We start from the raw sequence: 102,576 nt of genomic DNA, 5'->3' as shown, positions 1-102,576 counted from the left end.
CGAGCTTGGAGGTTGGAGAAGAAGGTATAGACGTCTTGTTTAAATAAGGCGGAGTAAGGATGAAATGAAATAGCCCTAAAATCTTGGATGTCTGATAAAAACCTATTCAGAAATTCAGTGCAAGCTGGGTTCTGTATGTGACATGACTCAGCTTTTCAATTTCAAACTGCAATATTCCCGATTGTAGTAGTTCATATAATCATCTATCTGTTTCATCAATTCGTACACAGTCCATTTTCCCTGCTGATAGAAACATTCCGTCTTCAATACCGCAAAGAAGCTCTCCATAACGAATCATCCCAACAATTCACCTCACGCAACATGCTCTAATTGGAATCCCTTCCCCAATACTCTACATGTATGACAACAATTTGCTATAATACAAAACTCATTTCAACCCTCATTCGAAATTCCATTTTCAGACGGCCTTTGTCTGTTTATAAGGCCGTCTGAAATATTTTCCGTCCATCCTCTTCTGCCGAGCCATGATTCCATCTGATTTCATTGACGAGCTTTTGTCCAAAGTCGATATTGTCGATATTATCGACGAGCAGGTTCCGCTGAAGAAAGGCGGGGCGAACTATATGGCCTGCTGTCCGTTTCATAAGGAAAAGACGCCATCGTTTTCGGTCAGCCCGACCAAGCAGTTTTACCATTGCTTCAGTTGCGGGGCGCATGGTTCGGCGATTGGTTTTGTGATGGAACATCAGGGGCTGTCGTTTCCGGAGGCGGTGCAGTTTTTGGCTGATCGCGTCGGTATGACGGTGCCTAAAGTTCGCGGGCAGGAAGACAATCCCGAAATCCGTGCCGAACGTAAGAAAAAACAACAGACTTTGGAAGAAACGACGGCAGCGGCAGCGGATTTTTATGCGCAACAGTTGAAATTCAATCCGGCAGCGAAGGCTTATTTGGACAAACGCGGCTTGAGTGCGGAAGTCATCGCGCATTATGGTTTGGGCTATGCGCCTGACGGTTGGCAGCCTTTGGCGCAAGTGTTCCAACCCTATCCTAATACTGCATTGGTGGATACGGGCATGGTCATTGACAACGAAGGCAAACATTACGACCGCTTTCGCCATCGGATTATGTTCCCTATCCGTAATCCGCGTGGGCAGGTAATTGGTTTTGGCGGTAGGGTGTTGGACGACTCCAAACCTAAATACCTAAACTCTCCCGATACTCCTTTGTTCGATAAAGGGAAAAACCTTTACGGGCTGTATGAAGGACGTGCTGCCGTAAAAGAGGCAGGACGGATTTTGGTGGTCGAAGGCTACATGGACGTGGTCGCATTGGCGCAGTTCGGCGTCGGCTACGGCGTAGCGGCTTTAGGTACGGCAACCACAGCGGAACACGTCAAAATCCTGATGCGTCAGGCCGACAGTATTTATTTTTGTTTCGATGGCGACAGTGCGGGACGTAAAGCGGCTTGGCGCGCGCTGGAAAATGCGTTGCCACAATTAAAAGACGATAAATCGCTGCATTTTCTATTCCTACCCGAAGAACACGACCCAGACAGCTACATTCGCGCCTACAGCAAGACGCAATTTGAAGATGCCTTGTTAAACCAAAGCAAGCCTCTATCCGAATACTTTTGGGAACATCTTTCAGACGGCCTCAACCTCAATACGCAAGAAGGCAAAGCAGAATTGGTCAAAACCAGTTCTCCGCTCTTAGCTCAGATTACCGCGCCGGCATTGGGCTATCTTCTGAAACAAAAACTCAGCGAGCTCGTAGGCATTGACCCGGACAACCTCGCCCAATTACTCGGACAAGAAACGCCAAAGCGGCACGTCAAACAAAAAAGTTACAAACTGCCGCCTATTTCTGTCAAACAGCCAACCATGCTGACACTGGTTCAAAGACAGATACGCAGCCTCTTGATAAATCCGGCTTGGGCTTCATATATAGACCTGCCCGATTATCTGGCTTTAAGCGGTGACTTTGCCTGCCTTGCCAATCTGGCCGAAACAATCAAGCATCACGATACGACTCCTGCAACCGCACAAGTGCTTGAATACATGCGCGGTTCGCCCTATGAGGAAACCGTCAATCAAATCTTTTTATCGACCCTTCATTCTGAAGAAATGGAAGGGGATAATGAAGAAGATTGCGAAAGTTTCCAAATCGGCATGAAAAAGTTGTTAAATGAATTAAAATACAGTCAAATCGAAACTTTAAAGCAAAAAAGTATTCAAACTGGTTTGACCGAAAATGAAAAAAAACTATTGCTGTCACTTTTGACGGCAAAGCAAAACTAACCCCTCAGGCCGTCTGAACAATCTAAACACACGCTGCGAAGCATGACACGCAGAACACTCCATCCGTAATATTTTCAGACAGCCTCAGAGTATTAAAGTGAAATCTGATTTCACAACAAAAAGCTCTGCTCCGCCTTCAGGTACGGCCACATCACCGTAAACCGTCGGCATCCTATCAACCTAGAGAGCAATCCATGTCTAAAAACCAAAACTACGAAGAATACCAAGACCAAGATGACAACCGTCCCTTGAGTATCGAAGAGCAGCGCGCGCGTCTGCGCCAACTCATTATTATGGGTAAAGAACGCGGCTACATCACTTATTCTGAAATTAACGACGCTCTGCCCGACGATATGTCCGATGCCGAACAAATCGACAACATCGTCAGCATGATTTCCGGCTTGGGCATCCAAGTAACCGAGCAAGCTCCTGATGCTGAAGACATCCTCTTGAGCGACAACGCCGCCGCCATGACCGACGACGATGCCGTTGAAGAAGCCGAAGCAGCACTCTCCAGCGCAGATTCAGAATTTGGCCGCACTACCGACCCTGTGCGTATGTATATGCGTGAAATGGGTCAAGTCGATCTGTTGACACGTGAAGACGAAATCATCATCGCTAAAAAAATCGAAAATGCACTGAAAAACATGGTGCAGGCAATCTCCGCCTGCCCGGGCTCGATTGCCGAAATTCTGGCGTTGATCGAACAAGTCCGCAACGACGAAATCCGTGTGGATGAAGTCGTTGAAGCCATCATCGACCCTAATGAAGTCTTGTTGAACGAATTAGGCTTAGGTCATTTGGAAAATGCCAAACCTGATGACGAAGAAGGCGAAGCCGATAGCGATGATGAAGATGGCGACGAGGAAGATGAAGACGACTCCGGCGGCGACTCTGAAGCTATATCCGCCGCCCATTTGGCCGAACTGAAACAAAAAGTTTTGGAACACTTCGCCTTTATCGAGAGCGAATACGGCAAAATGATCAAGCAGTTGGAAAAATACGGCAGCCTGCACGCCAACTACTTGAAACACCGCGATGCCATTGCCAACAAACTGTTGGAAGTCCGTTTCGCCACACGTCAAATCGAAAATCTGAGCAGCAGCCTGCGCAGCCGCGTTGAAAACATCCGCAAACTTGAGCGTGAAATCCGCGATATCTGCATCGACCGCGTACGTATGGAACGCGACTACTTCATCGAAAACTTCCTGCCTGCTATTACCGATTTGGAATGGGTTGAAAAAGAAATAGCCAAAGGCCGTGTATGGGCAAATGCGTTGGATCGTTTCCGCCACGCCATCCTCGAAAAACAAGCCGAGCTGGCCAATATGGAAGCCGAAACCCGCATTTCCATCGAAGAGTTGAAAGAAATCAACAAAAACATGGTGTTGAGTGAAAAAGAAACCTCAGCCGCCAAACAGGAAATGATTCAGGCCAACTTGCGTTTGGTTATTTCCATTGCCAAAAAATACACCAACCGCGGCTTGCAGTTTCTTGATTTGATTCAAGAAGGCAATATCGGTCTGATGAAAGCGGTAGACAAATTCGAATACCGCCGCGGCTACAAGTTCTCGACTTACGCCACATGGTGGATCCGTCAAGCGATTACGCGTTCCATCGCCGACCAAGCACGTACCATCCGTATTCCGGTTCACATGATTGAAACCATCAACAAAATGAACCGTATCTCGCGCCAATACCTGCAAGAAACTGGTGAAGAGCCAGATTCCGCCAAACTGGCTGAGCTGATGGAAATGCCGGAAGACAAAATCCGCAAAATCATGAAAATCGCCAAAGAACCGATTTCCATGGAAACCCCTATCGGCGATGACGACGATTCGCACTTGGGCGACTTCATCGAGGATGCCAACAACGTTGCACCGGCAGAAGCTGCGATGTACACCAGCCTGCACGAAGTAACCAAAGAAATCCTCGAAAGCCTGACGCCGCGCGAGGCCAAAGTTTTGCGTATGCGTTTCGGTATCGATATGAATACCGACCACACTTTGGAAGAAGTCGGCAAACAATTTGACGTAACCCGTGAACGTATCCGTCAAATCGAAGCCAAAGCACTGCGCAAGCTGCGCCACCCAACCCGTAGCGACCGCCTCCGCAGCTTCCTAGACAGCGAAGAAAACAAATCATAAAAGCAAACCGCAGGTTGAAAGACCTGCGGTTTTTTATTGCAATACAAAAAGGCCGTCTGAAAACCAAATCTCAAAAGATTTAATCGTTTCAGACGGCCTTAAATTTATTTTGATAATTTATTCAGCCTCAGTGGTTTTCTTTTTCGGACGGCGGCGGCGACGTTTGGGTTTGCCATCGGTTGAGCCACTTTGTTTCTGACGTTTGTACTCATTGGCCGCAGTCATTTGCTGACGGGTTTCCTCATCGGCATGTTGGAAAGTTGTCCACCAAGAAGCCATCTCTTTATCAACCTCGCCAACCTCGCTACGCAAAATCAGAAAATCATAAGCAGCACGGAAACGGGCTTGCGATAGCAGGCGATACGGGCGTGCGCCACGCATATTGTCAAATTGCGGCTGAAATTGCCAAATTTCACGCATGGTTGCAGAAAATCGTTGCGGTACGCCCCAACCTTTCTCCACTGTATCCCGCATGGTGTTCATCGCATCCATCAATGCAGGGACAGGTTTTTGTCCATGGCTTAGATTGCGTTGCCACATAGCATTTAGTGTCGGCCACAATACCGCCGCCAATACGAAACCTACGGAAACGGACTTATCCGCACGGATACGCTCATCGGTATTTTTTAAGGCCAACATAATCATACGTTTGTCGGCCGCTTCGGCAGTTTTCAAGGCATCTAAAAGCGGATGGATGCCTTCGGGAATACCCAACTCATTTAGCCGTTTCAAACAGGCACGAGAATAGCCGGAAAACAGGATTTTCAGAATTTCATCAAAAAGACGGGCCACCGGCTCATTTTTCAGACGACCTGCATATTCAGCAATCGGCAAAGCCGTTTGCTCTTCCACTTCAAAATCCAATTTGCCCGACAAACGGACGGCGCGAAGAATACGGACAGGATCTTCCTGATAGCGTTCGGCAGGGTCGCCTATCATCACCAATTTTTTATCGGCAACATCAGCCACGCCCTGATGGAAGTCCCAAATCTCCTCTTTAATCGGGTCGTAATACAGCGCATTGCAAGTAAAGTCGCGGCGCATGGCATCTTCTTCAATGCTGCCGTAAGTATTGTCCTTCATAATGCGGCCTTGCGCATTTTGCTGAACCTTATCGCCACCGCGAAACGTCGTTACTTCGATGGTTTCAGGGCCAATCATCACATGAACGATTTGAAAGCGCCGGCCGATAATGCGGCTGCGGCGGAATATTTTACGGATTTGCTCCGGTGTGGCATCAGTTGCAATATCAAAATCTTTGGGTTCAACCCCGAGCAACAAATCCCGAACGGCTCCCCCTACAACATAAGCCTGAAAACCGGCTTCATGCAGGCGTTTGGCAATTTTCTCAGCGGCAAAGCTCAACATATCCGCATGGATACCGTGTTGCTCAAGCGGAATAATCTCCTTTTCGGGCAACGACTTGACGTGTTTTTTAGGCAACACTTTATGCAGCCATTTTTTTAACATAAGCAGCTCTTTTCACAATAAAAAAGGCCGTCTGAAACTTGTCTGGCTTAAGCCTTTGCACAATATTCTGCCGCAGAAAGGGCAAAACATTGAGCAAAGGCTTCAGACGGCCTAAAAAAGACGTGCCATTATACCTTATGGAAGTTCGATTAATTAGCGTATTGGCAAAAAATATCGGCTATAATGACGGTCTGACAACGATTCAGGCAGAGAAGAACATCATGTACCACTACAAATCCGAAGCTACCCAATTCCTCGACAAACTCATGGCCGACCATCCCGAATTAGAAGCGCAACGCCTCGAAAACCGCCATTTACTGTGGGATGTAACCCTCAATCCAACAGAGCAGGCCGAATTTGAAGCGGCCAAAGTCAACAAAAAACCCTACACCTACTACCAAGACTAATCCCGTATCGGCATGACGACCAACACGCACAATACCGATCCGGCATTACAACATTACCTCAACAGCATCGGTCAGCACGAACATCCCGTTTTGACCGCATTGCGTGAGCGTACCCAATCACATCGTCTGGGAAAGATGGCCATCGCCCAAGAGCAGGCAGCCATGTTGGTGTGGTTGGCCAAGTTATTGAATGCTAAAAAATATTTGGAAGTTGGTGTCTTTACCGGTTACAGCAGCACTGCCATGGCGCTCGCCCTACCCGAAGATGGCAAAATCACGGCTTGCGACATCAATGTAACCTTTACCGATATTGCCCGCGAAACATGGCAGGCAGCAGGCATAGCGCATAAAATCTCGCTTCATCTGCAACCGGCTTTGCTGACTTTGGACGACTTGATTGCGCAAGGCGAATCAGAAAGCTACGACTTGGCACTTATCGATGCCGATAAACCGCCTACGCCGAAATATTTTGAACGCTGTTTGCAACTGATACGGAGTGGCGGTGTAATTGCCATCGACAATATCTTATTGGGTGGGCGCGTCATGAATGAAGCTGCCGAAAACGATCCGCCCAGCTTGGATATCCTGCGCCATTTCAACCAAAATTTGCCGCACGATACACGCATTATTCCCATTACCCTGCCTATCGGCGACGGTTTGACACTGCTACTAAAAAAATAAAACAACACAATCCGATGAAAACATTATCACATTCCCTGTTTCTTTTGCCGCTTACTCTATTGGCCGCATCATGCGCCGTTTTCCATCCTCCCCAACCTGCCGACAATCCGAACTTTGTCCTGCCGGATATTCCGCGTGAGCCTTTGCATGAAAAAAATATCCCCTATCCACGCTTGGACGCACAAACCCAGATTGACCACTTGGGCATACAAATCGCCCGACTGGAACGCACGGTTGAAGAATTAAATCAACGCTTGCACACATTGGAACAACAACGAAACATCAAACGTCCGACTACTGCGGCTTCCAAACCTAAAGCCCAACGATTGGACGACCGCAAGCTGAAAATGAACTATTTGGCCAATGGCGGCGGCGCGCCGTCTGAAACAGACTCAGCCGCACAAAACGAGCTGCGCCTTTATAATCAGGCGCAAAAATACTATCAGCGTAACAACTTCTCCGCCGCAGTAGCCATTTTGAAAGAGGCAGATGGCGGCAACGGCAGCGAAATTGCCCGCCGCAATATGTACCTGCTCCTCCAAAGCCAACAGCGTCTGGGCAACTGCGAATCCGTTATCGAAATCGGCAACCGCTATGCGAATCGATTCCGCAACAGCCCGCAAGCCCCTGACGCCATGTACAGCATCGGCCAGTGCCAATACAAACTGCAACAAAAAGACATTGCCCGCAGCACATGGCGCAAACTGATGCAAAGCTTCCCCAACAGCGAAGCGGCAAAACGCGCTGCAATTAGCCTGAAACAAAGATAAACGTCCAGACGGCCTTGTCATCCTTAAGGCCGTCTGAATATTTTTTATCCTTAATCCATTCAAACAAAAGGAACTCTTCATGATCCAAGTCGGCATTATTATGGGCAGCAACAGCGATTGGCCGGTGATGCAGCAGGCAGCACAATTTCTCAAAGAATTCGGCGTTGAATACGAAGCTCGTGTCGTCTCGGCACACCGTACGCCTGATTTGATGTTTGAATACGCCGAAACCGCACGTGAACGCGGCATCAAAGCCATCATTGCCGGAGCGGGCGGCGCAGCGCATTTGCCGGGCATGGTCGCTGCCAAAACCACAGTTCCCGTCTTGGGCGTTCCCGTTCCCAGCAAATATCTTCGCGGCGAAGACTCCCTGCTTTCGATTGTGCAAATGCCCAAAGGCGTTCCTGTTGCCACATTTGCCATTGGCGAAGCCGGTGCCGCCAATGCAGCGCTGTTTGCCATTTCACTTTTGGCCAACGAAAATCCTGAATTGGCTGAAAAATTGGCTGCTTTCCGTGCCAAACAAGAACAAACCGTTCTAGTCATGGAATTGCCTGAAGCATAACCATAACTGACAAAGGCCGTCTGAACGTTGTAAATGGAAACTTTGATTTCGTTTTACGATTGTTCAGACGGCCTTAGTCTTTTATCAAATTGAATTAATGCCATGAAAGCCCTAGTATTCGTCCTACTCACCACCCTGCTTTGTGCCTGCCAAAGCCCAAACATTCCCGCTCAATCAACTACCATTCCATCTCAGCAACAAGCCCAAGATACTACCGGCAACCTGATTATCTTTTATGATGACCAAACCGGTTCCGCGCCATTGCTAAAAGCAGTGAAAACCTCCGGTGCAACTTTGGTTTACGAATACAAAAACCTGCACGGTATTGCTATCCGTCCATCTTCCAAGACCAATATTGAAGATACCATTGCCTATTTCAAAAAAATAAACGGCGTATTGTCTGTCGAACAAGACCGACTGCTTAAACTTCAATAAACAAACTATTTTTTGACCAAATAAAAAAGGCCGTCTGAAACATATCACTACGATTTCAGACGGCCTTTACTTGTTCAAAGCATTAAATCATGCCTCTGCCTTGCGCTTTTGGCTTGGCTTGGCCGAATTCCAATTTACTCAGCGCAGACAAATAGGCTTTGGCAGTTGCCACCAATACGTCGGTATCCGCACCTTGGCCGTTGACCACACGGTCGCCACGTTGCAGACGGACGGAAGTTTCGCCTTGGCTTTCTGTACCTTGAGTTACCGCATTGACAGAGTAAATCTGCAAGGTTGCGCCACTTTGTGCTACGCTTTCAATGGCTTTGAAGATGGCATCAACAGGGCCCGAGCCGCTAGCGGAAGCGTGTTTTTCTTCACCGCGAATACTGAACACAATATCGGCGCGCGGCTCTTCGCCGGTTTCAGTGCTGATTTTTTGGGAAATGAATTTGTAGCTTTCGGTATTCATATTGCCCATTTCGTCAGACACCAAAGCGTGCAGGTCTTCATCAAATATTTCGCGTTTCTTATCCGCCAGCTCTTTGAAGCGTGCAAATGCCGCATTCAACGCCTCTTCGCTTTCCAACTCAATACCCAAATCTGCCAGCTTGGTTTTGAAAGCATTACGGCCGGAGAGTTTACCCAAAGTCAGGCGGTTGGTTGACCAGCCAACTGATTCGGCAGTCATGATTTCATAGGTTTCAGGGTGTTTCAACACGCCGTCCTGATGAATGCCTGATTCATGTGCAAAGGCATTTGCACCAACTACTGCTTTATTTGGCTGAATCGGATAGCCGGTAATGGTGGACACCAGTTTGGATACCGGCACGATTTGCGTGGTATCGATGCCAGTTTCCAAGCCAAACAAATCATGACGCACTTTCAACGCCATCACGATTTCTTCAAGGCTGGCATTGCCCGCGCGTTCGCCCAAGCCGTTGATGGTACATTCCACCTGACGCACGCCTGCCTGAACAGCGGCCAGCGAGTTGGCAACCGCCATACCCAAGTCGTTGTGGCAGTGGGTCGACCAAACTACTTTGTCTCCATTGGGCACGCTTTTGATGATGTTGCTGATACGCTCGTACCATACGGAAGGGATGGAGTAGCCGACAGTATCGGGAATGTTGATAGTAGTCGCCCCCGCTTCGATAACCGCCGTAAAGATTTTGGCAAGGAAGTCCAAATCCGAACGCACTGCGTCTTCGGCAGAAAATTCCACATCATCAGTGTATTCTTTGGCAATTTTCACCGCTTTGACCGCCGCATCGATGACCTGCTGCGGCTTCATTTTCAGTTTGTGCTCCATGTGGATGGGGCTGGTGGCGATAAAAGTGTGAATACGTTTTTTCGGAGCAGGGGAAACAGCTTCGCCTGCTTTACGCACATCGTTTTCAACGGCACGCGCCAATGAGCAAACTGTAGATTTAGTAATGATTTTGGCAATCGCATTAACCGATTCAAAATCGCCCGGACTCGCGGCGGCAAAACCCGCCTCAATCACATCCACGCCCATTTTCTCCAACTGGCGGGCAATGCGGATTTTCTCCTCTTTGGTCATGGACGCACCGGGCGACTGCTCGCCGTCGCGCATAGTGGTATCGAAAATGATAACGCGGTTGGTTTGTGTCATTTCTGTTCTCTCCAGAGATTCGTTTTTTTGTAAAAAAGCATTCAAATCAAGCGGTCTGCCTTGTGCCTCCGCCAAAGCGGTCAGTTTTTGCAACTGTGCTAAAGGCAGAGAACCGCGTGTACGCCATTTGTAGATAGCCGCAGTGGTTGCAGCATTTTCCGGGTCGTGCTGTTTCAGGGCTTCGGCCAGCGCATTTACGCCGCCAAAATAGGCAACCAAACGGTCAATGTCTAATTGCATGATGTTCCTTGTCCAAATCTGATTAAGATTATTGTGTTCTGGTTTTGCATTATACTCATTTTAGACAAAACGACAATCTATTTTTATCAAAATATTGGTATAAATTTTAAAAAATGAGAAATTTTTATACATTTTGTCTAATTTAAACTATTAAAAGCTCTTCTAAAACCGAACACATCCTAAATATAGTAAACTAATCCCCTATTTCCCCGATTTGAAACACACTATGCTCCACACCATCTCTACCGACCGTTCCAACATTGAATGGCGCAACGAAAGCACACAAAAGCCGCCTAAGCAGGCGGTTTACATACAAGAAGCAGGCGCAGCAGAAATCTTAAAAAATGCCCACGCGCAAACTGCAACCGTTTGGACTGGCGATTTTCACAATGCCAAGCAAGTCTTGGCCGCAATGAAAAAACGTATCCGCAGGCCGTCTGAAAAAAAGAAAGGCGTACCTACCGATATTCAGACGGCCTTTCATGCCCACCGTATGAAACAAGCGCAACAAAGCCGGTTGCTCAATATGCTTGCCGTCGAAATCCAACCGAATTTTCAACTGGACAATGCGCGTGCACCCGATATCTACGCCGCCCTGTACGATGTTTACGACACACCAAACGACAAACCATTTCTCTTGCCGATGAATCAATTACTGGGCTTTATCGGTGCGCACGAATGGCACAAAAAAGGCATAGACATTCCGCAGCTAGACGGAAAAATCCATGTTCCTTTCGGCGTATTTTCTCCCCTACGTGGCGAATATTTGGATTTAATCGCCCAAGCACCACTCGCTCCCAATATTCAGACGGCCTTTGACATCGGCACCGGCTCAGGCGTTATTGCCGCAATTTTGGCCAAGCGAGGCATACCCGACATCATTGCCACAGACACCAACCCCAAAGCACTTGCCTGCGCCACAGCAAACCTCGAACGCTTAGGCTTGGATAAAGCTGTCAGTATTCAATCGATTGATTTATTTCCTGAAAGTTGCGCCGACCTTATCGTCTGCAATCCGCCTTGGTTGCCGGCAAAACCAACCTCCGCTATTGAGACTGCCCTTTACGATCCCAATCATGCCATGCTGACTGCGTTCCTCAATGGCGTACGCAAGCACTTAAATCTAAACGGTGAAGCCTGGCTGATTATTTCAGATTTGGCAGAACACTTGCATTTGCGCGATAAAGACTTTCTAAACCAATGCTTTCAGACGGCCTCGCTCAATGTAGTCGATATTTTGAAAACCAAACCGCAACACAAAAAAGCAATAGATGAATCTGATCCTTTGGCATTTGCCAGAAACAAGGAAACTACTTATCTGTACCGTTTAAAAGCGATATAAAATCAAGGCCGTCTGAACATTCAGACAGCCTTTAAGCATTTCTATAAAAGAAAACGGCATATCCGTAAAGATATGCCGTTGATGGGAGCAGGGACTGCTATATTTGGCAGTGGTTTGTGTTTTAGTCCTCTTGCGCCGCTGTTTGCAGGTAGTTTGGCAAACCAACTTTGCCAATCAATTCCTGCTGAGTTTCAAGCCAGTCGATGTGTTCTTCGTTGATGTCTTTTTGTTTTTCCAACAAATCACGGCTGACGTAGTCTTGTTGCTCTTCTGCAAGAGCGATGGCTGCAACCAGAGCATCATGTTTTTCATACTCTTTTTTCAGATCGCAGGCAATGATTTCTTCGGTAGATTCACCGATCAACAGTTTACCCAATTCTTGCAGATTAGGCAGGCCTTCCAAGAACAAAATACGCTCGATTAAATCGTCTGCGGATTTCATTTCGCGGATGGATTGTTTGAAGAAGTGTTCGCCCAATTCTTCAAAGCCCCAGTTTTTCAAAATGCGGGCATGCAGGAAGTATTGGTTAATGGTAATCAGTAACAAACCTAAGTTTTTGTTCAGCTCGCGAATAACTAAGCGATCGCCTTTCATATTCAGCTCCTTGTATGTTATACGCTAGATTACAGTTGGCTTTGGTAGTAGTTGCCTTCGCCGACCAATTCGATCAGACGCAGTTGTTGTTCCAACCAGTGAGCGTGATCTTCTTCAGTGTCTTTCAGTTGGGCAATCATCAAATCGCGGGTAACGTAGTCTTGAGCTTCTTCGCACAATTTGATGCCTTTTTTCAACGCATCGCGTACTTCGTATTCAGTATTCAAGTCTGCTTTCAGACAAGAGATTACGTCAGTACCGATGTTCAGTTCGGCACGGGTCATTTTAGGCGTACCGCCCAACATCAGGATACGACGGATGAAGTCTTCGGCGTGAGTGGTTTCTTCTTCCATCTCGTGGTTCAAACGTTCGAACAGTTTGGTGTAACCCCATTCAGAGTACAGGCGAGAGTGGATAAAATATTGGTCGCGAGCAGCCAACTCACCAGACAATAATTCGTTCATGTAATCAATAACTGCTTGGTTGCCTTGCATAATTCTTTCTCTTTCTTTTAAAAGTTGATAATCACGAAATGAAGATTCGTGTGTTGTTATGGAATGAGGTAATTGTATGCACAAGTAGCACTTTTGACAAATTTTCTATTTAAAATACAAACAATTATCAAAAAATTTAACCCGTCTAAAAGGCCGTCTGAAAAATTAATCCCCTGTTTTTAATAACAATTTTTTGACATTGGTATTAAGAATCCATTGCATTATTCAAAAACATTTACATTCGTTAACCATAAATAAAAGCAAATAATCCGGCAAAATCAATCAAATTTAATTATGAATTATTCTCAACTGCTTTTGCCTGATTTTTTTGAATCACCCATTCTGTCATCACTTGCGAATCGTGCTATAATTGCCAGTTATCTTTTTTTTAAGCAACCAGCTAAACCTTATAAATTATCATGAAACAAATCCGCAATATTGCCATCATCGCCCACGTCGACCATGGCAAAACCACATTAGTTGACCAATTGCTGCGCCAGTCCGGTACATTCCGTTCCAACCAGCAAGTCGAAGAACGCGTCATGGACAGCAACGATCTTGAAAAAGAACGCGGCATTACCATTCTCGCTAAAAATACCGCCATCGAATACGAAGGCTACCATATCAACATCGTAGATACCCCGGGACACGCCGATTTTGGTGGCGAAGTGGAACGTGTATTGGGCATGGTTGACTGCGTCGTACTGTTGGTTGACGCACAAGAAGGCCCTATGCCGCAAACCCGTTTCGTGACCAAAAAAGCCTTGGCTTTGGGTCTGAAACCGATCGTCGTCATCAATAAAATCGACAAACCGTCTGCCCGTCCAAGCTGGGTTATCGACCAAACATTCGAATTGTTCGACAACCTGGGCGCAACCGACGAACAATTGGACTTCCCTATCGTCTATGCTTCCGGCCTGTCCGGCTTTGCCAAATTGGAAGAAACCGACGAGAGCAACGATATGCGTCCTCTGTTTGAGACCATCTTAAAACATACGCCTGCACCAAGCGGCAGCGCGGACGAAACGTTGCAACTGCAAATTTCCCAACTGGACTATGACAACTACACCGGCCGCCTCGGTATCGGCCGCATCCTGAACGGCCGCATCAAACCCGGCCAAGTCGTTGCCGTTATGAATCATGAAGAACAAGTTGCCCAAGGCCGTATCAACCAACTATTGGGTTTCCAAGGCTTGGAACGCGTACCTTTGGAAGAAGCTGAAGCCGGTGACATCGTGATTATTTCCGGCATTGAAGACATCGGTATCGGCGTAACCATTACCGACAAAGACAATCCCAAAGGCTTGCCGATGTTGAGCGTGGACGAGCCGACCCTGACCATGGACTTTATGGTCAACACTTCTCCTTTGGCCGGTACTGAAGGCAAATTCGTGACTTCGCGCCAAATCCGCGACCGCCTGCAAAAAGAATTGCTGACCAACGTTGCCCTGCGTGTTGAAGATACTGCCGACGCTGATGTATTCCGCGTGTCTGGCCGCGGCGAATTGCACCTGACCATTCTGTTGGAAAACATGCGCCGCGAAGGCTTTGAATTGGCAGTCGGCAAACCGCGCGTGGTATTCCGTGAAATTGACGGTCAAAAATGCGAGCCTTACGAAAACCTGACTGTGGATGTGCCGGATGAAAACCAAGGCGCGGTCATGGAAGAACTCGGCCGCCGCCGTGGCGAATTGACCAATATGGAAAGCGACGGTAACGGTCGTACACGTTTGGAATACCATATTCCTGCACGCGGCCTGATCGGTTTCCAAGGTGAATTTATGACCTTGACCCGCGGTACCGGCTTGATGAGCCACGTTTTTGACGACTATGCTCCGGTTAAACCTGATATGCCCGGCCGACACAACGGCGTACTGGTTTCTCAAGAGCAAGGTGAAGCTGTTGCTTACGCCCTGTGGAACTTGGAAGACCGCGGCCGTATGTTCGTTTCTCCAAACGATAAAGTCTACGAAGGCATGATTATCGGTATCCACAGCCGTGATAACGACTTGGTGGTAAACCCTCTGAAAGGCAAAAAACTGACCAACGTCCGTGCCAGCGGTACAGATGAAGCCGTGCGCCTGACTACGCCGATCAAATTGACTTTGGAAGGTGCAGTTGAGTTCATCGACGATGACGAACTGGTTGAAATCACGCCACAATCCATCCGCCTGCGTAAACGCTACCTGAGCGAATTGGAACGTCGCCGTCATTTCAAAAAACTGGACTAATCCCGTCTGATTGACGCATTTTAAAATTAAGGCCATCTGAAAAGTGTTTTAGAAATCCTAGATTTCATTTTTACACTTTCAGACGGCCTTTTATCATCTGTTCAAATAAAATAAATCGGCATTTCTTCCGCTTGTACTGCTGCTTCATCAGCGCGATCACTTTTACGATATTGCCCCGGCGATATCCCATATTGCTTTTTAAATGCCTTGCCAAAATGCGTTTCCGATTGAAAACCGACCGAGAGCGCAACCGATAAAACCGAATCTGCCGTCTGTTTCAACAATAATGCCCCCTGCTGTAAGCGGATACTGTTTACAAAGGCATGCGGGCTTGTTCCCGTCTGCTGCTTAAATACACGCATTAACTGGGCGCGAGACAAGTTGGCAATCGCGGTCATTTTCTCGATATTCCATTCCTCTTCCGGCTTATCCACTACTGCCTGAAGCAAATTCCGCAGGCGTTTGTCCTGCCAACCATTCAGCAAACCGCTTAATTGCGCTTCCCCATTTTTCTCCAGGCTGGCTCGAAGTAGAAATACCAGCAACACCGAAGCCAATGCATTCACAACCGCTACCGAGCCGGACAAAGCCTGACCGCTCTCATACTGCAACAATGCCACCAAATACTGTAAAGAAGGATGGTTGATATTCAGCAAAACTGTGTCAGGCAGCCCCACCATAATATCTGCCTGCGCTTCATATTCAAACCGCGCGCAGAAAAGATGCAAAGCCGCATCGCCTCCTGCATGACTCTGCTTGACTTTAAATGCGCCTTTTTCACTCGTCAGCACGTTGACGCCGAGATTTTCACAACTGCTATCGCTGCTCAAAGTATGCCCTACACTACGCGGGAAAAAAATGACATCCCCCGCACTCAGCAGCCTTGCCTCTTGCTCCCCATCAATTCGGATATAACCCGAACCGGCAGTTACGATATGCACCAAACCATGCGCACGCTTTGGCTCATGCCGCACATACCACTCCCCCCGAAAAAGACATTGAACATCCACGCTGCCTTTTACCTGCGCCAATTCGACCAGCCTATCCAAAATATCCATAGTGTTTTTTACCAATAAATGAGATGTTTTGACGATTTTATTCTTCCAATTATTGCAATAATACACACACCAAACACAAACGGATAGGATTTTTTATCTTATCCACTCACATTAAGAAAGGACATATCATGTTTAAAGACTGGCCTGAACATACCGCCTTGGTAAAAAAAGCATTCGGCGAACTGGGTAAAAACCATCCTAAAATGCTGCAAGCCTACGGCGCACTGGATCAAGCAGCCGCTGCCGAAGCACTGGATGCCAAAACACGCGAACTGATCGCCATTGCCGTTGCCATTACCACGCGTTGCGAAAGCTGCATCAGCGTGCATGCAGCCGCCGCAGCCAAAGCTGGGGCAACCGAAAGTGAAATCGCCGGCGCATTGGCCACTGCTATCGCCCTGAATGCGGGTGCCGCTTATACATACGCTTTACGCGCTTTGGAAGCAGTAGAAACCCAACGCTAATCGGTTTGTAAAATCAGGCCGTCTGAAAGCCGACTCCCCTTTCAGACGGCCTGATGAAATGCTAAACTGATAAAGTTATCATATTGTTTTCTGTCTAATAGGAGATTGAACCATGAAGAAACTGCTGACCGCCGTACTTTTTGCCGCCGCTATTGCCACTCCTTTGGCCGCTTCCGCAGCCTCTATGCCTAAAGTTGAAAAAAGCGCGGCACAACCTGCAAAAGCAAAAGGCGTTTGGATTGATGTCCGCTCTGCCGAAGAATTTAAAGAAGGCCATTTGCAAGGTGCGCTCAATATTCCGCATGACCAAATCGTTGACCGCATCAAATCCGTCAGCCCGGATAAAAACGCACCGGTAAACCTCTACTGCCGCAGCGGCCGCCGAGCAGAAGCTGCGCTGACTGAGCTGAAAAAAGCCGGCTACACCAACGTAACCAACCATGGCGGTTATGAAGATTTGGTGAAAAAAGGTTTGAAATAAATCTAGTTGATTTTAAAAAGGCCGTCTGAAACTTTTCAGACGGCCTTTATTGCCATTACAGACAGCAACTTCCAAATCTCAAACGTTTGCTGAGACCGGTTTCATGAATCAATTGTTTGATAACCAAAATATTGGTGTTATCGGCCAACGCGCGAATGCTGTGTGCTTCCATCGGCTCAAGACGGATAACTTGTAAGCCTTCGGTTTGCAAAACTTCGTCCACCGTTTTGATTTCGGCTTTGCCGTTTAAAACCAAAAGCAAAATAATCGCATCTGCCTCATATGCCGGAATTTCATTATTTTTCTGCAGTGAAAGCTGAACAATCTCCTGATTGCCGTCTGAAGCAATCACGCCGCCCAATAAAGCTTTGGGGTCTAATTCATAATGTTTCATTATTATCCTTTCCGCCCAAACGTTGCCGATTCATGGACAATCGCTCAAGCAAACCAGTACAATACCGCCCATCTTACCGATAGACACAATATTGTCACATGAACATATTAATCTCAAACGACGATGGTTATCTTGCGCCCGGTTTGGCAGTTTTGGCAAGAGTATGTGCAGAATTTGCCAATGTCAGGGTAGTTGCGCCCGAACGCGATCGCAGCGGCGTCAGCAATTCCCTGACTTTAGACCGTCCTTTACAACTGAAACAGGCGGAAAACGGGTTTTACTATGTTAACGGCACACCCACCGACTGCATTCATGTCGGTCAGCATGCCCTTGCCGACTTCAAACCCGACTTAGTCTTATCCGGCATTAACAACGGGGCAAACATGGGTGATGATACGCTTTATTCCGGTACGGTTGCTGCCGCAACGGAAGCTTATCTGATGGGCATTCCCGCTATTGCCTTTTCGCTTGCCGATTCCAGCAGCCGTTATTGGGAAACTGCAGAAAAAGCCGCTTGGATACTGCTTTCCTACTTTCTCAAACGCCCTATTTCCAAACCCATCTTATGGAACATCAATATCCCTGCCGTCGCACCTGAGGATATCCAAGGCATAAAAATTACACGGCTCGGCCGTCGTCATCATGAACAAAGCATTGTTCCCATGTATAATCCACGTGGCGAACAAATTTATTGGATTGGGCCGGTCGGCGATGTTTCTGACAGCGAAGAAGGTACCGACTTTGGCGAATGCGCGTCCGGCTTCATCACGATTACCCCCCTGCAAGTCGATTTGACTGCCTACGGACAAATGGAGCAAACCGCTTCCTTTTGGTCAGAAATCCCTGCGCCTTAACAGTCCCTAACAGCCGAACACTTGAGAAACAAGCATATTTTTATTATGATATGCCCCGACGAGAACAATTACCCGAATACGAAAGTCATTAACATGTTGAAAAAAAGTGTATCTTATGCCGGATCGGCAGCTTTGGTTTTATTACTTGCAGCCTGTGCCAGCCAACAACCGGCTCCTGTAGTCGTCGGCACACAAAGCGGTGGTTCAACAACAAGCTCTACCGCTGACAATCCTTACGGTGCAGCGCCTTACAATACCAACACTAGCCCTGCGGCAGATGCGCCATACACTCCGCCGGCAAGTACACCTGCGCCAACGTACAACAGCGGCAGCACCGGCACTTACACGCCTTCTTATGCGCCTGTCGATATTAATGCAGCGACACATACCGTCGTTCGCGGTGATACCGTTTACAACATCTCCAAACGCTACAACATTACCCAAGACAATCTGCGTGCATGGAATAACCTGGCCGACAACACCATCAGCGTTGGTCAAACCCTGCGCGTGAAACCTGAAGGCTACGTTGCACCTGCAGCTTCTGCAAGCAAACCTTCTACTCCAACAACTACAACCACTGCTCCCACTTCAAGCACTCCTGCCAATACACCGACCGTATCTACCGGCAGCAGCCGCAACGTCAGCGGCATCACATGGCAACGTCCGACTACCGGTAACGTTATTGCCAACTTCGGCGGCAGCAACAAAGGCGTGGATATCGCCGGTACGCAAGGCCAGCCTGTTGTTGCAGCGGCAGACGGTAAAGTCGTTTACGCAGGCTCAGGCTTGCGCGGTTACGGCAACTTGGTCATCATCCAACACAACTCCTCATTCTTGAGCGCATACGGCCACAACCAACGCCTGCTGGTTAATGAAAACCAAACCGTGAAACGCGGTCAAACCATTGCGCACATGGGTAATACCGATGCATCCCGCACTCAGTTGCACTTTGAAATCCGTCAAAACGGCAAACCGGTCAATCCGGCAAATTATGTTGCCTTCTAAGCTGATTCAAGCAACCTAATTTCAATTCAATCCCTGCCTAAATGTCATTTAGGTAGGGATTGTTTGTACCGGTTTCCCATGAAATTTCATCTTCCTCTTCTTTATACCCTGCTATTGGGCGGTTGCGCCGCGTTTTTGCCGTCATTGGACGAACGCACCCAAAGCAGTTATCTTGACATCCCTTCAACGCCGCGACTGGACAGCGCCTTAGGTATTCCTTCTACTCCCTCCAAGGCCGATATTTCCCATATCTATCTGCTGAACGATGCCCATGAAGCCTTTGTCGCCCGTGCCGCCCTGATTGAATCCGCCGACCATACCCTCGATTTGCAATACTATATCTGGCACAACGACATCTCCGGCAAGCTTCTGTTCAACCTAATTCATCGCGCGGCCGAACGCGGCGTCCGTGTGCGTTTGCTTCTGGACGATAACAACACCAACGGCATGGATGATCTCCTACTGGCACTCGACAATCATCCCAATATCGAAGTACGTCTGTTTAATCCCTTTATTTTCAGAAAATGGCGTGCACTCGGCTACGTTGCCGACTTTCCGCGACTTAACCGCCGAATGCACAACAAATCGTTTACCGCCGACAACCGTGCCACCATTTTGGGCGGACGCAATATCGGCGACGAATATTTTAAGGTTAACGACGATACCATCTTTGCCGACCTCGACATCCTCGCCACAGGCCGCGTCGTAACCGAAGTTTCCCAAGACTTCGACCGCTATTGGGCAAGCCATTCCGCCTACAATGCGACCAGCATCATCAAACGGGGAAACCTGCAAAAAGGATTGGCAGAGCTCGATTATACCGACCAAGATAAAAACCAAACGCTCATCCGCTACCGTCAAAGCATCGAACACTCCAACCTCTATCAAAAAATGCAGAGCAACCTTATGGAATGGCAAAGCGTCAGCACACGCTTGATCAGCGACGACCCGGCCAAAGGCTTAGACCGTGACCGGCATAAACCGCCTATTTCCGAACGCCTGCAAGATGCCCTCAAGCAACCCGAAAAAAGCGTTTACCTTGTCTCGCCCTATTTTGTACCCACAAAATCGGGCGTTAAGGCCATAGAAAAGCTGATTCACAACGGCGTAGACGTTACCGTCCTGACCAACTCCCTCCAGGCGACCGACGTTGCCGCCGTCCATTCCGGCTACGTCAAATACCGCAAGCCCTTGCTTAAAGCCGGTGTCAAACTTTACGAGCTCCAGCCAAACCACGCCGTTCCGACCTCCAAAGACCGCGGCTTGACCGGTAGCTCCGCCACCAGCTTGCATGCCAAAACATTCATCGTGGACGAGAAACGAATTTTCATCGGCTCATTCAACCTCGACCCACGCTCCGCACGGCTCAATACCGAAATGGGTGTCGTCATCGAAAGCCCCGAAATCGCAGGCCAAATGCAGCGAACCCTCGTTACGACCACCCCAAACTACGCCTATCAGGTAACGCTTGGCAATTACAATAAACTATACTGGTATGACCCAAGCGAAAAACGAACTTACGCACAAGAACCAGAAGCCAAATTCTGGAAACGGGTTACTTCAAAAATCCTGTCCATCCTGCCCATAGAAGGATTATTATAGAGGCCGTCTGAAAACATAAATCATGCGGCCGGAGGAATTCATCATGTCTCGACTCATCTGCAAAACCCTATTTGTTTGTACCGCCTGCCTATTGTTGGCCTCTTGCGGCACCACCGGCAAACACAAATCCCACAAGCCGCAAACAACCGCCAGAAAAGTCCAACCCGTCCGTATTTCCCATATCGACCGCACCCAAGGTTCGCAGGAATTGATGCTTCACAGCCTAGGCCTGATCGGCACGCCCTACAAATGGGGCGGCAGCACCACAGCCACAGGCTTTGACTGCAGCGGCATGATCCAATTCGTCTATAAAAACGCCCTCAACGTCAATCTGCCACGCACCGCGCGCGATATGGCCGCAGCCAGCCGTAAAATTTCCGACAGCAAATTAAAAGCCGGCGATCTGGTCTTTTTCAATACCGGCGGCGCACACAAATATTCCCATGTCGGCCTCTACATCGGCAACGGCGAATTCATCCACGCCCCCAGCAGCGGCAAAACCATCAAAACCGAAAAACTTTCCACCCCGTTTTACGCCAAAAACTATTTAGGCGCACATACTTTTTTTACTGAATAAATCAAGGCCGTCTGAAAGGTATCGCCACATCATCGATACCTTTCAATCTATTGCTGATGAATGAAGCTTGGTTACAAGATAGGCCTGTGCAAAAATTTGCCCATAACAAAACACCATCAAGGAAATATCATGCACACAGAATCCGTTCTAACCCTCCTCAAAACCCTGCAAAACCAAATCTGCGCCGCGCTGGAGCAAGAAGATGGCGAAGCCAAATTTGTGCATGAAGCATGGACGGGGAAACTGGGCATCGGCGAAACCCGCGTATTGAAAAACGGCGCAGTATTCGAGCAGGCCGGTGTGAATTTTTCGCATGTAAAGGGAACAAAAATGCCGGCTTCTGCCACGGCCCATCGTTCTGAATTGGCAGGCGCGGCGTTTGAAGCCATGGGTGTGTCGCTGGTCATCCATCCGAAAAATCCTTATGTCCCGACCAGCCATGCCAATGTGCGCTTTTTTATTGCCTATCCTGAAAATGCCGAGCCTGTGTGGTGGTTTGGCGGCGGCTTTGATTTGACGCCGTTTTATCCTTTTGAAGAAGATATTGTGCATTGGCACACAGTGGCTCGGGACGTATGCGCGCCATTTGGCGAATCGGTTTATCCTGAATTCAAACAATGGTGTGACGAATATTTCTATTTGAAACACCGTAACGAAACACGCGGCGTGGGCGGCCTGTTTTTTGACGATTTAAACCGCTGGGATTTCGATACCTGCTTGAATTTTATCAAGGCAGTCGGGGAAGGCTATATCGCAGCGTATCTGCCGATTGTGGCCAAACGTAAAAACACGCCTTATGGGGAACGTGAACGCAATTTCCAACTCTACCGTCGCGGACGCTATGTCGAATTTAACTTGGTTTGGGACAGAGGCACGCTGTTCGGCCTGCAAAGCGGCGGACGCACGGAAAGCATTTTGATGTCCATGCCGCCTTTGGTACGCTTCGAGTATCAATATGTGCCGGAAGAAGGTTCACCCGAAGCACGCCTCAATCAATTCCTCATACCGCGCAACTGGCTGGAAGAAGCTGGCAGATAGTTTTACCTATCAAAGGCCGTCTGAAAAGCGATTCTCACTGGTTGAGACTACCTTTTCAGACGGCCTTTGCTTCAATTGCTTTGAATTTGCATACCTTTGCCTATTGCGCTGTTTCATCTCTATAGAGTTTTTGAGACAATGCGCCCATATAAAAATCACCTCACAAACCACACTAAAAAGGAATAATCGGTGAAACGCATTTTCTTATTTATCGCAACCAATATCGCAGTTTTGGTTGTCATCCGTGTTATTTTGGCCATCTTGGGCATCAACAGCACCGACCAAGTCGGCAGCCTACTGGCTTATTCCGCAGTCGTCGGCTTCAGCGGCTCGATTGTCTCCCTGCTGATGTCGAAAACCATCGCCAAACATTCGGTCGGCGCCGTCGTCATCGACCAGCCCCAAAGCGAAGAAGAAGCGTGGCTGTTGGCAACTGTTGAAGCGCAAGCCCGCCAATGGAATCTGAAAACGCCCGAAGTAGCCATTTACAACTCCCCAGAGCCTAATGCCTTTGCAACCGGCGCAACCAAAAACAGCTCGCTCGTCGCTGTCAGCACCGGCCTGCTCGACCACATGACCCGCGATGAAGTTGAAGCCGTTTTGGCTCATGAAATGGCGCACGTCGGCAACGGCGATATGGTAACGCTGACGCTGATTCAAGGTATTGTGAATACTTTTGTCGTCTTCTTGGCGCGTATCGTTTCCAGCATGGTGGCGCGCAATAATGACGGCAGCACTTCGCAAGGTACATATTTCATGGTCAGCATGGTATTGCAGATCGTATTCGGCTTCCTCGCTAGCATCATTGTGATGTGGTTCAGCCGCCAACGCGAATACCGCGCCGATGCGGGCGCTGCAAAACTGGTGGGCGCGCCGAAAATGATTGCCGCCCTGCAACGCTTGAAAGGCAACCCCAGCGATTTGCCGCAAACCATGACGGCAATGGGCATTGCCAGTGAAGCCAAAGATTCTTGGTTCAGCACCCATCCTTCTTTGGATAACCGCATCAACCGTTTGAAAAACCGCTAATCGAAAACATCAAGGCCGTCTGAAACATCTATTTCAGACGGCCTCTTTTTATTTCTTCATCAAAGCCCGTTTGATGATAATCATCCAGTCTTTTTTATCCAACAGCGGCCGCTGGTTAAACACGTCATATTTGCAACCGTCCAGCTTCTGCAAAATCAACTGGCCGCCGACAATAATCATGCGCAGCTCAAAACCGATTCGTCCTTTGAGGGTTTTGCCCAACGGCGAGCCTGCCTTCAGCATTTGAAAGGCACGTTGGCACTCGTGCGCCATCAATCGTTGAAAAGCAAAGTCGGCTTTGCCGGCCGCAATCTGTTCTTCGCTGACTTTGAACTTCTGCAAATCTTCCTGAGGAATGTACACGCGCCCTTTCTGCCAATCTACCGCCACGTCCTGCCAGAAATTAATCAGCTGCAAGGCAGTGCAAATGCCGTCGCTTTGCGCCATGCTTACTTCATCGGTTTGCCCGTACAAATGCAGCATAATACGTCCCACCGGATTGGCGGACAAACGGCAATAGGCAATCAATTCGCCAAAGTTTTCATAACGGGTTTTGACCACATCCTGACTGAACGCCGCCAGCAAATCGTAAAACGGCTGTAGCGGCAATTGAAACGGCTCAATCGCTTCGTTGTACAAACACTGCATTAAACCCGTTTGCGGTTTCCCACCTTGTGCAATGCGGTCTAACTCTGCCTTCAGTTCGTCCAGTTGGCGCAGGCGTTCGGCTGCTTCGGCATTACCTTCGTCGGCAATATCGTCCGCCGTCCGTGCAAAAGCGTAAACGGCGTGAACCGGCTTGCGCAAACGGCGCGGCAGCACAATGGAGCCGACAGGGAAGTTTTCGTAATGATTGACTGACATGGAAAATCCGAAAATTTAAAATAAAGTGTTTTTGCTGACAGATCGTCTGAAATTCAGACGGCCTTACGTTTGGCCGCAAAGAAATCCTGCAATACGCTTTGGCATTCTTCTGCCAATATGCCGCCCAAAATTGCGGTATGCTTGTTCAGACGTTTGTCGGCAAATAAATCGACCACGCTGCCTGCCGCACCGGTTTTGGCTTCGGCCGCACCATAAATCACGCGCCCGACCCGTGCCTGTATCAAGGCAGATGCGCACATAGAGCAAGGCTCTAAGGTGATGTACACGTCGCAGTCTTCCAAGCGGTAGTTTTGCAAGGCCTTACCTGCGGTGGCAAGCGCGTTGATTTCGGCATGGTGGCTGACATTGTGGTCGACAATGCAGGTATTGTGTGCCGCTGCGATTACCTTGCCTTGATATACGATGACCGCGCCAACGGGCACTTCGCCCAATACCGCCGATTGTCTGGCCTGTTCTATCGCCAGCCGCATAAAGGCTTCCATATCGTTTTGCGAAGGGAAAACGGCAACAGGCGGATGGTTTTTCAAGGCCTCGCCCAGCTCCGTCTTTCTCTCCTCGGAAATATGCCGGACATCTACTCCTGAAACCAACGCAGCCAGTTGCCATAAGGTGCTTTTGGTTACGGTCAAACCCGACGCTTTCAGCAATAGAAATCCGCGGACTGCGCCGATTTTTTGCAAATCTTCCAGTGTGTAAATACCTAATTCTTTTAATGCGGCCAACGTCTTAGGCGCAAGTGGTGGCGTGGTCAGCATGGATTATTCCTGAAAATGCCGACGCGCCAAGGCTAAGGCCGTCTGAACATAATCGTTTTCTGCGTAAGGATCTAACGTGTGCGCCAAAGGAATTTTTCGCAACCAGGTCAACTGGCGTTTGGCAAGCTGGCGCGTGGCGACAATGCCTTTTTCGACAAAGGTTCCATAATCGGTTTCGCCCTCGAGATAATCCCAAGCCTGACGGTAGCCCACGCAGCGCATAGACGGCATATCGGCATGCAGTTGCGGATAATCACGGCGTAAGGCATGCATTTCATCGAGGAAACCGTGTTCCAACATACTCAAAAAGCGTTTTTCGATTTGGCGGTGTAACAAATGGCGGTCTTCGGGGATAAGGGCGACTGTGCATAAATCCAATAAAGGCGCGGCCTGCTTCTGCTCTGTGAAATGTTCGCTCAAAGGCTTGCCGGTCAGAAGATAGACTTCCAAAGCGCGTTCAATACGCTGGCTGTCATTGGCTTTCAGACGGCCTGCCGTAATCGGGTCAACTTCCTGCAAACGGCGATACAGGCCTGCCAAACCGTGTTCGTTCTTTTCCTCCTGAAGCTGTGCGCGCACCGCCGCATCCGCGCAGGGCAAATCGTTCAAACCTTCCGTCAGCGCGTGGAAATACATCATCGTGCCGCCGACAATCAGCGGATAGCGACCGCGCGCATGTATTTCGTTCACCAAGCGCACGCAGTCGCCGACAAAATCCGCCGCGCTGTAACTTTCCAGCGGCGAGATAATATCAATCAAATGATGCGGCACGGCGGCAAGCTCTTCGGCAGTCGGCTTGGCCGTACCGATGTCCATGCCGCGATACACCAGTGCGGAATCCAAACTGATGATTTCCACCGGCAACGATTGGGCAATATTTAAGGCCAGCGCGGTTTTACCGCCGGCGGTCGGGCCGAGTACGGCGAAGGCTTTGGGCGCGTTCATAAGAAAACGGAAAAATTAAAAATGCGATTATAGCAAACCCGGGCAGACCATATTTCAGGCCGTCTGAAACATTTGCTCTACATTATCAAAAGCGTTACACTTGCTGCGCCGTTTCAGACGGCCTTTTATATTGATTTTAAACCTGCTGCTGCCGTCATTGCGCCGGCAGTCAAGCCGTCAGCGACACTGCGCCGCTGTAAACACGAAAGAACACACTATGACCGTATCTCCCGTAGCCTTGCGCCGTCAAACCGAGCGCAAGCCGCATCCGACTGCGCGTTATTGGAAAAAATGCGATGTCGAGGCCTTGTTCGGGCTACCTTTCCTCGACCTCGTTTTCCAAGCCGCCGAAATCCACCGCCAAAACTTCAATCCGCGCGAAATCCAACTCTCCACCCTGCTCTCCATCAAAACCGGCGGCTGCCCCGAAGACTGCGCCTACTGCCCGCAATCGGCACACCACAATACCAATCTAGGCAAAGAGCAGATGATGGATGTGGACGAAATCGTCGAAAAAGCCAAAATTGCCCAATCGCGCGGCGCCAGCCGTTTCTGCATGGGCGCGGCATGGCGCGGCCCCAAACCTAAAGACGTGGCTGTCGTTTCCGAAATCATCAGCGCGGTGAAAGGCTTGGGCATGGAAGTGTGTGGCACCTTCGGCATGCTCGAAGACGGCATGGCTGAAGACTTCAAAAAAGCCGGTTTGGACTACTACAACCACAACCTCGACACCGACCCTGACCGCTACAACGACATCATCCACACCCGCAAACACGAAGACCGCATGGATACTTTGGGCAAAGTCCGCAATGCCGGTTTGAAAGTCTGCTGCGGCGGCATCGTCGGCATGAATGAAACCCGCGCCGAACGCGCCGGCCTGATTGCCAGCCTTGCCAACCTCGATCCGCAACCCGAAAGCGTGCCGATCAACCAGTTGGTCAAAGTGGAAGGCACGCCGCTGGCCGATGCCGAAGATTTGGACTGGACGGAATTTGTCCGTACCATCGCCGTCGCACGCATTACCATGCCACACAGTTACGTCCGCCTGTCCGCAGGCCGCAGCAATATGCCCGAATCCATGCAGGCCATGTGTTTCATGGCTGGCGCAAACTCGATTTTCTACGGCGACAAGCTACTGACTACGGGCAATCCGGACGAAGACGGCGACCGCCTGCTGATGGAAAAATTGAATTTGTATCCGCTGCGCTTTGAATTGGAAGAAGAATACAAAGCCGCGCAGGAGACGCCCAAAATCAAAGTTGATTATTAACCGCCATGGTAAAAGGCCGTCTGAAACTGTTTCAGACGGCCTTTTATCATGATTCAACATCAAAACCTTCAATCTTCCGTATCCATTCTTCCTTTTCCGCCTCGCTCAAAAACGAAGCGCGGAACGAATTGGCGCACAAGGTTTTGGTTTCTTCCGTACTCAAATCCAATGCCTCGGCAAGCGCTTCAAAATTTCGGTTCATATAGCCGCCGAAATACGCCGGATCATCGGAATTGACGGTTACCAACACGCCGCGTTGCAACATACGACGCAAATTGTGTTTTGCCATTTCAGGGAACACTTTTAATTTTAAATTGCTCAACGGGCAAACGGTCAACGGCATTTGCTCTTTAATCAAACGCGCCATCAACGCTTCGTCTTCTTCCGCCCGTACGCCATGATCGATACGGCGGACATGCAGCAAGTCCAAAGCCTCATAAACATATTCCGGCGGGCCTTCTTCTCCGGCATGCGCCACCGTCAACAAACCCTCCGCCCGCGCCTGCGCAAACACGCGCTCGAACTTGGACGGCGGATGCCCTAGTTCGCTTGAATCTAAGCCTACGCCGATGATGTGTTCTTTATAAGGCAAAGCCTGATACAGCGTTTCAAATGCGCTTTCTTCCGACAAATGCCGCAGGAAACACATAACCAAACGCGTACTTATGCCCCATTGCTGCCCGGCTTCACGGCAGGCGCGGACAATGCCGTTAATCACGGTTTCAAACGCCACGCCACGCGCAGTATGGGTTTGCGGATCGAAAAATATTTCCGTATGCACAACATTGTCTTCGCGGCAACGCTCAAGATACGCGCGGGTCAAATCGTAAAAATCCACCTCGTGCAACAATACGCCAGCACCGGCATAATAAATATCCAAAAACGACTGCAAATTGTGAAAATCATAAGCCTGCCGTACCGCATCGACATTTTCATAAGGAATCGCTATGTGGTTGCGCTTGGCGATTTCAAACATCAACTCCGGTTCGAACGTCCCTTCGATATGGACGTGCAGCTCGGCTTTGGGCAAGGCTTGGATAAATTGTTTGATATTCATATTTTCTCTGATTTTCGGTTTATATTTAATATTGAAGGCCGTCTGAAACTTTCAGACGGCCTTTGACCATTTATCTATTAAAAACCATTTTCCATCATGATTTCGCCGGGGATGCGGTTGCGGTGCATGGCATAGCCCAAATCCATCAGGGCTTGGAAAGTGTCTTTGACCATTGCCGGATTGCCGCAAACCATAAAGCGCGTATCGGCCTTGGTGAACTTGAAGCCGACTTTTTCTTCCAAGCCGCCATTCTTCAGCAATTCGGGAATCCGTTTACCGCTCAATGCGCCTTCCGTTTCTTCACGCGTGGTGACCGAAACAAAAGTGAATTTATGGAAATATTCTTCAATCAGCGGATGCTCTTTCAAATCGGCAAGGCGCTGGTTGAAAATCAACTCGTCGGCGTAAGAAACTGAATGCGCCAAAACCAAACGGTCGAAACGCTGCCAGATTTCAGGTTGCTCGATAATGGAGAGGAAAGGCGCAATACCGGAACCCGTGCAGAGCATGACCAAATCCTTACCGTCTGGGAATCGCTCGGGCAAGAGGAAACCGGTAGCCGTTTTATCCAGCAAAATGGTGTCGCCCTCTTTCATGGCTGCAAAACGCGCCGACATCGGGCCGCCTTCGATTAACACTGCGAAATACTCAAGCGTATCGGCGTATTCGGCAGACACGACAGAATACGCGCGCCAGATAAAGCCCTCGCCGTCACGGAAACCAAGGCGCGAGAACTGCCCTGCCGAAAAACGGTAGGACTCGGGACGGCTGATGGCAAAAGTCATCAGCTTGGGCGTATGGTGTTTGATCCACAAGACTTTTTCTTCGGTAAACTTGGCTTCTGGAGAAGCTGCCATAATAGGTTTCCTTGATATTCGGTATCAGTTTCAAATAGGGCTTATTATAAAGATTCAAAAGGCCGTCTGAAATATTTATTTTCAGACGGCCTTTAAGATTATTCACGGCGCAAACGGATACTGATGCCTTTTTGTTCCAAAATCAAATCGTTACCGTCAAAACGATAGTTCCACACGCTTTGTTTGCGCAAAAACGCATCTTCCAGCTTCATGTCTTCACACAGCATCATGCTTACCGCAATATGGCCAAAATCAATTTTGCCTGCTCCGATTACATTCGCTTGAAACATCATACCGTTGCAACCCATATTGCCATGAGCCTTAGGCATTTTGCTGAAATCCAAATAGGCGTTTTTATCCGCCAACTCTTTTTCGGAGAATTTATTGAAAGCGACAACACGCCATTTGGCGGCTAAAGTAGGTTGCGCCGTTTGTTGAGTTTGTACCTGCGCTTTAGAGGCTTGTTCAGGCTGAGATGCTGAAGGAGATGTACAAGCTGCCAAAACTACCATACTCATTAATGCACCGAATAATGTTTTCATATCTATTCCTTTGTTATTGCTAAAGGCCGTCTGAAAAACCATTCATCTTCAGACGACCGTTAAGCCTTATTTACAAAGTCGTATCCAATGCTTTGGAAATATCGTTCCAAATATCGTCCACATCTTCGATACCGACAGAGAAACGCAGCAGGCCGACTTTAATGCCCATTTCCATTTTCACATCATGCGGCACGCCGCTGTGGGATTGGGAATAGCAATGGTTGACCAGACTTTCCACGCCGCCGAGGCTAGAGGCCATTTTGACCAGTTTCATGTTTTTAATCACGCTATTGGCTGCTTCACGCGTGTCGTTTTTGAGATAAACCGTAACCACGCCGCCAATGCCTTTGGGCATTTGTGCTTGGGCGAGTTCGTAATGTTCGTGCGACGGCAGGCCGGGATAGAACACTTTTTCAATGGCAGGATGGGCTTCCAAACGGCGCGCGATTTCGAGTGCGTTTTGGCAATGGGCATTCATGCGCAAGACCAACGTTTTGATACCGCGCAAGACCAGCCAGCAGTCCATCGGACCTGCAATCGCGCCGGTATGCACCATCATGTCGTGCAAAGGCTGAGCCAGCTCTTTGGTTTTGGCAACGACTACGCCCATCAGTACGTCGGAATGGCCGCACAAATATTTGGTAGCGGAGTGGAACACAAAATCGCAACCCATATCCAACGGCTGTTGCAAATACGGCGTGGCAAAGGTGTTGTCGATGCCGACCAGCGCACCGGCCGCTTTGGCTTTTGCGGTAAGCGCTTTGATGTCTACCAAGCGCAAAAGCGGATTGGACGGCGTTTCCAGCCAAACCAGTTTGACATTGTGCGCTTTGAGCAGCTCGTCCAAATTATCCGGATTGCCCAAATCGGCAAAAACAACGTTCACACCCCATTTTTGATAAACATCGACCAATAAATCATAAGCGCCGCCGTAAATATCGGCAACGGCAACAATGGTATCACCCGGGCGCAGGAAAGTACGCCATACGGCATCAATCCCCGCCATACCGCTGGAAAAGGCAAAGCCGGCCGCACCATGCTCCAAATCGGCAACAGTATCTTCCAATACCTGACGGGTCGGGTTGCTCAGGCGCGAGTAGCGGTAAGGCACATTTTCGCCAATCTCATGCAACGCAAACATACTGTTTTGATAAATTGGCGGCATCAGCGCGCGGTTGTGTTCGTCGCAATCGTAGCTGGAATGAATGGCTTTCGTGGAGAATTTCATTTGGTCTATGCCTATATAGATGTGAATAATCGAAGATTTTATCACTATCTGAAAAATAGAAACAATCAATGCAGGCGGATAAAGCAAGTGATATAATCTCGCATTTGCAAATCGGCCGACACGAGCCGATTCCCTCCACACGCATCTCAACAATCCTATCATGAAGGACATACCACGCATGAACGCCATTGCAGACGTGCAATCCAGCCGCGATTTACGCAACCTGCCGATTAATCAGGTCGGCATCAAAGACCTGCGCTTTCCAATCTCCCTTAAAAGCAAAGAAGGCGAACAATCCACCGTCGCCCGCCTGACCATGACGGTTTTCCTGCCTGCCGACCAAAAAGGCACGCATATGTCGCGCTTTGTCGCCCTGATGGAAAAACAAACCGATGCTTTGGATTTTGATACGCTGCACAAGCTGACCGCCGATATGGTTGCCCTACTGGATTCCCATTCCGGCAAAATCAGCGTTTCCTTCCCGTTTTTCCGCAAGAAAAGTGCGCCTGTCTCCGGCATCCAATCGCTGCTCGACTATGATGTCACCCTGACCGGCGAAATCAAAAACGGTACATACAGCCACAATCTGAAAGTAATGGTTCCGGTTACTTCATTGTGTCCGTGTTCCAAAGAAATTTCCCAATACGGCGCGCACAACCAACGTTCGCATGTAACGGTCAGCCTGATTGCAAACACGGATGTAGGCATTGAAGAAATCATCGATTACGTCGAAGCGCAAGCAAGCTGCCAGCTCTACGGCTTGCTCAAACGCCCTGACGAGAAGTATGTAACGGAAAAAGCATACGAAAATCCGAAGTTTGTCGAAGATATGGTTCGCGATGTAGCCACCGCGCTGATTGCCGACAAACGCATTGAATCGTTTGTTGTCGAAAGCGAAAACTTCGAATCGATACACAACCATTCCGCTTACGCTTATATCGCTTATCCTTAAAAACTAAGCCTAAGAGAAGCAAAGGCCGTCTGAAAATTTCAGACGGCCTTTGGCATAGATTGAACGATAACATGAGACTATCGGTCATATATGGGCAACCCTATTTTGATATAATTCAAAAGCATTAGATTTCTCTCGCAATATTTAACATAAATTAAGCCGATTGTTTTTCCATCATTTATAATGACGGTTCCTCAACGGCATCTCCGTAGATACTATGAAAAAATTCCTTTATTTCCTCATTGCATTTTTAGGCTTGAGCAGCTTCGCATTTGCAGTAGATGCCAATGATTTGCTGCCTCCAGAGCAAGCCTTTGTACCTCAAGTCAATGTAACCGATCAAGGCATCAGCGTGCAGTTCAAAATCGCTGACGGCTACTATATGTACCAGTCCAAAATCGTTGCAGCGACCAATCCTGACAAAGTCTTGGACGAACCCAAATTCAGCAAAGGCGAAGAAAAAGAAGACGAATTCTTCGGCAAACAAACGGTTTACCACCATACCGCACAGGTTGACCTGCCTTACAAACAAGCCGCGCCGCAATACAAACTGACGCTGACTTATCAAGGCTGTGCCGAAGTGGGTGTGTGTTATCCACCTGTGGACACCGAGTTTGACGTAAAAGGCAACGGGATTTACCAGCCTCAAAGCGACGAGCCGGTTTCTGCCAAAGACCGCTTTTTGCAACCGTCCGCCTCTTCAGACGGCCAAATGCCCGCACAGCCCGCTACAAACAATCCCGACAGCAGCCGCTTCAAGCTCTCTTGGGATAATTTAAACGCCAACCTGTTGGCGTTTTTTGTCGCAGGTTTGGGCTTAAGCTTTACAGCCTGTATGTATCCGCTCCTGCCGATTGTTTCCAGCATTGTCGTGGGCGATAAAAAAGCCGGCAAAGGCCGCGCGTTCACCTTGTCTATGGTGTATGTACAAGGCTTGGCATTAACCTATACCTTGGTTGGCGTGATTGCCGGTTTGACAGGCGCGCTGTTGACCGTATGGCTGCAACAGCCGTGGGTTGTGCTTGCCGCCGCCGCGTTGATGGTGGTACTGGCACTGTCTATGTTCGGCCTATTCAATATCCAGCTGCCAAACTCTGTCCAATCCTATTTCCAAAACCAAAGCAACAAACTCTCAGGCGGCAAAATCATTTCCGTCTTCATCATGGGTATTTTATCCGCCCTGATTGTCGGCCCTTGCGTTGCGCCTCCGCTGGCATTTGCTTTAGGCTATATCGGTCAGACCGGCGATGCCGTATTGGGTGGCCTTGCACTTTATGCATTAGCACTCGGCACTGGCGTGCCGCTCATCATCATCGGCACATTCGGCGGCCATATCCTGCCTAAAGCAGGCGACTGGATGAACGGCATCAAATACGCATTCGGCTTCATTCTGCTGGCCGTTGCCGTATACCTTGCCACACCGCATCTGCCTTATTTCGCAGTAGTCGGCCTCTACACCTTGCTGATGATTGTTCCCGCCCTGATGCTTTTGGCGAAATCCGGCAAACAAAAAGGCCGTCTGAAAACGGTTGCCACCGTATTGGGCTTTTTACTGCTGATTGGCGGCTCATGGTTTGGCTGGCAAAGCTTCAATAAACAAACCACCGCCCTGCACCACTTCTTAACGCTGGTTCCGCCATCCAAAGCCGGACAAGAAACCGACCACGGTAAAATGTTTACCAATGTCGGCGAACTCAAAGCCGCTATGGATGCCGCCTTGAAAGCCGATCCAAGCAAGCCCGTGCTGATTGATTTCTACGCTGACTGGTGCGTATCCTGCAAAGAAATGGCCGCCTACACGCTCAACCAACCGCAGGTACACGAAGCAGTCGATATGCAGCGCTTCTTCCAAATCGACGTAACCGCCAACACTCCCGACCATCAGGCCTTACTGAAAGAATACGGCCTCTTCGGCCCTCCGGGCGTGTTTGTTGTCCGCGCCGACGGCAGTCATAGCGAAGCCTTATTAGGCTTTGTCAAACCCGATGCATTCATTGAATGGTATCGCAAAAACGAGAAATAGCCATCTATAAAAAGGCCGTCTGAAAACAGATTTTCAGACGGCCTTTTCTTATGTTTAAAAATTAAAATTCATCTTGAGCCCAACGCGTAGAACGCAAAATGCTGGAATCCACATCTTGAATATTGCGGTGACCGGTAAATGCCATGGAAATATCCATTTCTTTATACAGGATTTCCAGCGCACGGGTTACGCCTTCTTCACCATACGCACCCAAACCATACAGGAACGCCCGGCCTATCATCGTACCTTTCGCACCCAAAGCCCAAGCCTTCAAAATATCCTGACCGCTGCGGATACCGCTGTCCATCCAAACCTCGATGTCGCTGCCCACCGCGCTGACCACATCAGGCAAAGCCTTAATGGCAGACACAGTATCGTCAAGCTGACGGCCGCCATGATTGGAAACGACCAATGCGTCCGCGCCGCTTTTCGCTGCCTTTTCCGCATCTTCAGGCTCCATAATGCCTTTGATAATCAGCTTGCCGCCCCACAAATCTTTAATGCGTGCTACATCGTCCCAGCTCAGACGCGGGTCGAATTGTTCGGAAGTCCATGAAGACAGCGAAGACAAATCGCCCACGTTTTTCGCATGACCGACAATATTGCGGAAAGTGCGGCGTTCCGTATTCAGCATTTTCATGCACCATTCCGGTTTGGTCGCCAAATTGATCAAATTGGCGATGGTCGGTTTCGGCGGTGCAGACAGGCCGTTTTTAATGTCTTTGTGGCGCTGACCCAAAACCTGCAAATCGGCAGTCAATACCAAAGCCGAACAATTAGCATCCTTCGCACGCTTAATCAGGTTCTCCATAAACTCGCGGTCACGCATCACATAAAGCTGAAACCAAAACGGCGAGCTAGTGTTTTCAGCCACATCTTCAATCGAACAAATGGACATGGTTGAAAGCGTAAACGGAATACCGAATTTTTCCGCCGCCCGTGCCGCCAAGATTTCGCCGTCGGCATGCGCCATGCCCGTAAAACCGGTCGGTGCAATCGCCACCGGCATTTTCACATCCTGACCGATCATTTTAGTCTCAAGGCTGCGTCCTTCCATATCAACCAATACTTTTTGACGGAAACGGATGTCTTTAAAATCCGAAGTATTTTCACGATAAGTGGTTTCCGTCCAAGAGCCTGAGTCAATATAGTCATAAAACATACGCGGCATTTTACGTTTGGCAACAAGGCGCAAGTCTTCGATACAGGTTATTTTGCTTAAATCAGATTTCATGGTCGATTGCCTCTGTTAAGGTAAAGATGGATGGTCAAGGCCGTCTGAACATTTCAAACACCTCATTATTTTACTCCATCAAAACAACTAAATTTTAAGAATAATTTTGATAATCTATATTAATATCAATATTAAATCAAAACATTTTAACCCTGATAGTTGTAGGGTTGATAGCCTTTTTTCAGACGGCCTTAAATCCAAATTCCAGAAAAATAAAGAAAATATTTTCCGATTTAAAAATCAGCCAATGCCACCATTTAAACAAACAATCAAACCGAGCCTCCACATACTTGACTGAAACACTCAGATATTAGACAATTCCCCCCACTAATAAAAACGCCCCACACAGGCAACCACACCATGAGACTGACTACCAAAGGGCGATTTGCAGTAACCGCCATGATAGATTTGGCGATGAACGCGCAAACCGGCGCTGTCAAACTCAGTGCCATCAGCGAACGACAAAGCATATCGCTTTCCTACCTCGAACAATTATTCAGCAAACTGCGCCGTGCCGGATTGGTTGAAAGCCTACGCGGCCCCGGCGGAGGCTACATCCTTGCCGCTCCCGCCGAGCAAATCAATATTGCACAAATCATCTCCGCAGCCGAAGACCGACTGGATGCCACGCAGTGCGGCAGCAAAGCAAACTGCAACCACGGCGCCCCCTGCCTGACCCACGACCTTTGGGAAAACTTAAACAAAACCATCAATGATTACCTCAGCGGCGTTACGCTGCAAAGCATCATTGAACAAAAAAACTGCAGCGACAGCAGTCATGTCGTTACCTTTACACACATTCATTAAACCGACTTGCGGCAAAGACCGCAGGCAGATGACCAAACGAAAGAGCAAACCATGACCGTCAAAACCCCCGTATACCTCGACTACGCCGCCACCACTCCCGTCGACCGCCGCGTTGCCGAAAAAATGATTCCCTACCTGTCCGATATTTTCGGCAACCCAGCCTCCAACAGCCACAGCTTCGGCTGGGAAGCAGAAGAAGCCGTAGAAAAAGCACGTGCAGACATTGCAGCCCTGATTAACGCCGACTCTAAAGAAATCGTTTTCACCAGCGGCGCAACCGAGTCCAACAATCTCGCCATCAAAGGCGCGGCGCACTTCTACAAATCTAAAGGTAATCACCTCATCACCGTAAAAACCGAGCACAAAGCCGTACTCGACACCATGCGCGAACTCGAACGCCAAGGTTACGAAGTAACTTATCTGGACGTACAAGAAAACGGTTTGGTTGATTTAGACGTACTAAAAGCCGCCATCCGCGAAGACACCATCCTCGTTTCCGTAATGTGGGTAAACAACGAAATCGGCGTGGTTCAAGATATTCCTGCCATCGGCGAAATCTGCCGCGAACGCAAAATCATTTTCCACGTTGACGCAGCACAAGCATGCGGTAAAGTACCTGTCGACGTTGAAGCCGCCAAAGTTGATTTGCTGTCTATGTCCGGCCACAAAGTATACGGCCCTAAAGGCATCGGCGCCCTGTATGTACGCCGTAAACCACGCGTCCGCCTCGAAGCCCAAATGCACGGTGGCGGCCACGAACGTGGTTTCCGTTCCGGCACATTGCCGACCCATCAAATCGTCGGTATGGGCGAAGCCTTCCGCATTGCCAAAGAAGAATTGGCACAAGACACTGCGCACTACCTGAAACTGCGCGACATCTTCCTCAAAGGCATCGAAGGCATCGAAGAAGTCTATATCAACGGTGACCTCGAACACCGCGCTCCGAACAACCTGAACATCAGCTTCAACTTCGTCGAAGGCGAAAGCCTGATTATGGCAGTGAAAGAACTCGCCGTATCCAGCGGCTCCGCCTGTACTTCCGCAAGCCTTGAGCCAAGCTACGTTTTACGCGCACTCGGCCGCAACGACGAATTGGCACATTCCTCCCTGCGCATCACCTTCGGCCGCATGACCACCGAAGAAGAAGTCCAATTCGCAGCAGAACTGATTAAATCCAAAATCGGCAAACTGCGCGAACTGTCTCCGCTGTGGGAAATGTTTAAAGAAGGTATCGATTTGAACTCGATTGAATGGGCAGCGCATTAATCCGCATTTATAAAAGGCCGTCTGAAAATCAATAAAACTTTTCAGACGACCTATATATAGATCTCATTTGATCCCCTAGCACCACTAAGGCATAACTTTCAGATTAAAGACATAAACTATGGATGAACAAGAACTCGACCTCGACAATCTCGACAACCTGCTCGAAGATTTTGACGGTGTTACCGTAGAAGGCGGCGTTGATTCAGAGAATGATGACGGCTGCGAAGGTGGCGCATGCAAAATCTAAACTTCAGGCCGTCTGAATATTCGTAACAAACCATTTACACCATTAAAAACACAAAGGAAACCACATCATGGCATACAGCGATAAAGTAATCGACCACTACGAAAATCCCCGCAACGTTGGTACTTTCGACAAAAATGACGAATCTGTCGGTACCGGCATGGTCGGTGCACCGGCCTGCGGTGACGTAATGCGTCTGCAAATCAAAGTAAACGATGAGGGTATCATTGAAGATGCAAAATTCAAAACTTACGGCTGCGGCTCCGCCATTGCTTCTTCCAGTTTGATTACCGAGTGGGTCAAAGGCAAAAGTCTGGATGACGCGCTGGCAATCAAAAACAGCGAAATCGCCGAAGAATTAGAACTGCCCCCAGTGAAAATCCACTGCTCTATCTTGGCTGAGGATGCGGTAAAGGCAGCTGTTGCCGACTATCGCAAACGTCAGGAAAACAAATAATCTTGTTTGCCAGATACTTAGTTTGCAGACATTAATGTCTAAATCGGCTTGATAGGCACCAACTGCCATATAAATGCGCCAGTACCTGCAAAATCAAAGGAAGCAAAATGCCTTTTACCGATAAAGAAATCCAATCCCTACTTGCTGTCAAAGGCATAGGTAAAACCATATTGCAGCGTTTGCAGCAAATGGGTTTGGATGATGTTGCCAAGCTGGCGGCGGCAGATTTGGACGATGTTTTGGAACTAGGGGCAAAATTGACCGGCTCGACCTGTTGGAAAAACAGTCCGCAGGCAAAAGCTGCCATTACCGCCGCGATAGAGTGGGCAAAACAGCGTTTTCAGACGGCCTGATAATCAAGATGCCGTCTGAAATAAAAAAGCAGGCAAAACAGAAAATGATTGCGAAATGAGGAAAAAAGCATGATTACCATCACAGAAAACGCAGCCAAACACATCAATAACTACCTGACCAAACGCGGCAAAGGCTTAGGCGTGCGCTTGGGAGTGAAAACCAGCGGCTGCTCGGGCATGGCATACAACCTGGAATTTGTCGATGAAGTGAACGAGGATGACCTGATTTTTGAAGAACACGGCGCGCGCGTTTATATCGACCCGAAAAGTTTGGTTTATCTGGACGGCACGCAAGTCGATTACACCAAAGAAGGTTTGCAGGAAGGTTTCAAATTTGAAAATCCGAATGTCAAAGACTCTTGCGGCTGCGGCGAGAGCTTCCACGTTTAAAATATAAAAAATGGCGGGAAAGTATCAAAACCATCCCGCCATTTTTTGGCTTCTTGCCTATTATAGCTACCCTTGCCTTTTCTTTTTCGTTCTACTTTGTGTCGGAACAAATCAGATTTGACTAAGGCTTTTAAGGCATTGTCTCGTATTTTGCCTTTATTGTGTTGCACCTTACCGGTCATATTGTTTTCCTTTCGTATAAACAGTTTCCGGATTATATCGTAAAACAATCCTCTTCTTTAGATTTTTTCCTTTAATATCATGTCTCAATACTTTAACCTCTTCCAGCTTGAGCCATCTTTCAATATTGATACCGAAGCACTCGAACAGACCTATCGAGCTTTAGCTGCCCAATTTCATCCCGATAAATTTGCTTCTGCTTCAGCTTTTGAGCAGAAACAAGCCGTTATGATGTCTTCTACAATTAATGATGCCTACCGTACATTAAAAAGTCCTATTGATCGGGCTGCTTATCTCTTGAAAAGCCAAAATATCGATGCTGATGCACCTGAACACACTTCGTTTTCACCAGAATTCCTCATGCAGCAGATGGAATGGCGGGAAACATTGATGGATGCTCAAATGGAACAAAACCATGATGCCATCCGGGCACTGGATCAAGAAATCCAAGAAGTACAAAGCAACCTATATCAAGATTTGCAACAAGCATTTGAACAACAGGATTATGAATCAGCCACACAATGGGTGCGGCATGGGCGCTTTCTTAATAAACTTCGCAATGAGATTGCTTCAATCTTATAAAGTACATTGCTGTTACATTTACCTAAGTTTTATAGCAAATAATTTTATATGTAAAACAAAAACCGTATCAGATTTATCTGATACGGTTTTCTTATATTAACTACCTATTAGCGTTTTTTACCGGTAACAGTAGCAACAGCCAGGTTTTCGTTACGTTTCAGAGAAACGCTTTCAACACCTTCTGGCAATTTGATGTCTGACAAGTGCAGAATGTCGCCGGCAACTACTGATGCACAATCCAGCTCCAAGAAAGCAGGAATGTTTGCAGGCAAAGCAACTACTTCAACAGAAGTGTTCAACAGAGATACGCGACCACCTTGCAATTTAACAGCTTGAGAGTTTTCAGCGTTAACAATGTGCAGAGGAACACGGATGCGTACAGGTTGATCAGCTTTCACAGCTTGGAAGTCGATGTGTTGAACTTCGCGACGGAATGGGTGCATTTGGAAGTCACGCACGATAACGTCTTTAGTTTCACCGTTCAAAGACAGTTTAATCAAAGCAGTATGGAAAGATTCTTTTTCCAATGCGTAGAATACAGTTTTGTGGTCTACAGCGATAGCAACAGGCTCTTGACCTTCACCGTACAGGATGCCAGGGATTTGGCCTTCGCGACGCAGGCGGCGGCTCGCACCAGTGCCTTGGGCTTCGCGAACAGAGGCTTGAATTTCGTAAGTCATGTTTAATACTCCAATTTAGATAAAATCGTCGTCATCGGCCGCGACCAGCTTAAGACGACATCGGGTTATGGCAGCAACATGCCGCCAGTCATCACATCTTCATTGAAAAGATATGAGACGGATTCTTCATTGCTGATACGGCGTACCGTTTCAGCTAGCAAACCGGCAATGGTAACTTGACGGATGCGTTCACATTTTTTAGCTGCTTCAGACAATGGAATCGTATCTGTCACAACTACTTGGTCAATTTCGGAAGAAGCAATTCGATTCACTGCTTCGCCTGAGAATACTGCATGGCTGGCGTATGCCAGTACACGATCTGCACCGCGCTCTTTCAGGGCAACAGCCGCTTTACACAAGGTGTTTGCCGTATCGATCATATCATCTACGATCAAGCAAGTACGGCCTTGAATATCGCCAATGATGTTCATCACTTCAGCCACATTGGCTTTAGGACGACGCTTGTCGATAATAGCCAAATCAGCATTTAAAGATTTAGCAACAGCACGTGCACGTACAACACCACCGATATCAGGGCTGACAACAGTCAGGTTCTCAATGCGCTGTTGTTTAATATCGTTCAATAAAATCGGGGTAGCGTAAATATTATCTACCGGAATATCGAAGAAACCTTGAATTTGATCGGCATGCAAGTCAACAGTCAATACGCGATCGATACCTGCTGAGTACAACATATTTGCTACCAATTTAGCAGAAATCGGTACACGAACAGAGCGAGGACGACGATCTTGACGCGCATAACCAAAGTAAGGAATCGCGGCAGTAATACGACCGGCAGAAGCACGTTTAAGTGCATCAGCCATAGTCAAAATTTCCATCAGGTTGTCATTGGTTGGCGCGCAGGTAGGTTGCAAAATAAACACATCGCGACCACGCACATTTTCCAACAATTCAATGGCTACTTCGCCATCAGAGAATTTGGAAACAGTGGCTTCACCGAGTGAAATATCCAAATGTTTGACAACACGTTGCGCCAATTCCGGATTTGCATTACCGGTAAACACCATTAAACTGTCATAAGCAGCCATATCTTCACCTGATTCTAGATTTGATTTACGCGCAGAAAACATTACGCTTCCCTTCGCCCTATGTCTAAGACACTAATTACGCGATTATACGCGTAAAGACGGGTAAAAAAAAGTTTTTCAGCGTTATTTCGCTCTGAGCGTAAAAAAGCGTGTAAGAAAACTTACACGCTTTTATTTGGCTGGGGAGGAAGGATTCGAACCTTCGCATGCTGGAATCAAAATCCAGTGTCTTAACCGCTTGACGACTCCCCAACTTACTAAATCATATGAAATAGAGGATGAATATCTAATCCTTCCACACAATAAGCTTCATATGATTGAGAAACCTGTTGGTAAATTGTATGTGCTTCTTGATGAGATTCACTTGCTATAAACAAACAAGCCCCGGAACCAGTCATTAATGCATGACCATATTGGGATAACTCAACATAAGCCTTCCAAACTTCAGGATATTCCTGAAACACAACCGCCTGCATATCATTTTGAAACGGCTGTAACGATTGGAAAGTCGGCATTATGCTGGGTTTGGAATCCCGTGTCAAGCCTTCATGTGCAAAAATTTTAGCTGTTGCCACATGGGCGGAGGGCTTAACGATAACATACCATTGTTTAGGGACATCTATTTCAGCCAGCTTCTCGCCCACTCCTTTGGCAAAAGCACTTCTGCCAAAAATAAAAAAAGGAACATCCGCACCAAGACTTACGCCTAAATCAATCAGTTGCTGCCTGCTCAAGCCGCATTGCCACCATTGGTTTAAAACCATTAAAACTGTAGCCGCATCAGAGCTGCCGCCGCCCAATCCGCCTCCGGTAGGAATCACCTTATCCAACCAAATTTCGACGCCGTGCGCTACGCTTGCATATGGCAGCAATAATTTAGCCGCCCGATAAGTCAAGTCCTGTTCTGGCTCAAGCCCTTCGACCGGCGTATGCAGAATAATCTGCCCATCAGTACGCATTTTCAAATGAACGGTATCGTATAAGCCGATTAAACAAAAAATACTTTCCAAATTATGATAACCATCGCTCCTACGGCCGGTAATCCTCAAATCCAAATTTAATTTAGCCGGCGCAGGAAAGGCTTGAATTTCCTCTGAAACAGACATGGCATCCTCTATTTACGTGCTGCGCATCGGGTTTGTCCATTCTTATCCAAAGAGTGGGTTACTGTATCGAACACCAAGCGGATATTAAACTTGGCATTCTCAAGTTGAAGTGTTTTGGGCTGTCCTGAACTATTTAAAGTGCGCAATATTGTCCAGTCAAACTGCTCCAGACGGCCATCAGGCAGGATTTTGTATGGCGCATTGGCAACGCGTTTACCATCAGCCCAAATATGCAGATATTGAACCGGCAAAGCAAAGCCTAAAAGCTGTCTGCTCAATTCCTCAGCCGTTTCCGCCTGATAAACCTTACCCTTACTGTCTACTGCCAATACGCCTTCACTGTCTTGACACAGCTGGCCAACGGTATTACCCAGTGGTGTATTGACATCAATGGTTTGAACCGCATTCTGATAAGTCCAGTCGAAATTAGCATAAGAGCCTTTACCTTCCACTTTGATAGCCAATCGACCGTCTGCGCTAAAATCCTGCACCTGCTCTGCTGCTTGCCAACTATTTTGCTGAGGTAAGTTTGGCTGCGCACAAGCAGCTAAAAGCAATAAGGCTGCAACCGATGATAATTGTTTTAAATTCATGGATATTCCTTCATAGGCCGTCTGAAATCAAACGCTTTTTAGACGGCCTTTTGGTTTTATTTGTGTTTTTGAGTATGCGGTTTGCTGGACGTTACACCGAATTTGGACATTGTCTCTTTTAATACTCGGAGATTGCTTCCGCGTTTCAAACCGTCATTCCAGATTTCTTTGGCCTTGTCTTGGTCTCCAAGCGTCCATAGGACTTCGCCCAAATGCGCGGCGACTTCGGCTTCAGGTTCTTTTTCATAGGCATATTGGATATACGGCAAAGCCATTTGGGCATCGCCTTTAAGATAATAAGCCCAACCTACACTGTCATTAATTGCTGCGCTTTCCGGATCCATTTGATAGGCCGTCTGAACCATTTTGAAAGCCTCGTCCAAATCCTTGCCGTTGGACAGCAAGGTATAGCCCAAAGCATTCCAACCGTGCGGATTGTCCGGATACAGCTCTACCACACGGCGCAAATCGGCAATCGCCTTGCTTGGCTGATTCAGCTTCTCATAAACCATCGAACGCTGATACAGCACATTGGCAAGCAGCTCCGGAGAAGCTTGGGTTTTCAAGGATTTTTCGGTGGAACTTACCAAACTGTTCAAAGCGTTCAACGATTCTTGAAGATTGGTATTTTTAGACAATACGAACAAAGCCGTACTCAACAAATCCTTAGCTTCAAAATAACGTCCTCTTTGCTCGGGCATTTTTTGTGCGCGTTGTACCAAAGCCCAAGCCTCTTTATGATTGCCCTGTTTGGCTTCGATGGAAGCGGCCAAAATGGTTTTATCAAATGTATAAGCCGTAGCCGTTACCTTATCCAACCATTGTTTGGCTTTGGCCAATTCTTCAACATCATTATAAGAAACTGCACCAATCAACGCCGCACGGCTGCGCTGCTCTTCCGTACCGGCTTTATAAGCCTTTTCCAGATAGCTGTTTACCACAGAAATATTTTCCGTCTTGCTGGCTGACAATAAGGCGGCCTGAATATACAAATCAGGGTTAGGATTTTCTTCCAACAAAGTCTGTAAACGCTTAAAAGCCTTATCATTTTGGCCATGGGCGATCAAATTGGCGATGTCCAACTCCTGCCAAATCGGAGATAAGGTTTTGGTGTCTGTCTCTTTGAAAAAGCCGTCCAGAATATCAGGATGCCGTTGCGCCATCAGACGCAGGGTAACAAAAGTCGGCGGCAGAATTTCGTTGTCCAACTTGGCCAAGCGTTGCAATGCGGCAATGGCATGTTTCTTTTGACCGTCTTTTGCACTAAAAATTGCATCCGCAATCGCCGCTTCAGGGAAGTCTTTATAATTTAATGCCGTTTTATGCACCTGTTTGACCGCATCACTGGTCAGATTCGACTGTTGGGCTGCGGTTTGTGCCAAAAGCAGGAACACGCGCTTTTGCTCATCTTCACTACCGCCGGCAATCACCTTGTCCAATCCGCTCAAATTCTTATCGGCTTTGCCCAGCAGCAAATTGCGCAACCAAGTCATACGCTTTTGAGTTTCACCAGGCTCCGGCTCGATTTCGCGCCATTTTTGGTAAATGGCTTCAGCCTGTTCAAAGGCATTTAAAGAAACCGCCATCTCCAACGCGCGTTCGGCTACTTCGGGAGATTTGGTGCGATGCAACGTTAAAATATAAGTAAACAGCGCAGAAGCCGCATCACCCTTTTGCAAGGCAAGTTCTGAATTTAACAAAGTGAAAACCTGAGATGTACGGTTTTGTATACCCAACAGACGTATCCGCTCCTGCTCGCGCTCTTCGGGAGAAAAACGGTCGGCACGGCTTTTCTTTTTAATAATCTTAGCCGATTCAAAAACTGTATTTGAATCGCCGGGCGCAGCAAAAGTTTGTGTAACAAACAACATCATGACAGCCGTAGCTGCCACTCGAATACGGGATGGGGAAAACAACATAACTATCCTTTTTGAGAACCTGCCGGCATTTTCAGACGGCCTAAGCACTTGCAGAACAGACGCAAAGCTTTATTTATCATTCAGGCATAACTGTAACACACGCACCCTATTTTGTTGACACGGTAACCGTAAACCTTGTGTAATCCTCATCTCATAAAACAATCAGCGCCAAAAATGAATACTGACCACCTTACCCATTTCCTAACTCAAGCTTCACACTTCAGCAGCCGTATGCAAGCAGAGCGCAATCAATTAGTTACCGCCCAAACGGTCAAAGAAGCAGCCGTTTTGGTCGGCATCGCCTTGCATGAAGGAGCGTGGCAAATTTTACTGACCAAAAGGGCCGAGACCTTAAGGCAACACACTGGACAAATCGCCTTTGCCGGCGGCCGCAAAGATGCCCAAGACGACAGCCTAACGGCAACGGCGTTAAGAGAAGCTTATGAAGAAACTGCCATTCCGATTGCCGCATGGCAGACTTTTGCACCGCTACCCTTTTATGACACGCCTTCCGGCTACCGTGTTACGCCTGTTCCGGCAATTTGCACCCAGCCCATCAACCCAAAAGCAAATCCCGATGAAGTAGCAGAAATTTTTTATCTGCCTTTGGATTTCGCCTTAAACCTGCAAAACTACACATTCCGCCAGCTTCATCACAACAATCAAACCCTCGCCCTCCCTGCCCTGCTTTTCCAACGCTACGATATTTGGGGGTTGACCGCACTCATCCTATACGGACTGGCAGAACGTTATCAGCAATATTACCAAGCTTTTAAATAAGGCAAGGCCGTCTGAAAACCAATATTCAGACGGCCTTGTTTGATCAATCCTCTTTACGCAGCTTCTTCATAGCATTCGACAAATTCCCCAAACCATTTCATCTCATCGCGCAGGGCAACCACTTCGCCAATTACCATTAAAGCAGGACGCTCTGCTTCGGCAGCCAGCAAGCCCAAATCTTTCAGACGGCCTGTTCGCACGGTTTGATTGGGTAAAGTCCCATTGGAAATCACGGCAACAGGTGTAGAAGGCTGTCTGCCATAAGCCATCAGTTTTTCCGCAATTTCAGCCGCTTTAAGCGTACCCATATAGATTACCAGCGTTTGGCGGCTTAAAGCCAAAGTCTGCCAATCGGGCTGATTGCCCTCATGTTTGCTGTGGCCGGTTACAAATAAAGCACTTTGGGCACAATCGCGATGGGTCAACGGAATACCGGCATAAGCAGTAGCTCCAAGCGCAGCAGTAATGCCCGGCACAATGCGGTAGGTGATTCCAGCCTGATGCAGGGTTTGCACTTCCTCCCCGCCGCGCCCGAATACAAAAGGATCGCCGCCTTTCAACCTCACTACGCGCTCGCCTTTTTGAGCGTGTTCAACCAAAAGACGGTTGGTTTCTTCCTGCTGAACATGGTGCGCACCGGCGCGTTTGCCCACGCTGATTTTCACCGCATCTTTGCGTACCATCGCCAAAATCTCATCCGACACCAAAGCATCGTAAAACACGGTATCCGCAGCCTGAATCGCCTGCAAAGCATGTATGGTCAGCAAGCCCGGATCTCCCGGCCCTGCGCCCACCAAAACCACTTCGCCGCCAAACGGCGTTTCCCGGTTTAACTGCGTGATCAATTCACGCTCTGCCGCTTCGATATTGTTTTGAGCCGCAAAAATACTGAAACGGCTGTCGAACAACTTTTCCCAAAAATAACGGCGTCGTTCGACATGATGAATAGTCTGTTTAACCTTTTCGCGCCATTTACCGGCAATACGCGCCATCGTGCCCGTATGCAGCGGAATCAATGTTTCAATAATCTGCCGCCATTTACGCGCCAATACAGGCGCAGTACCGCCACTGGATATAGCTATCTTCAATGCCCCCCTATCCACCACGGCAGGCACGGTAAACGAACACAAGTCCGCCGTATCCACCGTATTGCACAATTTCGCCCGTCGTTCCGCCGCTTCAAAAACACGGCGGTTAAACAGGCCATTATCCGTCGCCGCAATAACGAAATACACCTCATCCAGCATGGCTTCTTCAAACAAGCCGCCCAGCCAAACTATTTTCCCTTCGTCCGCCCATTGCTGAAACTGCGGATTCAAAGTTTCCGCAACAACGCGCACGCGCGCTCCGGCAGATAACAGGCTTTCCGCCTTGCGTTCGGCAACCTTGCCCGCGCCTGCCAGTAAAACAGGACGGTTTCTCAAATCGGCAAACAAAGGATAATGGCTCATAGTCGTGCTCTTACTTTATCAATGATTGTCCGCCGATATTAAAGGCCGTCTGAAAAAATAGGAAAGAATGGTTTCTGATTTTCTTATGGTGTTTGGTTATATGCCTGCAAAAACCGTCTTTTGAATAACAAAACATTCAGACAGCATTTTTGAATTTCAATCACAAACCGAATTATTTTAGATATTTACTATCGAACGAGGAACTTATTTTCTGCTCTTCCTACTAAAAAGTCTTAACAATTATCCATATCAACAACTTAAGTGATATTAATTTGTTAAGGTAATTTCAAAATATAATATTTAGAAGCGAATATACAGCATGACAACTGAAGCAAAAACAGCCCCTTTGCCGACTATTCTCTTTAACAAGGCAGCCTATACCAACGGCGATGATGTTATTCTGAATATCTCCAATGAGACAGACAAAATCACCTCTGTTACCGTCAGCCATTTGGGTACGGAAATCCAAAAATTGGATCATCTGAACTCAACCACCGTCAAACTCTCTTCCGATATTTTTTCACCCAATTCAGGCTACGTCGTCAAAGTAGAAACCGTTGACAGCACCGGCAACCACACCAGCAAAACACTGGGATTGTCTGTCGAAGACGACTGGACCATTTTTCCCCGCTATGGCGTAGTGGCAGGGTCTAATGATAATTCGGCAGAACAAAACAACTCCATGACCAATGATCAGCTCGCAGGCTATCGAAACAATATCGAGCAGCTGGCACAAATGCACATCAACAATTATTTCTTCTATGATGTGTACGACACAACCTCCAATCCATTTCCAAACGTAAACAGCTTCAAGCAAGAATGGGCGACTTGGGCTGTCAGAAACGGCCAACCCAACCCTCCCCAAATCGATACCCTGCTGATTAAAAACCTCGTGAATAAAATTCACGAAAAAGGCGGCAGTGCCATGCTCTACAACATGCTTAACGCCGCCTCCAATGACGAACTCGATAACCCGGCCATCAAAGAAATTTTAAATAATGTCAAACTCTACAATGCCCAAGAGCATTCCAACTTCGGCAAAGCCGGTACAGAGACCAAAACATCCGTACAACAATTCGTCGATCCTGCCGACAAAAGCTGGCAAAACTATATCGTCAACACCATGATCAAAGCCCTGAAAACAGGCGGCTTTGACGGCTGGCAGGCCGACACCATGGGTGATAACCTCGTTTACAAAATACAAAACGGCCAAAAGACTGAAAACTTCAGAATGTCTGACGGTTATGACGATTTGTCAGCCGCGGCTGCGGAAAAGTTACACGATTACGGTCAAACTTATATAATCAACGACATCAGCACAGGCAGGGCCGATGTCTTATCCACCACCGGCATGGATGTTCCTTACTCAGAAATCTGGCCGCGCGATTTTAAAGATACAGCCGGAAATACCCATTATGAAAACCACAACTATGCCGAACTTAAACGCTTGGTAGGTCGTCTGTACGATTACAATCACGTTTCCCCGATTATTGCCGCCTATACTCAAAAAGATACCCAGCCAGAAGATCATTCTTCCGAACTCAATCCGGACAACGAATTGCTGGTCGATGCCGTTATCGCAGCGAGTGGCGGCTACCACATGACTGTTGCCGCATTAAACAACCTACCAGATAAAAATGCACATGGTTTTGGTATTTTGCAAGATTCATACTATCCCGCTCAAACGCTCAAAACCAACGAAATCCTGGCCAAATCAGAATTTAACTATCAACAATTCATTACCGCCTATGAGGAGCTGCTTCGCGGCGAAGGCTTGGTTGAACTCAAAGACAGTCATGCCTACATCGTAGCATCTGACGGCTATGACATGACTTCCACCTCAGGCGAAGGAGGCAAAGTTTATACATGGACAAAAGCCACCGCAGACGGCGGCCGAGTTGTCCAATTAATCAATCTCGCAGGCCTCGACAAAGACACCAATTGGAACAGCTCCTACCACCACACGCTGAAACTCGACAACCCTAAAGTCAGAATCCCGTTTGATATGGAAATCAGCGCAGAACAGGCCGAGCAGGCCATCGTACAACTGGCTTCCCCCGACTCAGACGATATATCCATGCACACATTGAAATCTTCCGTCATCTATGAAAACGGCAAACCGGTGGCACTGGAAGTCACCGTACCGAGCCTGGATGTCTGGGATATGCTTTATGTCAGCAATTTAGGGCAGGCAAGCCTCAGCCAAACCTTTGCCGACGGCAAAACCACATTCAACGGTACCCACGCCGACGACCATATCAAAGGTACTGAAAGCGAAGACATCATCTACGGCAACCGGGGCAATGATGAGATTCACGGCGGCAGCGGCAATGACAAATTGTCCGGCGGCACCGGCGACGACGTCATCAACGGCGATGCCGGCAGCGATATTCTCTACGGAGGCGGTGGCAATGACCATCTGAACGGCGGTTTAGACAACGACACGCTGTATGGCGGCGCCGGTAACGATACTATGTTGGGCGAAGCAGGTAACGACATCCTTCACGGCGGCGCAGGCAACGACACACTGTTCGGCGGCTTAGGGGACGATATATTGCACGGCGTAGCCGGTAACGATACCTATGTATTCAATCGCGGCGAAGGCCATGACACCATTTTCGACCATCACGGCGCAAACGCCATCCAATTCGGCGCAGGCATCTCCCTCTCGGATCTGTCACTCGAAACAGTCAACGAAAAGGATGGCACGACTTGGAACATCACCATTCGTGGCGAAAACAATCACAATGACCTCATCACCATCGACCACCAATATGCCGACATCCATACCAACGCCCAAGGTAAAAAAATTCCCTCAGTCAGCGAATTCCGCTTTGACAAAGGTACGTTCAACATTGACCAGTTAATGCATATTTTAGGTTAACCATTAAAATATTGAGCATCCCAAAGCCGGACTTTCAAAAAGAGTCCGGTTTTTCTTTCCTACAACGCCACTTCCATTTTTCAGACGGCCTTTGCCTGCGTATAATATCGTTTTGTCTACAATTTGAAATCCTAACCAATGACCGAATCCATCCGCCTGCCCGCTTCCACACTCAAGCCCTCCACCGTTGCCCTGCCCGGTTCCAAAAGCATCAGCAACCGCACGCTGCTCTTGGCAGCACTCTCCGACAACGTTTGCGAAATCCATTCTTTGCTCAAATCCGACGATACCGACCGAATGCTTGAAGCACTCGACAAACTCGGCGTGCAAATTGAATCTTTACCTGAAGGCCGTCTGAAAGTTCATGGCACCGGCGGCCGCTTTCCCAACCAAATCGCTGATTTGTTTTTAGGCAACGCCGGTACGGCATTCCGCCCCTTGACTGCCGCGCTTGCCGTTTTGGGTGGCGACTATCATCTGCACGGCATACCGCGTATGCACGAACGCCCTATCGGCGATTTGGTCGACGCGCTGCGCATTGCCGGCGCGGACGTACAATATCTAGGCAATGAAAACTATCCTCCGCTTCAGATCGGCAAACGCCAAGACAACGGCGAGCGTGTTATTCCGATCAAAGGCAATGTTTCCAGCCAATTCCTGACCGCCCTGCTTATGGCTTTGCCGTTGACCGGACAAGCATTTGAAATCCACATGGTAGGCGAGTTGATTTCCAAGCCTTATATCGACATCACGCTCAAGCTGATGGCGCAGTTCGGTGTGAACATCATCAATGAAGACTACCGTGTATTTAAAATCCCGGCCGGTGCCAAATATCATGCGCCCGAACATTTATATGTAGAAGGCGATGCATCCAGCGCGTCTTATTTCTTGGGTGCAGGCCTGATTGCCGGTACACCCATCCGCGTAACCGGTATCGGCGCACACAGCATTCAAGGCGACGTTGCCTTCGCCCGCGAACTGGAGAAAATCGGTGCGGATGTCATTTGGGGCGAAAATTTTGTAGAAATTTCCCGTCCTGCCGAGCGCAAGATTCAGGCTTTTGATTTGGATGCCAACCATATCCCTGACGCGGCCATGACTCTGGCTATCGTCGCACTGGCCACCAAACAACCCTGCACCCTGCGCAATATCGGCTCATGGCGCGTCAAAGAAACCGACCGTATCGCCGCCATGGCAACCGAGCTGCGCAAACTGGGGGCTGAAGTCGTTGAAGAAGCCGAAGCCATCCATATCACGCCGCCCGAAACACTTACCCCCGATGCCGTCATCGATACTTACGACGACCACCGCATGGCCATGTGTTTCTCGCTGGCTTCGCTTTTGGGCGTCCCCGTCATCATCAACGACCCGAAATGTACGCATAAAACTTTCCCCGACTATTTCCAAGTTTTCGCATCATTGACCAACTAATTGATTATTCAAAGTTTCAGACGGCCTGTTGCATACAAAAAACACAGGCCATCTGAAAAATAAAAATAAAACTATACTTTTTCTTAATTTATGCGATAATAGCTAAATAAATTCTTAGCTATTCATATTTCCTTTCGGAGAGAAAACATGTCAGACGAAAAAAGCAAAGCCTTAGCCGCCGCCCTTGCCCAAATCGAAAAAAACTTCGGCAAAGGCTCCATCATGAAAATGGACGGCAGCCAACAGGAAGAAAACCTTGATGTTATTTCCACCGGCTCCCTAGGCGTGGACTTGGCACTCGGCGTTGGCGGTCTGCCCCGCGGCCGTGTGGTTGAAATTTTCGGCCCGGAATCCTCCGGTAAAACCACACTCTGTCTCGAAGCCATTGCCCAATGCCAAAAAAATGGCGGCATCTGCGCATTCATCGATGCCGAGCATGCTTTTGACCCGATTTACGCCCGCAAACTCGGCGTAAAAGTCGAAGAACTCTATCTCTCCCAGCCGGATACCGGCGAACAGGCATTGGAAATCTGCGATACATTAGTACGCTCCGGCGGTATCGATATGGTCGTTGTCGACTCCGTAGCGGCACTTGTGCCTAAAGCCGAGATCGAAGGCGAAATGGGCGACAGCCACGTCGGCCTGCAAGCCCGCCTGATGAGCCAAGCCTTGCGCAAACTGACCGGTCACATCAAACGCACTAATACATTGGTTGTTTTCATTAACCAAATCCGTATGAAAATCGGCGTGATGTTCGGCAGCCCTGAAACCACGACCGGCGGTAACGCGCTCAAATTCTACGCCTCTGTCCGCCTCGATATCCGCCGTACCGGTCAGATTAAAAAAGGCGATGACGTCATTGGTAACGAAACCAAAGTCAAAGTCATCAAAAACAAAGTTGCGCCTCCATTCCGTCAAGCCGAATTCGATATTCTTTACGGTGAAGGCATCAGCTGGGAAGGTGAATTGATCGACTTGGGCGTCAAACATGACATCGTTGAAAAATCAGGTGCATGGTACAGCTACAACGGCGCAAAAATCGGCCAAGGTAAAGATAATGTACGCGTTTGGTTGAAAGAAAATCCTGATGTTGCCAACGAAATCGATGCCAAAATCCGTGCGGCAGTCGGTATCAATGTTGATATTACCGAAGGCAAATTGGACGATACCGACGGCGAACGTCCTGAGGAATAAGTCTGTTTGAAATTAAAGATCAAAAAAGACCAAATAAAGGCCGTCTGAAATCCGACCATTAATCGGATTTCAGACGGCCTTTTATTTAATATAGTTTAAAGCCCTAATGCCTGAGCGTGAAACTCAATATGCGAATCGATAAAACTGGCAATAAAGAAATAGTCATGCCCATAGCCCGGGCGTACTTTATATTGGATATTAAAACCTTTTTCACGCGCTGAGCGGACGAACCCTTCCGGTTGCAGGACTTCAGGATACAAAGCATCTTCACTGCCGACATCAATCAAAACAGGCAATTTATGCGAGGCCGTCTGAAGCAGTTCTGTACTGTCATAGCGTTTCCATGTTTCCACGTTTTGACCCAAATAAGCTGAAAACGCCTGCCTGCCGCCTTCCGTATCGATAGGATGACATAAAGGCGCAAAGGCAGAAACCGCAGCATATCGGCCAGGATGCTTCAAAGCCAAATGCAGCGCGCCATGCCCACCCATGCTGAAACCTGCAATGCTTCGCTCTTGCGTTACCGGAAAATGATGCTCGATCAAATCAGGCAATTCTTCGCTGATATAGCTTTCCATTTGATAATGCTGCGCCCAAGGTGCTTCAGTTGCATTAACATAAAATCCGGCGCCCTGTCCAAGATAATGCTCTTCACTGTCGGCAACATGCCGACCGCGTGGCGAGGTATCCGGGAAAACCACGATAATATTCCATTGCGCCGCAAAACGTTGGATCCCGCTTTGTTGAACCAATTCAGAACCATCACTATTTAAGCCGGAAAGAAAATATAAAACAGGCGCGGGATAGCCTTTTAAGACTTGTGGCGGCAGATAGACATCAAATACCATATCCGTCCGGCAGGTTTGAGAAAAATGGCGGTACCGTTCCTGATACCCGTTAAACATCTTTCTGCGTTCCAACAAATGCAATTCTGAATTTTTCATTTTATTCCTTGTAAGGAAACAACAATGAGCAGAATGTTAGCGCAAAACCTGCTCATCGTGTTGTTGCCCCATCTTTTTAAGGCAACCCAATCTGCTTTAAACAAGGCTTGCCAATCATGCGAAATCATTACGCCGACAGCATTTAAAATCTATACACAATCTCTGTGGATAAATCTGTTGATAAGCTTTGGGTAATCGTAAAATTTTCTTTAGGAACAAACCAAGTCTTAAATTGACTAAAATTTAATCAAATAAAATATAATAAAATCAAGTGGTTATGTTTATAAGATTTTACTATAATCATACAGTGAAAATTTATAGGTAAAACAAGGTTATGCGGCTTTGTGCATAAATTAGGGTTGACATCCCTAAAAATCACCCCGAATCAAAAGCTGCGTAAAACAACGGCCGATTTCATCAGATGCCATTCAAAAGACACGCGGCCATAAATTTTGCGTTACAATACGCACTTATTTTTAAGAAAGAAAAATATGCCATGAAAGCCTCCCAGTTCTTCATTTCTACCCTTAAAGAAGCCCCTGCCGAAGCCGCCCTTGCCAGCCACAAGCTGATGATTCGTGCCGGTTTGATCAAAGCCAACGCATCCGGTCTTTATACTTGGATGCCGATGGGCCTGCGTGTATTGCGCAAAGTTGAAAATATTGTGCGTGAAGAAATGGCCCGCGCAGGTAGCGTGGAGCTGCTGATGCCGGTGGTACAACCTGCCGAGCTGTGGCAGGAATCCGGCCGCTGGGAGTTTTACGGTAAAGAACTGCTACGCCTGAAAGACCGTCATGACCGCGATTTCTGTATGGGTCCGACTTGCGAAGAAGTCATTGCCGACATCGTGCGCAAAGAAGTCAACAGCTACAAACAACTGCCGAAAAACTTTTACCACATCCAAACCAAATTCCGCGATGAAGTACGTCCGCGCTTCGGTGTGATGCGTGCGCGCGAGTTCGTCATGAAAGATGCTTATTCCTTCCATGCCGACTATGCCTCGCTTCAGACGACCTATCAAGATATGTACGACGCTTATTGCCGTATCTTCACCCGTTTGGGTTTAGAATTCCGTCCTGTTGCTGCAGATACCGGCAGCATCGGCGGTACCGGCTCTCACGAATTCCAAGTATTGGCCGAAAGCGGCGAAGACGTTATTGCATATAGCGACACTTCTGATTACGCCGCCAATATCGAGTTGGCACCTACCTTGCCGCTTAAAGGAGAACGCGCCGCTGCTCAGGTCGAGTTGACCAAAGTACATACGCCAAACGTCAAAACCATTGAGTCTTTGGTTGAATTCCTGAATATTCCGGTTGAACAAACCCTCAAATCCATCGTGGTTGAAAGCGAAAACGAAGGCGAACTCGTCCTGCTGCTGTTGCGTGGCGACCATGAATTTAACGATATTAAGGCAGAAAAACTAGCTGGCGTGAAATCACCGCTGACCATGGCAAGCCCTGCCGCGATTGTTGAACAGTTCGGCGCAAACGGCGGCTCTCTCGGCCCTGTCGGCTTCAAAGGTAAAGTCTATGCGGATTTCGCTACCGAAAAAGGCGCAGATTGGGTTATCGGCGCAAACGAAGACAACTACCACTATACCGGCTTTAACTTCGGCCGCGATGCTGCCGAGCCTGAATTTGTCGATTTACGCAATGTCATCGAAGGCGATATCAGCCCTGACGAACAAGGCCGTCTGAAACTGGCTCGCGGTATTGAAGTCGGCCATGTCTTCCAATTGCGCGACAAATATACCCAAGCCATGAATGTCAGCTTCTTGGACAATAACGGCAAATCCCAAATCATGGAAATGGGCTGCTACGGTATTGGTATTACCCGCGTTGTGGCCGCCGCCATCGAACAAAACAACGACGAAAAAGGCATTGTTTGGACCAAAGCAATGGCGCCGTTTGAAGTCGTTATCGTGCCGATGAACTACAAAAAATCAGACGCCGTGCGCGAAGCCGCTGACAAAATCTATGCCGAGCTTTTGGCTGCCGGTGCAGATGTATTGTTGGATGACCGCGACGAACGTGCAGGCGTATTGTTGAATGACTCCGAGCTGTTGGGTATTCCTCACCGCATCGTGATAGGCGATCGCGCCTTAAAAGAAGGCAATGTCGAATATGCCGAGCGCCGTGACAATCAGGCTCAAGCCGTTGCAGTATCAGAAGTTGTCGCCAAGGTTTTGGCCGCATTGAACGCTTAAGTTTTTTTCAATCATGAAAAGGCTGTCTGAAACTGATTATTTCGTTTCAGACGGCCTTTTTCTGTTTTAATAAATAATATTTTTTCCGTAGCTCTCTAATATTTCTTTGATTTTCAAAATGGTTTCTTTAGGCGGCGGATGTACGCCTTTTAATTTGTATTCGTCGCCACACAAAGCCCATTTGTGTGCGCCCAATTCGTGATACGGCAAAAGCTCGACCATTTCGACATTATCCATATCACCGATAAACTCGCCCAATAAATGCGCTGACCGCTCATCATCGGTATAACCGGGAACAACCACATAACGCACACGCGTCGGCTGATTGCGTTCAGCAAGATAGCGCGCGAATTTCAGCGTTTTGGTATTTGGAATACCGACAAGCACTTTATGAATTTCAGGATCGATTTGTTTTAAGTCGAGCATGACCAAATTGGTATGATCGAGCAAATCATCCAAAATCGAATCATAGTGCAAAGCATAGCCATTGCTGTCTAGACAGGTATGGATATCGTGTTCCCGACAGGCCGTAAACCAATCACGTACAAACTCATATTGCAATAACGGCTCGCCGCCGGTTGCCGTTACGCCTCCGCCTGTCGCGCGCAAATAATGGCGATAGGTCATGACCTGCTTCATCACGGTTGCCACATCCAATTCCTGCGCCTGCTCGGTATGCAAATCCCAAGTATCGCGATTATGGCAATACAGGCAGCGCATCAGGCAACCTTGCAAAAAGAGCACGTAGCGCAAACCCGGACCATCGACAGCACCGCAAGATTCAATCGAATGAATAATGCCTTTGCCGTTATAGTGACGGTGGCCAAGGTCTTTCAGTTCCGGCTCGGGGGTAATGGCAAAAGTCGTGGACATAGTGTTCGGCTCAAAAAATGTTTTTGCTTATATGGATTGTACGATAATAAAGGCCGTCTGAACATTTCAGACGGCCTCGGAGCTTTGTTTCAAAACAAACCAAATGCAAATTTGGCTTCTGGTTTGTTTCGCCACCAAGATTACATGGTTTCTGTGAATGTACGGGTAATCACGTCAAGCTGTTGTTCGCGGGTCAACGAGTTGAAGCGAACCGCATAACCGGACACACGAATGGTCAACTGAGGATATTTCTCCGGATTGTGCATTGCATCTTCCAAAGTCTCGCGATTCAATACGTTGACGTTCAAGTGTTGGCCGCCTTCCAAAATACCGTCTTCATGGTGGAAATAACCGTCCATCAAACCGGCAAGGTTGCGTTCGCGAGAATGCTCGTCTTTACCCAACGCGCCAGGAATAATGGAGAAGGTATAAGAAATACCGTCTTTGGCAAACTCAAATGGCAGTTTGGCTACGGAAGTCAATGAAGCGACTGCACCGTTGACGTCACGGCCGTGCATTGGGTTTGCACCCGGACCAAACGGAGCGCCTGCACGGCGGCCGTCTGGAGTATTACCGGTTTTCTTACCGTAAACAACGTTGGAGGTAATAGTCAGTACGGACTGAGTCGGAGTGGCGTTGCGGTAAGTTTTGTGGGTTGCCACTTTTTTCATGAAGCGTTCAACCAAATCGCAGGCGATATCGTCAACGCGGTCGTCGTTGTTACCAAATTGTGGGTATTCGCCTTCGATTTCGAAGTCAACGGCAATGCCATTTTCGTCACGAATCGGTTTCACTTTGGCGTACTTAATGGCGGACAATGAGTCGGCAGCCACAGACAAACCGGCGATACCGCATGCCATCGTACGTTTCACATCACGGTCATGCAATGCCATCAATGCAGCTTCGTAGCTGTATTTGTCGTGCATGTAGTGAATAATGTTCAGCGCGGTAACGTATTGGGTTGCCAACCAATCCATGAATTTGTCCATGCGCTCAAAGACAGTGTCGTAGTCCAAAACTTCGTCCATAATCGGCTCGGTTTTCGGACCAACTTGCTCTTTAGATTTCTCGTCCACGCCGCCATTGATTGCGTACAGCAGAGTTTTAGCCAAGTTGGCGCGTGCGCCGAAGAACTGCATTTGTTTGCCGACCACCATCGGGCTGACGCAGCAGGCAATGGCGTAGTCGTCGCTATTGAAGTCAGGGCGCATCAAATCGTCGTTTTCGTATTGGATGGACGAAGTATCGATGGATACTTTGGCGCAGAATTCTTTAAAGCCTTGCGGCAGTTGTTCTGACCACAATACAGTGATGTTTGGCTCAGGAGACGGACCCATGTTGTACAGGGTATGCAGCACGCGGAAGTTGGTGCGCGTTACCAAGGTACGGCCATCCAAGCCCATACCGCCGATGGATTCGGTTGCCCAAATCGGGTCGCCGGAGAAGAGTTGGTCGTATTCGGGCGTACGCAGGAAACGGACCATACGCAGTTTCATTACCAAGTGGTCGATAAATTCTTGCGCTTGGGTTTCGGTAATCACACCGTTTTTCAGGTCGCGTTCAATGTAAATATCTAAGAATGAAGACACACGGCCGAAGGACATCGCTGCGCCGTTTTGAGATTTAACGGCGGCAAGGTAGGCAAAGTAAGTCCATTGGATGGCTTCTTGTGCATTTTTTGCAGGGCCGGAAATGTCGTAGCCGTAAGAAGCCGCCATTTCTTTCATTTGACCCAAGGCTTTGTATTGTTCGTTGATTTCTTCACGACGGCGGATCACTTCTTCCAAGTCCACACCGTTTTCCAAATCGGCTTGCAGTGAATTGAACTGGTTGAGTTTGTCTTTCATCAAGAAATCGATACCGTACAATGCAACACGACGGTAGTCACCGATAATACGGCCACGGCCATAAGCATCCGGCAGACCGGTAATCACGCCTGATTTGCGGCAGCGGCGGATGTCGGGCGTATAAACGTCAAATACGCCTTGGTTGTGGGTTTTGCGGTATTTGGTGAAAATTTCGCTGACTTCGGGATTCAATTCAACGTTGTACACTTTGCACGCGTCTTGCACCATTTTCAAACCGCCAAACGGCATGATAGAGCGTTTCAAAGGCTCGTCTGTTTGCAGGCCGACGATGGTTTCCAAATTTTTGTCGATATAGCCTGGAGCATGGCTGGTAATACCGGAGACGATTTGCGCATCGATTTTATACGGTTCGTGCGTACGGTTTTCAACCTTGATGCCTTCCATCACTTCCGCCCACAGCTTGGTTGTGGCTTCGGTTGCTGGTGCCAAGAAAGAGGCATCGCCTTCATAAGGCGTGTAGTTTTTTTGAATAAAATCGCGGACATCTACGTTGGTTTCCCAGTTGCCACCGACAAAACCTTCCCAAGCGGCTGGACGTTGCTGAACATCATTTGACATATCAAGCTCCTAATTTTATTGAAAATATAGACTGTAAATTTTCTGAAAGGATAACATCAATACCCATTTATTTATAGGGGTTTTTATGAAATAAAATTACAGATTTGGTTTTTCTTGATTTACGTCAATGAGAATAATTGTTACTTGGCACTACATCTCACTTTCCAAACATTCGTACTTAAAAACAGCGTAAAATACAAAATTCAGCCCTGAAGACAGATGTCCTTCAGGGCTGAATTTTTATTGTATTTCATATAAAAGTCCGTCTGAAAATTCAGACGGACTTTTATTCACTTAATCAATTAAGCAAACGGATGATGCAAAACAATGGTTTCTTCACGGTCAGGACCGGTTGAAACAATAGCCACATGCGCACCGCACACTTCTTCAATACGTTTCAGATAAGCTTTAGCGTTTTCAGGCAGCTTGTCGTACTCTTTCACACCGAAAGTCGACTCGCTCCAACCCGGCATGGTTTCGTAAATCGGTTTGCAGGTTTCTACCGCATCGGAGCCGCAAGGCAGAATGTCGGTTTTGCTGCCATCAGGCAATTCATAACCTACACAGATATTGATGTTTTCAATACTATCCATCACGTCCAGCTTGGTAATGCACATGCCGGAAATGCCGTTAACTTGAATAGAGCGTTTCAGAGCAGCTGCGTCAAACCAGCCACAACGACGCGCACGACCGGTTACAGAACCGAACTCATGGCCGCGCTCTGCCAAACCTGCGCCCACTTCGTCAAACAATTCAGTCGGGAATGGGCCGGAACCCACACGGGTGGTATAGGCTTTAACGATACCCAAAACGTAATCCAGCATTTGCGGACCTACGCCTGCACCGGCAGAAGCGGCACCAGCCAAACAGTTGGAGGAAGTTACAAACGGATAAGTACCGTAGTCGATATCCAACAACGTACCTTGCGCACCTTCAAACAATAGGCTTTCGCCTTTGCGGTTTTTCTCGTTCAACACACGGGAAACATCGGTAATCATCGGCGTAATGCGCGGCGCAACTTTTTCAATGACCGCCATCACGTCTTCAACTTTTACCGGCTCGGCATTGTGCAGGTGTTGCAACTGAACATTGTAATAAGCCAAAACGGCTTCCAGTTTTTCAACCAGTTTTTCAGGGTGCAACAAGTCCACCACGCGAATCGCACGACGGGCAACTTTATCTTCATAGGCTGGGCCGATGCCGCGACCGGTTGTACCAATTTTACTTTTACCGCGGGAAGCTTCGCGTGCTTGGTCAAGCGCAATGTGGTAAGGCAGAATCAATGGGCAGGTCGGCGCAATTTTTAGACGGCCTTCGACGTTTTTCACACCGGCAGCGTTCAATTCGTCGATTTCACCCAACAATGCTTCAGGAGAAACGACGACACCTGAGCCGATAAAGCAGTCCAAAGTCTCATGCAAAATGCCGCTTGGAATCAGGCGCAAAATGGTTTTTTTGCCACCGACGACCAAAGTATGGCCGGCATTATGGCCGCCTTGGAAACGTACAACACCGCTGGTTTCTTCCGCCAGCCAGTCAACAATCTTACCTTTGCCTTCATCACCCCATTGGGCACCGATTACGACAACATTTTTAGCCATAGCCATCTAACCTTATTTCAGATACAAAATTTCAAAATAAAACTCAATCGTTCAAAGCGATTACTTTCCAAACGCCGTCTACCTGTTTCAGACGGCCTGTAACCTCTTCCGAACCGTTATAGCCGATACCGTAATCGATAACGACACATTGTCCTTGTTCGCGCAAAGCATCTACCGCTTCTTGAGCCGCAGGCATGTCTTTCACATCGACAGCTACCACGGATTCCCGTCCAATAGCAGGAAGGCGGCCGATAAAGCTACGCAAATCAAAACTGAATCCGGCCGCAGGACGCGCGCGTCCGAAGTATCCGCCCAATCCGTCATAACGGCCGCCTCGTGCCACAGCATCATGACGGTTTGAACCATAAGCTGCGTAAAGCAAACCGGTATGGTAATTGTCAACGCGCAGTTCCGACAAATCGATATGCACTTTTTGATTTGGGAACGCATCGCATACTGCCTGCAATTCATCCAAGGCCGCACTGACTGCGGACAATTCCGGTAATTTCTCTCTAGCCACAGTCAGCACTTCACGACCACCGTACAGTCGGGGCAACAATGAAAACGCTTTTGCCCACATGCCATCAAGTTTCCACTCTTTGACCAACTGGCTGACGGCTTCGGCATCCTTGTCCTGCATCGATGACAGCAGGGTTGCCGATTGCTGCTCATCCAAATGCGCGGCATTTGCTAAAGCACGGAATACGCCGATATGTCCCAACGAGAGCAAAACTTCGCCCATGTCGGCGATTTTCATACTTTTCAGCATCAAATCAATCAATTCGATATCCGCTTCAATGCCTTCCAAGCCGTACATTTCCGCGCCCGCCTGCAAAGGCTCGCGCATATTGAGCAATCCGTCAGGACGCGCATGAAGCACCGAACCGGCATAGCATAAACGGTTGATACCTTGATTGGCGGAAAGCAAGTGGGCATCAATACGCGCCACCTGCGGCGTAATATCCGCGCGGATACCGAGCTGACGACCGCTGAGCTGATCGACGACCAAAATGGTTTTCAAAGACAAACCGGCATCGATATGCGTCAATAAGGAATGGCTGTATTCCATCAATGGCGGTTGCACCAATTCATAACCATGCACGCGGAACAAAGCCAATAGCCGCTCACGGGCGCTTTCCAGTTGTCGGGCATTGGTCGGTAACACGTCGGCGACGTGTTCAGGAAGCTGCCAAGACTTCATGAGAATCTACCTCTGTTTTTTTGTAAACATAAAGGGCTGATTAAATTTAAAACCAAATCAGCCTGACGACTGAAATTTTCCTGAATGCATCAACAGCAAATCCGATGCAGCTTCAACAAAACTGATTTTAAATTTAAACAGCCCCTGAGTAACGGCTTCAAACCGTCGAGTTATTAAAATCAGACTTTACCATATTAAAACGAATTTTGCACCCTGTTTACAGAGAACGTAAAAAAACATTAAAAACAAAGGCCGTCTGAAAACCAAATGCATAGCTGCATCATTTTCAGACGGCCTTATTCATGCCTGAACAACCCGACGCTTAGCGCCAGTAACGCCACCAAGGCATATCGTCAGATCGCCATTCGTGTTGCAAGAACGGGCTTTGCGGGAAGTTGGTTTCCAAAACACGGCGTGTATCAGCAGCCAGTTGCGGCTTGTCCAGTTTTTTGTACGCCAATTCCATCATCGCCAAAGCTTCTTCGACGTAACGGGTATTTTGGTAACGGCTGACGATTTTTTGCGCACGGTTGGCCGCTGCGACATAAGCACCGCGTTTCATGTAATAACGTGCCACAGATATCTCGTTACCACCCAAAGCGTCCACCAGCTTGGCCATACGCTCGGTTGCATCGGCAGCGTATTTGCTGTTTGGGTAACGTTGCACCAGCTCGGCAAATGCCTGATAAGCATCGCGGTTGGCTTTCGGGTCGCGGTCGGACCAGTCTTGAGAAGCCAGCTTGTTCAAGAAAGACTGGTCTTCGTTAAAAAGCACCAAACCTTTCAAGTACAGCGCGTAGTCCATATTCGGATGTTGCGGATGATGGCGTTGGAAGCGCGCAATGGCAGCCAAGGCTTTTTCTGGCTCATCGTCTTTATAATAGGCATACGCCGTATCCAACTGGGACTGCTGGGCATAGCGGCCGTTTGGAAAACGGGATTCTAAAATTTCGTATAACTTGACAGCTCGCGTATAATTGTTGCTGTTCAACTCGTCTTGCGCTTCGGCATAAAGCTTTTCCACACTCCAATCTTGAGTAATTTGGGCGTCTTTATCGATTGTGCCTTTATTTGCGCAGGCACTCAGTGCCAAACCTAAAGAAACTACTAAAAGAATTTTTTTCATGCAGAATACTTCCTTTGATAACGAAGCCGATTATAGCGATGATTTAGACTTTCCGTCATCCCCTGAAACAGAAAGTTGTGTTAATTTGACCGTTCCGCTCGAAATGGCGGGCGGAAGGCTGGATGCCGTATTGGCCAAACTCATGCCCGACTACTCGCGCAGCCGCCTGAGTTCGTGGATTAAAGAGGGTGCAGTCATTGTAAACGATAAGCCCGCGCAACCCAAAGATAAAATGATAGGCGGTGAATTGATTGCCGTTACGGTACGTCCGAGCGAAGAAAACCTCGCGTTCACGCCCGAGCCTATGGATTTGGACATTATTTATGAAGACGATACCGTTATCGTCATCAACAAACCGGCCGGATTGGTCGTTCATCCTGCCGCAGGCAACTGGAGCGGCACCCTGCTCAATGGCCTGTTGGCGCACTGTCCCGAATTAAGCCAAGTGCCGCGTGCGGGCATCGTACACCGTTTGGACAAAGAAACCAGCGGCCTGATGGTAATCGCCAAGACCCTGCCGGCGCAAAACTCACTGGTTCAACAGCTGCAAGAGCGCACAGTCAAACGCATTTACCGCGCAGTCGCCAACGGCATCGTTCCTTTTGACGGCAAAATCGAAACCCAAATCGGCCGCGATCCGCACAACCGCCTGAAAATGGCAGTCGTCAAATTCGGCGGCAAACCTGCCATTACCCACGTCAAAGTGTTGGAACGTTATCTGACGCACAGCTACATCGAATGCTCGCTCGAAACCGGCCGCACGCACCAAATCCGCGTTCATATGCGCGAAGCCAACCATCCGCTGGCCGCCGACCCTGTTTACGGCAACCTGCGCCATCCATGCAGCGACGCAGTTAAAGAAGCCATCAAAGCCCTCGGCGCACGCCAAGCCCTGCACGCCTACCGCTTGAGCTTTGTACACCCGAAAACCGGCGAAACCGTTTCCTTTGAAGCGCCTATGCCTGACGATATGTACCACCTGCTCTCCGTCCTGCGTCTGGAGGCCGGTTTGGATTCGTCCCTGAGCAACGAGGAAGAATGGCAAGAAAAATTCGGCATGGACGATGACGACGATTGGAATGAAGACGACTACGATGTTGAAGTCGTTTATGTAAGGGATTAAACCCATATTTTCAGACGGCCTAAAATATTATTTCAGGCCGTCTGAAATCAATCCGTTCCAATATTTCAGCGATTCAAAGATTATGAAAACCATCACAGAAACTCTAAACCTCTCCCCGCAAGGCAAGAACTTTTTGACTGCCGACTGGCCAGCCCCTGCCAATGTTAAAACGCTTATTACCACGCGCAACGGCGGTGTCAGCGAAGGCGTGTACCGCAGCCTGAATGTCGGCTCACACGTCAGCGACAATCTGGAAGCCGTGCTCCGCAACCGTGAAATTGTACAGGAACAAGTCGGCCTGCCCGTTGCCTACCTCAATCAAATCCACAGCACCATTGTTGTGAATGCCGCCGAAGCGTTAGGCAATACGCCCGACGCCGATGCCTCGGTGGATACGACGGGTACGGTCGCCTGCGCTTCGATGACTGCCGATTGCCTGCCTGTCTTGTTTTGCGACAAAGCAGGGACGGTGGTTGCGGCGGCTCATGCAGGCTGGCGCGGTTTGGCCGGCGGCATTTTGCAAAATACCATTGCAGCAATGAATGTCGAGCCGTTGGAAATCATGGCCTATCTCGCGCCTGCCATCGGCCCTGATGCGTTTGAGGTGGGACAGGATGTATTTGATGCGTTTTGCACACCTATGCCGGAAGCTGCCGATGCGTTTGAAGACATCGGCGGCGGCAAATACCTTGCCGACATTTACGCTTTGGCGCGCATGGTTCTGCACCGCGAAGGCGTGAACATGATTTATGGCGGCACCCATTGCACCGTCTTGGAACGCGATACTTTCTTCTCCTACCGCCGCGACGGACAAACCGGCCGCATGGTCAGCCTGATTTGGTTGGAAAAATAAGATTTGCACCATCAAAGACAAGGCCGTCTGAAATACTTTCCGTTTACGGTTTCAGACGGCCTAAACATTATTCGTTATAATCCGACGATACCGTAACCGGTTTCAACGAAGGAATATCCAATGAAAAAAATCCTATTGCCTGCACTCGCCCTATTGCTTGCCTCTTGCGGTTTCCACCTGAAAGGCACAGGCGTGACTTCTCAGCCACTGCCTTATCAAAACTGGCATGTAGAAGGCGGAGCCGTCATGCAAAAAGCGCTGGAAAATGCCTTACGCCGTGCCGACGGTCATCCAGTTAGCGAAGCCGAATCACAAATCACCCTGCGCGTTGTCGACTTTCAAAAACGCCGCGACATCTACACCATCACCCGCGCCGCCGCAATCAACGAATACCTGCTGGCCATGACCGTCAAAGTCCAAGCCTTCCGCAACGGCGAGCCGGTTGGCGAACCGATGGAAGTTAAAGTTCACCGCACCATGGACTACGCCGACAGCGAAGTTTTGGGCAAACAGGAAGAGGAAGAAACCATTTGGTCTGAAATGCGCATCGACGCCGCAGATCAAATCGTCCGCCGTCTGACTTTCCTGAAAGCGCAATAATGGCTGCCGCGCCCATTGAGAGCCTGCGCCCCGATACGCCGCTCCAACCGTTGTACATTATTCACGGCGAAGAGGATTTGTTGCGCATCGAGGCTTTGGATACGCTGCGCGCAGCCGCAAAAAAACAAGGTTATCTCAACCGCGAAGTCTATACTGCCGAAAACAATTTTGACTGGAACGAGCTGTTGCAAAGTGCCGGCAGCGCAGGTTTGTTTGCCGATTTGAAACTGTTGGAAATCCATATCCCCAACGGCAAACCCGGCAAAAACGGAGGCGATGCCCTGCAAACCTTCGCCGAACGCCTGCCCGAAGATACGGTTACGCTCATCCTCCTACCCAAGCTTGAAAAAGCGCAAATCCAGTCCAAATGGTTTTCCGCATTGGCAGGAAAAGGCATCGTCCTAGAAGCCAAAGCCGTTGCGCCACATGCTTTGCCGCAATGGATACAGGGCCGTCTGAAACAGCAGGGTTTGGATATCGAACCTGAAGCACTCGCCCTTTTTGCCGAGCGCGTCGAAGGCAATCTTTTGGCCGCCCGTCAGGAAATCGAAAAACTCGCCCTGCTCCATCCCCAAGGCCATTTGATCAATATTGCCGACGCAGAGGCCGCAGTTGCCACCGTCGCCCGCTTCGACGTATTCCAACTGGCAGGCGCATGGATGAAAGGCGATGCCCTGCGCGTTTCCCGTTTGCTGGACGGTTTGGAAGAAGAAGGCGAAGAGCCGGTTTTGCTGTTGTGGGCGGTTGCCGAAGACATCCGTACCCTAATCCGCCTCACTGCCGCACTCAAGCAAGGCCAAAACATCCAAAGCCTGCGCAACAGCCTGCGCTTATGGGGCGACAAGCAGACCCTTGCACCGATGGCGGCCAAACGCATTTCCATCAACCGCCTGCTCGACGCGCTCAAAACCTGCGCTAAAATCGACCGCATCATCAAAGGCGCGGAAGAAGGCGATGCATGGACCGAGTTCAAACAACTCGTTACTTCGCTGGCCGCTTGAAACCGTTGCCACGCGTCAAGAAACTTGCACGCAATACGCCCCAAAAACAGAAAATACTGTAAAATAGCGTAAACTCAAATTCAGGCCGTCTGAACCTCGCATTTCAGACGGCCTCTTCCAGCAAAAAACAAGGAAACACCAACCATATGGATAATAAAACCAAACTTCGCATCGGCGGTCTGGCCCTGCTGACCACTGCCGTATTAAGCCTCATCATCGTTCTGATCGTCGATTCATGGCCACTGGCCATCCTGTTGGCCGTCATCATCGTGGCCGCTGCCGCAGGCGGTTTCGTTTGGACTTCACGCCGTCAGCAACGCCAATTCCTCGAGCGCCTGAAAAAATTCGACATCGATCCGGAAAAAGGCCGTATCAACGAAGCCAACCTGCGCCGTATGTACCACAGCGGCGGCCAACATCAAAAAGACGCGATTACCTTGGTTTGCCTGTCGCAAAAATGTTCCGTTGACGAAGCGCACGCCATCTTCAAAAAACGTCCGACCCGTCAGGAAATGAACCAAATGGCTGCCCAACAGGCACGCGGTCAAAAACGTCCACATCGCTAATCCCGACAGTAACAGGCCGTCTGAACATCCTATCCCGTTTCAGACGGCCTGTTTTTATTTCCATCAAACCCATTTCCGTTTCCATCGCATTATGACCCGTCTTCCTACCGCCCCTCTCAAACGCCGCCTCGCCGCACTGGTTTACGAACTTCTGCTGACCGGCGCCGTGACCAGCATTGCTGCCCTTGCAGCCGGTATTGTCGCCATCTTTCTCAATCCCGTTTCCACGCGCCTGTCCATGCTGGCAACCTGTCTGATTTTGTTCTATGCATGGTGGCTCTACTTCCGCGCCAACTGGCACAAAAAAGGCCAAACCCTTGCCATGCAGACATGGAAAATCGGCTTAGCCGATAAAAACGATACCCAGCCGCCCCTGCCGCAGCTGCGCCTGCGCTTTATTTGGGCCAGCATTTTTATTGTTTTCATTCCCCTGTTTGCCTACGCCGGATTGCGCCATCTGCTCAATATCCCTCCTAAAGGCGCATTCGGCGCCGCGCTCATTTGGCTCATCCTGCCATGGGGCTTTGCCCTGTTCCATCCCGACCGCCAGTTCCTCTACGACTTCTTGGCCGGAACAAGGCTGGTGGATTTGAATCAGAAGAAAACAAACGAATAAAATCCAAAAGCGACTCAAGCTCTTAATAAAATAAAGGCCGTCTGAAACTCAAGATAAGTTTCAGACGGCCTTTAATCATGAAATCAAGTAATAATTATTCTTGCCAACGTTTGAACACCAGCGAAGTATTGACGCCGCCAAAAGCAAAGTTATTGCTGACCACATAATCAGTTTGAATCTCACGTCCGTCTGTTAGAATGTAATCTACCTTGCCGCAACGCGGATCGATGTTTTCCAAATTGACGGTCGGCGCAAACCAGCCATTGTTCATCATTTCGATGGTAAACCAGGCTTCCAATGCGCCGCATGCGCCGAGCGTATGGCCGAGATAGCTTTTTTGCGAACTCATCGGCACAAAACCAAACACCGCTTCAGTCGCCAATGTTTCGGCAATATCGCCTTTTTCAGTCGCCGTACCGTGGCCGCTGACATAGCCGACTTTGTCAGGCGTAATACTGGCGTCTTTCAGCGCAAGCTCCATACATTTTTGCATGGTCTCTTTTTGCGGTTGAGTAACGTGGCTGCCGTCACTATTGGCACCATAGCCGACAAGCTCGGCATAGATTTTCGCACCGCGCGCACGGGCGTGTTCCAATTCTTCCAATACAAAAATGCCTGCGCCTTCGCCGATGACCAATCCATCTCGAGCGTTGTCGTAAGGGCGCGGCGTCAGCTCAGGTTCACTGTTGCGGCGGCTGGCGGCATAAAGCGAATCGAAAACATAAACTTCGGACGGACAAAACTCTTCGCCGCCGCCAGCCAGCATCATATCAATCAGGCCGTATTTAATCGCTTCGTAGGCATAACCAATGCCTTGGCTGCCGGAAGAACACGCGCTCGAAGTTGGAATAATGCGGCCTTTCAAGCCGAAGAAAATGCCGATATTGGCGGCAGTCGTATGCGGCATCATACGCACATAAGTATTGGCGTTGAAATTGCGCGATGTGCCTGTTATCAAAAGTTCGCCCATATCGCCGATGTCTTTGGTGCTGCCGACAGACGAACCGCACGCCACGCCCATACGGCCGTCTGTAATGCTTTCATCACCCAGCAAACCCGCATCCGCCAAGGCTTGCTCCGCCGCATCGACACACAAATGCGATACGCGACCCATGCTTCTAAGCTGCTTGCGCGTCCAGTGTTCGGGAGGAGAATAGCCTTCAATCGGCGCACCCAGTTGCGCTTCCAATTCAGGAAAGCGTCCGCTCCAGTCCATGTATTTGACCGCGTTTTTTTCGGCTTTAAAGGCCGTCTGAATACTTTGCCAATCACGGCCGAAGGCGGTAATACCGCCGATACCTGTTACAACGACTCTTCTAGTATTCAACACAAACCTCCGTTCACAGCAATCACTTGGCGCGTAATGTACGCCGCTTTTTCATCCATCAAAAAGCGCACCGCATGCGCCACTTCCTCGGGCAATCCCATACGCGCGGCAGGGACGGCCTTTAAAATTTCTTCGACAGGTACGTTCTCATCGATAATATCGGTATCGATAAGGCCCGGTGCCACGCAGTTGACGGTAATTTTACGTTTTGCCAACTCAACCGCCAACGCTTTTGCCGCGCCGATTAAGCCCGCTTTGGACGCGCTGTAATTGACTTGACCGCGGTTGCCCGTCAAACCGGACACCGACGCCATGCACACAATCCGTCCTGCTTTACGGCGGCGGATCATCGGCATGGTCAAAGGGTGTAACACATTATAAAAACCGTCCAAATTGGTACGCAGCACCAAGTCCCAATCATCATCTGTAAATGCAGGAAACGCATTGTCTCGCGTCAGGCCGGCATTCAGCACCACGCCGTAATATGTGCCGTTTGCCTCAATGTCGGCAGTCAAAATTTCTCGGCAGGCTTCGCGGTCGGACACGTCAAACTGCAACACGCGCGCATTTCTACCCAATGTACGGATTTCTTCTGCAACGGCTTCCGCTTCATCGCGGCGGCTGCGGCAGTGGACGACAATATCAAAGCCGTCCTGCGCCAAACCAAGCGCGACGGCTTTGCCGATACCGCGATTAGACCCTGTAATTAAAATAGTTTCACTCATACGTTTTCTCACTATATCGACAGGCCGTCTGAATCTTTGTCTTTTCAGACGGCCTTGTAAACGGTTTAAATGACTTGACCGTCTTTCGGACTGTACACATTTAAAGAGGCTTTTGCCAGCAAACCGTCCGGCGGCAACAGATGCTTCACATCTTCCGGCGCATCCGTCCAGAGCAACTCGCAATCAAATACGCCCATGCCGCCCAAATCCTGAATGGACACATGCGCCCTAACTTCCAGCTCAGTACCGACAGGCACGGAATCGGCAAACAAATCCAGCTTGCGCGTTCCCAATAAAAAACCCAAGCGTACAGGCTCTCCGGCCTTTAAAGCCTCAATGCCTGCAAACGCGCCTATGCCCTGCGCCATCAATTCCATATAAGCCATAGACGGTAACACACCGTCCTGCAGCAAAATATGCTTGTCGCCAACCGGCGCACGGCAAACCGTATAGTCATCGCCAAATTCTTTCACACAATCGATTAGCACCATATGTCCGCTGTGCGGAAGCAGCGAAGCCACATCATAAATCGGGGCACTCGGTATTGAAGGCATAAAATGTCATCCGGGAATAAATTACGTTACAATATGCATTATAACAGAGCCTAGCTTTTACTAACCCATTTCATTACAATGTATGAAAATGTAAAACATTGAAAGACATCATGCCTCAAAACGTTTGCCGTTTCAGCTTCAATATCGCCGCATGGCAGGCCTCCTCCAGCAAAATCAGTACGCCGGAGCAATGGCAGGACTGGGCGCAGGGAAAACTCGATACCGCCTCCCTGCCAGAGTGCAAACCCGCGCTCTCCTTTTTGCCGCCTATGCAACGCCGCCGCTTGGGAAAAGCGGCGCGCTTGGTTTGTGATGCCGCATGGAATCTGGCCGACCAATATCCTGAAAGCGTACCGGTGTACGTTTCGCACGACGGCGAAAGCAACCGCAGCTTTGAATTGTGGCAAGAGCTTTTGAACACGCATACCGTCTCGCCGACCTCATTCGGCCTGTCCGTCCACAACGCGACGATTGGGCAATGGTCGATGTTGTGCAAAGACATGAGCGAGCATACCGCGTTGGCCGTTGCCGCCGACTCCTTTGAAACCGCGCTGACCGAGGCATTCGCGCTTTTACAAGACGGCGCGCCATCTGTTTTAGTGATTGTCGCCGATGATCCGTTGTCCGAAGACTATCCCGTCTTGGCTACACGTGCGCCGTTTGCCTATGCATTGGCACTGGTCATCACAAAAGGCGAAGACTATACCTTAAGCTTGGAAACCACAGCCGCAAGGCTGTCTGAAAACCCTAACGATACAACAGTCGAGCCCTATTGGAGCAGCTTGGAGTGGGTACGCTTCCTGCTTTCAGACGGCCGACAACATACGCAACACTATGCCGGTAGAAACTGGCACTGGCAGAAAAACGCATGAAGACTTTAGACTATTTCCGTCGCTTTTTTGCCACACTCTTCGGCTTCATCCTCTTCGGCGTTGCAGGCGTATTGTTCAAAATCGCACTTTTGCCCTATACACTCAAATCGACCAAAGGCGACATCAAACGCCAACTTGAAGCAAGACGCATGATAGGCAAAGTTTGGCGTTTCTTCGTCGGCTACCTGCAATGGTCAGGCGTATTGAGCGTCCGTTTCAACGGCTTGGAAAAACTCGGCAGACCCGGCCAGCTCATTCTTGCCAACCATCCCTCGCTTTTGGATGTCGTCTTGCTGATCAGCCACTATTCCGAGCCAAACGTACTGGTTAAAAGAGACCTGTTGCACAACCCCAGCATGAAAAGCCAGATTATCGCTTCCGGCTACATCCCCAACGATGAAAGCATGGAAATGCTGGAAGAAATCGATGCCGTGTTCAAAAGCGGACAAAGTTTGCTGATTTTCCCCGAGGGCACGCGCACAGGTTGGGACGGACAGGTTAAAATGCACCGCGGCGCCGTATCACTCGGTTTGCGCAGCGCATCAGTCATCACGCCCGTGTGCATCAAGATGACGCCGCCCAATTTTAAAAAGGGGCAGCCGTGGTACAAAATCCCGCCACAAAAAATTCATTATGAAATTACCGTCGGTGACGACATCCTGCCGGAAGAATGGCTGGCAGAAAAACCCCTGCCCATCGCCGCAAGGCGTTTAAACGAATACCTGCAAGACTATTTTACAAGGAAAACCACATGAGCAATTTAGAAAACCAAATCAAACAATTAATCATCGACAGCTTAGGTCTGGAAGACATTACCGTTGCCGACATCGGCAGCGAAGATCCGCTTTTCGGCGACGACGGCCTGGGTCTGGATTCGGTTGATGCATTGGAACTTGGTTTGGCCGTACAAAAAACCTTCGGCTTCCAGCTCGACGGTGAAAACGACAACCTGCGCGAAAACTTCGCCAACGTCAAAACTCTGGCTGAGTTCGTCAAGAGCCGCCAAGCATAAGGGAGAGACAAGATGACCGAACAAGAAGTACGCACCCTGCTGACTGATGCACTGGTTAACCTGTTTGAAATCGAACCGGAACGCATCAAACCCGAAACCAACCTCTACGAAGATTTGGAAATCGACAGTATCGACGCCATCGACCTTATCGACCACATCAAACGCGAAACCGGCCGCAAACTGCAAGCCGAAGACTTCCGCAATGTGCGTACCGTAGAAGACGTGGTTCAAGCGGTTTTGAAAGTACAACAAGATTCCTGATTCCGCTTCGAATCAGCATATTTTCAGACGGCCTTGTCAATCCGCAAGGCCGTCTGAAAATCAATCGCAACCATGAAAATACTAGGAAAACTCCTACTGACCCTTGCCAGCCTCGCCTATCCGCTCCTATGGTATTACGGCAGGGAAAACGGCGCATTTTTCTGGCTTGCCACGGCCATGTGTGTGTTATGGCTGATACGCGCCGCCATGCCGCAAACCACAGACCAACGCATTACGGCGATTATCCTTGCTGCTTTTTTTGCGGCGGTACTGGTTTTCAGACGGCCTGACTCGATGTATTGGTATCCCGTCGCCGTCAATGCGCTGATGCTTGCCGTTTTCGGTGGCAGCCTATTTGCCAAACAAACCGTCATCGAACGCCTCGCCCGACTGCAACACCCCGACCTGCCGCCTGAAGGCGTGCGCCACACTCGACGAGTTACGCAAATCTGGTGCGCCTTCTTTATCTTCAACGGCGCAACCGCAGCCATTCTGGCAGGCTTGCAATATTACGACTGGTGGGCGGCTTATACCGGCATTGTGTCGTATGTACTAATGGGAATCTTATTTGCCGGAGAGTGGATTTATCGGAAATGGGTTTTGAAGGTGTAGGTCGGCTGGAAAACATCATGTACATGTTTCTGCCTTACCTTCCATTACAAAGATGATGATTGCAATCCATACCAATAACTAATTATCTTGATTTTAAAAATTACAATATTCGTACCCCCATTATGGAAACTATAAAAAATTTACTATCAAATTTCTTAAAAGCGCAAGAGGAAAAAATAAAACTTCCTACATTTATTACATTTTTAATTGCTTTCTTGGTATTTAAGATATGGATTTATTGGAAACCAATCAGCATCTTTCTACTTTCCACAACAAAAATTGAAGATAGAATTAAAACAATAGATGAAGAAATTAATTTGATTGAAAAAAATTTTAGCACCCATCCCTTCTGGCTAGCTATTTTCTTTTCTATAATCATAGCTGGTATCTACACAATTATATTTCCTTATATACAGCTTCATGTTGATAAATTGCTTTCCAGTATAAAAAAAGAACATTTTGATATCTTTGCTGAATTAGAAACTGCAAAAAGAAAAAGGAATATCAAAATAGAAAAGGAAGAACAAGAATATAGAGATTTACAAAATAGAAATGCTAACGACAAAATCCTTGATGAAAAACTGCGTAAAAAGGATGAGCAAATACTTTCCAAAGATAATCAAATATTAGATTTACTAGATAAGATTAGTAAATCCCAAGAGGATTTTAATAATCAGATAAATGAACTTGATAGAATTCATAATAATGAGATAGAAAATATTCATCACAATTACAAAAAGAAAATTGAACAGTTAAATCAAGAAAAAGATTCCTTAAGTGAAGAGATTTCATATATCTACACTAAAGAACAGGACAATCATCACCGGATGGAACAGAGGTACGCAGAACAACTATTTGACAAAGAGGATCAAATAAATGATTTATCGAGAAAAATTGAAAGCCTATCAAATGATCATAATAATCTGATAGAACGTATTAACGAGATGCATAGTAATGAAATATTAAGTATTCATACTGACTATCAAAGAAAAATTGAGAATTTAAACGATGTGATAGCTGAATTAGAAGATAAAATTTCAGTTATACAAAACCAAGCACAAATTGATTATAACGAGATGATGCACAAACACGATGAACAGCTTTACCTCATCCAACAAGATGCAAACTCTGAAAATGATAGACTGTTTAATGAAAATGAAAAATTACGCTCCGAACTAAAGCAACTTAAATCTAAAAACTCTTCGTAATTTAATCATTAATACATTTTTCGATTACCAAACCATGCACCTAACCCAAATCCTATCTCCCAACCTACCCCAACACGACCTTATCGCCACCCATCCGAATTGGACGCGTGCTGATTTCAACCGTGCGGTTTTCCATCTGTCAGGCCGTCTGAAGCAGGCAGGCGTGCAAACAGCCGCGTTGTGGTTTGACGATGCCGCGCTGTTTGCCTGTGCCGTGTTGGCAGTGTGGCATTCTGGCGGAAAGGTTCTATTGTTGCCCAATTTGGCGCAAGACAATTTGGAGTGGGGCAAAACGGCAGAAGCGTTTTTAACAGATTCAACAGATAAAAAGCTATTTTCAGACGGCCTGAACATCTGGCGCTTGCCTGATATATTAGCTAAAACAGAATCGGAAGGGCTGCACACCTATCCTGAAAACCATCTGATTCCCGACCATGCCGAAGCATGGCTGAAAACGTCGGGCTCCAGCGGCGAAGCGCAGATTATTGTGAAAACCGCCGCGCAAATGCAGGCAGAAGCCCTGACTTTGGCAAATACGCTGCCATTTGGACAATACGGTGAAACCGTGATCGGCAGCGTGATTCCGCAACACCTTTACGGCTTTACGTTCCGCTTCGCACTCGCGCTGACAATGGGTTGGACTATGGAACGACAGCAGGCGGTTTATCCGGAAAACCTGCTTTCTAGCACAGCCGCACATGATAAAGTGGTTTGGATTGCCAGTCCGGCCGTACTCAACCGCATGGGTGAAAACCGCAACTGGCAAAGTATCGGCCATAAAATTGCAGGCATTGTCTCGGCCGGCGGCGCATTGCCCGCAGCCACGGCGGATTTGCTGCAACAGGCTGCCGTCCGCCCGTTTGAAGTTTATGGTAGTACCGAAACCGGCGTGATTGCCTCACGTTGCGAACGCCAAGAATGGCAGCCTTTCAAAGGCGTGGAAATCGGGCAAAACGAAGAAGGCGCACTTTGGGCTTCTTCACCTTGGTCTCCCGAACGCCGTCAAACAGCCGATTTGATCGAACCTCAAGATGACGGTTTTCTGTTACTCGGTCGCCAAGACCGCATTATTAAATTTGAGGACAAACGCGTGTCGCTGACCCAAATCGAACACGAACTTTTACAACACCCTTGGATTGCCGACGCCCACTGCGGCCGCCATCCGCAACACCAACGCATTGCCATATGGGCAGCATTGAACGCAGACGGTATCGCCGCCTTGCGCGAGAAAGGCCGCGCTGCGGTTGCCGATACGCTCAAACGCCATCTGGCTGCCACGCAGGACACCATCGCCCTGCCGCGTTACTGGCGTTTTACTGACAGCCTGCCACGCAATGCCCAAGCCAAAATCGCCGCGGCGGATTTTCAGACGGCCTTTACCGTCGCCCAGACATCGCCCGTTTGGTCAAAAACATCATCTGACGATGAAACCAATATCGAAACTTTTATCGGGCGCGTGCCTTTGGATTTGGTTTATTTCGGCGGCCATTTTGCCACCTTCCCGCTTGTTCCCGGCGTGGTCGAGCTGCAATGGGTGCGCAATCTGATCGCGCCCAAGCCATGGAGTAAACAGCGTATCATCCGCATCGAAAATCTAAAATATCAGCAGTTTATCCGTCCTCACGATGAAGTGTCGGTGGAGCTGAAATACGATGAAGGTAAAAATAAACTGAGCTTTAAAATCAACAACGGAGAGCATCCGTGTGCATCAGGACGGATTGTGTTTGAGGCCGTCTGAATATACTTATTAACTTTTTAGTGGAAAACCAACAATATGCAACTCTTCCCTGCCCTAGAACAACGCTATTCCCACGAACACCAGTCCGCAGGCGAGGCTCAACGTCTAGCTCAAGAAATCGCTTTTGCACCGATTGTGTTCCAAGTTTCCCGCCTGATAGTGAAATTTGGCATTCTGGACCTGCTGAACGACCATCCAGACGGCCTCACTCAAGCCGAAATCGCCGAAAAAGCGAAAATCAGCAACTACGCGGCACAAGTCCTGCTGGAAGCCTCGCTGTCTATCGGCACTGTCTTGACTCGCGACAACCGCTATTTCATCAGCAAGGCCGGTTGGTTTGTCCTCAAAGATAAAATGGCCCGCGTCAACATGGATTTCACACAAGAAATCTGCTACCAAGGCATGTTTGATTTGGAAAAAACCCTGCAAACCGGCAAGCCTGAAGGCCTGAAAGTATTCGGCGACTGGCCGACCATTTACGAAGGCTTGTCTTCATTGCCAAGCATCGCGCAAGAAAAATGGTTTGCATTCGACCATTATTATTCCGACAACTCCTTCGCCGAAGCACTCAACACAGTGTTCGCCAAACCGGTTAAAAAACTGCTCGATGTCGGCGGCAATACCGGCCGCTGGGCAGAGCAATGCGTCAACCACAATGCCGAAGTCGAAGTCACCATCATGGATCTGCCACAACAAATCGGCTTAATGCGTGAGGCGACCAAAGGCAAAAACGGCGCGGACCGTATCCACGCTCATCCGGCCAACCTGCTTGATCCTGAAATTCCGTTCCCGACCGGTTTTGACGCAATTTGGATGAGCCAATTCCTAGACTGTTTTACCGAAGAACAAGCCACCAGCATTCTTCAACGCGCCGCTGCATCTATGAGCGAAAACACCAGCCTCTACATCATGGAGCCTTTCTGGGACAGACAACGCTACGAAACCGCCGCCTACTGCCTGACCATGACCAGCCTGTATTTCACTGCCATGGCCAACGGCAATAGCAAAATCTTCCACTCTGAAGACCTGATCCGTTGCGTTGAAAAAGCCGGATTGAAAGTAGCGGAAATTTCAGACGGCATCGGCCGAGGCCACAGCATCCTGCGCTGCGTTAAGGCCGTCTGAACATCATCTTTTAAACCCTAAAAAGCAACCGACCCCAACAGCCATTGCAGCTATCGGGGTCGGTTGGTTTTTGGGTGTCCAACTTAAAACATCAGCCGCGCAACATCCATACTGCGCACACTAACCCAATCGCCACCACCAAAGCGGCAAGCAGTTGTCCCATTCCGGCCAATTTAGGCTGCTTGGCATCGATGGTTTTAAAGCCGTTAATCATCGGCATAATCAAATCCTGTTTTTTCACAAAACGATACAGCAAAACAGCCGCAATATGTACGCCCGCCAAAGCAGCCAAAACATTAAAGAAATTGACATGGATTTTTCGCGCCAGCATACCAGCATGTTCGCTGACCAAATGATTCAAAAAGCCGGAATTGGTAAACGTATTTTCATCGGCGGCAAATAAGCCTGTGGCCGTCTGAAAAACCAAGGCGGCCAATAAAGCGATGACCATCAGCGCGCCCAAGGGATTATGGCCGACCAATTCGTCTTCAGACATTTGGCCTTGCGTGTAGCGGCGGATTTCGGAAAACGGGCGCACAAATTGGCTGAATTTTACCGTATCGCTGCCCCAAATCCCCCAGCACAAGCGGAAAACCACCAACGCCAGCATCAACAAGCCGCCGCGCAAGTGCCATACCAGCATATCGCCACCTTGGGTTGCGCTGTACCACATGAATCCCATCAATAACACCAAGAGCCAATGGAACAGGCGCGTAGGTGCATCCCAAACTTTTATTTTTTGCTTCATTACCTTTTACTTTCTGATTTAAAATTAAATTTCTTATCTTGGAAGGTTACGCCATGCAGCCCATCTACACGCTTCCCGAATCGCTTCAAGCTTTTCAGACGGCCTTAGCATTTCCCGACGTATTCCGCCCCCGCGCACAAGAATCGCACAAAGGCACATACGGCACGCTTGCCATTATCGGCGGCGCAACGGGAATGAGCGGTGCGGTGGTTTTGGCAGCCACAGCCGCCATGTATCAAGGATGCGGCAAGGTTTGGGCAGGCTTCAACCAAACCATGCTGCCTTTTGCCATTATTCCCGAACGCCCTGAAATTATGCTCGCCACTGCGACCCAACTAATGGAACGCAACGATGTCAGCGCGCGGGTAATCGGTTGTGGCTTTGGCTTGGACGGATTATCAGAGCAGCTGCTGCTCCAAATCCTGTCGACACACCATGACCAGCCTTTATTGCTCGATGCAGATGCTTTGACACTGCTCGCCCGTTCTTCTGAATTGGCCGAACGCCTCAAATCGTACAAACATATCGTCCTGACACCTCATCCGGCTGAAGCCGCCCACCTGCTCGGTACCGATACCCAATCAGTTCAAGCCGACAGGCAAAAAACCGTAACCGAAATCAGCCGTAAATATGGCGCGACCGTCGTATTGAAAGGCCATCATACATTAGTGGCCACAGCAGACGGCATAGTCTATACCAACACCAGCGGCAATGCCGGTTTGGCCACCGCAGGCAGCGGCGATGTCTTGAGCGGCATTATCGGCAGCCTGCTGGCACAAGGCATTCCGGTATTCCAAGCCGCCTGCGCAGGCGTATGGCTGCACGGAGCGGCAGCCGATGTCATCAAACACAGCAGCCAAATCGAAACCGGTATGCTTGCCGGAGAAATCGCACCTGCCGCCCGATGGCTGCGCAATATTTTATCAAAAGAATAATACTGTCTATATCATAAATACAAATTGCAGGCCGTCTGAAAATCAATCTCTATTTTCAGACGGCCTGGTTTATTTTTAAGTCATTTTGCAAATTAAGGTTAAGGCGTGTATCCTTGACTTCCCTTAAAAACAACTTCACAACATATTATCATGAGTATCCTCAATAAAATCAGCAACTTTATTGGAAAAACATTTTCCCTTTGGGCGGCGCTCTTTGCCGGTATCGCTTTTTTCGCACCCGATACCTTCAAATGGGTCAGCCCTTACATTCCTTGGCTTCTAGGCATCATCATGTTCGGCATGGGCTTGACGCTCAAACCTTCCGACTTCGACATTTTGTTCAAACGCCCCAAAGCCGTCATCATCGGCGTGATTGCACAATTCGCCATCATGCCGGCAACCGCCTATCTGCTGGCCAAGCTGTTGAACCTGCCTGCCGAAATCGCAGTCGGTGTGATTTTGGTCGGCTGCTGCCCGGGCGGTACGGCTTCCAATGTAATGACTTATCTGGCGCGTGGCAATGTGGCTTTGTCGGTTGCCGTTACATCGGTTTCTACTCTGATTTCTCCATTGCTGACCCCCGTCATCTTCCTGATGCTTGCCGGTGAAATGCTGGAAATCCAAGCGGGCAGTATGTTGATGTCCATCGTCAAAATGGTTTTGTTCCCCATCGTTTTGGGCTTGATTGTCCATAAAGTCTTGGGCAACAAAACTGAAAAACTGACCGACGCGCTGCCGCTGGTTTCCGTTGCCGCCATCGTGCTGATTATCGGCGCGGTTGTCGGTGCCAGCAAAGGCAAGATTATTGAAAGCGGCCTGCTGATTTTCGCGGTTGTCGTACTCCACAACGGTATCGGCTATCTGCTCGGCTTCTTTGCCGCCAAATGGACCGGCCTGCCTTATGATGCACAAAAAACGCTGGCCATCGAAGTCGGTATGCAAAACTCAGGCTTAGGCGCCGCGCTTGCCGCCGCACACTTTGCCGCCGCGCCGGTCGTTGCCGTTCCCAGCGCATTGTTCAGCGTGTGGCACAATATCTCCGGCTCGCTTCTGGCAACTTATTGGGCAGCCAAAGCCGATAAAAATAACGAATCCTAAACGTCTTTAATCATCAGGCCGTCTGAACAGGGATAAACGAAATCAACGATTTCTGCCTTACCTGTTTAGACGGCCTTTATTTTGAAATCAAGCAGGATTATTGTTTGGCTGCTTCGATTTGGATATTGATGTTTACTTTTTTGCTCATACCGGCACTCACTAAATAATCCAAGCCCCATTTGGTACGGTCGATGGTGGTGCTGAAGTCGCCGCCGCATACTTCTGCTTTTAACATCGGGCTTTGGTAGCAGTTGAATTTGTCGGCTTTGAGTTTTACCGGCGCAGTTTTGCCGTTCATGGTCAGGTTGCCGTCAACAGACAGCAATTTTTTGCCGTTGAAATTGAATTTGGTGGATACAAAACGGATTTCAGGGTATTTGTCTGCATTGAAAATATCGGCAGATTTCAAATGTTGAGTAAAGCGATCTGAACCGGTTTGCAGTTTGGACAAAGGCAATACGATATCGATTGAGCCTTGGCGTTTGGCACGATCAAATTCCAAATTGCCGGTCAAACCATAAATACCGCCGACGTTGGTGCTGGTGTTGAAATGGTCGATGGCAAAGCGGGCATTGGCATGAAATTCGTCCACTTTATAAACAGCGGCAGACGCAGCAGAAGCCAACATGGCAGAACACAATGCAAACATGATTTTTTTCATTGTCTTATCCTTAGAAATGTGAGAAGTTCCCTATCATATCACTTTTTGATGCCAACATCTTTTGCAACTGAGAAAGACAACGTTTCATCTTAAGAAAACTTCAGGCCGTCTGAAAGAATGAGCAGCAAATTCAGGTGAAGTAAATACAGTTTAGTTTTATTACAAAATAGCGTGCTTCATCGCTCGTAATTGGTATAAAATACCGAGTTATTTCTACAACGGGCCGCCAATTAACCAGCCTATTTCAGACGGCCTCAGCATAAAACAAAGGAACAAAAATGCCTGAATACCGCTCCAAAACCTCTACCCACGGCCGCAATATGGCAGGCGCGCGCGCATTGTGGCGTGCGACCGGCGTCATGGAAACCGACTTCGGCAAACCGATTATCGCCATTGCCAACTCCTTCACACAATTCGTCCCAGGCCATGTGCACCTGCACAACATGGGCCAACTGGTTGCCCGTGAAATCGAAAAAGCCGGCGGCATTGCCAAAGAATTCAACACCATCGCCATTGACGACGGTATCGCCATGGGCCACAGCGGTATGCTCTACTCCCTGCCTAGCCGCGACCTGATTGCTGACTCCATCGAATACATGGTCAACGCCCACTGCGCCGACGCGCTGGTGTGCATTTCCAACTGCGACAAAATCACCCCGGGCATGCTGATTGCCGCCATGCGCCTGAACATTCCGACCATCTTCGTTTCCGGCGGCCCGATGGAAGCAGGTAAAGTTATCGGAGTTGCAAACATTCAACCCGAACGCCGCTTGGACTTGATTGATGCCATGATCGAATCGGCTGACGACAATATCAGCGACAAACAAGTCGAAGAAGTCGAACAAAACGCCTGCCCGACTTGCGGCTCCTGCTCCGGCATGTTTACCGCCAACTCCATGAACTGCCTGACCGAAGCACTCGGCCTTTCCCTGCCGGGCAACGGTTCTTATCTGGCTACCCACGCAGGCCGCAAAGAATTGTTCCTCGAAGCCGGCCGCATGATTGTCGAAATCACCAAACGCTATTACGAGCAAGACGACGAAACCGTATTGCCACGCAGCATTGCCACCAAAAAAGCGTTTGAAAACGCCATGACCATGGACATCGCCATGGGCGGCTCTACCAATACCATTTTGCACCTGTTGGCCGTTGCCAACGAAGCCGGTGTCGATTTCAAAATGGCAGACATCGACCGCCTGAGCCGTGTTGTGCCTTGCATCTGCAAAACCGCGCCAAACAATCACGACTACTATATGGAAGACGTGCATCGCGCAGGCGGCATCTTCGCCATCCTGAAAGAATTGGACAAAGCCGGCAAACTGCACACCGACGTGTACACCATCCACGCGCCGACCCTGAAAGACGCAATTGAAAAATGGGATGTGACCAACCCTGAAAACACCCATGCCATCGAGCGTTTCAAAGCGGCTCCAGGTGGCGTGCGCACTACTCAGGCGTTCTCGCAAAACCGTATGTGGAAAACCCTCGACCTCGACCGCGAAAAAGGCTGTATCCGCGATGTTAAACATGCCTACTCGCAAGACGGCGGCTTGGCAGTATTGTTCGGCAATATCGCCGAGCGCGGTTGCGTAGTGAAAACCGCAGGCGTGGACGAGAGCATCCTCAAATTTACCGGTCGCGCCCGCGTTTTTGAAAGCCAAGAAGACGCAGTAGAAGGCATTTTGGGCAACCAAATCGTGGCAGGCGATATCGTCATCATCCGCTACGAAGGCCCTAAAGGCGGCCCGGGCATGCAAGAAATGCTGTACCCGACTTCCTACCTGAAATCCAAAGGTTTGGGCAAAGCCTGCGCCCTGCTGACCGACGGACGCTTCTCCGGCGGTACTTCCGGCCTGTCCATCGGTCACGCTTCGCCTGAAGCGGCAGAAGGCGGCGCAATCGGTTTGGTACACGAAGGCGACACCATCGAAATCGACATTCCAAACCGCAGCATCCACCTTGTCATTTCCGATGAAGAGCTTGCCGCACGCCGCGCCGAAATGGAAGCACGCGGCAGCAAAGCGTGGAAACCGGAAAACCGCGACCGCTACGTCTCCGCAGCCCTGCGTGTCTACGGCGCAATGGCGACTTCCGCCGACAAAGGCGCAGTACGCGACGTATCGCAAATCGAACGTTAATTAACCTGACTTTAAGGCCGTCTGAACGCTTTCAAGTGTTTCAGACGGCCTTCATTCAAACGGACACATATGGACAAATTCATTTTAGCGATGATCGGCATGGCCATTGCCCTCTTGATTATTATTGGCGGAGGATTTATCGCTGTCGAATATTTCAAATCCCATCCTGAAGCATTCCAAGTCAAGCCGCTATCAAAATAATCATTTAACGGCATGAGTTTCAAGGGGAAACATCTACATACTCAAGGCCGTCTGAACGCAGTACATATAATGAAACACATTCTTTACTGGCTGGGTGGTTTTGCCGTCGCCCTCGGCATATTCCAATACTACGAAACCCATCGCTATTCCGAAGACCAGCTCATTTACGCCCGACCGCCGCAAAATCGTACTGCCGTTGCCGATTTTGACGCCTTGGCGTATTTAAATTTCCTCCGCTCCTCAGCCAATCTGCCCGTACTGGCGCACTCAGCCACACTCGAACGCGCCGCACGCAATCATGCCCGCTATCTGCTGCAAAACCCTGACGACGGACATGACGAACATAATACGCGCAATCCCTTTTATACAGGCCCACGCCCATCAGACCGCACGCGCAAAGCCGGTTATGCCTATAAAGGCGTGCACGAAAACGTCAGCACCGGCCAGCACCCGCCAAACGAAAAAATCAACGACCATCTGCCTGCCCAACATCAGCTGGACAATCTAATGACGGCGATTTACCACCGTCTCTCCTTACTCGATCAAAATATCGACGAGGCCGGAGCGTCGTTTGAATCACAAGGCAAACAAATCGCGTTAAGCATCAATCAAGGCGACAGCAGATTCAACAGCCTCTGCCAAAAAAACCGCCCCCTATCCGACCTCAGCCGTTCGTTTTATCAAGATGCCTGTCATGGTCATGCCATTGTTTATGCGGATGAAATTTCCAACCGCAAAACCCAGCCTTACATCACCTATCCGCAAGGCAACTTCGCTTCGCCGGTTTTCCACGGCGAACGTCCCGACCCTATGCCGCATTATGAAATGACCGGCAATCCGATCAGCATCGCCTTCTCAGAACAATCGCCTCCGGTCAAAATGCGTTCGTTCAAACTGTATCAGGACACAAAAGAAATCAGAGACGTCAAAATCTTAGATAAAGATAATGACCCGAACCGCCTCCTGACCGAACGTCAATTTGCGCTGTTTCCTTTACAACCATTGGAATACGACACCGACTACCGAGCCGTGTTCGAATACCGTCAAAACGGAAAAGACAAAACGGCCGAATGGACATTCAGCACGCAAAAACCCGATTATCCTTACTTCATCGTCAAAGGCGGTGAAACGCTGGCCATCGAATCCGGACAAAAATATTTTATCCATTGGCAGGATTTTTGGTGCTTGAAGCAATGCGAACGCTACAACTACCGCATGAACCGCGACACCCAAATCGACATTATCGAACGACAGGCCGGCGGTATTATTATCCGTGTCAACGGAAGCAAAGGCAGCAGCATCCGCTTAATGCCCGAAGGCGAAGACAGGCGCGCCATTACACTTTATTTATGGAAATAAAGCCGTTTTCAGACGGCATGAAGCACCAAAAAGCTGATAAAATACCGCCTCACCCCCCTATGGCAAGCTATCCAATATGACCAAACATCCGCAAACAGCAGCCAATACCCGCTATGCCTTTGCCAGCATTGCCGCCATGTTGGTCGCGTTTTTACTGTTCGTTGCCGTCATGTTGCTGCCTTTGGGGCTGACGGCGGGCACGCAAGTAAGCCTGATACGGCTTTCACTCTACGCAATCGTGCTGTTTGCCGTACTTGGCGGTATTTTTTCTGTACGCGTTGCCTATTTGCGTAAAAAGAACGGAGCATGACATGACCCAAGCCGATAAAATTCCACAAGAAATCCGCCTCCAGCAAGAGCGGCGCGTACTGACTTTGGTCTATGTTGACGGTGCCAAGAGCCTTCCTGCCGAATATCTGCGCGTGTACTCGCCCAGTGCGGAAGTGCGCGGACACGGTGCCGGCCAAGATGTTTTGCAAACAGGCAAAGCCGAAGTCAGCATTACCGATTTGGACCCCGTCGGCCAATACGCATTGAAAATTACTTTTTCAGACGGCCACGACAGCGGCCTTTACGATTGGGACTATCTCTACCGACTAGCGCACAATCAAGACGCGCTTTGGCAAAACTATCTCGACCGCCTCGAAAAAGCCGGCGCGTCTAGAACACCAAGTGCCGAAGATTTGAAACCCAAACACACGCATTCCTGCGGTAGTGGCGGTTGCGGCGGAAAGGCCGTCTGAAAAAAGGCGAGACCGTAACATTGGACGACGGTAGGATCATTGACCTCTCCCCGCCCAAAAAAGATAGATAGTAGCCATCTTCGATGATACCAAAGCCTATCCGCAGGCAGCGCACGCCGCACAAAACACAGACGTTTTGGTGCATGAAGCAACCTTTGCGGCAGGCGATGAAGAGACAGCGGAACGAGTGTTCCAATCAACCGTATCCAATGCCGCCAAGCTGGCTTTGCAAGCCAATGTGAAACAACTTTACCTGACCCACATCAGCGCACGTTATACCGAAAAAGAGCAACGCCTGATGCTGGAGCAACAGACACAAACAATATTTCCCGCGTCGAAAGTGGTTGGTGATTTCGACGTATTCGATATCTGAATCCGTATTATTTTAAGAAGGCAGACACTATGAGCGACCACAAAACCCATTTCGGCTTCTCTACCGTTGACGAAGACGAAAAAGCAGGCAAAGTTGCAGAAGTCTTCCACTCCGTGGCAAAAAACTACGACATTATGAATGACGTAATGTCCGGCGGTCTGCACCGTGTTTGGAAACATTTCACCATCAATACCGCCCGCCTGAAAAAAGGCGACAAAGTATTGGATATCGCCGGCGGTACTGGCGATTTGTCCCGAGGCTGGGCAAAACGTGTAGGCAAAGAAGGCGAAGTTTGGCTGACAGACATCAACTCCTCCATGCTGACGGTCGGCCGCGACCGCCTGCTCAACGAAGGCATGATTCTGCCCGTATCGTTGGCAGACGCTGAAAAATTGCCGTTCCCCGACAACTATTTCAATCTGGTTTCCGTCGCATTCGGCCTGCGCAACATGACACACAAAGATGCCGCGCTGAAAGAAATGTACCGCGTATTGAAACCGGGTGGCACCCTGCTGGTGTTAGAATTCTCCAAAGTGTATAAACCTTTGGAAGGCGTGTACGACCTCTACTCTTTCAAACTGTTGCCGATTATGGGCAAACTGATTGCCAAAGATGCCGACAGCTACCAATACCTCGCCGAATCTATCCGTATGCACCCCGACCAAGAAACCTTGAAGCAAATGATGCTGGATGCAGGCTTCGACAGCGTGGATTACCACAACATGAGCGCAGGCATTGTTGCCTTGCATAAAGGCGTGAAATTCTAAGGCCGTCTGAAACAAACACAAAGGGCGTGATTGATACACACGCCCTTTATTTTTAAATCTTCCAAGCCAATCTGACACAAAACAAAGGCCGTCTGAACAGCCGTAAAACGAAATCAAGGATTTCGATTACACCATTCAGACGGCCTTAATACGTTTAAATCAGCTTAGGTTCCTGCTTTCACGCTTTGCCATTGACGGACCATAAATTTCAATGCCGCCGGTTGGATAGGCACCATAATAAAGCTGTTTTTCAAATCCTCATCGGTCGGGAAAATCGTATTGTCGTTTCTAAACTCTTCATCCATCAGCTCTTGAGCCGGTTTGCTGGACGGCGCATAAGTAACAAAATTGCCGTTTTTCGCCGCAACTTCAGGATCTAAGAAATCATTGATATACGCATGGGCATTGGCCACATGTTTCGCATCTTTCGGAATCACAAACGAATCCACCCAAATCCCCACGCCTTCTTTCGGCATCATCACACGGATTTTTTCCTTGCCGCCTGCTTCTTCGGCACGACGTTTGGCAATGTTCAAATCGCCGCCAAAGCCAATCGTTACGCAAGTATCGCCGCGCGCCAAATCATCGATAAAACCGGACGAAGTAAAACGCTTGATGTACGGACGGTTTTTCTTCAAGACCTCCGTAGCCGCCTTAATATCAGCCGTTTCGCTGCTGTTTGGATTTTTACCCATATAGTTCAACACCATAGGATAAATCTCCGCCGCGCTGTCCAAATAGCTGATGCCGCATTGCTTGAGTTTGGACGTGTATTCGGGGTTAAACACCAAATCCCATTGATTGTCCGGCAGCTGATCCGTGCCCAAAGCCTTTTTCACACGCTCGGTATTGATAGCGAAGGTGTTAGTACCCCAATAAAACGGAACGGCATATTCGTGGTTCGGATCAACGCCTTCCATCAACTTCATCAACTGAGGATTCAAGTTTTTATAGTTGGGAATCAATGATTTGTCGATTTTCTGATACGCACCTGCCTTAATCTGCCTACCGACAAACGCATTGGAAGGAGCCACGATGTCGTAACCCGACTTGCCGGTCAATACCTTGCTTTCCAGTGTTTCATCGCTGTCATATACATCGTAAGTTACTGCGATACCGTGTTTTTTCTCAAACGCGGCAACCGTCTCGGGATCGACATATTCCGACCAGTTGTAAATGCTCAATACCTTTTGATTATCGGTTTGAGCCGCCTTGTCGGCAGAAGTTTTGTCCGAGCCGCCGCAGCCGGCCAATGCAAGCACAGTCAGTACGATGAGGGGCAGATGTTTGGTCATTATCATTCCTTGCGTATCCGGTTGAAAATAGAGAGGCATTATAAAGCAGGCAAGCCCGAGCGGATAGGCTTCATTGTTAAAAGATATCGCCCCGCTTAAGGTCGTCTGAAAGACAGCTTGCCGCCAACTTAAAACCTTTCTGCCGATAGCTTGAAATATGGTTTTGCGGTAAGATAACGCCCATTCGTTTTTAATCTCAACGCGCCGTCCGGGCCGTCTGAAATCTTTGTACAAAAATTTATCGAGACATTATGAAAACCACCGAACTACGCCAAAAATTCCTGAAATTTTTTGAATCTAAAGGCCACACCATCGTCCGCTCCTCCTCGCTCGTGCCACACGACGACCCGACCCTGCTGTTTACCAACGCAGGCATGAACCAATTTAAAGACGTATTCCTCGGCTTTGACAAACGCCCCTACAACCGCGCCACTACCGCGCAAAAATGCGTACGCGCAGGCGGCAAACACAACGACTTGGAAAACGTAGGCTACACCGCCCGTCACCACACCTTCTTTGAAATGATGGGCAACTTCTCCTTCGGCGACTACTTCAAACGCGATGCCATCCACTTCGCTTGGGAATTCCTGACTTCCCCTGAATGGTTGAACATCCCTAAAGACAAACTCTTGGCAACCGTTTACGCAGAAGACGACGAAGCCTACAACATCTGGTTGAACGAAATCGGTATGCCTGCCGAACGCATCGTCCGCATCGGCGACAACAAAGGTGCGAAATACGCATCCGACAACTTCTGGCAAATGGGCGACACCGGCCCTTGCGGCCCTTGCTCCGAAATTTTCTACGACCACGGCGAAGAAATCTGGGGCGGCATTCCGGGCAGCCCTGAAGAAGACGGCGACCGCTGGATTGAAATTTGGAACTGCGTATTTATGCAGTTCAACCGCGAAGAACAAGGCAATATGAATCCACTGCCTAAGCCTTCCGTCGATACCGGCATGGGCTTGGAGCGCATGGCCGCCGTCATGCAGCATGTTCACAGCAACTACGAAATCGACTTGTTCCAAGACCTGCTCAAAGCCGTTGCCCGCGAAACCGGCTCAGCTTTCAGCATGGAAGAACCCAGCCTGAAAGTCATCGCCGACCACATCCGATCCTGCTCCTTCCTGATTGCAGACGGTGTCTTGCCTTCCAACGAAGGCCGCGGCTACGTATTGCGCCGCATCATCCGCCGCGCCGTGCGCCACGGTTACAAACTAGGCCAGAAACAGGCGTTTTTCTACAAACTCGTGCCCGATTTGGTGAAAGAAATGGGCGCCGCGTATCCTGAGTTGAAAGAGAAACAGACACAGATTATGGAAGCCTTGCGCGCGGAAGAAAGCCGCTTCGGCGAAACGCTGGAAAAAGGCATGGGCTTGTTCAACCAAGTGCTCAACGGCATGAAATTCCTGAAACTGGAAAGCTTGTTGCCGCAAGACGGTGTAGGCAAACCTCTGACATTGAAAACCGCAGATGGTGTGGAATTTACCGCCGCTTCCCGTGTTGCTCCGAGCAAAAAGCAAATCGTTATCCGTCCTCGAGTTTCAGGCAGCCTGAACGAAGGCATGTATATCGATTTGCAGGCTGCTTTGGAAACCGCCCATATTCCCGACGCGAAAAAACCGTTTGCCGAAGCCTTGAATACCTACTTGATGGACAACATCGCCAACAGCAAACTCGTTATCGGCGGCGAACACATCTTCAAACTCTACGACACCTACGGTTTCCCCTACGACCTAACCGCCGACATGGCGCGCGAACTGGGCATCGAACTGGACGAAGCAGGCTTCGAGCGTGAGATGGAAGCCCAACGCACACGCGCACGCGCCGCACAAAGCTTCAAAGCCAATGCCCAACTGCCTTACGAAGGTCAAGACACCGAGTTTAAAGGTTATAGCGAACGCCAAACCGAATCCAAAGTTCTCGCCCTCTACAAAGACGGCGAGCAAGTCAACGAATTGAACGAAGGCGAAGAAGGCGCCGTCGTTATCGACTTCACCCCGTTCTATGCAGAATCCGGCGGTCAAGTCGGCGATGTCGGCTATATCTTCGCAGGCGAAAACCGCTTTGAAGTACACGATACCCAAAAAATCAAAGCGGCCGTATTCGGCCAATTCGGCGTACAAACCTCAGGCCGTCTGAAAGTCGGCGACAGCGTTACCGCCAAAGTGGATGACGAAATCCGCAATGCCAATATGCGCAACCACAGCGCCACCCACTTGATGCACAAAGCCCTGCGCGATGTATTGGGCGAACACGTTGAACAAAAAGGCTCTTTGGTTACCGCCGAATCCACCCGTTTCGACATTTCCCATCCTCAAGCGGTAACTGCCGAAGAAATCGCCGAAGTCGAACGCCGAGTCAACGAAGCCATCTTGGCCAACGTTGCCGTCAATGCAGCCATTATGAGCATGGAAGATGCCCAAAAAACCGGCGCCATGATGCTCTTCGGCGAAAAATACGGCGACGAAGTACGCGTACTGCAAATGGGCGGTTTCTCTACCGAATTGTGCGGCGGTACACACGTTTCACGCACCGGCGACATCGGCCTCTTCAAAATCATTAGCGAAGGCGGTATTGCCGCAGGCGTGCGCCGTATCGAAGCCATCACCGGCCTGAACGCACTCAAATGGGCGCAAGATCAAGAGCGTTTGGTTAAAGACATTATTGCCGAAACCAAAGCCCAAACTGAAAAAGACGTACTGGCGAAAATCCAAGCAGGCGCAGCACACGCCAAAGCATTGGAAAAAGAATTGGCACGCGCCAAAGCCGAACTCGCCGTCCATGCAGGCGCCAAACTCTTGGACAATGCAAAAGACTTGGGCGCAGCCAAACTCGTCGCCGCCCAAATTGAAGCCGACGCAGCCGCCCTGCGCGAAATCGTGACCGACTTGACCGGCAAATCCGACAACGCCGTAATTCTTTTAGCGGCAGTAAACGACGGCAAAGTCTCCCTGTGCGCAGGCGTATCCAAACCGTTGACTGCCAAAGTCAAAGCAGGTGATCTGGTTAAATTTGCAGCCGAACAAGTCGGCGGCAAAGGCGGCGGCCGTCCTGACTTGGCGCAAGCCGGCGGTACAGATGCCGACAAATTGCCTGAAATGCTAGGAAGCGTGGAAGGTTGGGTTAAAGAGAAGCTGTAATGTAGGAAAGTACAGGCTGCCTGAAAGTGGGTTTTCAGGCAGCCTTTTTGTGCAGTAAATTGCCTTGTTGTTTACATTTTTTTCTACGATGGATGACCTTTGTGTTGGCTTAAATGATTTTTTAAGCATCTATCCGCCATTATCAAGAATCAAGCGGATTTTCCGTGCCTATCATCATTCTTGGCAATATCGAACAACTGCTCAAGCAGGCCTTCAATCAAACACTGAATCGTAAATCATGCTATTGATTCCCACAAACTACTTGAAACCAAGCATTTCGATCACTGCCTGTTTCAGGTAGCCTTTTCTTCAAGAAAATGTTAATATTTGCAAAGACTACGTAAACTAAAACTCATCAACTCAATCAAAGGAGCCTGCCATGTTTGCAAAATCCCTGTTGAAACCCCTCTTCCTCGCCGCCACACTGATGTTGCTCAACGGCTGCGCCACTTATGCACTGTGGGAAAATCACGACTCACGCGGTTCCAACTCTTACAGCTTAAATCTCGTCGAAAACGACTCCGTTGTCGGCTTTGCCCGCGTCAAGCCCGACAGCCAAAAACTACCGCCCAACAGTATCGTAATGTTGGGCGAGAGCTATATCTATGTGCTGACCAAAGGCAGCAACCCTAGGGCTGAAAGCGGCGAAACAGCCCGGGAAGTGGATTTGGGCGCGATTTTAAACGTCAAGTTGTCCCAACCCTTCCAAATGTACGCACCCTCCAATGATGCCGAAAAATGCTGCAGCACCCCGCCTCGGAAAGGATTCAGACTGGCCACCAACGAATCAAAGCAACGTTTCTGCAGCACGGATTTCGATTTAGTTTACCAAGAAAACCCGTGCCTTTCCCTCGCCGAGCGCCGCCAAGAACGCACCGAACTGCGCCGGCTGCAATTCAGGCAGGTTACCGACAGCAAGGGCGCGTCCCGCTATGCCCGTACCATCCGGGTGTGCGGCCAGCTCTATGCCCGCCCGAGCGACATGAACTACGACTACCGTTTTGAAACTCCGCTGCCTGTAACCCTCCACACCTCGGTAACCAAAACCGGTACAAGCGTATCAGGGGGGACGGTCGGCCGCGCACTCGCTACCCCGTTCACCGCTGCTGTCGATATCGTTACCCTGCCCGTTAGCCTGCCTATGCTATGGATTTTTAAAAACATGCATGTAGGCTTCTAAATTCAGACACAAGGGAGGGAGGCCGCTTGGTAATCCTACTTTTTTCAGGCAGCCGTAGCCTGTATCGTTATCAACCCAACAAGAAAGCCCCAACCCTATGCCCTACAACCACCAAAAAATGGAAAACGCGCTGTTCGCCCTAATCGGCGCATTGGAATTTGAAAACGGCCGTTTTTGGAAAGGCTACGATTTTGATCTGCTCAATAGCCTGCACGAACAAGGCTTAATCAGCCAGCCTTGGGGCAAAGCCGAATCCGCCTATCTCACCCCCGAAGGTTTGGAAAAAGCCAAAGCCTTGGTAAAAGAAATGTTTGGCGAGGCATCGGATTTGTAGCAAACCGTAGCCTGCATTCCCACCAACCGCGTGCGTGGCTATGCCACACACCCTACCTGCGGGCGACGCAAACCTTAAGATTAAGGTGCAGGTGTGTGCGGTACGCACGCACGCGGTTTTTGTTGCTACCGAATGATTCCAAACCATGCCGTAATCCAGTCAGCAGCAAACGCAGCTTGGGTCATGTACCAACAAAACTCAATATCAAAGGCCGTCTGAATTTCAGACGGCCTTTCTATTTTCATTTCAAGCTGATATTTAAGCTTTTTATTCAATCATCTAACAATCAATCTTTCTCAACCGTAAAAAACAGTTCTTCCTGTTTCAAAGCATTACCGTCTGCATCGGTTAATGCTGCTTCTGCTGCGGAAAACTTGATAACTGCAAGGCTTAGGCTGCCTTGTTCAGTCAGTGCTGTGTTGAGGATGACGCCTGCTTCTTCCTCACCAACTTTGACGGCAATACCGGCGGCTTCTAAAGAATCGCCGCTTAATACGGCCAGTCCGCGTTTGACTTGGCCTCGGTATTGGGCGCGGGCGATGATTTCTTGGCCGGGGTAGCAGCCTTTACGGAAATGGACGGCGCCGATGATGTGTTGGTTGAGCATTTGGGCAACGGCCGCTTCTTTGGTTGCGGCGCAAATCCACGGATAGCCGCTGCGGATTTCGTGCAGGTTCCACACGTTTTCGGCTCCTGCTTGATATTCGACTGCATTTTCGGCTGCTGAAATTTTCAGACGGCCTGTGTGCGGCAAGGCAATTTCTACGGCGTTTTCTTGAATTTGGGCCGGGAAAGACAGTTGCGGTTCGGTAGCAGGATGAGGTTCTGCATTGTCTGCCAACTCGCCGCTTACTGCCAAATCAGGCATCAGCTCGAAGACGACTTTTGCACGCAAGACAAACATTCTCAGACGTTTGACGATGGCTTCGGTCAAATCTTGAGCCATGATCAACAGTAAATCTTCTCCGCGATTGACGACCAACATATTCGCCAACACACGGCCTTTAGGCGTATTGTATGTGGCATAACATGCTTGACCGGAAGCTAAATTATTAATATCGTTGGATAATTGGCCATGAAGAAATGAAGCTCTGTCTTCGCCGCTGACGCGGACAACGCCGAAAAAAGGCAGGCGGGTTTGCATAATCGACTCCTTAAATGGTAGATGCTGAATTATCGCCCAAATTGCCGCTTATTATCAAATAAATAAATTCAGGCCGTCTGAATGTTTCAGACGGCCTGTTGTTTGGATTCAAGCAATCAAAATTATTTGATGCTGACTTTACGGATAATCACGGCTTCGGTTGGAACGTCTTGATGATAGCCGCGTGTCGCAGTTTTCACTTTGCTGATTTTACGGACAACGTCCATACCGGAAGTGACTTTACCGAAAACGGCATAGCCGTAGCCTTGAGGGGTTTTGCTTTTGAAATTCAAAAAGTCGTTGTCGGCCGTATTGATAAAGAACTGGCTGGTTGCAGAATTTGGATCGCCGGTGCGCGCCATGGCGATGGTGCCAACGTTATTTTTCAAGCCGTTGTCTGCTTCGTTGTTGATGGCTTTATCGGTGGATTTTTGAACCATTTTCTCGGTAAATCCGCCGCCTTGAATCATAAAATTGTCGATAACGCGGTGGAAAATCGTGTTGTCGTAAAAACCTTTTTTGGCGTAATTGACAAAGTTTGCCACGGTTTTCGGCGCTTTGACTTCATCCAACTCCAGTTGGATGTTGCCCATATTGGTTTCAATCACCGCATGGGTAACCGCTTGCGCTTGCACGGAAAGTGAGAGTGCGAGGGCGCACAGGGTCAGTTTGATGGATTTTTTCATATGTCTTCTCGAATAATGTATTGTGAAAATGGAATATTAACCTTGTTTCGCGTGAAATCCATAAAAAACATGTAAGATTTTTCAAGCAAAAAACATAAGGCAATCAAATCAGGCCGTCTGAAAAGGGATAAAAAACAAATTTTTGCTTTTTATCATTCCCTTTCAGACGGCCTGCTATTACGGTCAAACCGAAATCAGATTAGAAATCCAATTCCGCTTTCAGCCAATAAGTACGCGGCATACCAACAACGGCGAAGCTACGGTCGAAACGTCCCCGCTGAATCTGCCAATATTTTTTATTGAATAGATTTTCCACTGATCCACCGATAGTAAGGGTATTGCCTTTACCAACTTTAGTACGGTAGCGCGCACCAGCATCAACCAGTGTATAAGACGGTAACTTATAGGTATTGGATGCATTCTGATAGGACGAACCGTAATACTGTACGTTGGTATTCAGAGTCAACCCTTTGACAAACGGCGTATCCCATTCCAAACCTGCTTTGGCAATATATTTAGGACTGGTTACCTGATGTCCGTTTACCAGATTATCCGACCAAGTTGGGAAATCGATCAGGTCAGAACGAATAAAACTCATCCCGATGCTGGGACGCAATGTTTTGTTCAGCAGATTAGCATAGACGTTCAGTTCCAAACCGCGATAACGTTCTTTACCCTGTTCTTCGCCACTAACTGCCAAACCTGCTTTTCGATAGGCTGCAAAATCAGTACCGCTCTTAGTGTTTCCGCGCCAGTAACCTGGACGGGTAATTTGGTAGATATTGGCAGAGGTAACGATGTCGCCCCAGTTCTTGCGAACACCCAATTCAACCTGTTGACTTACGCGGGGTTTAGAAACAAGTCCGGTTTCTTCATCCACCTCACCCGGTTCCAAATCTTCCATAAAATTTCCATAAACGACGAAATCAGGGGAAGGAACCCAAGAAGCTGCCAGCATTGGACCAAAACGGCTTTTGCTGACTTTTCGATTCGTCAGATGGTTATTTTCCTTCACCCACTGGTAACGTCCACCCAAAGTCAGGCGTATGGTGTTATCAACAAAGCCCAAAGTATCGGATACGGCAATACTTGGTGTTGTCTGTGTGATATTGACACTTTGTCTTTCTGCACTTGGAAATTTCGGTGTAATGCCCGAAAAGTCCGGAGCATAGATGTTGCTTCTGAAAGCATCACCATAATTACCCGGTCCGCTTTTATGATTGCGGGAGCGGGAAATATAGTCCAAAGAAGCTGCCCAGTTGTGAACGATCGGGCCGGTTTCAAATTCTCCACGCGCCTTTAATGTACCACTGGTCGTGCGCGATTGAATGTTCCAAGGAGACGCAGCACCCGCCCTATAATTTCCTAACTGCCATCCCTTAAGTGAGGGGTCATCCATCCTCAATTGGATAAAACCACCGTAATATTTCGACTCCATATGCCCAATACCACCGGATAACTGCATGTTGTAGTCAGTATCGTACTCAAACGTCAACATATTGGTAACAGTTTTGGTGGTCTGCTCATGCCAGCTTGGAGCTAGGTTGATTTTACCGTTAGGAGCAGCAGGCATAGCAAAATTGTAATTTTGCATATCTTGGAAACGTGCACGGCCGCCGGCAGTATTACGGTGGTTATACATGGCATCATAGGCAATACGCAGCTTCTCTCCACGGTAATCAGCATTCAGGCCGAACTCCTGATTATCTTCATCATAACCTTTACGCGGGGTATCGCCTTTACGGTATTTCCCGCTTAAACGCACACCTAATTCTTTGTTTTCGCCGAAACGTTGGCCTAAGTCGAATGAGCCTTGTACTCGGTTATTACTAAACCAACCCAAACCAATTTTGCGGTTTCCTTCATCGGATGCTTTTTTGGTTTCAATGTTGACAGAAGAACCTGTCGCCCCTTCCGGATCCATACCTACGGTTGAACTGGATGCACCTTTAATTAATTGGGCAGATGCCACATTGGCAGTCGGCGTGTGCCAGTAAGAATATAGGCCGGGCAGTCCATTGATACTGAACTGTTTGGCATCTAATTGCAAACCACGAACATACAGCCCCTGCAGGGTATTGCTTTCGCCACCAAACTGCATTACCGAAGCATCGTTCTTGGCGATTGTATCTACTAATGTACGGGATGCGTTGTTTTCCAATACTTTTTCGTCGTAATTGACGACTGTAATTGGTGCTGTAAAGGCATTTGCCTTGCCCAGCAGTCCTAAGTTCACACGATCGCGTAAGTCACCGTCGCTGGCAATAGAATACGAGCGTGCGGCCTTCACGCGTTTGGCGTCGGCGTGGACTTTGACTTCCTGCACTTCTGCATGGGCTTCGGGAGCAGGGGTGGCTTCATCGGCGGCGTAGGCGAATGCGCTTGCAACCACAAGCGGCATCAGGGCTAATTTGCTGTTCATAAATTCCTTCTGAATTGAAATATTAATAATTCTTATATCGGGTAAAAAATTACAAAGTAATTTAGCTTTGCGATTATATTTGATAAGATTCCTACTTTCCACAAAAACAAATAAGAACTGTTTGTAAATACAAAAATACAACAGTTTGAAAAACTATTTTCATAGTGATCATAATTCAATAAATTTGCCGTCCGTTCAGACGGCCTTTACGACCCTTTCAGAGAATACATCCATGCAAAAATGGCAAACCGAGCTTTATTCCTCACCGTCTTGGCTGGTACAGACCTTGTTGATGGTCGCCGCAGCTTCGGCGGTGATTCTGTTTTTTGCACGCAACACGCGCTTCGGGCGCGAGTTCAGCTATATCCTGCGGCTGTGTCTGACGCCGAAAAGTGCAGTTAAAGTATTGTTGCTGATTACGGCGATGATTACGCTGCTACTGACCGAAGTGCGGTTGAATGTGTTGAGCACCTTTATGTCCAAAGGGCTTTACGACTCGATGCAGGATTTGAATGCCTCCGCGTTTTGGATGTTTGCAGCGATGAATGCGGGCGTGGTGTTGATACGGGCGTTTAACAACGTCGTCAACGACTTTCTTGATCAAGGCTTGGCGATTAAATGGTCGGAGCGGCTCAATGAAGTTTTGACTTCGCGCTGGCTTACCGACAAAAACTACTACCGCCTGCAAATGCGCCGCCACGCGCCGGACAATATCGACCAGCGTATCCAACAGGACGCGCAGGAATTCATCGCCTCAACCATCGAATTTGTGCGCGGCATGGTCAATTCGGTCGTTACCTCGCTGGAATTTGCCGTTGTTTTGTGGGGTTTGGCGGGCATCCTGACCGTGTTCGGCTTCGATATTCCGCACGGCATCGTTTGGTTTGTCTATATGTTTGTAATTTTGGCGACCTTTATCGCCATGTGGATAGGCAACCCTTTGATTCGTTTTAATTATGAAAACGAAAAACTCAACGGCGACTACCGTTATTCCCTTGTCCGCGTGCGCGACCATGCCGAAAGCGTCGCGTTTTACAACGGCGAAAAACACGAACACGACCAGCTTGCCGACCGCTTCAAAGCCATCATCCGCAACCGTTGGCGCATTGCACGGCAAAGCGTCTGCCTGAGCGGCTTTAACGATATGTTTACCAACGGCATCAAGCTCTTCCCCATTATTTTGCAAGCTCCGCGCCTGTTTGCCGGACAAATCAAAATCGGCGACATCCAGCAGACCGTCCAAGCATTCGCACGACTGCAAAACGCACTGTCTTTCTTCCGGATGTTCTACAACAAATTCACTGCCTACCGCGCCCGATTGGAGCGTCTGTACGGCTTTTTGCTGAGCACGGAAGAAAAACACGCCGCACAACAACCCGAGCTTACCGAAGTTTCAGACGGCCTGATCTTAGAAAACGTCGCCCTATACCGCCACAACGGCGAAGTTTTATTAGACGGTATCAATATTAACCTCAAAAGCGGCAATTCCCTGCTGATACGTGGCCCGAGCGGTTGCGGCAAAACTTCGTTGCTACGCACGCTGGCAGGGCTTTGGCCTTTCGGCAGCAGCGGTAAAGTCAGCCATCCGCCGCATCAAGACATCCTCTTCCTGCCGCAACGCCCGTACACAGCGCAAGGCAGCCTGCGCGATGCGATTTGTTACCCTGACATCGACAAACAACATCCCGAACTGATCGAAGCCATGAATACCTGCCGATTAGGTTATCTGGTCGATAAATTAGATAAAACCGATGACTGGCAGCATAAACTCTCCCCGGGCGAACTGCAACGCGTCGCCTTCGTCCGCGCCCTGCTCTCGCAGCCCAAAGTCATCCTGCTCGACGAAGCCACCGCCGCCTTGGACGAACCGACCGAAGCCATGCTCTACCGCGCCTTAAAACAAAAACTGCCCGACAGCATCATCATCAGCATCGGCCACCGCAGCACGCTCAACGAGTTCCATGATTCATGCCTCGATGTCGGTCATGTACAATGCTGAATTAAAGGCATAGCAAAGGCCGTCTGAAACAGTGAAAAACGAAATCAAACGATTTTGTCCTCACCGTTTCAGACGGCCTTTTCAAACGCTATGGCATGTTTATTTGCTATACTCTGCATTGTGTTAACGTCGTCTAAAAAATATTTATGAAAACCCTGGCCCTCATTCCACATTACAACCACCCAACCACCATCAGCCACGTTGCCCAAACCATGCGCGGCTTCGGTTTAAACGTTTTAATTGTGGACGACGGTTCACGCGAAGAATGCAAACCTGTATTGCAGACTTTGGTTTCAGAAGGCATTGATGTCCTTTACCGCCCCATCAACGGCGGCAAAGGCGCAGCGGTCAAAACCGGCTTGGAATACGCTCAAGAACATGGCTATACCCACGTCTTGCAGGTTGATGCAGACGGTCAACACTGCTTGAGCGACACGCCCAAACTCCTCGCAGCAGCAGAACAAAACCCCGAAGCCGTCGTCTGCGGCTGGCCGCAATACGGCGACGACGCGCCCAAAGCGCGGCTGTACGGACGCAAAATTACCGATTTCTGGAACATGCTGCACACTTGGTCATGCGATATCAAAGACGGCATGTGCGGCTTCCGCCTCTATCCGCTTGCACCCGCGCTATCCGTCGTCCGCGAAGAAACCGTAGGTGACCGCATGGACTTCGATACGGAAATTCTTATCCGCCTCTACTGGCGCGACGTCAAACCGGTTTGGATTAAAACGCCCGTCCAATACGCCGCCGACGGCGTGTCCCATTTCGATGCCTTTGCCGACAATGTCCGCATCAGCAAAATGCACACACGGCTGTTTTTCGGTATGTTGACACACCGATTGTGTAAAATATTTAATCTATAGAAAGAATTATGATGACTATCCCACATTTTTCAGAATTACGTAAACCTATATTAGAAAAACTATCTGATGGAAAAGTTTGGAAAAAATCTGAACTCACCGCACCATTAGCTAAATATTTCTCCCTAAGCGATGAAGAAATAACGAAAGAATATGAATCTGGAAATGGCATTATTTTTAATGATCGTATTTCCTGGACATTAAGTTATTTAACTCTATGTGAATTACTAGATCGTCCCAAACGAGGGTACTATGTCATTAATTCATTAGGAAGACAATTTCTCTCCAAAAGCAATCAAGAGATTAATGAATATATCGATAAAACAATGGCTTTACGAAATAAAAAAATAAAATCTGAGCCTGTTTTACAGATCACTTTGTCATCAAAAAACTCTATTGAGGAAACCCCTCAAGAACTATTATATGCATCATACAAAACCATACGCCATGAAATATATACTGAAATTATAGACACCATTATCAGTAAAACACCCAAGGTTTTCGAAAAATTAGTAGTCGATTTATTACAAAAAATGGGATACGGTGGTGCAGTAGAAAATTCAGGGACAGTAACTCAATATAGCAAAGATGGAGGTATTGACGGGGAAATTAAGGAAGATATATTGGGATTTGGGAGAATTTATATACAAGCTAAACGATATAAAAAAGATTCCACTATTGGTAGACCAGAAATTCAACGTTTCGTAGGTTCATTAATGGGGAGAAATGCAGACAAGGGCGTTTTTATTACCACCGCCCAATATTCAAATGATGCAATTGAATATGCAAATACTTTACCCAATGCCAAAGTTGTTTTAATAGATGGAATGAAATTGGCAGAATATGTATACCAATATGATTTAGGTATGCAAACAGAACAAACTTTTAGCATTAAAAAGCTAGATACAGATTTTTGGGATTCTCTACTAAACGATGATGTGCAATCCTCTATAACTTAATTCACACCCAAACCATGACCGACAATAAACAAACCCATTGGGCGGCGCAACCCGAACGCGGCAGCCGCCTGTTTCTCGCTCTGACCACACTGATGGTGCGCTATCTGCCGGCTTTTTTCATGAGGCCGTGCATTTGGTTTGTGGTGCTGTATTTTTATGCAACCGCGCCCAAACCGCGCCGTCACATCCTGCGCTATCAAACCCGTCTTCAGACGGCCTTTCCCCATACCGTCCTGCCGAAACACAGCGTATTCAAACAATTCATCGCATTTGGCGAAGCGGTTTGCGACCGTTTTGCCGTGTGGCAACGCAAAATCCGTTATGAAGATTTGGTAATTGAAGATCCGGACGACATCTATTCGCAAGTCAAGCGCAACGAACGCGGCCAGATTTTTGCCTGCTCACACTTGGGCAATACCGAAGTTTGCCGTGCACTGGTGTCGCACCATAAAAATTTCAGACTCAATGTATTGGTGCACAGCAAACACGCGCAGGCATTTAACGAGGCATTGCAAAAAGCCGGCGCAGATCATATCCGTCTGATTCAGGTAACAGATTTGGACACCACCCTGATGATGGAATTAAACCACCGTATCGAAAACGGCGAATGGATTGCCATCGCGGCCGACCGCGTGCCTGTACGCGGCGAGAAAACCGCCGACATTAATTTCTTAGGTCACACAGCCCCTATGCCGCAAGGCGCATGGCTATTGGCTTCGCTTTTAAAAACGCAGGTAAACACGCTGTTTTGCGTCAAACAAAACGGCCGCTATCATTTGAAACTGCGCCGCTTTACCGATACTTCCAGCTGGAAACGCGGCAACCGCGAGGCTGCCGTCAAAAACGCAATGCAACGTTTTGCCGACATTTTGGCGCAAGAATGTGCACAAAATCCGCTACAATGGTTCAATTTTTATGATTTTTGGGGCGAAGACGCCGTCTGAAACCATCACACTTATTCTTTTAAACCATGAAAAAACACATCTACTGCCAACACAGCTTTGAAACCGAAGTTCCTTTTTTTGACGTAGATGCCATGCACATCGTGTGGCACGGCAACTATGTCAAATACCTTGAAACCGCACGTTGCGCTTTTTTGTCTTCCATCGGTTACGACTACAACGAAATGGGACGGCAGGGGTGCAGCTGGCCGATTGTGCAGATGAACCTCAAATACATCCGCCCTGCCCGTTTCGGCCAAAAAATCCGCGTTGATATGGACATCGTCGAGATCGAAAGCTGCCTGCGTATCGATTACACCATTTACGATGCCGAAACCAATGAAAAACTGACCCGCGCTTCGACTACCCAAGCCGCGGTGTCGCTTTCAGACGGCCTGATGCAGTTTCAAACGCCGGACAGCTGGTTGGAAGCAGTAAAAAGACATCCGACATTTAAGGCCGTCTGAAAATTTTAGCGATTAAACAACATATTGCCTGCTTATCAGTATTACCCTTTATAATTTTAAATTTCTGTTTTCAGACGGCCTTTATCCTCAAACCGCACACATTATGCTACTGAACCTCAATCGCTTTGCCTTTCCTGTTTTCTTAAAAGAAACCCGCCTGCTTACCGCCCTCGCCCTGCCTATGCTGTTGGCGCAAGTGGCGCAAGTGGGCATTGGTTTTGTCGATACGGTGATGGCCGGTGGCGCAGGTAAGGAAGATTTGGCCGCGGTGGCTTTGGGCAGCAGCGCGTTTTCGACGATTTACATTACTTTTATGGGTGTAATGGCGGCGTTGAACCCGATGATTGCCCAGTTGTACGGCGCAGGTAAAACCGAAGAAGTCGGTAAAACAGGAATGCAGGGCATTTGGTTTGGCTTGTGTTTGGGCGTATTCGGTATGCTGTTGATGTGGGCGATGATTATGCCTTTCCGTCATTGGCTGACATTAAACGATTATGTCGAAGACACGATGGCGCAATATATGTTCTTTACCAGCTTGGCAATGCCGGCCGCCATGATACACCGCGCCCTGCACGCCTATGCCTCCAGCTTGAACCGTCCGCGCGTGATTATGTTGGTCAGCTTTGCGGCATTTGTGTTGAATGTGCCGCTGAACTATGT

General features: G+C 48.7%; 99 protein-coding genes, 1 tRNA gene and 1 pseudogene (1 of these 101 running past the window's edge). 64 read left to right on the top strand and 37 right to left on the bottom strand.

Going from position 1 to position 102,576, the window contains the following annotated elements; genetic code table 11:
* The first annotated feature begins 485 nt into the window (after positions 1 to 485).
* Positions 486 to 2,258, top strand: coding sequence for a DNA primase (gene dnaG / locus HMPREF3022_RS01425; RefSeq protein ID WP_049330824.1), 1,773 nt, complete (start codon positions 486 to 488; stop codon positions 2,256 to 2,258).
* Positions 2,259 to 2,452: 194 nt separating this feature from the next.
* Positions 2,453 to 4,405, top strand: a complete 1,953-nt coding sequence (gene rpoD, locus HMPREF3022_RS01420) for an RNA polymerase sigma factor RpoD (protein WP_049330822.1) — start codon at positions 2,453 to 2,455, stop codon at positions 4,403 to 4,405.
* 117 nt (positions 4,406 to 4,522) lie between these two features.
* Here rpoD and HMPREF3022_RS01415 read toward each other — a convergent pair whose 3' ends face one another.
* The gene (locus tag HMPREF3022_RS01415; protein ID WP_049330821.1) at positions 4,523 to 5,875 is read right to left on the bottom strand and encodes a polynucleotide adenylyltransferase PcnB; all 1,353 of its coding nucleotides are present in this window, start codon (positions 5,873 to 5,875) and stop codon (positions 4,523 to 4,525) included.
* Between the two features lie 221 nt (positions 5,876 to 6,096).
* Here HMPREF3022_RS01415 and HMPREF3022_RS01410 point away from each other — a divergent pair, with 221 nt between their 5' ends.
* The 5 genes from HMPREF3022_RS01410 to HMPREF3022_RS01390 all read left to right on the top strand — a co-directional run bounded on the left by HMPREF3022_RS01410 (position 6,097) and on the right by HMPREF3022_RS01390 (position 8,733).
* Positions 6,097 to 6,282 (top strand): DUF3460 family protein, encoded by a 186-nt coding sequence (locus HMPREF3022_RS01410; protein ID WP_049330830.1) that lies wholly within the window; start codon positions 6,097 to 6,099, stop codon positions 6,280 to 6,282.
* 12 nt (positions 6,283 to 6,294) lie between these two features.
* On the top strand, positions 6,295 to 6,963 hold the full coding sequence (locus HMPREF3022_RS01405) for a class I SAM-dependent methyltransferase (RefSeq protein WP_049330820.1): 669 nt from the start codon (positions 6,295 to 6,297) through the stop codon (positions 6,961 to 6,963).
* A gap of 14 nt (positions 6,964 to 6,977) precedes the next feature.
* Positions 6,978 to 7,733: a tetratricopeptide repeat protein gene (locus tag HMPREF3022_RS01400; RefSeq protein WP_049330819.1), complete on the top strand. Its 756-nt coding sequence runs from the start codon at positions 6,978 to 6,980 to the stop codon at positions 7,731 to 7,733.
* Between the two features lie 79 nt (positions 7,734 to 7,812).
* Positions 7,813 to 8,298: a 5-(carboxyamino)imidazole ribonucleotide mutase gene (gene purE, locus HMPREF3022_RS01395; protein ID WP_049330815.1), complete on the top strand. Its 486-nt coding sequence runs from the start codon at positions 7,813 to 7,815 to the stop codon at positions 8,296 to 8,298.
* 102 nt (positions 8,299 to 8,400) lie between these two features.
* Positions 8,401 to 8,733 carry a hypothetical protein gene (locus HMPREF3022_RS01390; RefSeq protein WP_070765027.1) on the top strand — a complete coding sequence of 111 codons (333 nt, stop codon included), beginning with the start codon at positions 8,401 to 8,403 and terminating at the stop codon, positions 8,731 to 8,733.
* Between the two features lie 82 nt (positions 8,734 to 8,815).
* On the opposite strand, the gene HMPREF3022_RS01385 is transcribed toward HMPREF3022_RS01390, so the two are convergent.
* The gene (locus tag HMPREF3022_RS01385; RefSeq protein WP_049330811.1) at positions 8,816 to 10,609 is read right to left on the bottom strand and encodes a 2-isopropylmalate synthase; all 1,794 of its coding nucleotides are present in this window, start codon (positions 10,607 to 10,609) and stop codon (positions 8,816 to 8,818) included.
* Between the two features lie 226 nt (positions 10,610 to 10,835).
* On the opposite strand from HMPREF3022_RS01385, the gene HMPREF3022_RS01380 reads away from it, so the two are divergent.
* On the top strand, positions 10,836 to 11,951 hold the full coding sequence (locus HMPREF3022_RS01380) for a methyltransferase (protein WP_049330810.1): 1,116 nt from the start codon (positions 10,836 to 10,838) through the stop codon (positions 11,949 to 11,951).
* Between the two features lie 121 nt (positions 11,952 to 12,072).
* On the opposite strand, the gene bfr (HMPREF3022_RS01375) is transcribed toward HMPREF3022_RS01380, so the two are convergent.
* The gene (bfr, locus tag HMPREF3022_RS01375) at positions 12,073 to 12,546 is read right to left on the bottom strand and encodes a bacterioferritin (protein ID WP_003680736.1); all 474 of its coding nucleotides are present in this window, start codon (positions 12,544 to 12,546) and stop codon (positions 12,073 to 12,075) included.
* A 29-nt stretch (positions 12,547 to 12,575) separates the two neighbouring features.
* Complete coding sequence (gene bfr, locus HMPREF3022_RS01370; RefSeq protein ID WP_004520304.1) at positions 12,576 to 13,040, bottom strand: bacterioferritin; 465 nt, start codon at positions 13,038 to 13,040, stop codon at positions 12,576 to 12,578.
* A gap of 419 nt (positions 13,041 to 13,459) precedes the next feature.
* Between bfr (HMPREF3022_RS01370) and typA the strand changes: the two genes are divergently transcribed.
* Positions 13,460 to 15,271 (top strand): translational GTPase TypA, encoded by a 1,812-nt coding sequence (gene typA / locus HMPREF3022_RS01365; protein ID WP_049330808.1) that lies wholly within the window; start codon positions 13,460 to 13,462, stop codon positions 15,269 to 15,271.
* 101 nt (positions 15,272 to 15,372) lie between these two features.
* On the opposite strand, the gene HMPREF3022_RS01360 is transcribed toward typA, so the two are convergent.
* Complete coding sequence (locus HMPREF3022_RS01360) at positions 15,373 to 16,329, bottom strand: cupin domain-containing protein (protein WP_049330806.1); 957 nt, start codon at positions 16,327 to 16,329, stop codon at positions 15,373 to 15,375.
* 128 nt (positions 16,330 to 16,457) lie between these two features.
* On the opposite strand from HMPREF3022_RS01360, the gene HMPREF3022_RS01355 reads away from it, so the two are divergent.
* Together HMPREF3022_RS01355 and HMPREF3022_RS01350 are read left to right on the top strand one after the other, a co-directional pair.
* On the top strand, positions 16,458 to 16,793 hold the full coding sequence (locus HMPREF3022_RS01355; RefSeq protein WP_003686488.1) for a carboxymuconolactone decarboxylase family protein: 336 nt from the start codon (positions 16,458 to 16,460) through the stop codon (positions 16,791 to 16,793).
* Between the two features lie 112 nt (positions 16,794 to 16,905).
* Positions 16,906 to 17,274: a rhodanese-like domain-containing protein gene (locus HMPREF3022_RS01350; RefSeq protein WP_003686323.1), complete on the top strand. Its 369-nt coding sequence runs from the start codon at positions 16,906 to 16,908 to the stop codon at positions 17,272 to 17,274.
* 55 nt (positions 17,275 to 17,329) lie between these two features.
* On the opposite strand, the gene HMPREF3022_RS01345 is transcribed toward HMPREF3022_RS01350, so the two are convergent.
* Complete coding sequence (locus tag HMPREF3022_RS01345; protein ID WP_004520298.1) at positions 17,330 to 17,668, bottom strand: cupin domain-containing protein; 339 nt, start codon at positions 17,666 to 17,668, stop codon at positions 17,330 to 17,332.
* Positions 17,669 to 17,766: 98 nt separating this feature from the next.
* Here HMPREF3022_RS01345 and surE point away from each other — a divergent pair, with 98 nt between their 5' ends.
* The 6 genes from surE (at position 17,767) to htpX (ending at position 23,773) form a co-directional block, all read left to right on the top strand.
* Positions 17,767 to 18,522: a 5'/3'-nucleotidase SurE gene (gene surE, locus HMPREF3022_RS01340; protein WP_049330805.1), complete on the top strand. Its 756-nt coding sequence runs from the start codon at positions 17,767 to 17,769 to the stop codon at positions 18,520 to 18,522.
* A 93-nt stretch (positions 18,523 to 18,615) separates the two neighbouring features.
* Positions 18,616 to 19,527: a peptidoglycan DD-metalloendopeptidase family protein gene (locus tag HMPREF3022_RS01335; protein WP_049330804.1), complete on the top strand. Its 912-nt coding sequence runs from the start codon at positions 18,616 to 18,618 to the stop codon at positions 19,525 to 19,527.
* 78 nt (positions 19,528 to 19,605) lie between these two features.
* Complete coding sequence (locus tag HMPREF3022_RS01330) at positions 19,606 to 21,129, top strand: phospholipase D family protein (RefSeq protein WP_049330803.1); 1,524 nt, start codon at positions 19,606 to 19,608, stop codon at positions 21,127 to 21,129.
* 43 nt (positions 21,130 to 21,172) lie between these two features.
* Positions 21,173 to 21,706 carry a C40 family peptidase gene (locus HMPREF3022_RS01325; protein ID WP_049330829.1) on the top strand — a complete coding sequence of 178 codons (534 nt, stop codon included), beginning with the start codon at positions 21,173 to 21,175 and terminating at the stop codon, positions 21,704 to 21,706.
* Positions 21,707 to 21,835: 129 nt separating this feature from the next.
* Positions 21,836 to 22,744: an oxygen-dependent coproporphyrinogen oxidase gene (gene hemF, locus HMPREF3022_RS01320; protein ID WP_049330801.1), complete on the top strand. Its 909-nt coding sequence runs from the start codon at positions 21,836 to 21,838 to the stop codon at positions 22,742 to 22,744.
* A 189-nt stretch (positions 22,745 to 22,933) separates the two neighbouring features.
* Positions 22,934 to 23,773: a protease HtpX gene (htpX, locus tag HMPREF3022_RS01315; RefSeq protein WP_070712344.1), complete on the top strand. Its 840-nt coding sequence runs from the start codon at positions 22,934 to 22,936 to the stop codon at positions 23,771 to 23,773.
* Positions 23,774 to 23,821: 48 nt separating this feature from the next.
* Here the strand turns inward: htpX and hpnC are convergent, their stop codons facing one another.
* The 3 genes from hpnC to miaA are packed head-to-tail and all read right to left on the bottom strand — an operon-like array spanning position 23,822 to position 26,358.
* On the bottom strand, positions 23,822 to 24,637 hold the full coding sequence (gene hpnC, locus HMPREF3022_RS01310; RefSeq protein WP_070765026.1) for a squalene synthase HpnC: 816 nt from the start codon (positions 24,635 to 24,637) through the stop codon (positions 23,822 to 23,824).
* Positions 24,638 to 24,690: 53 nt separating this feature from the next.
* Positions 24,691 to 25,413, bottom strand: a complete 723-nt coding sequence (gene tadA, locus HMPREF3022_RS01305; protein WP_070765025.1) for a tRNA adenosine(34) deaminase TadA — start codon at positions 25,411 to 25,413, stop codon at positions 24,691 to 24,693.
* A gap of 3 nt (positions 25,414 to 25,416) precedes the next feature.
* Entirely contained in the window at positions 25,417 to 26,358 is a 942-nt protein-coding gene (gene miaA, locus HMPREF3022_RS01300; protein ID WP_070765024.1) for a tRNA (adenosine(37)-N6)-dimethylallyltransferase MiaA, read from the bottom strand.
* A gap of 217 nt (positions 26,359 to 26,575) precedes the next feature.
* On the opposite strand from miaA, the gene bioB reads away from it, so the two are divergent.
* Entirely contained in the window at positions 26,576 to 27,628 is a 1,053-nt protein-coding gene (gene bioB, locus HMPREF3022_RS01295) for a biotin synthase BioB (protein ID WP_049330795.1), read from the top strand.
* Between the two features lie 46 nt (positions 27,629 to 27,674).
* Here the strand turns inward: bioB and HMPREF3022_RS01290 are convergent, their stop codons facing one another.
* The 4 genes from HMPREF3022_RS01290 to HMPREF3022_RS01275 all read right to left on the bottom strand — a co-directional run bounded on the left by HMPREF3022_RS01290 (position 27,675) and on the right by HMPREF3022_RS01275 (position 31,312).
* Positions 27,675 to 28,685 (bottom strand): adenosine deaminase, encoded by a 1,011-nt coding sequence (locus tag HMPREF3022_RS01290; protein ID WP_049330793.1) that lies wholly within the window; start codon positions 28,683 to 28,685, stop codon positions 27,675 to 27,677.
* A 77-nt stretch (positions 28,686 to 28,762) separates the two neighbouring features.
* Entirely contained in the window at positions 28,763 to 29,542 is a 780-nt protein-coding gene (locus HMPREF3022_RS01285) for a ferredoxin--NADP reductase (RefSeq protein ID WP_049330791.1), read from the bottom strand.
* A gap of 98 nt (positions 29,543 to 29,640) precedes the next feature.
* On the bottom strand, positions 29,641 to 30,084 hold the full coding sequence (locus HMPREF3022_RS01280; RefSeq protein ID WP_049330788.1) for an META domain-containing protein: 444 nt from the start codon (positions 30,082 to 30,084) through the stop codon (positions 29,641 to 29,643).
* A gap of 70 nt (positions 30,085 to 30,154) precedes the next feature.
* On the bottom strand, positions 30,155 to 31,312 hold the full coding sequence (locus HMPREF3022_RS01275; protein WP_049330786.1) for a trans-sulfuration enzyme family protein: 1,158 nt from the start codon (positions 31,310 to 31,312) through the stop codon (positions 30,155 to 30,157).
* A 178-nt stretch (positions 31,313 to 31,490) separates the two neighbouring features.
* On the opposite strand from HMPREF3022_RS01275, the gene folE2 reads away from it, so the two are divergent.
* Positions 31,491 to 32,264: a GTP cyclohydrolase FolE2 gene (gene folE2 / locus HMPREF3022_RS01270; RefSeq protein WP_049330785.1), complete on the top strand. Its 774-nt coding sequence runs from the start codon at positions 31,491 to 31,493 to the stop codon at positions 32,262 to 32,264.
* Between the two features lie 217 nt (positions 32,265 to 32,481).
* Positions 32,482 to 34,287 (top strand): protein-disulfide reductase DsbD, encoded by a 1,806-nt coding sequence (dsbD, locus tag HMPREF3022_RS01265; protein ID WP_049330784.1) that lies wholly within the window; start codon positions 32,482 to 32,484, stop codon positions 34,285 to 34,287.
* 61 nt (positions 34,288 to 34,348) lie between these two features.
* On the opposite strand, the gene HMPREF3022_RS01260 is transcribed toward dsbD, so the two are convergent.
* Positions 34,349 to 35,521 carry an alpha-hydroxy acid oxidase gene (locus HMPREF3022_RS01260; protein WP_049330783.1) on the bottom strand — a complete coding sequence of 391 codons (1,173 nt, stop codon included), beginning with the start codon at positions 35,519 to 35,521 and terminating at the stop codon, positions 34,349 to 34,351.
* Between the two features lie 360 nt (positions 35,522 to 35,881).
* Between HMPREF3022_RS01260 and iscR the strand changes: the two genes are divergently transcribed.
* The 6 genes from iscR to iscA all read left to right on the top strand — a co-directional run bounded on the left by iscR (position 35,882) and on the right by iscA (position 39,038).
* On the top strand, positions 35,882 to 36,328 hold the full coding sequence (gene iscR, locus HMPREF3022_RS01255) for a Fe-S cluster assembly transcriptional regulator IscR (RefSeq protein ID WP_003680774.1): 447 nt from the start codon (positions 35,882 to 35,884) through the stop codon (positions 36,326 to 36,328).
* Positions 36,329 to 36,379: 51 nt separating this feature from the next.
* Positions 36,380 to 37,594: an IscS subfamily cysteine desulfurase gene (locus HMPREF3022_RS01250; protein ID WP_049330782.1), complete on the top strand. Its 1,215-nt coding sequence runs from the start codon at positions 36,380 to 36,382 to the stop codon at positions 37,592 to 37,594.
* Between the two features lie 118 nt (positions 37,595 to 37,712).
* On the top strand, positions 37,713 to 37,841 hold the full coding sequence (locus HMPREF3022_RS11830) for a hypothetical protein (RefSeq protein ID WP_004519897.1): 129 nt from the start codon (positions 37,713 to 37,715) through the stop codon (positions 37,839 to 37,841).
* A gap of 67 nt (positions 37,842 to 37,908) precedes the next feature.
* A complete protein-coding gene (iscU, locus tag HMPREF3022_RS01245; protein ID WP_003674559.1) occupies positions 37,909 to 38,295 on the top strand; it encodes a Fe-S cluster assembly scaffold IscU in 387 nt (128 codons plus the stop codon).
* A gap of 107 nt (positions 38,296 to 38,402) precedes the next feature.
* Positions 38,403 to 38,648 carry a recombinase RecA gene (locus HMPREF3022_RS01240; protein ID WP_049330780.1) on the top strand — a complete coding sequence of 82 codons (246 nt, stop codon included), beginning with the start codon at positions 38,403 to 38,405 and terminating at the stop codon, positions 38,646 to 38,648.
* Between the two features lie 69 nt (positions 38,649 to 38,717).
* On the top strand, positions 38,718 to 39,038 hold the full coding sequence (iscA, locus tag HMPREF3022_RS01235) for an iron-sulfur cluster assembly protein IscA (RefSeq protein WP_049330777.1): 321 nt from the start codon (positions 38,718 to 38,720) through the stop codon (positions 39,036 to 39,038).
* Here the strand turns inward: iscA and HMPREF3022_RS01230 are convergent.
* Positions 38,998 to 39,220: pseudogene (locus HMPREF3022_RS01230) on the bottom strand (alternative ribosome-rescue factor A). The gene iscA and the pseudogene HMPREF3022_RS01230 overlap by 41 nt on opposite strands.
* Before the next feature lie 79 nt (positions 39,221 to 39,299).
* On the opposite strand from HMPREF3022_RS01230, the gene hscB reads away from it, so the two are divergent.
* Complete coding sequence (gene hscB / locus HMPREF3022_RS01225) at positions 39,300 to 39,800, top strand: Fe-S protein assembly co-chaperone HscB (RefSeq protein WP_049330775.1); 501 nt, start codon at positions 39,300 to 39,302, stop codon at positions 39,798 to 39,800.
* Between the two features lie 107 nt (positions 39,801 to 39,907).
* Here hscB and HMPREF3022_RS01220 read toward each other — a convergent pair whose 3' ends face one another.
* From HMPREF3022_RS01220 to HMPREF3022_RS01195, 6 genes are all read right to left on the bottom strand, one after another.
* Complete coding sequence (locus HMPREF3022_RS01220; protein WP_004519902.1) at positions 39,908 to 40,480, bottom strand: 50S ribosomal protein L25/general stress protein Ctc; 573 nt, start codon at positions 40,478 to 40,480, stop codon at positions 39,908 to 39,910.
* 65 nt (positions 40,481 to 40,545) lie between these two features.
* Positions 40,546 to 41,529, bottom strand: a complete 984-nt coding sequence (locus tag HMPREF3022_RS01215; RefSeq protein WP_107723665.1) for a ribose-phosphate pyrophosphokinase — start codon at positions 41,527 to 41,529, stop codon at positions 40,546 to 40,548.
* Positions 41,530 to 41,705: 176 nt separating this feature from the next.
* A tRNA-Gln gene (locus HMPREF3022_RS01210) sits at positions 41,706 to 41,781 on the bottom strand.
* A gap of 5 nt (positions 41,782 to 41,786) precedes the next feature.
* Complete coding sequence (gene ispE / locus HMPREF3022_RS01205; RefSeq protein WP_049332582.1) at positions 41,787 to 42,635, bottom strand: 4-(cytidine 5'-diphospho)-2-C-methyl-D-erythritol kinase; 849 nt, start codon at positions 42,633 to 42,635, stop codon at positions 41,787 to 41,789.
* Positions 42,636 to 42,643: 8 nt separating this feature from the next.
* A complete protein-coding gene (gene lolB / locus HMPREF3022_RS01200; RefSeq protein WP_049332580.1) occupies positions 42,644 to 43,228 on the bottom strand; it encodes a lipoprotein insertase outer membrane protein LolB in 585 nt (194 codons plus the stop codon).
* 56 nt (positions 43,229 to 43,284) lie between these two features.
* Positions 43,285 to 45,147, bottom strand: coding sequence for a tetratricopeptide repeat protein (locus HMPREF3022_RS01195; RefSeq protein ID WP_070765023.1), 1,863 nt, complete (start codon positions 45,145 to 45,147; stop codon positions 43,285 to 43,287).
* 174 nt (positions 45,148 to 45,321) lie between these two features.
* Between HMPREF3022_RS01195 and HMPREF3022_RS01190 the strand changes: the two genes are divergently transcribed.
* Positions 45,322 to 45,927, top strand: coding sequence for a CoA pyrophosphatase (locus HMPREF3022_RS01190; protein WP_070765022.1), 606 nt, complete (start codon positions 45,322 to 45,324; stop codon positions 45,925 to 45,927).
* A 53-nt stretch (positions 45,928 to 45,980) separates the two neighbouring features.
* Here HMPREF3022_RS01190 and cysG read toward each other — a convergent pair whose 3' ends face one another.
* Entirely contained in the window at positions 45,981 to 47,378 is a 1,398-nt protein-coding gene (gene cysG, locus HMPREF3022_RS01185) for a siroheme synthase CysG (protein ID WP_049332572.1), read from the bottom strand.
* 319 nt (positions 47,379 to 47,697) lie between these two features.
* On the opposite strand from cysG, the gene HMPREF3022_RS01180 reads away from it, so the two are divergent.
* The 3 genes from HMPREF3022_RS01180 (at position 47,698) to recA (ending at position 52,887) form a co-directional block, all read left to right on the top strand.
* A complete protein-coding gene (locus HMPREF3022_RS01180) occupies positions 47,698 to 50,262 on the top strand; it encodes a glycoside hydrolase family 66 protein (RefSeq protein ID WP_049332570.1) in 2,565 nt (854 codons plus the stop codon).
* 138 nt (positions 50,263 to 50,400) lie between these two features.
* The gene (gene aroA / locus HMPREF3022_RS01175) at positions 50,401 to 51,693 is read left to right on the top strand and encodes a 3-phosphoshikimate 1-carboxyvinyltransferase (RefSeq protein WP_070765021.1); all 1,293 of its coding nucleotides are present in this window, start codon (positions 50,401 to 50,403) and stop codon (positions 51,691 to 51,693) included.
* A 147-nt stretch (positions 51,694 to 51,840) separates the two neighbouring features.
* Positions 51,841 to 52,887 (top strand): recombinase RecA, encoded by a 1,047-nt coding sequence (gene recA / locus HMPREF3022_RS01170; protein ID WP_049322198.1) that lies wholly within the window; start codon positions 51,841 to 51,843, stop codon positions 52,885 to 52,887.
* 95 nt (positions 52,888 to 52,982) lie between these two features.
* Here the strand turns inward: recA and fghA are convergent, their stop codons facing one another.
* The gene (fghA, locus tag HMPREF3022_RS01165) at positions 52,983 to 53,831 is read right to left on the bottom strand and encodes an S-formylglutathione hydrolase (protein ID WP_070765020.1); all 849 of its coding nucleotides are present in this window, start codon (positions 53,829 to 53,831) and stop codon (positions 52,983 to 52,985) included.
* 496 nt (positions 53,832 to 54,327) lie between these two features.
* Here fghA and HMPREF3022_RS01160 point away from each other — a divergent pair, with 496 nt between their 5' ends.
* Complete coding sequence (locus HMPREF3022_RS01160; protein ID WP_049332591.1) at positions 54,328 to 56,040, top strand: proline--tRNA ligase; 1,713 nt, start codon at positions 54,328 to 54,330, stop codon at positions 56,038 to 56,040.
* 66 nt (positions 56,041 to 56,106) lie between these two features.
* On the opposite strand, the gene pflA is transcribed toward HMPREF3022_RS01160, so the two are convergent.
* From pflA to HMPREF3022_RS01135, 5 genes are all read right to left on the bottom strand, one after another.
* Positions 56,107 to 56,913, bottom strand: a complete 807-nt coding sequence (pflA, locus tag HMPREF3022_RS01155) for a pyruvate formate lyase 1-activating protein (RefSeq protein ID WP_039864035.1) — start codon at positions 56,911 to 56,913, stop codon at positions 56,107 to 56,109.
* 140 nt (positions 56,914 to 57,053) lie between these two features.
* Entirely contained in the window at positions 57,054 to 59,339 is a 2,286-nt protein-coding gene (gene pflB / locus HMPREF3022_RS01150) for a formate C-acetyltransferase (RefSeq protein ID WP_049332561.1), read from the bottom strand.
* A 302-nt stretch (positions 59,340 to 59,641) separates the two neighbouring features.
* Positions 59,642 to 60,940, bottom strand: coding sequence for an adenylosuccinate synthase (locus tag HMPREF3022_RS01145; RefSeq protein ID WP_070765019.1), 1,299 nt, complete (start codon positions 60,938 to 60,940; stop codon positions 59,642 to 59,644).
* 43 nt (positions 60,941 to 60,983) lie between these two features.
* Positions 60,984 to 62,141: an ATP phosphoribosyltransferase regulatory subunit gene (locus HMPREF3022_RS01140; protein WP_049332557.1), complete on the bottom strand. Its 1,158-nt coding sequence runs from the start codon at positions 62,139 to 62,141 to the stop codon at positions 60,984 to 60,986.
* Positions 62,142 to 62,463: 322 nt separating this feature from the next.
* Entirely contained in the window at positions 62,464 to 63,267 is an 804-nt protein-coding gene (locus HMPREF3022_RS01135) for an outer membrane protein assembly factor BamD (RefSeq protein WP_003680807.1), read from the bottom strand.
* Here HMPREF3022_RS01135 and rluD point away from each other — a divergent pair.
* From rluD to HMPREF3022_RS01105, 6 genes are all read left to right on the top strand, one after another.
* Positions 63,266 to 64,390, top strand: a complete 1,125-nt coding sequence (rluD, locus tag HMPREF3022_RS01130) for a 23S rRNA pseudouridine(1911/1915/1917) synthase RluD (RefSeq protein WP_070765018.1) — start codon at positions 63,266 to 63,268, stop codon at positions 64,388 to 64,390. The two genes, HMPREF3022_RS01135 and rluD, sit on opposite strands and share 2 nt — an antisense overlap.
* 82 nt (positions 64,391 to 64,472) lie before the next feature.
* The gene (gene pgeF / locus HMPREF3022_RS01125) at positions 64,473 to 65,243 is read left to right on the top strand and encodes a peptidoglycan editing factor PgeF (protein WP_070765017.1); all 771 of its coding nucleotides are present in this window, start codon (positions 64,473 to 64,475) and stop codon (positions 65,241 to 65,243) included.
* Between the two features lie 120 nt (positions 65,244 to 65,363).
* Positions 65,364 to 65,843, top strand: coding sequence for an LPS-assembly lipoprotein LptE (gene lptE / locus HMPREF3022_RS01120; protein ID WP_070765016.1), 480 nt, complete (start codon positions 65,364 to 65,366; stop codon positions 65,841 to 65,843).
* Complete coding sequence (gene holA, locus HMPREF3022_RS01115; protein WP_070765015.1) at positions 65,843 to 66,844, top strand: DNA polymerase III subunit delta; 1,002 nt, start codon at positions 65,843 to 65,845, stop codon at positions 66,842 to 66,844. The genes lptE and holA overlap by 1 nt, the downstream gene beginning before the upstream one ends.
* A gap of 146 nt (positions 66,845 to 66,990) precedes the next feature.
* A complete protein-coding gene (locus tag HMPREF3022_RS01110) occupies positions 66,991 to 67,410 on the top strand; it encodes a hypothetical protein (RefSeq protein ID WP_003746427.1) in 420 nt (139 codons plus the stop codon).
* 91 nt (positions 67,411 to 67,501) lie between these two features.
* Positions 67,502 to 68,026 (top strand): RDD family protein, encoded by a 525-nt coding sequence (locus HMPREF3022_RS01105; RefSeq protein ID WP_070765014.1) that lies wholly within the window; start codon positions 67,502 to 67,504, stop codon positions 68,024 to 68,026.
* Positions 68,027 to 68,120: 94 nt separating this feature from the next.
* On the opposite strand, the gene HMPREF3022_RS01100 is transcribed toward HMPREF3022_RS01105, so the two are convergent.
* The 3 genes from HMPREF3022_RS01100 to HMPREF3022_RS01090 form a co-directional block, all read right to left on the bottom strand.
* Positions 68,121 to 69,356 (bottom strand): beta-ketoacyl-ACP synthase, encoded by a 1,236-nt coding sequence (locus HMPREF3022_RS01100; RefSeq protein ID WP_070765013.1) that lies wholly within the window; start codon positions 69,354 to 69,356, stop codon positions 68,121 to 68,123.
* Positions 69,350 to 70,078 carry a 3-oxoacyl-ACP reductase FabG gene (gene fabG, locus HMPREF3022_RS01095; protein ID WP_003680817.1) on the bottom strand — a complete coding sequence of 243 codons (729 nt, stop codon included), beginning with the start codon at positions 70,076 to 70,078 and terminating at the stop codon, positions 69,350 to 69,352. Before fabG ends, HMPREF3022_RS01100 begins: the two co-directional genes overlap by 7 nt.
* Before the next feature lie 65 nt (positions 70,079 to 70,143).
* Entirely contained in the window at positions 70,144 to 70,632 is a 489-nt protein-coding gene (locus HMPREF3022_RS01090) for a hotdog family protein (RefSeq protein WP_141756470.1), read from the bottom strand.
* A gap of 110 nt (positions 70,633 to 70,742) precedes the next feature.
* Between HMPREF3022_RS01090 and HMPREF3022_RS01085 the strand changes: the two genes are divergently transcribed.
* From HMPREF3022_RS01085 to HMPREF3022_RS01050, 8 genes are all read left to right on the top strand, one after another.
* Positions 70,743 to 71,504, top strand: a complete 762-nt coding sequence (locus tag HMPREF3022_RS01085; protein WP_070765011.1) for a beta-ketoacyl synthase chain length factor — start codon at positions 70,743 to 70,745, stop codon at positions 71,502 to 71,504.
* Complete coding sequence (locus HMPREF3022_RS01080) at positions 71,501 to 72,259, top strand: lysophospholipid acyltransferase family protein (protein ID WP_070765010.1); 759 nt, start codon at positions 71,501 to 71,503, stop codon at positions 72,257 to 72,259. The genes HMPREF3022_RS01085 and HMPREF3022_RS01080 overlap by 4 nt, the downstream gene beginning before the upstream one ends.
* The gene (locus tag HMPREF3022_RS01075; protein ID WP_003680822.1) at positions 72,256 to 72,516 is read left to right on the top strand and encodes a phosphopantetheine-binding protein; all 261 of its coding nucleotides are present in this window, start codon (positions 72,256 to 72,258) and stop codon (positions 72,514 to 72,516) included. Before HMPREF3022_RS01080 ends, HMPREF3022_RS01075 begins: the two co-directional genes overlap by 4 nt.
* Before the next feature lie 12 nt (positions 72,517 to 72,528).
* Positions 72,529 to 72,777: an acyl carrier protein gene (locus HMPREF3022_RS01070; protein ID WP_003680823.1), complete on the top strand. Its 249-nt coding sequence runs from the start codon at positions 72,529 to 72,531 to the stop codon at positions 72,775 to 72,777.
* A gap of 72 nt (positions 72,778 to 72,849) precedes the next feature.
* A complete protein-coding gene (locus HMPREF3022_RS01065) occupies positions 72,850 to 73,389 on the top strand; it encodes a COG4648 family protein (protein ID WP_070765009.1) in 540 nt (179 codons plus the stop codon).
* Positions 73,390 to 73,448: 59 nt separating this feature from the next.
* Complete coding sequence (locus HMPREF3022_RS01060) at positions 73,449 to 74,597, top strand: hypothetical protein (protein WP_070765008.1); 1,149 nt, start codon at positions 73,449 to 73,451, stop codon at positions 74,595 to 74,597.
* Between the two features lie 34 nt (positions 74,598 to 74,631).
* Entirely contained in the window at positions 74,632 to 76,335 is a 1,704-nt protein-coding gene (locus HMPREF3022_RS01055; RefSeq protein WP_070765007.1) for an ApeI family dehydratase, read from the top strand.
* Between the two features lie 36 nt (positions 76,336 to 76,371).
* The gene (locus HMPREF3022_RS01050; protein ID WP_070765006.1) at positions 76,372 to 77,460 is read left to right on the top strand and encodes a FlxJ family methyltransferase; all 1,089 of its coding nucleotides are present in this window, start codon (positions 76,372 to 76,374) and stop codon (positions 77,458 to 77,460) included.
* A 91-nt stretch (positions 77,461 to 77,551) separates the two neighbouring features.
* Here the strand turns inward: HMPREF3022_RS01050 and HMPREF3022_RS01045 are convergent, their stop codons facing one another.
* Positions 77,552 to 78,208, bottom strand: coding sequence for a cytochrome b/b6 domain-containing protein (locus HMPREF3022_RS01045; RefSeq protein ID WP_070765005.1), 657 nt, complete (start codon positions 78,206 to 78,208; stop codon positions 77,552 to 77,554).
* Between the two features lie 53 nt (positions 78,209 to 78,261).
* On the opposite strand from HMPREF3022_RS01045, the gene HMPREF3022_RS01040 reads away from it, so the two are divergent.
* Positions 78,262 to 79,143 carry an NAD(P)H-hydrate dehydratase gene (locus tag HMPREF3022_RS01040; protein ID WP_049332530.1) on the top strand — a complete coding sequence of 294 codons (882 nt, stop codon included), beginning with the start codon at positions 78,262 to 78,264 and terminating at the stop codon, positions 79,141 to 79,143.
* Positions 79,144 to 79,293: 150 nt separating this feature from the next.
* Positions 79,294 to 80,241, top strand: a complete 948-nt coding sequence (locus tag HMPREF3022_RS01035; RefSeq protein ID WP_049332528.1) for a bile acid:sodium symporter family protein — start codon at positions 79,294 to 79,296, stop codon at positions 80,239 to 80,241.
* Positions 80,242 to 80,338: 97 nt separating this feature from the next.
* Here HMPREF3022_RS01035 and HMPREF3022_RS01030 read toward each other — a convergent pair whose 3' ends face one another.
* Positions 80,339 to 80,902: a YceI family protein gene (locus HMPREF3022_RS01030; protein WP_049332526.1), complete on the bottom strand. Its 564-nt coding sequence runs from the start codon at positions 80,900 to 80,902 to the stop codon at positions 80,339 to 80,341.
* A 278-nt stretch (positions 80,903 to 81,180) separates the two neighbouring features.
* Between HMPREF3022_RS01030 and ilvD the strand changes: the two genes are divergently transcribed.
* From ilvD to ubiE, 7 genes are all read left to right on the top strand, one after another.
* Positions 81,181 to 83,040, top strand: a complete 1,860-nt coding sequence (gene ilvD, locus HMPREF3022_RS01025; protein ID WP_049332524.1) for a dihydroxy-acid dehydratase — start codon at positions 81,181 to 81,183, stop codon at positions 83,038 to 83,040.
* Positions 83,041 to 83,109: 69 nt separating this feature from the next.
* The gene (locus HMPREF3022_RS11825; protein WP_256388404.1) at positions 83,110 to 83,241 is read left to right on the top strand and encodes a hypothetical protein; all 132 of its coding nucleotides are present in this window, start codon (positions 83,110 to 83,112) and stop codon (positions 83,239 to 83,241) included.
* A 69-nt stretch (positions 83,242 to 83,310) separates the two neighbouring features.
* On the top strand, positions 83,311 to 84,600 hold the full coding sequence (locus tag HMPREF3022_RS01020; protein ID WP_070765004.1) for a CAP domain-containing protein: 1,290 nt from the start codon (positions 83,311 to 83,313) through the stop codon (positions 84,598 to 84,600).
* A 76-nt stretch (positions 84,601 to 84,676) separates the two neighbouring features.
* Positions 84,677 to 84,910, top strand: a complete 234-nt coding sequence (locus HMPREF3022_RS01015; protein ID WP_070504647.1) for a cytochrome b6 — start codon at positions 84,677 to 84,679, stop codon at positions 84,908 to 84,910.
* A gap of 1 nt (position 84,911) precedes the next feature.
* Positions 84,912 to 85,343, top strand: coding sequence for a gamma-butyrobetaine hydroxylase family protein (locus HMPREF3022_RS01010; protein WP_070504650.1), 432 nt, complete (start codon positions 84,912 to 84,914; stop codon positions 85,341 to 85,343).
* A gap of 139 nt (positions 85,344 to 85,482) precedes the next feature.
* Positions 85,483 to 85,716, top strand: a complete 234-nt coding sequence (locus HMPREF3022_RS01005) for an MBL fold metallo-hydrolase (RefSeq protein ID WP_234395079.1) — start codon at positions 85,483 to 85,485, stop codon at positions 85,714 to 85,716.
* A 29-nt stretch (positions 85,717 to 85,745) separates the two neighbouring features.
* Complete coding sequence (gene ubiE / locus HMPREF3022_RS01000) at positions 85,746 to 86,483, top strand: bifunctional demethylmenaquinone methyltransferase/2-methoxy-6-polyprenyl-1,4-benzoquinol methylase UbiE (protein ID WP_004519946.1); 738 nt, start codon at positions 85,746 to 85,748, stop codon at positions 86,481 to 86,483.
* A gap of 164 nt (positions 86,484 to 86,647) precedes the next feature.
* Here ubiE and HMPREF3022_RS00995 read toward each other — a convergent pair whose 3' ends face one another.
* A complete protein-coding gene (locus HMPREF3022_RS00995; RefSeq protein ID WP_049332512.1) occupies positions 86,648 to 87,778 on the bottom strand; it encodes a polyamine ABC transporter substrate-binding protein in 1,131 nt (376 codons plus the stop codon).
* A gap of 251 nt (positions 87,779 to 88,029) precedes the next feature.
* Here HMPREF3022_RS00995 and alaS point away from each other — a divergent pair, with 251 nt between their 5' ends.
* From alaS to HMPREF3022_RS00980, 3 genes are all read left to right on the top strand, one after another.
* Positions 88,030 to 90,921, top strand: a complete 2,892-nt coding sequence (alaS, locus tag HMPREF3022_RS00990; protein WP_070765003.1) for an alanine--tRNA ligase — start codon at positions 88,030 to 88,032, stop codon at positions 90,919 to 90,921.
* Between the two features lie 379 nt (positions 90,922 to 91,300).
* Complete coding sequence (locus HMPREF3022_RS00985) at positions 91,301 to 92,101, top strand: YidX family protein (protein ID WP_070765002.1); 801 nt, start codon at positions 91,301 to 91,303, stop codon at positions 92,099 to 92,101.
* A 97-nt stretch (positions 92,102 to 92,198) separates the two neighbouring features.
* On the top strand, positions 92,199 to 92,435 hold the full coding sequence (locus HMPREF3022_RS00980) for a DUF6429 family protein (RefSeq protein ID WP_049332507.1): 237 nt from the start codon (positions 92,199 to 92,201) through the stop codon (positions 92,433 to 92,435).
* A gap of 286 nt (positions 92,436 to 92,721) precedes the next feature.
* Here HMPREF3022_RS00980 and HMPREF3022_RS00975 read toward each other — a convergent pair whose 3' ends face one another.
* The 3 genes from HMPREF3022_RS00975 to HMPREF3022_RS00965 form a co-directional block, all read right to left on the bottom strand.
* Positions 92,722 to 93,579 (bottom strand): CAF17-like 4Fe-4S cluster assembly/insertion protein YgfZ, encoded by an 858-nt coding sequence (locus HMPREF3022_RS00975; protein WP_070765001.1) that lies wholly within the window; start codon positions 93,577 to 93,579, stop codon positions 92,722 to 92,724.
* 122 nt (positions 93,580 to 93,701) lie between these two features.
* Positions 93,702 to 94,265 carry a peptidylprolyl isomerase gene (locus HMPREF3022_RS00970; protein ID WP_070629721.1) on the bottom strand — a complete coding sequence of 188 codons (564 nt, stop codon included), beginning with the start codon at positions 94,263 to 94,265 and terminating at the stop codon, positions 93,702 to 93,704.
* 199 nt (positions 94,266 to 94,464) lie between these two features.
* Positions 94,465 to 96,687: a TonB-dependent receptor gene (locus tag HMPREF3022_RS00965; protein ID WP_070765000.1), complete on the bottom strand. Its 2,223-nt coding sequence runs from the start codon at positions 96,685 to 96,687 to the stop codon at positions 94,465 to 94,467.
* A 232-nt stretch (positions 96,688 to 96,919) separates the two neighbouring features.
* Here HMPREF3022_RS00965 and HMPREF3022_RS00960 point away from each other — a divergent pair, with 232 nt between their 5' ends.
* The 6 genes from HMPREF3022_RS00960 to HMPREF3022_RS00935 all read left to right on the top strand — a co-directional run.
* Complete coding sequence (locus HMPREF3022_RS00960; RefSeq protein WP_070764999.1) at positions 96,920 to 98,686, top strand: ABC transporter ATP-binding protein/permease; 1,767 nt, start codon at positions 96,920 to 96,922, stop codon at positions 98,684 to 98,686.
* A gap of 146 nt (positions 98,687 to 98,832) precedes the next feature.
* On the top strand, positions 98,833 to 99,552 hold the full coding sequence (locus HMPREF3022_RS00955; RefSeq protein WP_070764998.1) for a glycosyltransferase family 2 protein: 720 nt from the start codon (positions 98,833 to 98,835) through the stop codon (positions 99,550 to 99,552).
* Between the two features lie 8 nt (positions 99,553 to 99,560).
* Positions 99,561 to 100,508 (top strand): restriction endonuclease, encoded by a 948-nt coding sequence (locus HMPREF3022_RS00950; RefSeq protein ID WP_283119024.1) that lies wholly within the window; start codon positions 99,561 to 99,563, stop codon positions 100,506 to 100,508.
* Between the two features lie 14 nt (positions 100,509 to 100,522).
* Positions 100,523 to 101,452, top strand: coding sequence for an LpxL/LpxP family acyltransferase (locus tag HMPREF3022_RS00945; protein ID WP_070764996.1), 930 nt, complete (start codon positions 100,523 to 100,525; stop codon positions 101,450 to 101,452).
* A gap of 26 nt (positions 101,453 to 101,478) precedes the next feature.
* A complete protein-coding gene (locus HMPREF3022_RS00940) occupies positions 101,479 to 101,916 on the top strand; it encodes an acyl-CoA thioesterase (protein ID WP_070764995.1) in 438 nt (145 codons plus the stop codon).
* Between the two features lie 103 nt (positions 101,917 to 102,019).
* Positions 102,020 to 102,576: the start of an MATE family efflux transporter gene (locus tag HMPREF3022_RS00935; RefSeq protein WP_070764994.1), read on the top strand. It continues 823 nt past the right edge of the window; only the first 557 of its 1,380 coding nucleotides appear in the window; it begins with the start codon at positions 102,020 to 102,022; the stop codon falls past the right edge of the window.

The organism is Neisseria sp. HMSC065C04 (assembly GCF_001815375.1).
GTDB classification, from domain to species: domain Bacteria; phylum Pseudomonadota; class Gammaproteobacteria; order Burkholderiales; family Neisseriaceae; genus Neisseria; species Neisseria flavescens_D.
The sequence above is the reverse complement of the archived record's forward strand: the minus strand, read 5'-3'. Positions and strand labels throughout refer to the sequence as shown.

What these genes read in the sequence shown, in the direction of transcription:
- fghA (WP_070765020.1), bottom strand. Translation starts at nt 53,831, where the DNA reads ATGAAAAATTCAGAATTGCATTTGTTGGAACGCAGAAAGATGTTTAAC.
- HMPREF3022_RS01135 (WP_003680807.1), bottom strand. Translation starts at nt 63,267, where the DNA reads ATGAAAAAAATTCTTTTAGTAGTTTCTTTAGGTTTGGCACTGAGTGCC.
- HMPREF3022_RS11825 (WP_256388404.1), top strand. Translation starts at nt 83,110, where the DNA reads ATGGACAAATTCATTTTAGCGATGATCGGCATGGCCATTGCCCTCTTG.
- HMPREF3022_RS01390 (WP_070765027.1), top strand. Translation starts at nt 8,401, where the DNA reads ATGAAAGCCCTAGTATTCGTCCTACTCACCACCCTGCTTTGTGCCTGC.
- HMPREF3022_RS00940 (WP_070764995.1), top strand. Translation starts at nt 101,479, where the DNA reads ATGAAAAAACACATCTACTGCCAACACAGCTTTGAAACCGAAGTTCCT.
- HMPREF3022_RS01285 (WP_049330791.1), bottom strand. Translation starts at nt 29,542, where the DNA reads ATGGCAGCTTCTCCAGAAGCCAAGTTTACCGAAGAAAAAGTCTTGTGG.
- hscB (WP_049330775.1), top strand. Translation starts at nt 39,300, where the DNA reads ATGTCTCAATACTTTAACCTCTTCCAGCTTGAGCCATCTTTCAATATT.
- pflB (WP_049332561.1), bottom strand. Translation starts at nt 59,339, where the DNA reads ATGTCAAATGATGTTCAGCAACGTCCAGCCGCTTGGGAAGGTTTTGTC.
- HMPREF3022_RS01010 (WP_070504650.1), top strand. Translation starts at nt 84,912, where the DNA reads ATGACCCAAGCCGATAAAATTCCACAAGAAATCCGCCTCCAGCAAGAG.
- hpnC (WP_070765026.1), bottom strand. Translation starts at nt 24,637, where the DNA reads ATGTCAGTCAATCATTACGAAAACTTCCCTGTCGGCTCCATTGTGCTG.
- surE (WP_049330805.1), top strand. Translation starts at nt 17,767, where the DNA reads ATGAACATATTAATCTCAAACGACGATGGTTATCTTGCGCCCGGTTTG.
- rpoD (WP_049330822.1), top strand. Translation starts at nt 2,453, where the DNA reads ATGTCTAAAAACCAAAACTACGAAGAATACCAAGACCAAGATGACAAC.
- HMPREF3022_RS01075 (WP_003680822.1), top strand. Translation starts at nt 72,256, where the DNA reads ATGAGCAATTTAGAAAACCAAATCAAACAATTAATCATCGACAGCTTA.
- iscA (WP_049330777.1), top strand. Translation starts at nt 38,718, where the DNA reads ATGATTACCATCACAGAAAACGCAGCCAAACACATCAATAACTACCTG.
- HMPREF3022_RS01360 (WP_049330806.1), bottom strand. Translation starts at nt 16,329, where the DNA reads ATGGATATTTTGGATAGGCTGGTCGAATTGGCGCAGGTAAAAGGCAGC.
- rluD (WP_070765018.1), top strand. Translation starts at nt 63,266, where the DNA reads ATGCAGAATACTTCCTTTGATAACGAAGCCGATTATAGCGATGATTTA.
- HMPREF3022_RS01405 (WP_049330820.1), top strand. Translation starts at nt 6,295, where the DNA reads ATGACGACCAACACGCACAATACCGATCCGGCATTACAACATTACCTC.
- tadA (WP_070765025.1), bottom strand. Translation starts at nt 25,413, where the DNA reads ATGCTGACCACGCCACCACTTGCGCCTAAGACGTTGGCCGCATTAAAA.
- bfr (WP_004520304.1), bottom strand. Translation starts at nt 13,040, where the DNA reads ATGCAAGGCAACCAAGCAGTTATTGATTACATGAACGAATTATTGTCT.
- HMPREF3022_RS01085 (WP_070765011.1), top strand. Translation starts at nt 70,743, where the DNA reads ATGCCTCAAAACGTTTGCCGTTTCAGCTTCAATATCGCCGCATGGCAG.
- ispE (WP_049332582.1), bottom strand. Translation starts at nt 42,635, where the DNA reads ATGTCTGTTTCAGAGGAAATTCAAGCCTTTCCTGCGCCGGCTAAATTA.
- HMPREF3022_RS01380 (WP_049330810.1), top strand. Translation starts at nt 10,836, where the DNA reads ATGCTCCACACCATCTCTACCGACCGTTCCAACATTGAATGGCGCAAC.
- dnaG (WP_049330824.1), top strand. Translation starts at nt 486, where the DNA reads ATGATTCCATCTGATTTCATTGACGAGCTTTTGTCCAAAGTCGATATT.
- HMPREF3022_RS01070 (WP_003680823.1), top strand. Translation starts at nt 72,529, where the DNA reads ATGACCGAACAAGAAGTACGCACCCTGCTGACTGATGCACTGGTTAAC.
- HMPREF3022_RS01050 (WP_070765006.1), top strand. Translation starts at nt 76,372, where the DNA reads ATGCAACTCTTCCCTGCCCTAGAACAACGCTATTCCCACGAACACCAG.
- purE (WP_049330815.1), top strand. Translation starts at nt 7,813, where the DNA reads ATGATCCAAGTCGGCATTATTATGGGCAGCAACAGCGATTGGCCGGTG.
- hemF (WP_049330801.1), top strand. Translation starts at nt 21,836, where the DNA reads ATGCACACAGAATCCGTTCTAACCCTCCTCAAAACCCTGCAAAACCAA.
- HMPREF3022_RS01190 (WP_070765022.1), top strand. Translation starts at nt 45,322, where the DNA reads ATGAATACTGACCACCTTACCCATTTCCTAACTCAAGCTTCACACTTC.
- HMPREF3022_RS01105 (WP_070765014.1), top strand. Translation starts at nt 67,502, where the DNA reads ATGACCCGTCTTCCTACCGCCCCTCTCAAACGCCGCCTCGCCGCACTG.
- HMPREF3022_RS01410 (WP_049330830.1), top strand. Translation starts at nt 6,097, where the DNA reads ATGTACCACTACAAATCCGAAGCTACCCAATTCCTCGACAAACTCATG.
- HMPREF3022_RS01290 (WP_049330793.1), bottom strand. Translation starts at nt 28,685, where the DNA reads ATGAATATCAAACAATTTATCCAAGCCTTGCCCAAAGCCGAGCTGCAC.
- HMPREF3022_RS01215 (WP_107723665.1), bottom strand. Translation starts at nt 41,529, where the DNA reads ATGGCTGCTTATGACAGTTTAATGGTGTTTACCGGTAATGCAAATCCG.
- HMPREF3022_RS01065 (WP_070765009.1), top strand. Translation starts at nt 72,850, where the DNA reads ATGAAAATACTAGGAAAACTCCTACTGACCCTTGCCAGCCTCGCCTAT.
- HMPREF3022_RS00955 (WP_070764998.1), top strand. Translation starts at nt 98,833, where the DNA reads ATGAAAACCCTGGCCCTCATTCCACATTACAACCACCCAACCACCATC.
- cysG (WP_049332572.1), bottom strand. Translation starts at nt 47,378, where the DNA reads ATGAGCCATTATCCTTTGTTTGCCGATTTGAGAAACCGTCCTGTTTTA.
- HMPREF3022_RS01220 (WP_004519902.1), bottom strand. Translation starts at nt 40,480, where the DNA reads ATGACTTACGAAATTCAAGCCTCTGTTCGCGAAGCCCAAGGCACTGGT.
- typA (WP_049330808.1), top strand. Translation starts at nt 13,460, where the DNA reads ATGAAACAAATCCGCAATATTGCCATCATCGCCCACGTCGACCATGGC.
- HMPREF3022_RS00950 (WP_283119024.1), top strand. Translation starts at nt 99,561, where the DNA reads ATGATGACTATCCCACATTTTTCAGAATTACGTAAACCTATATTAGAA.
- HMPREF3022_RS01275 (WP_049330786.1), bottom strand. Translation starts at nt 31,312, where the DNA reads ATGAAATTCTCCACGAAAGCCATTCATTCCAGCTACGATTGCGACGAA.
- pgeF (WP_070765017.1), top strand. Translation starts at nt 64,473, where the DNA reads ATGAAAACCATCACAGAAACTCTAAACCTCTCCCCGCAAGGCAAGAAC.
- HMPREF3022_RS01350 (WP_003686323.1), top strand. Translation starts at nt 16,906, where the DNA reads ATGAAGAAACTGCTGACCGCCGTACTTTTTGCCGCCGCTATTGCCACT.
- HMPREF3022_RS01045 (WP_070765005.1), bottom strand. Translation starts at nt 78,208, where the DNA reads ATGAAGCAAAAAATAAAAGTTTGGGATGCACCTACGCGCCTGTTCCAT.
- HMPREF3022_RS01400 (WP_049330819.1), top strand. Translation starts at nt 6,978, where the DNA reads ATGAAAACATTATCACATTCCCTGTTTCTTTTGCCGCTTACTCTATTG.
- HMPREF3022_RS01030 (WP_049332526.1), bottom strand. Translation starts at nt 80,902, where the DNA reads ATGAAAAAAATCATGTTTGCATTGTGTTCTGCCATGTTGGCTTCTGCT.
- bfr (WP_003680736.1), bottom strand. Translation starts at nt 12,546, where the DNA reads ATGAAAGGCGATCGCTTAGTTATTCGCGAGCTGAACAAAAACTTAGGT.
- bioB (WP_049330795.1), top strand. Translation starts at nt 26,576, where the DNA reads ATGACCGTATCTCCCGTAGCCTTGCGCCGTCAAACCGAGCGCAAGCCG.
- HMPREF3022_RS00960 (WP_070764999.1), top strand. Translation starts at nt 96,920, where the DNA reads ATGCAAAAATGGCAAACCGAGCTTTATTCCTCACCGTCTTGGCTGGTA.
- HMPREF3022_RS01090 (WP_141756470.1), bottom strand. Translation starts at nt 70,632, where the DNA reads ATGCCTTCAATACCGAGTGCCCCGATTTATGATGTGGCTTCGCTGCTT.
- fabG (WP_003680817.1), bottom strand. Translation starts at nt 70,078, where the DNA reads ATGAGTGAAACTATTTTAATTACAGGGTCTAATCGCGGTATCGGCAAA.
- alaS (WP_070765003.1), top strand. Translation starts at nt 88,030, where the DNA reads ATGAAAACCACCGAACTACGCCAAAAATTCCTGAAATTTTTTGAATCT.
- folE2 (WP_049330785.1), top strand. Translation starts at nt 31,491, where the DNA reads ATGAACGCCATTGCAGACGTGCAATCCAGCCGCGATTTACGCAACCTG.
- HMPREF3022_RS01040 (WP_049332530.1), top strand. Translation starts at nt 78,262, where the DNA reads ATGCAGCCCATCTACACGCTTCCCGAATCGCTTCAAGCTTTTCAGACG.
- HMPREF3022_RS01250 (WP_049330782.1), top strand. Translation starts at nt 36,380, where the DNA reads ATGACCGTCAAAACCCCCGTATACCTCGACTACGCCGCCACCACTCCC.
- HMPREF3022_RS01195 (WP_070765023.1), bottom strand. Translation starts at nt 45,147, where the DNA reads ATGTTGTTTTCCCCATCCCGTATTCGAGTGGCAGCTACGGCTGTCATG.
- HMPREF3022_RS01055 (WP_070765007.1), top strand. Translation starts at nt 74,632, where the DNA reads ATGCACCTAACCCAAATCCTATCTCCCAACCTACCCCAACACGACCTT.
- HMPREF3022_RS01160 (WP_049332591.1), top strand. Translation starts at nt 54,328, where the DNA reads ATGAAAGCCTCCCAGTTCTTCATTTCTACCCTTAAAGAAGCCCCTGCC.
- lptE (WP_070765016.1), top strand. Translation starts at nt 65,364, where the DNA reads ATGAAAAAAATCCTATTGCCTGCACTCGCCCTATTGCTTGCCTCTTGC.
- HMPREF3022_RS01080 (WP_070765010.1), top strand. Translation starts at nt 71,501, where the DNA reads ATGAAGACTTTAGACTATTTCCGTCGCTTTTTTGCCACACTCTTCGGC.
- HMPREF3022_RS01415 (WP_049330821.1), bottom strand. Translation starts at nt 5,875, where the DNA reads ATGTTAAAAAAATGGCTGCATAAAGTGTTGCCTAAAAAACACGTCAAG.
- HMPREF3022_RS11830 (WP_004519897.1), top strand. Translation starts at nt 37,713, where the DNA reads ATGGATGAACAAGAACTCGACCTCGACAATCTCGACAACCTGCTCGAA.
- miaA (WP_070765024.1), bottom strand. Translation starts at nt 26,358, where the DNA reads ATGAACGCGCCCAAAGCCTTCGCCGTACTCGGCCCGACCGCCGGCGGT.
- HMPREF3022_RS00945 (WP_070764996.1), top strand. Translation starts at nt 100,523, where the DNA reads ATGACCGACAATAAACAAACCCATTGGGCGGCGCAACCCGAACGCGGC.
- holA (WP_070765015.1), top strand. Translation starts at nt 65,843, where the DNA reads ATGGCTGCCGCGCCCATTGAGAGCCTGCGCCCCGATACGCCGCTCCAA.
- dsbD (WP_049330784.1), top strand. Translation starts at nt 32,482, where the DNA reads ATGAAAAAATTCCTTTATTTCCTCATTGCATTTTTAGGCTTGAGCAGC.
- HMPREF3022_RS00965 (WP_070765000.1), bottom strand. Translation starts at nt 96,687, where the DNA reads ATGAACAGCAAATTAGCCCTGATGCCGCTTGTGGTTGCAAGCGCATTC.
- HMPREF3022_RS01140 (WP_049332557.1), bottom strand. Translation starts at nt 62,141, where the DNA reads ATGAAGTCTTGGCAGCTTCCTGAACACGTCGCCGACGTGTTACCGACC.
- HMPREF3022_RS01240 (WP_049330780.1), top strand. Translation starts at nt 38,403, where the DNA reads ATGCCTTTTACCGATAAAGAAATCCAATCCCTACTTGCTGTCAAAGGC.
- lolB (WP_049332580.1), bottom strand. Translation starts at nt 43,228, where the DNA reads ATGAATTTAAAACAATTATCATCGGTTGCAGCCTTATTGCTTTTAGCT.
- iscR (WP_003680774.1), top strand. Translation starts at nt 35,882, where the DNA reads ATGAGACTGACTACCAAAGGGCGATTTGCAGTAACCGCCATGATAGAT.
- HMPREF3022_RS01280 (WP_049330788.1), bottom strand. Translation starts at nt 30,084, where the DNA reads ATGAAAACATTATTCGGTGCATTAATGAGTATGGTAGTTTTGGCAGCT.
- pflA (WP_039864035.1), bottom strand. Translation starts at nt 56,913, where the DNA reads ATGTCCACGACTTTTGCCATTACCCCCGAGCCGGAACTGAAAGACCTT.
- HMPREF3022_RS01180 (WP_049332570.1), top strand. Translation starts at nt 47,698, where the DNA reads ATGACAACTGAAGCAAAAACAGCCCCTTTGCCGACTATTCTCTTTAAC.
- ilvD (WP_049332524.1), top strand. Translation starts at nt 81,181, where the DNA reads ATGCCTGAATACCGCTCCAAAACCTCTACCCACGGCCGCAATATGGCA.
- HMPREF3022_RS01330 (WP_049330803.1), top strand. Translation starts at nt 19,606, where the DNA reads ATGAAATTTCATCTTCCTCTTCTTTATACCCTGCTATTGGGCGGTTGC.
- iscU (WP_003674559.1), top strand. Translation starts at nt 37,909, where the DNA reads ATGGCATACAGCGATAAAGTAATCGACCACTACGAAAATCCCCGCAAC.
- HMPREF3022_RS01345 (WP_004520298.1), bottom strand. Translation starts at nt 17,668, where the DNA reads ATGAAACATTATGAATTAGACCCCAAAGCTTTATTGGGCGGCGTGATT.
- HMPREF3022_RS01015 (WP_070504647.1), top strand. Translation starts at nt 84,677, where the DNA reads ATGACCAAACATCCGCAAACAGCAGCCAATACCCGCTATGCCTTTGCC.
- recA (WP_049322198.1), top strand. Translation starts at nt 51,841, where the DNA reads ATGTCAGACGAAAAAAGCAAAGCCTTAGCCGCCGCCCTTGCCCAAATC.
- HMPREF3022_RS00985 (WP_070765002.1), top strand. Translation starts at nt 91,301, where the DNA reads ATGTTTGCAAAATCCCTGTTGAAACCCCTCTTCCTCGCCGCCACACTG.
- HMPREF3022_RS01335 (WP_049330804.1), top strand. Translation starts at nt 18,616, where the DNA reads ATGTTGAAAAAAAGTGTATCTTATGCCGGATCGGCAGCTTTGGTTTTA.
- HMPREF3022_RS01385 (WP_049330811.1), bottom strand. Translation starts at nt 10,609, where the DNA reads ATGCAATTAGACATTGACCGTTTGGTTGCCTATTTTGGCGGCGTAAAT.
- HMPREF3022_RS00975 (WP_070765001.1), bottom strand. Translation starts at nt 93,579, where the DNA reads ATGCAAACCCGCCTGCCTTTTTTCGGCGTTGTCCGCGTCAGCGGCGAA.
- ubiE (WP_004519946.1), top strand. Translation starts at nt 85,746, where the DNA reads ATGAGCGACCACAAAACCCATTTCGGCTTCTCTACCGTTGACGAAGAC.
- HMPREF3022_RS01260 (WP_049330783.1), bottom strand. Translation starts at nt 35,521, where the DNA reads ATGAAATCTGATTTAAGCAAAATAACCTGTATCGAAGACTTGCGCCTT.
- HMPREF3022_RS01035 (WP_049332528.1), top strand. Translation starts at nt 79,294, where the DNA reads ATGAGTATCCTCAATAAAATCAGCAACTTTATTGGAAAAACATTTTCC.
- HMPREF3022_RS01145 (WP_070765019.1), bottom strand. Translation starts at nt 60,940, where the DNA reads ATGGCTAAAAATGTTGTCGTAATCGGTGCCCAATGGGGTGATGAAGGC.
- HMPREF3022_RS01110 (WP_003746427.1), top strand. Translation starts at nt 66,991, where the DNA reads ATGGATAATAAAACCAAACTTCGCATCGGCGGTCTGGCCCTGCTGACC.
- HMPREF3022_RS00980 (WP_049332507.1), top strand. Translation starts at nt 92,199, where the DNA reads ATGCCCTACAACCACCAAAAAATGGAAAACGCGCTGTTCGCCCTAATC.
- HMPREF3022_RS00970 (WP_070629721.1), bottom strand. Translation starts at nt 94,265, where the DNA reads ATGAAAAAATCCATCAAACTGACCCTGTGCGCCCTCGCACTCTCACTT.
- HMPREF3022_RS01355 (WP_003686488.1), top strand. Translation starts at nt 16,458, where the DNA reads ATGTTTAAAGACTGGCCTGAACATACCGCCTTGGTAAAAAAAGCATTC.
- aroA (WP_070765021.1), top strand. Translation starts at nt 50,401, where the DNA reads ATGACCGAATCCATCCGCCTGCCCGCTTCCACACTCAAGCCCTCCACC.
- HMPREF3022_RS01020 (WP_070765004.1), top strand. Translation starts at nt 83,311, where the DNA reads ATGAAACACATTCTTTACTGGCTGGGTGGTTTTGCCGTCGCCCTCGGC.
- HMPREF3022_RS01325 (WP_049330829.1), top strand. Translation starts at nt 21,173, where the DNA reads ATGTCTCGACTCATCTGCAAAACCCTATTTGTTTGTACCGCCTGCCTA.
- HMPREF3022_RS00995 (WP_049332512.1), bottom strand. Translation starts at nt 87,778, where the DNA reads ATGACCAAACATCTGCCCCTCATCGTACTGACTGTGCTTGCATTGGCC.